The following is a 112,913-nucleotide window of genomic DNA, read 5'->3' as shown; positions in this document are numbered from 1 at the left end:
GCGCAGCAGCACCTGTTCGGCCTGCTTGAGCACGGGCGCATCGACCATGCGGCTGTCCAGCACGCAGACGCCGCCTCCGGCCTCGGCCAGGGCCTGGCGCAGGCGCTGCGCTTGGGCCACGGCCGCTGCATCGGGGTCGAAGACGGCGTGCAGGGGCTGGACCTGGGCCGGGTGGATGCACAGCTTGCCGCCAAAGCCCATGCGCCGCGCGCGTGCCGCGTCCTGGGCCAGCCGCTCGGGGTTGCGCGTGTCCACCGTCACGCCGTCCACGGCCGCGCCAATGCCGGCGCGGCGCGAGGCCAGGACCAGGGCCATGCGCATGGGCAGCAGTTCTTCCTCGCCCTGGTCGCAGGCCATGCCCGCATCGACCTGGAAGTCCAGGTGGCCGAAGGCCAGGCGCACCACCTGGGGCGCGGCAGCCAGGGCGTCGGCCGCATCCAGGCCGGCCACGCTTTCGATGAGGGGCAGCACGGCCGCCCGTGCGCCCGCAGCCTGGGCCACCGCATGCAGTGTCTGGGCGCGCTCGGCCTTGGAGACCATGGCGCCGGCCACGCCCTGCTCCACCAGCTGCGCCAGCGCGCGCAGGTCATCCGCATGCCAGGGCGTGCCTTCGGCGTTGATGCGCACCAGCAGGCGGGCACGGGCCGGGCCTTTCAGCGCACCCACGGCCTGGGCCAGCGCCTGGCGGGCGCCGTCCTTGTCGGCCGGGGCCACGGCATCCTCCCAGTCGGCGATGACCATGTCGGCGCCGCTGTCCAGGGCCTTGCCCAGGCGCTCGGGCCGCGTGGCGGGGACGAAGAGAAAGGAAGTGGCCTGTCGCGCCAGATCGTGCATGCGGATGTCCTTGGGAGAGCGGTTTATTCGGCCGAGACGCCTGCGGCCTTGATGACCTTGTCCCAGCGCGCCACCTCGGCCTGCAGGTGGGTGCGCAGGCCTTCCGGTGTGGCCTTGTCGGGCGTGACCAGGTCGGAGCTGAGTTCGGCGATGCGTTTCTTGACGTTCTCGTCCTTGATGGCCACGTTCAGCGCCTTGTTGATGGCCATGACCACCTCCTTGGGCGTGCCCTTGGGCGCGTACATGCCGTGCCAGACCTTGACGTCGAAGCCCTTGAGGCCCTGTTCGTCCAGCGTGGGGATGTCGGGCAGCGAGGACAGGCGCTTGGGCGTGGTCACGCCGAAGACCTTGGCGCGCTGGCCGTCCTTGATCACGGGCACGGTCTGCGTGGTCTGGTCGCACAGCAGGTCCACCTGGCCGCCCATGAGGTCGTTCATGGCCGGGCCTGCGCCCTTGTAGGGCACGGTGGTGAGCTTGACGCCCGCCTGGTGCATGAACAGCATGCCGCACAGCTGCGAGACGGCGCCGATGCCGGCATTGGCCAGCGAGACCTTCTCCTGGTTCTTCTTCACGTAGTCCAGCAGCTCGGCAAAGTTGTTGGCCGGGAAGTCCTTGCGCGACAGCAGGGTCATGGGCACGTCCAGCACCTGGCCGATGTACTCGAAGTCCTTGAGCGGGTCATAGGGCAGCTTCTTGTACAGCGCAGGCGCCGTGGCCATGCCCATGTGGTGGATGAGGATGGTGTAGCCGTCGGCCTTGGCCTTGGCCACGCGGTTGGGCGCAATGGTGCCGCCCGCTCCCACGGTGTTCTCGACCAGCACGCTCTGGCCCAGCACCTGGCCCATGGGCACGGCCAGCAGGCGCGCCACCACATCGGTGGGGCCGCCAGCGCTGTAGGGCACGACGAGGACGACGGGCTTGTCGGGCCAGGCCGCGGCCAGGGCGCCGGTGGTCGTCCCGCCGGCGGCAAGGGCGCAGGCGGCGGCCGCTGCGTAAACGAGGCGGCGGCGGAAAGAAGTGGTGCGTTGCATGGTTTGTCTCCTGTGCACTTGGGTGGAAGCGGGAGGCGCTCTGTGGTGGCGCCTTTCCCATGGATTCGCCGGCCGGGGCCGGCGCGAAAACTCAGTCAAAAACTCAGTCAAGCAGGCGCTGCACGCGCGGCCAGTGCGCGATCTGCCACAGCCGCGCTACAGCGGCCTGGGCGGGGTCGTCCTGCAGGGCACCGCCATAGGCGATCAGTCGCAGCGCCTTGGCCGTGATCTCCTCGCGCGACAGCGTGTTGCCCGGATCGCCCTTGGGCTCCTCCACGCGGCCGTGCAGCGTGCGGCCATCGGTGGTGAGCACGGTGACCTTGCCGATCCAGCGCTGCGGGTAGGCGGCATCGACCTCGGGGTCCAGCACCATGCCCACCTTCTCGCGCAGGGCCACCGTGGTGGCGGCCAGGTATTCGTTGTCGAACTCGTCCAGGCCCGCATGGCCGTGGCGCGCGGCCAGCGCCAGCACCGTGCCCATGGAGAACTTGCTCTGGTGCACCGTGCCGGGATCGACCACGGGGCCCAGCACGTCGATGGCGCCCTGGTGCACGTGGCAGGTGACCTGCGCCAGGTCGGCGGGGGCCAGGCCGTGGTCCTGCATGACCTGCAGCAGCGCGTCGGCGGCCGGGTGCGTGTGGCGGCAGGAGGCATGCCATTTGAACGAGGTCTCGGCCGTGGCCCAGCGCGTGCCGATGCCGTCCGTGAGGCGCGTGGGATCGGCGTCCGTGGACATGCCTGCCGCCAGGCCCTGCGGTCCGGTGAAGATGTCCTGCGCACCGGTGAATCCGTCCCGGGCCAGATAGGCCGACATCAGGCCCGCAGCGGCCGCATGCGCCGTGTGCAGCTGCTTGCTGTCGGCGCCCGTGCGCAGGAACTCCCACAGCCCTGCCGACTGCGTGCCGGCCGAGCCGAAGGCATGCTGCATCTGCGCGGGCGTGAGGCCCAGCAGCCGGCCCACGGCGGCCGCGGCGGCCAGGGTGCCGGCCGTGGCCGTGGTGTGGAAGATGCGGTAGTGGCTGCGGCCCAGGAACTCGCCCACGCGGATGCCGACCTCATAGCCGGCCACGCAGGCCGCCATGAGCTCGGCGCCGCTGGCGCCGATGCTCTGCGCCACGGCCAGCGCGGGCGGGAAGACCACGGCCGCGGGGTGGAAGACCGAGCCGTTGTGCACATCGTCCTGCTCGGCCACATGCGAGGCCGCGGCATTGGCCAGGGCCGCCATCATGGGCGAGGTGTTGTCGGCACTGCCCAGGATCTCGCTAGGCCCCTGCGCCGGTCCCTGGGACAGCGCAAAGCGCGTGATGCTCTGCACGGGGCGCGCGCCCTGGCCTGCGAGCACGGAGCCGAACCAGTCCACCCAGAGGTCTTCGGCGCGCTGCTGAACGGCGGCGGGAACGTCGTCCCAGCGCAGCGAGGCAGCGAATTGGGCCAGCGGATGGATGCTCACTTGGGTGTCGTTTTTCATGGGTTGGGTCTCCGGCGCATTCTTGGGCATGCGCCCTGGTTTCAGGGGGCGGTTTTTCCCGGGGGCGGGCACAGGGCACTGATGCGCTCGGCGCTCCAGCCCAGCTCGGCCAGGATGGCGGCGCTGTGCTCGCCCACGGCGGGCACGGCCTCCATGCGGTAGTCGAAGGCGCTGTTGGCGCCGGGCGGCAGCAGCGCCTGCACCGGACCGGCCGGCGTGTCCACGCTGCACCAGCGCTGGCGTGCGGCCAGCTGGGGATGGGCCCACAGGCCGGCCATGTCGTTGACGCGCGCATTGGCGATGCCCGCCGCATCCAGCCGCTGCACCACCTGTGCGGCATCGAGCGCGTTGAACACGCCCAGGATCAGCGCACGCAGCTCCTCGCGGTTGGCGTTGCGGCGCGCATTGCTGTCAAAGCGCGCATCCGTGGCCAGCTCGGGCTGCAGCAGCACCTGTTCGCAAAAGAGCTTCCACTCGCGTTCGTTTTGCAGGCCCAGCATCACCGTCCCCCCGTCACCGGCCTCGAAAGGCCCGTAGGGATAGATGCTGGCGTGCGAGGCGCCGGTGCGCGGCGGCGGCGGCGCGCCGTCGAAGGCGTAGTACATGGGGTAACCCATCCACTCGCCCAGCGCCTCCAGCATGGACACGTCGATGTGGCTGCCCTCGCCCGTGCGCCCGCGCAGCAGCAGGGCCGACAGGATGTTGGTGTACGCATACATGCCGGCCGCGATGTCGGCCACCGAGATGCCGGCCTTGGACGGCACCTCGGGCGTGCCCGTGACCGAGAGAAAGCCCGCCTCGCTCTGGATCAGCAGGTCGTAGGCCTTCTTGTCGCGGTAGGGGCCGTCTGCGCCGTAGCCGCTGATGTCGCAGACGATGAGGCGCGGAAAGCGCTCTCGCAGCGCCGCATAGGACAGGCCCATGCGCGCGGCCGCGCCGGGCGCCAGGTTCTGCACCAGCACGTCGGCACCCTCCAGCAGCTGCAGCAGCGCCTGCATAGCCTCGTCCTGCTTGAGGTCCAGCGCCAGGCTCTGCTTGCTGCGGTTGATCCAGGTGAAGTGCGAGGACTGGCCCTGCACGCGCTGGTCATAGCCGCGCGCAAAGTCGCCGCTGCCGGGCCGCTCGACCTTGATCACGCGCGCGCCCAGGTCGGCCAGCTGGCGCGTGCAAAACGGTGCGGCCACCGCATGTTCCAGCGAGACGACGGTGGTGCCGTCCAGGGGCCTCAGGCGTTGCTGTGTCATGCGCAGTGCCTTCAGAACGAGCGGGGGAGACCGAGGATGTGCTCGGCCACGTAGGAGTAAATGAGATTGGTCGAGATCGGCGCCACCTGGTACAGGCGCGTCTCGCGGAACTTGCGCTCCACGTCGTATTCGCAGGCAAAGCCGAAGCCGCCGTGGAACTGGATGCAGGCATTGGCCGCCTCCCAGCTGGCCTTGGCCGCCAGGTACTTGGCCATGTTGGCCTGGGCGCCCATGGCCTGGTTGGCGTCGAACATCTCGCAGGCCTTCCAGCGCATGAGGTTGGCGGCCTCGACCTCGATGAAGGCATCGGCAATGGGGAACTGCACGCCCTGGTTCTGGCCGATGGGGCGGCCGAACACGTTGCGGTCGCGCACGTAGTTGGTCACGCGGTCCAGGAACCAGTAGCCGTCGCCAATGCATTCGGCCGCAATCAGCGTGCGCTCGGCGTTGAGGCCGTCGAGGATGTACTTGAAGCCCTTGCCTTCCTCGCCGATCAGGTTCTCCTCGGGGATTTCCAGGTTCTCGAAGAACAGCTCGTTGGTCTCGTGGTTGACCATGTTGGGGATGGGGCGCACGGTCAGGCCGCTCTTCTGTGCCTCGGCCAGGTCCACCATGAAGATGGACATGCCCTCGCTCTTTTTCTTCACCTCGGCCAGCGGCGTGGTGCGCGCCAGCAGGATCATCCAGTCACTGTGCTGCACGCGGCTGATCCAGACCTTCTGGCCGTTGACCACGTAGCGGCCATCCTTCTTGACGGCGCTGGTCTTGATCTTGGTGGTGTCCGTGCCCGTGGTGGGCTCGGTCACGCCCATGGACTGCAGGCGCCATTCGCCCGAGGCGATGCGCGGCAGGTATTTCTCCTTTTGCGCCTGCGAGCCGTGGCGCAGCAGCGTGCCCATGTTGTACATCTGGCCATGGCAGGCGCCCGAGTTGCCGCCGCAGCGGTTGATCTCTTCCATGATCACGCTGGCCTCGGTCAGGCCCAGGCCCGAGCCGCCGTACTCCTGCGGGATCAGCGCGGCCAGCCAGCCGGCCTTGGTCAGCGCGTCCACGAAGGTCTCGGGATAGGCGCGCTGCTCGTCGATCTTGCGGAAATACTCGTCAGGGAACTCGGCGCACAGCGCACGGATGGCGTCGCGGATTTCGGGGAAATTGTTGGAAAGCGTGTGTTCGATCATGGTGGTCTCAAGGCTTTATGGTCAGCGCCTTCACAGCGCGGAATGTGTTGAATACCAATTCAGTTATCGCAGCGGGAGCCAAAGCCGGCGCCGCCCAAAGCAAGGGACACCGAGGAAGGGCCGCCCCGCACCGAGGGTGTCGTCCCCCTCCCCCGCGAAGCGGGTAGAGAGGGGGAAGGCGCGAAGCGACTCAGGGGGAGACACTTGCCGTGCCGGTCATGGTCAGCCAGCCCTCGTGGTCTTGCGCCCAGAGTTCGACGGTCTTGCCGTCCGCAGAAGGCTTGCCGTGCACGCTGAAGGCATGCAGGTCGAAGGTGGGGCGCACGGCCTTGAACTCGAAGGACAGCACGCGCGCCTGGGGCAGCTCGCGGCGCAGCAGGTCCAGCAGCAGCGTGGCGATCAGCGGGCCGTGCACGATCAGGCCCGGATAGCCCTCCACTCCCGTGACGTAGCGGCGGTCGTAGTGGATGCGGTGGCCGTTGAAGGTCAGGGCCGAGTAGCGGAACAGCAGCACGTCGTCGGGAACGATGGTGCGCGACCAGGTTTGCTGGCCGTCCAGCGGCGGCTTCTGGGGCGTGGGCGCGGGATCGCCGGGCTGGGCAGCGGCGCGGTAGACGATGTCGTGCTCCTCGGTCAGCGCCAGGCCCTGGTCGTTGCTGTAGGCATGCTCGACCAGCACGAACAGCAGCTCGCCCGAGCGGCCGCTCTTGTGGCTGACCGAGCCGATGGTGGAGCGGCGCTGCACCTTCTGGCCCACCTGCAGCGCGTTGCCTGCCTCCCAGCGCAGGCGCCCGCCGGCCCACATGCGGCGCGGCAGCGGCACGGGCGGCAGAAAGCCGCCACGGCGCGGGTGGCCGTCGGGGCCGAGCTCGCTTTGGCGTGCATGGGGCAGGAAGTACATCCAGTGCCACAGCGGCGGCAGCGCCGTGCCGTCGGCGGGCTCAGGGTCTTCCCGGTCCAGCGTGGCCGACAGCGCGGCCACGGGCGCGGCCGTGATGCTGTCTGCCAGGGTTTCGCTGCGGCCCTGCCAGGACTGAAGATGCGCCAGCGCGGCGGCGTCGAGGGTGTCGGTAGCTTGCTTGTCTGTCATGGCCGCCATGGTCGGTGCAAGCGCGGCGGCCCGCAATCCGCGTTTTCTTAAGCAAGCCTTTGGCCGCGCTGAAGGCTGGGCCGGCGCGGCCTGTCCGCCCCTGCTTTCATTCCCGCGAAGTCCGCCCTTGTGATTGGCGAATGGCGCGGTGCGGCGTTTGCCGGCATCCTTGGTCCCGACTTCTTTCCAACGAACACTGAACGGGGACGACAGCCATGGCGCAGAAAATGATGCAGGACAAGGTAGTGGTGGTGACGGGTGCCGGCGGCGGCATCGGGCGCGACATGGCGCTGGCCATGGCGGCCGAGGGCGCCAAGGTGGTGGTCAACGACATCGGCACCTCCACCACGGGCGAGGGCACGGACGCCGGCCCGGCGCAGAAGGTGGTCGATGAGATCAAGGCCGCAGGCGGCCAGGCCGTGGCCAACACCGACAGCGTGGCCGAGGCCGCCAGCGCGGGGCGCATCGTGCAGTGCGCCATGGACAGCTTCGGCCGCATCGACGGCGTGGTCAACAACGCCGGCATCCTGCGCGACCGGTTCTTCCACAAGATGAGCCTGGACGAGTGGGACGCCGTCATCAAGGTCCACCTGTACGGCAGCTACTACATGAGCCGCGCGGCCGCCAACCATTTCAAGGAGCAGGAAAGCGGCGCCTTCGTGCACATGACCTCGACCTCGGGCCTGATCGGCAACCTGGGCCAGGCCAACTACAGCGCGGCCAAGCTGGGGCTGACGGCCCTGTCCAAGTCCATTGCGCTGGACATGCAGAAGTTCAACGTGCGCTCCAACTGCATCGCGCCGTTCGCCTGGAGCCGCATGATCGGCTCCATCCCCACCGACACGCCCGAGCAGCAGGCGCGCGTGGCCAAGATCCAGCAGATGACGCCCAACAAGATCGCCCCGCTGGCCGTCTACCTGCTGTCCGACGCGGCCCGCGACGTGAACGCCCAGGTCTTCGCCGTGCGCAACAACGAGATCTTCGTCATGAGCCAGCCGCGCCCGCTGCGCTCGGTGCACCGCAGCGAGGGCTGGTCGCCCCAGTTCATTGCCGAGCACGGCATGCCGGCGCTCAAGGCATCGTTCGTGCCGCTGGACCGCTCGGCAGATGTCTTCAGCTGGGACCCTGTCTAGAAGAGCACCCCCTGAGCGGCTGCGCCGCTTCCCCCTCTCTCGCTTCGCGGGAGGGGGACGGCGCCCTCGCCGCGAGGCGGCTCTTGCTCGGCGCCCCTGGGTTGGGGTGCGCCGGTTTTGAAGGCTGTTGGTATTGCGCCAGCGCAATCAATTACCGAGATGACCCGTTCCATGACCATTCGCTACGACCACCTGAAACAGCGCCCCTTCGAGCCCGTGCGCCAGCACTATGGCGAGCGCGACACCATGCTCTATGCCTTGAGCCTGGGCCTGGGCAGCGATCCGCTGTGCGCCGACGCCCTGCCCTTTTTCTACGAAGGGGCGCCGGGCGGGCTGCGCGCCCTGCCCTCGCAGGCCGTGGTGCTGGGCTACCCGGGCTTCTGGGCGCGCGAGGCCGATACGGGCATCGACTGGGTGAAGCTGCTGCATGGCGAGCAGCGCATGCGGCTGCACCGTCCGCTGCCGGCCAGCGCCGACGTGGTGGGCCACAACCGCATCACGCACCTGACGGACAAGGGTGAGGGCAAGGGCGCCATCATGGTCACCGAGCGGCGCCTGGAGACCGCCGGCGGCGAGCTGCTGGCCACCGTGCAGCAGGTCAGCTTTCTGCGCGGCGATGGCGGCTTCAGCCTGCTGGACGGCGGCCAGCCCAGCGACGCGCCCCTGGCGCCGCTTCGCCCCACGCCGGAGGACCGCGCGCCCGACTTCACCGACACCCAGGCCATACGCCCCGAGGCCGCGCTGCTGTACCGCCTGATGGGCGACTACAACCCGCTGCATGCCGACCCGGCCGTGGCGCGCAAGGCCGGCTTCGAGCGGCCCATCCTGCATGGCCTGGCCAGCTACGGCCTGGTGGCCCATGCCGTGCTGCGCCAATGCGGCGACCGCAATCCCGCGCGCCTGAAGGCGCTGGATGTGCGCTTCACCTCGCCCGTCTATCCCGGCGAAACCCTGGTCACCGAGATCTGGCGCACACCCGACCAGCCCTGCCAGCTGCAACTGCGCGCCCGCGTGCTGGAACGCGACAAGATCGTGCTCAGCCACGGCTACGCCGAACTCGCCTGATGCACGGCGGCCTCGCAAGAGGCCGCTCCTTCCCCCTGCCCTGGAGTTCCCATGAACACCTCCCCCGTATTGACCTCCGTCCAGGACGGCATAGGCACGATCACGCTGAACCGGCCCGAGGCCCGCAACGCGCTCAACCAGGCCATGCGCCCGGCCCTGGCCGCCGCCGTGGCGCAGATGCGCGATGACGCGCAGGTGCACACCGTCATCCTCACGGGCGCGGGCGGCGCCTTCTGCTCGGGCGGCGATATCAGCCAGATGATGGATGCCAGCCAGGCCGGCCTGCCCTGGCGCCAGCGCATGCGCAGCCTGCACCAGTGGTTCCCCGAGCTGGTCAACCTCGAAAAGCCCGTGATCGCCGCCGTGGACGGCCCGGCCTTCGGCGCGGGCCTGAGCCTGGCGCTGGCCGCCGACTTCGTGCTGTGCACGCGGCGCGCGAAATTCTGCGCCGTGTTCGGCCGCATCGGCCTGGTGCCCGACCTGGGCGCCATGCACATGCTGCCGCGCATCGTGGGCCTGCAAAAGGCCAAGGAGCTGGTCTTCACCGCGCGCACCGTGCAGGCCGAGGAAGCCAGGTCGCTGGGCATGGTCTACGAGATCGTGGAAGACGGCGAGGCCCTGCAGGCCGCCGCCGTGGCGCTGGCGCGGCGCTTCGGCGAGGCATCCACGGCCGCCATCGGCATGGCCAAGACGGCCATGAACCAGGCCTTCGAGCTGGACGCACGCGCCATGGCCGAGCTGGAAGCCTATGCCCAGACGATGTGCCGTGGCTCGGACTACCACCAGGAGGCGGTGCAGCGCTTCAAGGACAAGCAGCCCACGCGCTTCGACTGGGACCGCGCGCCATGAGCGTGCTGTCGCCGGACGCCCTGCAAGAAAGGCTGCAGGCCCTGATCCGCCCCGGCGACACCCTGTGGTGGGGCCAGGCCACGGCCGAGCCGCTGACGCTCACGCGTGCCGTGGTCGCGCAGCGCCATGCACTGGCCCGGCACGGTGGCCAGGGCCGGCTGCGCGTCTTCGTGGGCATGGGCGCATCAGACACGCTGCAGCCGGCGCATGCCGACGCCATCGACTTCTTCGGCTACGCGGCCGGCGGCCCCCACCGCGCGCTGGCGCAGGCCGGAGTGCTGGACATCCTGCCCAGCCACTACTCCCACCTGCCCGGCCTGATCGACGAGGGTCTGCTGCCTGCCGACGTGGTGCTGCTCCAGGTCTCGCCACCCGATGCACAAGGCCGCTACAGCCTGGGCCTGGTCCATGAATACCTGCCGGCCGCCATACGCAAGGCGCGCGTGCTGATCGGCGAGGTCAACCCCGCCATTCCGTGGACGCACGGCAGCCTGCACCTGCAGGCCGGCGACTTCGCCCTGCTGGTCGATGCCGAACACCCTCCGCTGGACCAGGCGCGCAGCGCACCCGGCCCTGCCGAGCAGGCCATTGCCGGCCATGTGGCCGCCCTCATCGAAGACGGCGCCACGCTGCAGGTGGGCGTGGGCAACCTGCCCGAGGCCGTGCTCGCCGCCCTGCACGGCCACCGCGACCTGGGCCTGCACAGCGGCGCCGTGGGCGACGGCATTGCAGCCCTGGCCGAAGCCGGCGTGCTGACCCACGCGCGCAAGAGCCAGGACCGCGGCGTGGGCATCGGCGGCATCCTCATGGGCGGCGAATCGCTCAGGCGCTGGGCCCACCGCAACCCCGCCCTGCAACTGCGCGAGACGCGCTACACGCACGACCCCGAGGTGCTGGCCGCCAGCCACCGGCTGGCTGCCATCAATTCGGCGGTGGAGGTGGACCTCACGGGCCAGATCAACTCCGAGGTGGCGGGCGGCGTCTACGTGGGCGCCGTGGGGGGCGCCGTGGACTTTCTGCGCGGCGCGGCACGCAGCCGCGGGGGCCTGCCCATCATCGCCCTGCCCGCCACGGCCAGGGGGGCCACGCGCATCGTTGCGCGGCTGTCCGGCCCCGTCAGCACGCCGCGCAGCGACGCCGGGCTCATCGTCACCGAACACGGCGTGGCCGACCTGCGCGGCCAGACGCTGTCGCGCCGCGTGAAACGGCTGATCGACATCGCGGCGCCGGAGCACCGCGCCGACCTGGAACAACAGGCACATACCCTGCTGCGCCAATGCGGCGCAGCCTTTTCCTGATCCACTGATCCACTGATCCACTGATTCCCAAGGAGACAACACCATGCGCAGAGCCGCCATCGTCACCCCCCTTCGCACGCCCGTGGGCACCTTCGGCGGCAGCCTGCGGCCGGTATCGGTCGAGGAGCTGGCCGCCACCACGGTGCGCGCCGTGGTCGAGAAAAGCGGCATCGACCCCGCACGCATCGACGACGTGGTCTTCGCCCAGTCCTACGCCAGCAGCGAGACGCCCTGCGTGGGCCGCTGGGCCGCGCTGCAGGCCGGCCTGCCGGTGACGGTGCCGGGCATGCAGCTGGACCGGCGCTGCGGCGGCGGCCTGCAGGCCGTGGCCACGGCGGCCATGATGGTGCAAAGCGGCGCCGCCGACGTGGTGATCGCAGGCGGCGTGGAGAGCATGAGCAACATCGAGTACTACAGCACCGACATGCGCTGGGGTGCGCGCTCGGGCAATGTGCGCTTCTACGACCGGCTGGACCGCGGCCGCGAGCGCTCCCAGCCCGTGGAGCGCTTCGGAAAGATCTCGGGAATGATCGAGACCGCCGAGAACCTGGCGCGCGACTACGGCATCAGCCGCGAGGCAGCCGACGCCTATGCCGTGCGCAGCCACCAGCGCGCCGCCGCCGCCTGGAAGGCGGGCCGCTTCGCCGACGAGATCGTCCCCGTCAAGGTGCCCCAGCGCAAGGGCGACCCCGTGCTGTTCACGCGCGACGAAGGCTTTCGCGCCGACGCCACCACCGACAGCATGGGCAAGCTGCGCGTGCTCATGCCCAATGGAACGGTCACGGCCGGCAACGCCAGCCAGCAGAACGACGCCAGCGCCGCCTGCCTGATCGTGGCCGAGGACCGGCTGGCCGAACTGGGCCTCACCCCCATGGCCACCCTGGTGGGCTGGGCCGCCGCAGGCTGCGAGCCCTCGCACATGGGCATAGGCCCCGTGCCCGCCGTCAAGAAGCTGCTGGCACGCCTGAACCTCACGCTGGACCAGATGGACCTGGTCGAACTCAACGAAGCCTTTGCCTGCCAGGTGCTGTCCGTGCTCAAGGGCTGGGAGTGGAACGACCAGGGCGCCATAGACCACAAGCTCAACGTCAACGGCTCCGGCATCTCCCTGGGCCACCCCATAGGCGCCACCGGCGTGCGCATCCTGGCCACCCTGCTGCACGAGCTGGAGCGCCGCAAGGGCCGCTATGGGCTGGAGACCATGTGTATAGGCGGCGGCCAGGGGATCGCGGCGGTGTTCGAGCGGGTGTGAGGAACCCGTCATGTCGACACGTCCAGTGAATCTGAGCCAGCAGCAACATCGAATCGTCGAAGCTCAGACCCAAGCGACCAAGCTGGAAGCGCTACGGCAAGCGGCTATGCGGGGGTGGGCGGATGTCGCCTCGGGTCACTACATTGACGTGCCGGATGAAGACTTTGACCTCTTTATCGCGGATCTGGGAAGGCAGGCAGCCAGCCGAATCAAGGCTGGTGCCTGACGGCGGCCTCCTCAATCCGCCCGCGCTCCCGACGCCTTCACGATCTCTTCCCACTTGCGGGCTTCGGCCTGGATGTAGCGCGCGAACTCGGCGGGCGTGGAGCCCACGGGCTCGGCGCCCAGGCGGCGGTATTGCGCGACGATCTGGGGTTCGGCAAGCGCACGGCGGGACTCGGTCCACAGTTTCTGCACCACGTCCTGGGGCGTGTTCTTCGGCGCCCACAGTCCGTACCAGGTGCTGGTGCGAAAGCCCGGCATGCCGGCCTCTTCCATGGTGGGCACATCGGGCAGGGAGGGCGAGCGACTGGCCGAGGTGACGGCCAGCGCGCGCAGCCGGCCCGAGGCGATGAAGGGCATGGCCGAGGGCATGGAGTCGAACATGAGCTGGATCTGCCCGCCCATCAGGTCGGTCAGGGCCGGCGAGCTGCCCTTGTAGGGCACATGCTGCATCTGCGCGCCGGTCTTCAAGCGGAACAGCTCGCCCGACAGGTGCTGTGACGACGCATTGCCGGCCGAGCCGAAGTTCACCTGCCCGGGATGGGCCTTGGCCCAGGCGATCAGCTCCTGCACATTGCGCACCGGAAGCTGGCTGCCCACGACCAGCACCAGCGGGACATCGACCAGCTGCGTGACCGGCTCGAAATCGCGGAAGGCATCGTAGGGCGCGCTGGCATAGACGTAGGGGTTGATGACGTGGATGGAGGCGTTGACCAGCAGCGTGTAGCCATCGGCCGGCGCCTTGGCCACGTCGGTAGGCCCGCCCGGTGGATAGGGCACGACGACGCGGATGGGCGCCTTGGGATAGCCCAGGGCCCCGGCGGATGGCTGCGCGCCTGCCGTTCTCCATGCGGCCAGCGCCGCCGCGGCGCCCAGCAGGGTGCGGCGGGAAAGCGCGGGGCCTGTGCGTTGCGTTGTCATACCTTGTCTCCTTGAATGGCGAGTGCGAGCTTGCCGGTCACGTTGCGGCCGTGCAGCGCATCCAGCGCAGCCGGCAGTTCATGCATGGCGAAGACCTGGCTGACCTGGGGATGGATGCATCCCCGGGCAGCCCAGTCGAGCAGCGTGGCAATGACGGGCTGCAGCTGCGCCGCGAAGGCCTGGCGCTCATCGGCCGGCGTCCAGCCGATGTAGCGGCCGTAGAAGAAGCCGTGCAGCGTGAGGTTCTTGACCAGGGCCAGGTTCATGGGCACGGCGGGAATGGCGCCGCTGGCGAAGCCCACGCTCAGCAGTTGCGCGTTCTGCGCGGCCGCGCGCAGTGCCTGCAGCAGCAGATCGCCGCCCACGGGGTCGAAGACGACGGAGGCGCCCCGGCCCTGCGTGGCCTGCTTGACCTGGGCGGCCAGGTCCTGCGGGGTGACTGCCTGGTGCGCGCCACGGCGCAGCGCATCGGCGCGCTTGGCCTCGGTGCTGGCGCAGGCGATGACCTGCACGCCGGGCGTCTGCCGGGCTACTTCCACCGCCGCAGCGCCCACGCCCGAACCGGCGCCCAGCACCAGCACCACATCGCCTTCCTGCAGGCGCGCGCGCCAGTGCAGGGCCGTGTAGGCCGTGCCGTAGGACAGGGGAATGGGCAGGGCCTGCAGCCAGGGCATGCCCGCAGGCAGGCGGTAGACGGTGGATGCATGCACCACCGTCTCCTGCGCAAAGGCACCCCAGTCGGCAATGAAGGCCACGGCATCGCCGGGCTGCAGGTGCTGCACCGCGCTGCCGCATTCCAGCACGCGCCCCACGCCTTCGGTGCCGGGCACGAAGGGCAGTGGCGGGCGCCGCTGGTAGCGGCCCTCGATCAGCAGGCCCGTGGCGTGGCTGACGTTGGCGTAGGCCACGGCAATCCGCGCCTGGTGCGCGCCCAGGGGCTGGCCGGGCCTGTCCATGGACTGCAGGCTGACCACCTCGTGCGGCGCGCCGAATTGATGGCAGACCAGGGCCTGCATGGAGGTGTCCGGGGAGGTGTCCGGAGAGGCGGGAGTGAACCTGGATGTGGAAGCGCTCATGCCATGACCTCCTGCGCGCACTGGTGCACCACGCCGCTGGCCATCCATTGCTCCATCTCCTGCGGCGTGCAGCCGGCCTCGGCCAGGATCTGGCGCGTGTGCTCGCCCGTGCGCGGCGCGGCGCCAAGGGATGCACCGCAGGCTGCTGCGTCTGCCGGCCAAGGTGAAGCCGCATACAGCAGCGGCCCGAAGCCGGGCTGCGCCAGCGTGGCGAACGATGCGCGGTGCACGGCCTGGGGATGCGCCACCACGTCGGCCAGCGTGCGCACGCCCGCATGCAGGGCGCTCTGTGCGGCCAGGCGCTGCTCCCAGTGAGCGCGCGGCTGCTGCGCCAGCAAGGCCTGCAGCCCGGCATGCAGGACATGGCGGTGGGCCATGCGGCCCGCATTGGAGGCAAAGCGCGCGTCCTGCAGCCAGTGCGGCAGGTCCAGCGCGCGGCACAGCCGCTCGAACTGGTCGTTGTTCAGGGCCAGCACGGTGATGAAGCCATCGGCCGTGGCGAACACGCCGTTGGGGGCGCTCACGCCTTCGGCGGGCAGGCCGCCGCGCAGCGCGTCTTCGGCCAGCACCGTGGATTGCAGGGCGCAGCAGACCTCGAACAGGTTCAGCTCCACATGGCGTCCGCGCCCGCTGCGCGCCTTGCCCAGCAGGGCCGCCGTGCAGGCCTGTGCGGCGTAGACGCCGGCCGCGATGTCGGCCAGCAGCAGGCCCACGCGCTGGGGCTGGCCCTGCACGTCGCGGTTGCTGGTCATCAGCCCCGTGTCCGCCTGCATGACGGAGTCGGTGGCGGGCCGGTCGGCATACGGCCCCGTGGGTCCGTAGCCGCTGATGGAGACGTACACCGGGTCCAGGCCGGCCGCGCGCAGGCTGTCGTAGTCCACGCCCATGCGCTGCACGACCTGGGGGCGGAAGTTCTGCACCACGATGTCGGCCTCGCGCGCCAGCCGCAGCAGCAGCGCGCGCCCCTGGGCCTGGCGCGCATCGACGGCAATGCTGCGCTTGCCCGCGTTGTAGGTGGCCGACAGGCTGCTGTGCCCGTTGCGCGAGATGCCCACGTGGCGCGCCCAGTCGCCTTCGGGCGGATCGACCTTGATCACCTCGGCGCCCTGGCGCGACAGCAGGTGGGTGCAGTAGGGGCCGGCCACGCCCTGGCTCAGATCGAGCACACGGTAGTGCGCCAGGGGCGCCGGCGGCGCGGTTTGCAAAGCTTCTTGGTTCACGGTCAGCGGCCTTTCGCCATGGTTTCCTCCATGCTAGGGAGGCAGGGCTGGCGCCACAATCCTCGCCAGCAGGCCAGGCCTGGTGACTCCCGATCAACAATGGCCGGCCCCGGCCCTGCAAAGAATGCCGAGATGGACCTGAACCTGTGCCGCGTCTTCATCGACATCGCCGAGGCCAAGAGCCTCACGCGGGCGGCCGAGCGCGGCGGCATGACGCGCTCCAACGTCTCGCGCCGGCTGCGTGCGCTGGAGACCGAGATGGGCGCGCAGTTGCTGCGCCGCACCACGCGCAATGTGGAGCTCACCCAGGCCGGCCAGCTGCTGTACCGGCGCTGCCTGGCCATGATGGAGGAGCTGCAGCGCGCCCGCGATGCCATCCACCAGTTGCGCTCCACCGTGAGCGGCGAGGTGGGCGTGCGCGTGCCCACCGGCTTCGGGCATTTCTATCTCAAGCCCCTGATCCTGGGCTTTTGCCGCGAGCATCCCGACATCCGCCTGCGCCTGCTGATCAACGACCAGATGGCCGACCTCGTGGCCTCCAAGGTCGATCTGGCGGTGCAGATCACCTCCGCGCCGCTGGACGATCTGGTGGCCACGCGGCTGTGCGATGTGCGCTGGAACTTCGTGGCCACGCCCGCCTGCCTGCAGGCGCTGGAGCAGTCGCTGGGCCGGCCCCTGCGCGCGCCTGCCGACCTGCTGCAGGCCCGCCTCATCCTGCCGCTGGCCATGGGCGGCAGGCTGGCCTGGCTGACCGGCAGCGGCGACGATGGCGTCGCCGCTGCCCTCGATGTGCTGCCCTCGCTGCAATCGGGCGACTACCGCCTGCTGTACGACGCCGTGCTGGACGGCCTGGGCCTGGCCCTGCTGCCCGACTACGTGACCTCGGCCGCGCTGGCCGGCGGTACCCTGGTGGCCGTGCTGGACCAGGTGGTGTTCTCCGGCCTGGGCAATGCCATGTACCTGGTGCGCATGCCCGACCGCCAGCCCACCATGGCGGCCCGCGCCTTCCAGCAGTTCCTGCGCGAGGCCATCGTCACCGCCGCACCCAGCTGGCAGGCGGGCGCCGAAGAGGCGGGCGCGGACCTGTCTTCCTAGGACGTCCTAACAGCCGGCAAACCCCGGCTTAGGCAAAAGCAGATTCCCAAGAAGCGCCGGCGTGCGCACCATTGCCTGCATGTCCGGCGCAGACCGGGCGCGCCGCCGTGCAGGCCACGGCAGCGCTTCATTCATTTTTTGCAGGAGACATGCACATGCCCGCCCAACACCGCCGCAAGGCCCTGGCCACCCTGGCCCATGCCCCGCTTCTGGCGTCCCTGGTGGCCGCCCTAGCCACCCTCCCCGCCGCCGCGCAGGACGCGCAGCCCGTGCGCCTCATCGTGGGCTACTCGGCCGGCGGCCCCGTGGACCAGGGCGCCCGCCTGCTCAGCGTGGCGCTGACCAAGGAGCTGGGCGCCTCGGTGGTGGTGGAGAACAAGCCCGGCGCCAACGCCACCATGGCCGGCAGCGAGGTCGTGCGCGCCAGGCCCGATGGCCTCACGCTGTGGTTCGCGGCCAGCCCCACCATCACCATCAGCCCCAACGTGATGAGCAAGATGTCCTTCGACCCGGCCCGTGACCTCACACCCGTGGCGCCCGTGCTCAGCTACTACAACGTGCTGGTGGTCAACAACAACGAGCCCTACAAGACCACGGCCGAGCTTGTGGCCTATGCCAAGGCCCATCCGCAAAAGCTCAACTACGGCTCGGCCGGCGTGGGCGGCTCCAACCATCTGGGCGCGCTGCTGTTCGCGCGGCGCAGCGGCATCGAGATGAACCACATCCCCTACAAGGGCAACGCACCGGCCATGACCGACGTGATCGGCGGCCAGCTGAGCATGATGCTGGACATCATCAGCACCGCCAGCACCTACATCCAGAGCGGCAAGGTGCGCGCCGTGGCCGTGACCTCGCCGCAGCGCAATGCCTCGCTGCCCGATGTGCCCACCTTTGCCGAGTCCGGCATCGAAGGCCTCAAGGGCTTCGACGTGGGCGGCTGGTATGGCGTCTATGGGCCCAAGGGCATGTCGCCCGAACTCGTGGCCCGCCTGAACAAGTCCATCAACTCCGCCCTGGCCCAGCCGGAGCTGCGCAAGCGCCTCAAGGAACTGGGCTACGAAGAGTGGACCGGCGCCCCCCAGAAACTGGCCGAGCGCGGTGCAAAAGAACGCGCGATGTGGGCCACCGTCACGCAAGGCATTGTGGTGGACTGAGGGATACGCGGAGCATGAATCAACGAATACACCATCTGCTGGACCGCTGGCTGGCCGAAGCGCCGCAGCGTCCCTTCATCCACCTGCCCGACGGCAGCAGCCTGAGCTTTGCCGACCTGGGCGCGCTGGCGGACACGGCCGAGGCCGAGTTGCGCGCGCTGCAGGTGCGGCCCGGCGACCGCGTGCTGGTCGTGGCCGAGAACTGCCCCGAGCATGCGGCGCTGATCCTGGCCTGCAGCCGCGTGGGCGCCTGGTCCTGCGGCGTGAACGCACGCATGGCGCCCGGCGAGATCGATGCCTTTGCGGCCAAGGCCGATGCGCGCGTGGTGTATTTCACCTCGGCCGCATCGGACAGCGCCAGCGGCCACGCGCGGCGCTTTGGCGCAGGCGACTCGGCCCTGGCCGGCATGCAGCACAGCCCCGTGCGCGCTGAGGCGGTGGCCGAATCCGGCGCGCTGCAGGACGAGGTGGCGGCGCTGATCTTCACCTCGGGCACCACGGGCACGCCCAAGGGCGTGATGGTGGGGCATGAGGCGCTGACGCTGTTCGCGCGCGTCTCGGCCGCATCGCGCGGGCTGGGTCCGCAGGACCGCAGCTACGCCTTCGTGCCCATGACCCACATCTTCGGGCTGGGCACGGTGCTGCTGGCCTCGCTGCATGCGGGCGCGCAGATGGTGATGCGCCCGCAGTTCGACCCCGCCGACCTGCTGGACGCGCTGGCGCGCCACGGCATCTCGCAGTTGCAGGGGCCGCCAGCGCTGTACGCGCGCCTGCTGGCCCATCTGCAGGAGCAGGGCATTGCCCACCCGCAGGCGCCTGCGCTGCGCTATGTCTACACAGGCGCAGGCCCGCTGGACCTGACGCTCAAGAAACGCGTGGAGGCCGCCTTCGGCCAGGCGCTGCACCATGGCTACGGCCTGTCGGAATACGCAGGGTCGGTCCACCTCACGCGACAGGGCGAGCAGCGGCCCGACACCAGCGCAGGCTACGTGGTGGAAGGCGCCGAGGTGCGCGCCGTGGACCCGGCCACGGGCCGGCCCCTGCCGGTGGGCGAGCGCGGCGAGCTGTGGATACGCGGGCGCGGCCTGATGCACGGCTACTTCCGCGATGACCAAGCCACGGCCGCCGTGATGCGCGAGGGCGGCTGGTACGCCAGCGGCGACCTGGGCGAGCTGCATGCCGACGGCGCGCTCTTCGTGGTGGGGCGGCTCAAGGAAATGATCATCCGCTCGGGCTTCAACGTGTATCCGGCCGAGGTGGAACTGGCGCTCAACGAGCTGCCCGGCGTGCAGCGCAGCGCCGTGGTCGGCCGCCCCGAAAACGATGGCAACGAGGAGGTCATCGCCTTCGTCGAGCTGCAGCCCGGCGCCACGCTGGACAACGCTGCCGCGCGTGCCCACCTGCGAGAACGGCTGGCGCCCTACAAGCTGCCCGCCCGCATCGTGCCCCTGTCCGAGCTGCCCACCAGCCCCAACGGCAAGGTGCTCAAGCGCCTGCTGCAGGAACAGGCGCTGCGCGCTTGAGCCACCACGCCCGCTGAATCGTTGCGCCGGTGCCACTGCCGGTGCAACCTTTCACCCTCCCTGCCCTGAATCCCGACGCGCGCCAAGGCCATCGCCGTCGGAAACCCTTATCTGCGGCATCGATGCAACACCCCTACGCCAAGCGTGGCGCAGGCCTTGCACCCCTTCTTTCATGATGTAAAACTATGGAACTTAATATCTCGATAGTTTAAAAAGATTCATTAACTGAACGCTTGCCAGGCCCGGGCTGCAGGCAGCCGCAGTGGTGCACATCCCATGTGCCTGCTCACGTCTGCAAAAAGACAAGCCCCATTTCCGCAACCATTTGAATCAAGCGAATGAAAAAAATCCTCAATCTGATTTTCGGAGGTATTTTCCTGATCGCTGCCAGCTTGGTTCATGCGGCCTGGCCAGACCGGCAGATCACGCTGGTTGTACCTTTCCCGGCAGGCGGTGGCACCGATATCGTGGGGCGCATCATCGCCAAGGAGCTTGCACAACGCCTGCGCGTCAACGTGGTGGTGGAAAACCGCCCTGGCGCCTCGGGCAACATCGGTGCGCGCCAGGTCTCCAAGGCCCGTCCCGATGGATATACGCTGCTGATCTGCTCCACGGCCCAGACCATCTCGGGCGCGCTGTACACGCAGGCCGGCTATGACGTGGTCAACGACCTCGAAGCCATCTCCACCATCAACGACGGTCCTCTGGTGCTCATCACACGCCCGGGCCTGAAGCTGGCGTCGGTGCAGGACCTGATCGAGCTGGCGCGGCGCAGCCCCGGCAAGCTGACCTATGCCACGCCGGGCTACGGCAGCGCGGGCCACATGGCGGCCGAGGCCCTGAGCCTGGCCGCCGACATACGCATGCTGCACATCCCCTACCAGGGCGCCGCGCCCATGATGAGCGACCTGGTGAGCGGCCAGGTCGATATCGCCTTCGACCTGCTGATCACGGCCAAGCAGTATGTGCACCAGGGCAAGGTCAATCGCGTGGGCGTGGCCACGCGCGAGCGCTCACCCCTCATGCCCGACTGGCAGACGCTCAGCGAGCAAAGCCCGGCCCGGCTCGGCAATTTCAACGAGACCTCATGGAATGTGCTCATGGCACCCAAGGGCACGCCGGCCGCGATAGTGAACGCCATCAATGCACAGATGAAAAATATCCTGACCGACGAAAAGGTGCAGAAGAAATTCATGGAGCTTGGCAGCATTCCCCTTTGGAAATCCGTGGACAGCACCAAGGCATTCGTATCCGACGACGCCAGAAAATGGAGAAAGGTGGTCAGTGATGCCGGCATCGCGAAAATCTGAAATACCCCCTTCGCCGCAGAAACTGGCAGGGCCCGATGTCAATGCGCTGCACGAATTGCTCAATGCGCTGAAAAAGCACGGCATCGACATCCCCTTCGAGCGGCTGGGACCCATCCTGGCGGAGCACCAGTTGCTGATGGAGCACCGCGGCCTCGTCAACGAACTGGCGCATGAGGCGGGACCCTCGCAGATCCACACCACCATCTCCCGTCAGAGCAAGCATGAGCGGCAGTCCTGAACTTTCGATACGACAGATGGCCAGCGCGCTGCGCGCCGGCAAGACCACTTCGGAGATGCTGACCCGGGCGGCGCTGGGACGCATCCGCGCCATGGACATCGACATCCATGCCTTCACCAATCTCGATGCCAGCGGTGCCATGGAGGCTGCGCGCAACGCAGACATGGCGCGCGGAGAAAGCGCCGATCTGCCGTTGCTCCACGGCATTGCCGTGGCCATCAAGGACGTCTACGACGTGGCCGGCCTGCCGACCACCTGCCAGTCCTGGCTGAGCCTGGACTATGTGCCCGAAGACGATTCCACGCCGGTGCGGCGCCTGCGCGATGCGGGCGCCGTCATCCTGGGCAAGCTGGCCACGCATGAGTTCGCCATCGGCGCGCCCAGCCCCGACCTGCCGTTTCCCGCAGCCCGCAACCCCTGGGACCTGGCCCATATTCCGGGCGGATCGTCGTCGGGCTCGGGCGCCGCCATTGCGGCAGGCTTCACGCGGCTGGCCCTGGGCACCTGCACGGGCGGCTCCATCCTCATACCGGCCGCCTGGTGCGGCGCCGTGGGGCTGAAACCCACCTACGGCCGCGTCTCCAAGCACGGCGTGTTCCCCCTGGCCTGGACGCTGGACCACTGCGGCCCGCTGTCGCGCAGCGTGGAGGATGCGGCCATCGCGCTGCAGGTGCTGGCCGGGCACGACCCGCTGGACCCGGCCAGCTCCACCGAACCCGTGGACGACTACTGCACGGGGCTGGAGCAGGGCGTGAAAGGCCTGACCATCGGCGTGCCGCAAGACCACTTCCAGTCGTCGCCCCAGGCGTCGCCCACGTTCCTGTCGGCCTTCGACCGCACGGCCGCGCTGCTGGCCGAGGCCGGCGCCCGTCCCATCCACGTGAGCCTGCCCCACAGCCAGCAGTTCCTGGCGGCCGGCCGCGTCATCCTCAGTGCCGAGATGTTCACCATCCATGCGCAGGACCTGCGCTCGCGCCCGCTGGACTATGGCGAGCTCACGGCGGCGCGGCTGCTGCTGGGCGCCACCGTGTCCTCGGAGGATTACCTGAACGCCCTGCGTGTGCGCCGCATGCTGGCGGCCCGCGTGGACGCTGCGCTGGACCGCTGCGACGTGTTGCTGACCGCCATCACCCTGGATACGGCGCCGCGCTTCGACCCCATGCCGCATTTCCGCCACTGGCCGGTGCAGACCCATGCCTTCAACGTGACCGGGCACCCGGCCGTCAGCGTGCCGGTGGGCCTGTCACCCCAGGGCCTGCCGCTGGCCGTGCAGGTGGTGGGACGCTACTTCGACGAGGCCCGCATCCTGCAGGTGGCCCGGGCCATCGAGCGGCTGACCGGCTGGGAAAACCAGCTGCTGCCCGACGGCACCTGACCGCCGTGCTTGGCTCGGACACAGCCGCAGCAGCAGCCCCGGTCCTCGCTGATCAGCCTGACCTCCTATCAGGCCTCCATGCGGATGATCTGGCGTATGGCCTCGCCACGCGCCAGGCGGTCGAAGCCCTCGTTGATCTGGTCCAGCGTCAGGTGGCCGGTGACCAGGCGGTCCACCGGCAGCCTGCCGGCCGCATGCAGGGCCAGGTACCGGTCGATGTCGCGGCGCGGCACGCAGCTGCCCATGTAGCAGCCCTTGAGCGTGCGCTCCTCGGCCACCAGGTGCCAGACCGGCAGGCTGATGGCCTGGGCGCTGGAGGGCAGGCCCGCCGTCACCGTCTGGCCGCCGCGCCGCGTGATGCGGTAGGCCATCTCCAGGGCCTTGGCCGAGCCCACCATCTCGAAGGCATGGTCCACGCCGCCGCCCGTCAGCGCCCGCACCTGCTTGACGGCATCCTCGTCGCCGGCGTTGACGGTGTCGGTGGCGCCGAAATCGCGCGCCATGGCCAGCTTGTCGGCATTGAGGTCCACGGCCACCACGCGGGCCGCACCCGCCGCCGCCGCGCCCATCACCGAGGACAGGCCCACGCCGCCCAGCCCCACCACGGCCACGCTCTGGCCGGGGCTCACCCTGGCGGTATTGGCCACCGCGCCCACGCCGGTCATCACGGCGCAGCCGAACAGCGCAGCCAGCTCCAGCGGCACCGACTTGTCGATGCGGTGCACGCCGCGGCGCGAGAGCACGGCATGCTCGGCAAAGGCCGAGACGCCGACGAAGTGCGAGATGGGCTGGCCATTGCGCGACAGGCGCCTGGCACCCGACAGCAGGGTGCCCGCCACGCCGGCCTGGCCTGCGGGCTCGCACAGCACGGGCCGGCCCTCGGCGCAGGGCTGGCAGTTGCCGCAGCCGGGCACGAAGAGCATGACCACGTGGTCGCCCACCTCCAGGTCGGTCACGCCTTCGCCGAGCGCCTGGATCACGCCTGCGGCCTCATGGCCGAGCACGATGGGCGTGTCGCGCGGACGGTCGCCGTTGATGATGGACAGGTCGGAGTGGCACACGCCTGCGGCGGCCACCTTGACCAGCACCTCGCCGGGGCCGGGCGGCGCCAGGTCCACCTCCCAGATCTCCAGCGGGCGGCTGTCGGCATAGGGCGCGGCTGCGCCCGTTCTCGTGAGTACGGCGGCGCGTGTCTTCATGATGTCTTCACCAGCTTGCAGCTGCTCCTGGACAGCGGGCGGAAGGCCTCGTCACCGGGGATGGTGGAGAGCACCTTGTAGTAGTCCCAGGGGTATCTGGATTCCTCGGGCTTCTTGATCTGCACCAGGTACATGTCGTGCACCATGCGGCCGTCCTCGCGCACCTTGCCGTTCTGGGCGAAGAAGTCCTCGATGGGCATCTGCTTGAGCTGGCGCGCCACCGCGTTGCCGTCGTCTCCCTTGGTGGCCTGCACGGCCTTGAGGTAGTTGGTGACGGCCGAGTAGGCGCCCGCATGGATCATGGAGGGCATCTTCTTCATCTTCTCGAAGAAGCGCCGCGACCAGGCGCGCGTGGCTTCGGTGCGGTCCCAGTAAAAGCCCGTGGTCAGCACCATGCCCTGGCCGTAGCGCAGGCCCAGCGCATGCACGTCGTTGATGAACAGCAGGCTGGGCACCAGGGTCTGCCTGGGCGCGATGCCGAACTCGTGCGCGGCCTTGATGGCGTTGACCGTGTCGCTGGTGGCATTGGCCAGGTTGATCACCGAGGCCTTGGAGGCCTGGGCCTGCAGCAGGAAGGACGAGAAATCGCTGGCATTGAGCGGATGGAAGGTGGTGCCCACCAGCTTGCCGCCGCCGTCTTTCAGGAAGTCGGTCACGTTGGCCGTCATGGCCTTGCCGAAGGCGTAGTCCACGCCCAGGATGAACCATTCCTTCTTGCCCTGGGCCAGGATGCCGCGCACCGCGCCGTTGGCCAGCGCATAGCTGTCGTAGGTGTAGTGGATGGCCGTGGGCGCGCAGTGCTCGTTGGTGAGGATGTCCGAGGCGCCGCCGGTGTTGATCACCATCTTGCCGCGCTCGCGCGCCAGGTTGTTGACGGCGATGGCGACGGCCGTGTTGTTGATGTCCACGATCAGGTCCACGCCGTCGCGGTCGAACCAGGTGCGCGCATGGGTGGCGCCCACGTCGGCCTTGTTCTGGTGGTCGGCCCAGACCACCTCGATCTTCCTGCCCAGCACCTGGCCGCCGAAGTCGGCCACGGCCATCTTCGCGGCCTCGACGGAGCCGCGCCCCGCCGTGTCCGCGTACAGGCCCGACATGTCGCTGAGCACGCCGATGCGCACCACGTCGTCCGATATCTGCTGCGCCTGCGCCGCCGCCGTCCACAGCAGGCCGGCGCCCAGCGCGCAGCCGGCAGCGCGCACCTTGGTCAAGCCGCCTCGCATCAAGCCTTTCCGCATATCCGTCTCCTTGTCTCGGGGTTGTTTTTCTGGATACCGGAGGCAAGCCTAAGCAGGCAGGCCCGGCCCGCCTATGCGCGATTGCGAAAGACCGGGTTGCAGCGCTGCGAAGCCGGGTTTGTCCCGGGTACGGGCACGCCGCCGTGCTCAGTCCGCCTGGATGCCGGCCACCTTGACCACCTGGGCCCATTTACGCAGCTCGCTGCTCAGGCGCTCGCGCATCTGCTGCGGGGTGCCGGGGTCGGCCTCGGCGCCGGCCGTCAGCAGGCGCTCGCGCACGGCGGCATCGCGCAGCGCGGTGTTGAAGTCGGCATTGATGCGCGCCAGCACGGCGGGCGGCGTGCGGGCCGGCGCGAACAGCGCGGCCCAGGAATAGGCCTCGTACTCGGGCAGGCCCGACTCGGCGATGGTGGGCACCTCGGGCAGCATGGCCGAGCGCTGGCGGCTGGCCACGCCCAGCACCTTGATGCGGCCCGACTTGATGTGCTGCAGCGCGCTGGGCGCATCGGCAAACATCAGCTGCACCTGGCCGCCCAGCAGGTCGTTCATGGCCGGCGCGCTGCCCTTGTAGGGAATGTGCTGCAGCTTGATGCCTGCATGCATGTTGAACAGCTCGCCGGCCAGGTGCGTGCCGCCGCCATTGCCCGAGGAGCCGAAGCTCAGCCCGTTGCCGGACTTGGCCAGCGCGATCAGCTCGCGCACGTTGCGGGCGGGCACCGAGGGATGGGCCACCAGGAAGACCGGGAACATGGCGGCAAAGCTCACGGGCGCGAAGTCACGCTCTATGTCGTAGGTCATCTTCGGCTGCAGCGCCGGGTTGACCGCGTGATGGATGGAGCCCACGAACAGCGTGTAGCCGTCGGCAGGCTCCTTGGCTGCGAGGGCCGCGCCCACCATGCCGCCGGCGCCCGCGCGGTTGTCCACGATGCAGGGCTGCGGCCAGATCTCGCCCAGCTTCTGGGTGAAGGCGCGCGCCGTGGTGTCCACCGGGCCGCCGGGCGGAAAGGGCACGATGAAACGCACGGGCCGCGTGGGCCAGGCATCGGCCGCAAACGCCGGCCGGACTGCAGGCAAGAGGCTGCCGGCCGCCAGCGCGCCACCGGCGGACAGCAGGCGGCGGCGGCGCGAAGAGAAGGAGGAAGTGGCAGAAGGCAGGAAGGAAGACGGGGGCATGGCGAAACTCCGGGCAACGGGCGGCGGCTTGCCGCGCGGACCATTCTGGGCAAGCCGCCCTGCGCCGTGTTTCGCGAATGTGGAAGGCGCGCTTCCAGGGCTCCCAAGCGGTGGAAACCCTGGGAAGCGGCCCACTCCGATGCAGCCTAGTGGCTGATCATCCAGGGCCGCCGCGAGGGCGCGGACTTTGCGCCGTTGGGTGCCGTCACCGTGGCGCTGCGCCGCCCCGATCCGCAGCAGCCGCAGCCTGCCGGGTGCCTGAGCCGCGCATAGTCATAGTCGCGCGAGCTGGCGGGCTCGTGGCGCGCGCGCTCGTTGGTGGCCATGGCGCGGCGCGTGCCGTCGGCCATCAGCGCCAGCCGGGGCGCGGCGGCCAGCACGCGCGCAGCCGCCGTGCCGCAGCCAGGGCAGGCCGCAGGCTCGTCGCGCAGGCGCAGCGGCCGCAGGGCCTCGAAGCCGCCGCATTGCGCGCAGTCGTAGTCGTAGGTGGGCATGGGCGGGCTCCTTGGCGTCAGCGCAGGTCGGGGGACAGGGGCATGTCCACGCTGCCGTCGAACTGGACGACGGGCCCCGCCGCGTTGGGGTTGATGTCGAAGTCGAAGATGCCCGTGGGCAGCCACAGCGTGGCGCAGGAGTTGGGCACGTCCACCACGCCGCTGATATGGCCCTGCACGGGCGCCGTGCCCAGGATGGAATACGCCTGGGCGCCGCTGTAGCCGAACTTCTTCAGGTATTCGATGGCGTTCAGGCAGGCCTGGCGGTAGGCCACGTTGACATCCAGGTAGTGCTGCCTGCCGCTCTCGTCCACCGAGATGCCCTCGAAGATCAGGTAGTCGTCATAGCGCGGCGTGATGGGGCTGGGCTTGAAGATGGGGTTCTTGATGCCGTACTTGGCCATGCCGCCCTTGATGAGGCCGACCTTCATGTGCACCCAGCCGGCCATCTCGATGGCGCCGCAGAAGGTGATCTCGCCATCGCCCTGGCTGAAGTGCAGGTCGCCCACGCTCAGGCCGGCGCCGTCCACATAGACCGGAAAGAACACCTTGGCGCCGCGCGAGAGGTCCTTGATGTCGCAGTTGCCGCCATGCTCGCGCGGCGGCACGGTGCGCGCGCCTTCGGCGGCGGCCTTGTCGCGCGCTTCGCCGCGCATCTGGCCCATGTGGGCCGTGCCGGCCGACGGCGGGTTGGCCAGGCCGGGCACGCGCTCGGGATCGGTGGCGATCAGGGCGCGCTCGCGCTCGTTCCACATCTCCAGCATGGGCCGGTCGGGCAGGCAGCCGATGAGGCCGGGATGGATGAGGCCGGGGAAGTTCACGCCTGGTATGTGGCGCGAGCTGGTGAACATGCCCTTGAAGTCCCAGATCGATTTCTGGGCCGAGGGGAAATGGTCGGTCAGGAAGCCGCCGCCATTGTTCTTGGAGAAAAAGCCGTTGAAGCCCCAGAGGCTGTCGGGCTTGGCGCCGATGTCCAGCAGGTCCACCACCAGCAGGTCGCCGGGCTGGGCGCCCTTCACGCCCACGGGGCCGGACAGGTAGTGCACCGTGGTCAGGTCGATGTCGCGCACATCGTCGGCACTGTCGTTGTTCTTGATGAAGCCGCCGGTCCAGTCGTAGGTCTCCAGGATGAAGTCGTCGCCGGGCTGGACCCAGCAGGCCATGGGAATGTCCGGGTGCCAGCGGTTGTGGACCCTTTCGTTGTCGGTTGGCGGGCGGTTCAGGTCCACCTTGATCAGCGTATCCGTCATGTGCAAAAACCTCCTGGGTGGGTGGGGATCGACAGCGGAGAACGGGCCGGGGTGCGGCGCGCCATTGCCGGCCTTCCTGTGGCGCCACGCTGTGCCAAAGCGGCGGCGCGCCCTCGGTGCGCCGGCAGGCGGCGCAGGGCGGGTATGAAGAAAAGGCCGGGAATGCATAAACACCATAGCAGCCGTGCCCGCCGGCCCGCCTAGGCAGCAACCCTGGGTTGACAGCCGGGCGCCGGCACTGGTGAAGCCACCCTTCCAGATTGGCGAATTGAAGCGGCCCCGCGATGCGGGCATGCTGGCGGACAGCCGCTGCGCCCGCGTGCCGGGTGCAGCGCCAAGAACACCGAGAACGGAAACACCGCCCATGCACCTGAGCGCACAGACCCACTACCAGGCCGAACTCGATGCCGGCCGCTTCTGCATACAGCAGTGCCCGCAATGCACGCGCCATGTCTTCACCCCGCGCGAGCTGTGCCCGCACTGCGGCGCCAGCCCGCTGCGCTGGGTGCGCGCCAGCGGCCAGGGCACGGTCTACTCCACCAGCACCGTCGCGCGCAAGAGCGATGCCGGTGGCGACTACAACGTGGCCCTGATCGACCTGGACGAAGGCGTGCGCATGATGGGCCGCGTCGAAGGCATTGCGCCGGCCGACGTGCGCATAGGCCAGCGCGTGAGCGCCCATGTGGCGAGCAAGGACGGACGCGGCCTGGTGCTGTTCCAGCCCGCGCTGCAACCGGCTCCACAGGCTTCCCATGGAGGTGCAGCATGAACACCCGCATCCCCCAATCCACCCTGGACGCCGCCGCTGTGAACCGCCCGCTGCGCGGGCGCGTGGCCATTGCCGGCGCCGCCACCTATGGCTGTGGCGAGGCCCCCGGCATGGACGACATGACCCTGCTGGTGCGCGCCGCCCATGCGGCCGTGGCCGATGCGGGCCTGACCATGCAGGACATCGACGGCCTGGCCACCTGCAGCGTCAACGCCAGCATGTGGACCATGCCCGTGATCGAGCACCTGGGCATCAACCCCACCTACGTGGACGGCACGATGATCGGCGGCAGCAGCTTCATCGCCCACCTGCTGCCCGCCATCCGCGCGCTGGAGGCCGGCCAGTGCAAGGCCGTGCTGGTGTGCTACGGCAGCGCCCAGCGCTCGGCCACCTTCGGCCGCAAGGAAGGCCAGGCGGCGCGGCGTTTCCTGGACCCGCAGCCCTATGAGTTCCCCTACGAGCCCGTGCTGCCCGTGACCGCCTATGCGCTGGCGGCCGCGCGCCACATGCACGAGTTCGGCACCACGCGCGAGCAGCTGGCCGAGGTGGCCGTGGCCGCGCGTGCCTGGGCCCAGCTCAACCCCGAAGCCTTCATGCGCGACCCGCTGACCATCGAGGACGTGCTCTCGGCCCGCCCCATCGCCAGCCCCTTGAGCGTGCGCGACTGCTGCCTGGTGACGGACGGCGCGGGCGCCATCGTGCTGGTGCGCGGCGAGCGCGCCCGCGACCTGCCGCGCCCCCCCGTCTACGTGCTGGGCAATGCCACGGCCATCTGGAACCGCCAGATCTCCTGCATGCCCGACCTGACCACCACGGCCGCCGCGCAGTCGGGCGCCCAGGCCTTTGCCATGGCCGGGCTCACCGCTGCCGACATGGACATGGCCCAGGTCTACGACGCCTTCACCATCAACACCCTGCTGTTCCTGGAGGACCTGGGCTTTTGCGCCAAGGGCGAAGGCGGCGCCTTCGTGTCCGGGGGCGGCATCGCGCCCGGCGGGCGGCTGGCCGTCAACACCAACGGCGGCGGCCTGTCCTGCGTGCACCCGGGCATGTACGGCATCTTTGCGCTGATCGAGGCCGTGCGCCAGCTGCGCGGCGAGGCCGGCCAGCGCCAGCTGGGCCGCCACCGCACGGCCGTGGTGCACGGCAACGGCGGCACGCTGTCAAGCCAATCCACGGCGGTGCTGGGAACCGCCGAAACCCTCTGAACCGCACAGGAAGCACACCGCAATGATCCGCGACCAAGAAACCCTCGAAGCCCTGCTGGACAGCGTGCGCCGCTTTGTGCGCGAGCGCCTGGTGCCCGCCGAGAACGAAGTGGCCGAGACCGACGAGATTCCCGAGTCCATCGTGCAGGAGATGCGCAACCTGGGCCTGTTCGGCATGACCATCCCCGAGCAGTTCGGCGGGCTGGAGCTGACCATGGAGGAAGAGGTGCGCGTGCTCTTCGAGCTGTGCCAGACCGCGCCGGCCTTCCGCTCGGTGATCGGCACGACCGTGGGCATAGGCTCGCAGGGCATCCTCATCGACGGCACGCCCGAGCAGCAGGCGGCCTGGCTGCCCAAGCTGGCCACGGGCGAGATCATGGCCTCGTTCGCGCTGACCGAGCCCGAGGCGGGCTCGGACGCGGCCTCGCTGCGCACCACCGCCATCAGGGATGGGGACCACTACGTGGTCAACGGCAACAAGCGCTTCATCACCAATGCGCCGCATGCGGGCATGTTCACGCTGATGGCGCGCACCGACCCGGCCAACAAGGGCGCGGGCGGCGTCTCGGCCTTCATCGTGGATGCGAAGTCGCCGGGCATCAGCTTCGGCAAGAACGACGTGAAGATGGGCCAGAAGGGCGCACACACCTGCGACGTGTTCTTCGACAACGTGCGCGTGCCGGCGGCCAACCTCATCGGCCTGAAGGAAGGCCAGGGCTTCAAGACCGCCATGAAGGTGCTGGACAAGGGCCGCATCCACATCGCGGCCGTGAGCGTGGGCGTGGCGCAGCGCATCCTGCGCGACGCGCTGAACTATGCGCTCGAGCGCAAGCAGTTCGGCCAGCCCATCTGCGAGTTCCAGCTGGTGCAGGCCATGCTGGCCGACAGCCAGGCCGAGCTGTATGCGGCCGAGTGCATGGTGATCGACGCCGCGCGCCGCCGCGACGAGGGCCGCAACGTCTCCACCGAGGCCTCGTGCTGCAAGATGTTCGCCACCGAGATGGTGGGCCGCGTGGCCGACCGCGCCGTGCAGATCCTGGGCGGCTCGGGCTACCTGGCCGAGTTCGGCATCGAGCGCTTCTACCGCGACGTGCGGCTGTTCCGCCTGTACGAAGGCACGACCCAGATCCAGCAGGTCATCATCGCGCGCAACATGGTGCGCGAGGCGCGCGCCGCATGAGCCACATGAGCCGTATGAGTGCACCGCCCCCCGACCGCAATGCCTTCATGCGGCTGATCGGCGCCTCGCAGGTGCCCGCGCCGCCCGGCAAGGTCCATGTGCGCCTGCCCCACATGCGCGAGGAACTGCTCAACCAGCTGCCCGCCGCGCACGGCGGCGTGCTCATGACGCTGCTGGACTCCGTGATGTCGCGCGCCGCCGGCGAGCTGCCCGGTGCGCCATCGCAGACCGCCGTGACGGTGGAGATGAGCAGCCGCTTCCACCGCCCGGGCAAGGGCGCGCTGCTGGCCGAAGGCTGGGTGGTGCACGCCAGCCGCAGCCTGTGCAGCTGCGCGGCGCAGTTGCTCGATGAAGACGGAAAGCTGGTGGCCACGGCCACCGGCACCTTCAAATACTGGCTGGCACCGACCACGCTGGACCGGGACACGGCCCAGGCCGACTGAACGGGCGGCGGTCGGCGGGCTGCCGTTGGCCGGCGGCTATTCCAGCGTGAGCCGGCCCTGTGCGTCGGCCACCAGCAGCTCCACCAGCTCCTGGGCGAAGGACGGCAGGGCCTCCAGGCTGCGCACGCAGATCTGCATCTCGCGCACCGACCAGGCATCGGACAGCGGCACGATGGCGATGTCCATGGAATGCGCATGGCGGCTGGCGGCCGACTCGGGCAGCACGCCCACGCCCACGCCGGACTCGATCATGCGGCAGGCCGTCTCGAAGTTGCCCACCTGGATGCGCTGCTTGATGGGCCGGTGCAGCTGGTCGCTGGCCTGGCGCAGGAAGGCGTGGATGGCGCTGGATTCGTGCAGGCCCACATGGTCCAGGTCCAGCGTGTCGGCAAAGGCCATCTGCATCTCGCCATCGAGCGCATGGCCGCGCGGCACCACCAGCACCAGGCGGTCGCGGCGGTAGGGCAGGGTCTCCAGGTTCTCGGTGCGCACCAGGCCGGCGACGATGCCGATGTCGGTCTGCCCCTCGGTCACGGCACGCACGATGTCGTGCGACAGGCGCTCGCGCAGGTCGATGTTCACGTCGGGATTGCGGCGCAGGTAGTGGCGCAGCACGGGCGGCAGGAACTCGCCCAGCGAGGTGGTGTTGGCAAACACCCGCACATGGCCCTTGATACCGCGCACGTACTCCTGCATGTCGCCGCGCAGGTGCTCGATCTGGCCCAGCACCATGCGCGCATGGGTGACAAAGGCCTGGCCCGGCGGCGTCAGCGTCACGCCCTGGCTGGTGCGGTACAGCAGCTTGGTGCCGATGCTCTCTTCCAGGTTCTTGATGCGGGTGCTGGCCGCCGGCAGGGAGATGAAGGAAAGTTCCGCGCCACGCGTCATGCTGTTGGCGTCGGCGATGTGCACCATGAGGCGCAGATCCACAAGATCGAAATGCATGGCCATCCGGCATTGTAGAAAGCCGCAGCGGCCCCGGCTGAGCCCTGCGCGTCAGTACAAACCGCAGTGCCGGCCCGTGCGCGAACGCGCGCTTTCACAAATGCGAAGCCGCAGCAGGCCCGCGCGCCGTAGCATGGGCCCATCTGCCCGGGATAGCCGCCTCAGTCCATGAACCACACAGAAACTCCCTCCCCCAGCCCCATCCACAACACGGCCACCCAGACCGCAGGAGCGCTGGGCCATCTGCGCGTGCTCGACCTCTCTCGCGTGCTGGCCGGCCCCTGGTGCACCCAGAACCTGGCCGACATGGGGGCCGACGTGATCAAGATCGAAAAGCCCGGCGAGGGCGACGACACGCGCCACTGGGGCCCGCCCTTCTTCCCCGATGCGCAAGGCAATCCCTCGGACAACGCCGTGTACTTCGCGGCCTGCAACCGCAACAAGCGATCGGTCACCGTGGACATGGCCACGGCCGAGGGCCAGCGGCTGATCCGCGAGCTGGCCATGCAAAGCGACGTGGTGGTGGAGAACTTCAAGACCGGGGGCCTCAAGCGCTACGGCCTGGACTACGCCTCGCTGAGCGCGCTGAACCCGCGCCTGATCTATTGCTCGGTCACGGGCTTCGGCCAGACCGGGCCCTATGCGCCGCGCGCCGGCTACGACCTGCTGGTGCAGGCCATGAGCGGCCTCATGAGCATCACGGGCCGCGCCGACAGCGAGCCCGGCGGCGGGCCGCTGCGCGTAGGCGTGGCCGTGATCGACCTGTTCACGGGCATGTATGCCACCACGGCCATCCTGGGCGCACTGGAGGCCCGCCACCGCACGGGACGCGGCCAGCACATCGACATGGCCCTGCTGGACGTGGCCATGGCCGTGCTGGCCAACCAGGGCGCGGGCTTCCTGAACACCGGCCATGTGCCGGGCCGCCAGGGCAACACCCATCCCAGCGTCGTGCCCTACCAGGACTTCCCCACGGCCGACGGCCGCATGCTGCTGGCCATCGGCAACGACGGCCAGTTCGCGCGCTTTTGCGAGGCGGCCGGCACGGACTGGGCGAGCGACGAGCGCTTTGCCACCAATGCCGGCCGCGTCACCCACCGCGACGCGCTGATCCCGCTGATGGCCGATCTCACGCGCGGCCGGCCCACGGCCGAATGGATCGCGCTGCTGGAGGACAAGGCCGTGCCCTGCGGCCCCATCAACCACATCGGCCAGGCCTTCGACGATGCGCAGGTGCGTGCACGCGGCCTGCGCGTGGAGCAGGAGCGTTACCCGGGCGCCACGCCGCCTGCCGGCGAGACCATCAACCGCGTGGTGACCACGGCCAGCCCGCTGCGCCTGTCGGACACGCCCACCACGCTGCGCCATGCGCCGCCGGCCCTGGGCCAGCACACGGACGAAGTGCTGCGCCAGCGCCTGGGCCTGGATGCACAGCAGCTGCAGGCCTTGCGCGACCAGGGCGTGGTCTGAACGGCCGGCACAGGCAGGCACTTGGCACACGCTGTCACGCGGCTGTCCTGACGTCCTGAAGGCTGGGGGCCGGCCCGTCGCACTGGCGCACATGACGGCACAAATGACGGAGCGAAAGCCGGTGCGAAGACGGTGCGGACGGCCGTGTCGCGCGCCCGCAAACCGCTTTTAGGACACGTCCTATCGAAAATCAGATAGGAAGCATTCTCATCATCTGGCGGTGCGGAAATAATCCCCACCACAGATGCACATAGCCAATTCTTTCCTGTCCGAAATCCCTAGGACACCCATCCGCAGCACCTGGGCGCAGAAGGCGGCAGCCGCCGCCAAGCACCGGGCCGCAGCTGGCGTCCGGGCGCCAAAAGGTGTAGGCGGACGGCTCGGCATCTTCCGCATCCACCGCCCCTGCCCTGCATCAGGCCCGCGCATGGCCAGCCGCAGTCCTGCCGCCCTGGAAAGGCCTGCGCCATGAGACCCCGCATCAAGGGCCGCATCTGCCGGACCTCGGGCTGGTTCCCCCCCTGAGCGCACGCGCCGGCCCTCGTCATTGCCTTCGTTGATCCCTTTCCACCTTGCTCTGCACCGCAGGCCAGGTGTGCCCTGCTGCACGCCTTTTTTTGCTCCCTTGCCGTTCAAGGGATACGACTTCAGAACTTCGCCATGCAAGCCTTTCGCAACCTCAAGATCTCCTCCAAGCTGCTGCTGGCCTTCCTGGCCGTGCTGGCGCTGACCACCTTCGTGGGCCTGTATGCCGTGATGCGGCTCAGCCAGATCAACCAGGCGTCCGTCGACATCGCCACACGCTGGATGCCCTCGTCGCGCATGCTGCTCACCATCCGCGCCACCACGGCGCGCTACCGCGCCAACGAGCTTCAGTACCTGATCTCCACCAGCGACCAGGATATCAAGGCCTTCGACGCCATCATGAGCGACCTGTGGAGCAAGATCCAGACGAACTACGACAACTACGCCAGCTTCATCCAAACCGAGCAGGAAAGGGCGTCCTACGACGAGCTGGGCCGGCTGCGCAGCGCATATGCCAGGGAGCACGCCATGATCATGACCCTGGCACGCAACGGCCGAAAGGACGAAGCCTTGGTGCTGGCGCAGGGTGAATCGCTGGAGCTGAGCCGGCGCCTGTACGACCAGATCGACCGCATGGTGCAGATCGACCACGATGCCGGCCAGGAGGCCAACAGGCACGCCAATGATCTGTACCGCAGCGCGCGCGCCTGGGTGGTGGGGCTGCTGGCCGCCAGCATCGCGCTGGGACTGGCGCTGGCGCTGGCGCTGGCGCGCATCGTGGCGCGGCCGCTGATCGAGGCCGTGGGCGTGGCCCAGGCCGTGGCCGAAGGCGACCTGACGCGCCGCATCCAGGCCACTACCACCGACGAAACAGGCCAGCTGCTGCACGCGCTGCACCGCATGGACCAGAGCCTCATCCACATCGTCAGGCAGGTGCGCAACGGCACGGACTCGATCGCCACGGCCTCCAGCCAGATCGCCTCGGGCAACAACGACCTGTCGCTGCGCACCGAGCACCAGGCCAGCTCTTTGCAGGAGACGGCTGCCTCCATGGAGCAGCTCACCGTCACCGTGCGCCAGAACACCGACAACGCGCGCCAGGCCAACCAGCTGGCAGCCTCGGCCTCGACTGTCGCCCAGCAAGGCGGCGAGGTGGTGTCCCAGGTGGTGGACACCATGGACGCCATCCATGCCTCCTCGCGCAAGATCGCCGACATCATCGGCGTGATCGACGCCATCGCCTTCCAGACCAACATCCTCGCGCTCAACGCCGCCGTCGAGGCGGCGCGCGCAGGCGAGCAGGGCCGGGGCTTTGCCGTGGTGGCGGCCGAGGTGCGCGCACTGGCGCGACGCTGCGCCGATGCAGCCAAGGAGATCAAGCTCCTCATTGAGGACTCCAACGGCAAGGTCAGCACCGGATCGGCCCTGGTGGCGCAGGCCGGCCAGACCATGCAGAACATCGTCAGCAGCGTGCGCAACGTGACCGACATCATGGGAGAGATCACCGCTGCCAGCGTGGAGCAGACGGCGGGCCTGGAGCAGATCAACCAGGCCATCTCGCAGATGGACCAGGTCACCCAGCAGAACGCGGCCCTGGTCGAGCAAGCCGCCGCCGCAGCACAGTCCCTGCAGGAACAGGCCTACGGCCTGCAGCAGGCCGTGAGCGTCTTCAAGCTGGAGCGCGGCATGGAACTCACCGCCCTGCCCGCCACCCCTCAGCCCATGCCGGCTCCAGACCTGGCCAGGATCACCAGCGCAGCCCAGTCAGGCCGCTGGGAAGCGCATTGATCAGAACGAATGGGCCATGCCCACGCCGAAGGCCGTGCGCGAGCTCTGGTTCTCGTAGCGCTGGTGTCCCAGGCTGGTGTAGAGCATGGTGCGCTTGGACAGCGCGTACTCGGCGCCCAGGGACAGCATGTTGTTGGTGTCTCGGTCCAGGCGCTGGCGCGCATAGCTGGCCTTGAGCGTGGTCGCGCCCATGCCGTAGGTGGCGCCCAGCGACACCATGCGCGACTTGTCGGGGCCGGTGCCGGGCGTGCCCGACTTGCTGCGGTCATAGGCCAGCATCACGGCCGCCGTGCCGATGCGGTACTTGCCGCCCATGTACAGGTCGGTGTCGCCGCTGCCGTTGCGCTCGTGCGCCACCATGGCCGCCACCGCGCCCTGGTCGTAGTTGACCGATACCGAGCGCGCACGGCCCTGGCGGCCGGGCGCCTCGGTGCGCTCGGGCGAGGCGCTCAGGTGCAGCGAAAAGCCGCCGAACTTGGGCGAGTCGTAGAACACGCCGTTGGACATGCGGCCGTATTCGGGCGAGCCGTTGTTGCTGGCGCGGTCGGTCGGCGTCAGGTAGTGGGCCATGTGCCAGGCCGGCGAGGCGATGCGGTTGAAGTTGCCCCAGGGATCGAACTGCCATTCCTGGCTCCACATGGCGCTGAGCGCGCGGCCCAGGCGCAGGTGGCCCCAGTTGCCCTGCAGGCCCACGGTGGACTCGTCATGCCAGAAGGGCTTCTTCGGATAGTCCTCGGTCAGGCCCGTGTCCAGGTCGAAGCGCGTGCTCAGGCGGAAGGTGGCCTTCAGGCCGCCGCCCAGGTCTTCGAAGCCGGCAATGGCCAGGTTGCTGCGCTGAATCGTTCCCAGCTTGCTGGTCTTGTCGAAATCCCGGAACACACCCGCGTCCAGATAGCCACTGATGGTGACGTTGGAGCCGGCGCCAGATGACTGGGCGGCCACCGGCAGGGCGGCAGCGATGGCGAGAGAGGCAAGGGTCAAGCGGGAGGTACAACGCATCCTGAACGGGTTCCTGAAATGAAAGATGGCACAACACCGGCGCGGCCCGGGGGCATGCGCGAACGGCGACGGGGGCTGCCACAACGGGGGTGGCTGGAAAGGTGCGCGGCGGGCTGGTGGCCAGCCGCGACTTGAAGGCAGCCAGGATGCAGATCGCAGCATGATCGCTGCACATTCGTCAAACATCCCGGCCAAAGACGTCAACCGCGCAGGTGGCGGGCAACAGGCGGCATTATGAAAGCAGGGGCCGGCGATGACCACGCCACCGTCAGGCCCGGTCAGTTTCGCAAGGCCGGTCTCAGCGGCTGCGCTCGGTGCGCGACACGTCCCAGAGCCGGTTCATCTCGCTGCAAAAGGGCTGGGCACAGGGCGCGCGGCCCTCGTACTGGCAGCCTTCGGTGGTACAGAAATGCGACTGGTGCTCGAAGGCCCGGCGCTCGCGCGGCAGGGCGCCCGAAGCCTGGGCCGCCGCCATGTGCAGCCAGGGATCGTTGCGCTGCTGCAGCATCTGCTGCACCTCCTGCGCGAACGCGGGCGACAGCGACGCCACCGAGGCCAGCCCGGCCGGCGATGCCATGGCGCCACCGGGCTGGCGCAGCGGCTGCAGCTCCAGCAGCAGCAGGGCGCTGGTGCGCAGCGCATCGGCGCCACGCGGCTGCACCACCACGGCCACCGGCCCCGAGGCCAGCGATTGCAGCGATGCATCCAGCGGCAGGCGCAGGCCCGGCTCCGTGGCCTGCGCGCCCGCCAAGGGCAGCGCAGCGCCCGCAGGCAGGGCCGCCGCCGTGAAAGGGGCCGCACCCGGTGCGGAAGCCGATGCGGCCGCCAGCGCCATGGCCGCGCCCTGCGCCTGGGCCCAGGCCTGTGGCACCTGCAGGCTCAGCGTGAAGCCCCGCTCGCCCTGCGGCGTCAGCAACGTGCCCTGCTGCACCCACCAGCTTTGCAGGGCGGGCAGGGTCTGTGTGGCCCCCCCGGCAGCGCCGCCTGCAATGCCCCCTGCTGGGCGCGCCCCGGCCTGCGGCACCAGCCCGGATCCGGCCAGCAGCGCATCCATCACCTTGCCCTTGGCAGCCCCCACGGCCAGCGTCACTGCGGCAGCGGCGGGCGGCATGGAGGCCGCAGGCGTTGTCGATGCAGACGGGATGGGCGGTCCGGCCTGGGCCGATGGAGCGCTCCGGGGATCCTGCCCGCCAGGCGCCGTCGTGCCTGCCGCCAGCGCCTGGAGCAATGCCGCCGAGCCCGGCTGGGCCGCCAGCAATTGCAGGGCCTGGCCCTGCTGGGTGCCCACCTGGGCCAGCAGGGCCTGCAGCAGCCGGCCCAGCGCCTCGGACACGCCGCTGGCCGGCCACTGCGGCGCAGGCGCGCCGGGGCTGGCCTGCACCTGGCGCGCCAGCTGGGCCACCAATTGCTCGAAGGCCTGCAGGCGCAGGCTTTGCAGCATCTCGGGCGACCAGCGCACGGCCGTGGCCGCCGGCGGCGTGACGGGAACGGATGGCGAGGCGGATGACGCGGGTGAAGCCGGCGCCACCGGCGCACCAGCGGCCGGGCCGGGCACAGGCGCCGCCACGGGCTGCGGCAGCCCTGCGGCTGGAGACGGAACGGGCGGCAGCGGCGAACTCATGTCAGAGGCTCCGCCCGCGCGATCAGGCCGATTCCGGGTAGAACAGGCGGCGCGTGGGCGTGCTGCCCACGGCCTTGGCGATGGCGCCGATGTGGTCCGGCGTGGTGCCGCAGCAGCCGCCCACGATGTTGACCAGGCCTTCGGCCGCGAACTCATGCACCAGGCGGCTGGTGACTTCGGGCGTTTCGTCAAAGCCCGTGTCGCTCATGGGATTGGGCAGGCCGGCGTTGGGGTAGCAGCTGATGAAGGTCTCGGGCGCGGCCTTGTTCAGTTCCTGGACGTAGGGGCGCATCAGCGCCGCGCCCAGCGCGCAGTTCAGGCCGATGGACAGCGGGTTGGCATGGCGCACGCTGTGCCAGAAGGCCGTCACCGTCTGCCCGGACAGGATGCGGCCCGAGGCATCGGTCACCGTGCCGCTGATCATGATGGGCAGGCATTCGCCGCTTTGCTCGAAGGCCTCGTCCACCGCGAACAGCGCGGCCTTGGCGTTGAGCGTGTCGAAGATGGTCTCGACCAGGATGACGTCGGCGCCGCCCTCGATCAGCGCCAGCGTCTGCTCCAGGTAGGCCTGGCGCAGCTGCTCGAAATTCACGTTGCGCGCGCCCGGATCGTTCACGTCGGGGCTGATGCTGGCCGTCTTGGGCGTGGGGCCCAGGGCGCCGGCCACGTAGCGCGGATGGCCGGGCGTGCTGTACTTGTCGCAGGCCGCGCGGGCCAGCCGGGCGCTCTCGAGATTCATCTCGCGCGCCAGATCGGCCATGTGGTAGTCGTCCTGCGCAATCGTGGTCGCGCCGAAGGTGTTGGTCTCGATCAGGTCGGCGCCGGCGGCCAGGTACTTCTCATGGATGTCGCGGATCACGTCGGGGCGGGTGAGCGACAGCAGCTCGTTGTTGCCCTTGACGTCATGCGGGAAGTCCTTGAAGCGGTCGCCCACGCTGCCCGGGCCCGTGTAGCCCTGGCCCCGGTACTGGGCCTCTCCCAGCTTGAAGCGCTGGATCATGGTGCCCATGGCGCCGTCAAGAATGACGAGGCGCTTGGCAAGGATGGCGGGAAGCTCTTTGGCGCGGGTGTACTGGGGCAGGCTCATGGGCAGCGATTGTAGGAATTCCGGGGCGGCCGTGCCGGGCACGAGGATTCCCCCAGAAAAACGGCCTGCGCCCCAAACAAAAGGCGCGACCTATGAAACTAGCGCACCCCCACGCCAGAGACACCGAGGAAGGGCCTATGCCGGCCGCGCCGCCCCGCACCGAGGGTGTCGTCCCCCTCCCGCGTAGCGAGAGAGGGCGCCGTGCACACGGGGGAAGCGGCGCAGCCGCTCAGGGGGTGCTAACCATTTCAGCTGCAGACAGAGACGACTTGAGCCGGCTGGCGGCTCAGGCTCACATACACATGGCCCACGCCGCTGTCGAAATACGCGGCCTCATGGCGGCCCAGCTCCACCGATTCGCCGTTCTCGAACAGGATGCGCACCCGGCCCGAGAGCACCATCACGAACTCCTGGCCCGCATGGCGGATGGTCTCCGAGAATTCCCCGGCCTCGCGCGCATTGATCACGGCCACCAGGGGCTGCATCTTCTTGCCCGGGAAGGCGCCGCACAGCACGCTGTAGAGGTACTGGTCGGTCTCGTAGCGCTGCACGTCCTCGAAACGGTCCTTGACCACGGTGGGCGTGTCGCCGGCCGCCTGCTGGGCGTCCCCGACCATGAACAGCCGTGTCATGTCGATGTCCAGCGCATTGCCCAGCATGAGCACCTTCTCGTAGCTCAGCGCGATCTGGCCGCGCTCGGCCTTGGAGATGGTGGACACGGCCAGGCCGCTGCTTTCGGCCACCTGCTGCAGCGTCAGGCCGCGCTCCTTGCGGGCCTTGCGCAGCTTGGCCCCCACTTCGTGCTTGCCTGCGGGCAGGGCGGCGGCCGTGCGGGCGCCCGGCAGCACGGCGGCAAGGACCTGGTCTGCCGTGGGAAGCGGACTGGAACGAGGGCTGGGGCCGGGACCAGGGGCGGGACTGGTGCGAGGACGGGGGCTGGGCATGAAGCGGGCGATCGGGGCTGGCGACCGCCCGATTCTAGGGTCAGGCCCGCCCCCTCAGGTGCCGCGCAGATCGGCCTGGGGCGCCGGCCCGCGGCCCATGCGCAGCCAGCCTGCCAGCGCGCAGGCCATGAGCGCGAAGCCGATGTAGCCATAGACCGGGTACACCATGCCCACCAGCGTGATGAAACCCGCGAAGCTGCCGCCCAGTGCCACCACGCCCGCCACGCCCGTGCCCCAGCGAAAACGCGGCGTGCCGGCCGGCAGGATGCGGGCTACGAAGGCATAGAGCATGCCCACGGCGGTGTTGAGGATCATGCCGAAGATGACCAGCGACATCAGGTGCCCCAGCCAGGGCGAGATCTGCGTGGCCAGCGCCAGCATGGGCATGGACAGGCCGCCCAGCGTGTCCATGCGCCAGACCATGGCGGCCGCGATCAGCAGCATCAGCAGGCCCAGCAGCAGCCCGCCGGCCACGCCGCCCCACAGCGCCACTCGGCGCGAGCTGGCCTGGCCGCCCATGATCACCAGGAAGGGCATGCCCGCCACCACGTTGTAGGAGACATAGAGCAGCGCGGCCACCAGCCAGTGCCCCGCACCCCGGGGCTGGGCGGCGGTGGCGGCCTCCAGCGCGGCCGGCTCGCCCTGGGGCGTCACCAGCACGTAGCCTGCGACCACCACGGTCATGAACACCAGCAGCGGCGTGACCGCGCCGATGAAGGCGATCACCCGGCCCACGTCCAGGCAGACGATGAGCACCGTGGCCACGGTGGCCAGCACGCTGCCCCAGACCTCGGGCAGGCCCAGCCACTGGTGCAGCAGCGAGCCTGCGCCCGCCAGCATGACCACCGTGATGGCGAAGAGGAAGAAGGTGATCAGCACATCGAACACCATGCCCACATGCCGGCCCAGCAGGGCCTGCACCACCTCCTTGTGCGAGCCGGCCTGCAGGCGCTGGCCCATGGTGGAGAACGCCATGGACAGGAAGACGAAGGCCAGGGCCGCCACCAGGCAGCCCGCCAGGCCGATGGCGCCAAAGCCCGCGAAGAACTGCAGTATCTCCTGCCCCGAGGCGAAGCCCGCCCCGACGATGACGCCGACGAAGGCGCCGGCAATCCTGCTCACTTCCTTGAATGCACCCATGCCTGTCTCCTTGGATTGTTGTGTGTTGCGGGGGCTGAAAAAGCGAAAAGGCAGGCGTCTCAGGCCGCGAAGCGCTCCGGACTCAGCCGCCGGGCATCGACGCCCTGGGCCAGCAGCTCGGCGGGCAGCGGCTCGCGCATCAGCAGCGCGGCCGCAGCGGCCGAGGCGCCGGCGGCCGTCTGTATGCCGTAGCCGCCCTGCCCTGCCAGCCAGAAGAATCCTTCACGGCGCGCGTCCCAGCCGATCACGAAGTCGTCATCGGGCGCAAAGCTGCGCAGCCCGGCCCAGACATGGCGCGGCCGGCGTATGCGCAGGCGGGTCAGTGTCTCGATGCGGTCTATGCCCATGGCCACGTCCAGTTCCTCGGCCACCACGTCATGCGGCGGCACGGGATCGGCATTGGCGGGCGAGCCCAGCAGCTGGCCCGCATCGGGCTTGAAGTAGAAGCTCTCGTCCACGCCGATCACGGCAGGCCAGCCGTGGATGTCCTCGCCCTCGGGTGCGGCAAAGGTGAAGGCCGAGCGGCGCCGGGGCTCGATGCCCAGCGGCCGCGCGCCGCACAGCCGGGCCACGGCATCGGCCCAGGCGCCTGCGGCATTGACCACGGCGCGGGCACGGACCTGCGACCCGTCCTGCAGCACCAGGGTCCACAGGCCCTGGCCATCACCATCCACCTCGCGCTCGGCGCCGGACAGTTCGGCGCCGCAGCGCAGCCGCGCACCGGCACGCGCCATGCCGCGCAGAAAGCCCTGGTGCAGTTCGGCCACGTCGATGTCCATGGCGTCCAGGTCATGCACGGCACCCACCAGCTGGCTCTCGTCCAGGCAGGGCACGAGGGTGCAGGCCTGGCGCGCGTCGATGCGCTCGGCGCGCAGGCCGTCGCGGCGGTACATGGCCAGGGCATCGTCGAGTAGGGGCTCCTGGCCGGCCGTGCCTATGTAGAGCACGCTGCGCGGCTGCAGCAGCGCGTGCTCGCAAAAACCTTCGGGCGGCGCGCTGTAGAAGGCGCGGCTGGCGCGTGTCAGCGCGCGTATCTGCGCGGTGCCGTAGCTTTCCATGAACATGGCGGCCGAGCGGCCCGTGGCGTGGTAGCCGGGCTGCGGCTCGCGCTCGAGCACCAGCACCGAGGCGCCCGCACCGGCCAGCCGCCAGGCCACGGAGGCGCCGGCCATGCCGGCACCGATCACGGCGAAATCCAGAACCTGGCTTTCCATCATCCATCGCTCCATTTTTTCCAATGAGAAAATTATCCGATAAGAAAAAAATGAGGCAAGCCCCTGGTCCTCGTGGTTTTCACCGGGTGCGCCGGACAAGAAAAAAGGGACGGCGCCTGGCCGTCCCTTTTTGCAACGCACGCCTTGTGCTCAGGCTGGCGGCAGCTTCCCGTCCCAGCCACCGGCCAGGGCCTGGTACAGCGCCACGGCGGCGCGCAGGCCGCGTGCGCGGCTGTCGGCGGCGGCGTCCTGGGCCGCGTAGAGGTCGCGCTGCGCATCCAGCACTTCGTACAGGCCCACGCTGCCCAGGTGGTAGCGGCGCAGCGCCAGCTGTTCTGCGCGCTGGCGCTGCTCGGCGGCCTGGGCCAGGTGGGCATCCTCGGTGCGCGTGCGCTGCAGGCGCACCAGGGCGTTCTCGGCGTCCTCCAGCGCCAGCAGCACGGTCTGCTGGTACTGGGCCAGCGCGGCCTGGGCGCCGGCCTCGCTGGCCGCGATGCGCGCCCGCACGCGGCCCACGTCGAGGAAGGACCAGTCCACGCCCAGGAACACGCTGCTGGTGGCGCTGCCGCCCTCGAACAGCGCGCCGCCGTGCAGCGCCGTGCTGCCCAGCAGCCCGCCCAGCGACAGGCGCGGGAACAGGTCGGCCGTGGCCACGCCGATGCGCGCCGTGGCCGCATGCAGCCGTGCCTCGGCCACGGCCACGTCCGGACGGCGGCGCAGCAGGCCGGCCGGCGTGCCGGGGTCGATGGCCGGCGGCAGCTGCGGCAGGGCGGCAGGCACATCCAGCGCGGCGATCAGCGCCTCGGGCACCTGGCCCGTGAGCACGGCCAGCCGGTGCTGGGCCATGGCGATCTGCGCCTGCAGTGCCGGGATGCGCGAGCGCGTGGCCTCCAGCTGGGCCTGGGCGCGCGCCAGGTCGAATTCGGTGCCGCTGCCGTGTGTGAGGCGCAGCTGCACCAGGCGCAGCGTGTCCTGCTGGTTGGCCGCATTGGCCTGGGCCAGGGCCAGGCGCTGCTGCCAGCCGCGCAGGTCGGCATAGCTGCCCGCGACCTGGGCCGCGATGGCCACCTGCAGCGCCGCGAGATCGGCCGCGTCGGCGCGCAGGTCGGCACGCCGCGCCTCGATGTTGCGCCGCACGCGGCCGAACACGTCGATCTCCCAGCTGGCCGACAGCCCGGCCGTGTAGCTGCGCTGGCTGCGCGGCCCGTAGAAGGCCTCGCTCTCGCTGCGCTTTTGCTGCGTGGCCTGGCCCGACATCGTGACCGTGGGGAACTGGTCGAAGCGGCTTTCGCTCAGCAGCGCCTGGGCGCCGTCCAGCCGTGCCAGCGCCACCTGCAGGTCCTGGTTGCCGCCCAGCGCCTGCTCCACCAGCCGCGTCAGCTGCGGGTCCTGGAACTGGCGCCAGAAGGCGGTATCGGGCTCGGCCTGCGGGGTGGCCGGTGCAGGCTCGGCCCGCGCGAACTGTGCTCCGGCCTGCGGCGCCGCAGGCGCCTTGAAGTCGGGGCCGACCGCGCAGCCGGCCACAAGCCCGGCAGACGCCAGCGCCAGCGCGTGTCGGCTCAGGGATTTGCGGATTTCAGACATGGTGGGGCTCCAGGGGTGCGGCTTTGTCGGAGGGTGGGAAGGCAGGCGCGGCATGTGCAGGCGCATGCCCCGTCAGCGCCCGGCCCGAGAGCCGGCGCAGCGTGACGTAGAACACCGGCGTGAGGAACAGGCCGAACAGGGTCACACCCAGCATTCCGGAGAACACCGTCACCCCCGTGGCCGCGCGCACCTCGCTGCCCGCGCCGCCGCCGATGAGCAGGGGCACGGCACCGGCGATGAAGGCGATCGAGGTCATGACGATGGGCCGCAGCCGCAGGCGGCAGGCCTGCAGCGCGGCATCGACGATGCCCACGCCGCGCAGCTCCAGCTCGCGCGCGAACTCCACGATCAGGATGGCGTTCTTGCAGGCCAGCCCCATCAGCACCACCAGCCCCACCTGCACGAAGACGTTGTTGTCGCCGCCGGCCAGCCAGACGCCGAACAGCGCCGCGCAGATGCACACGGGCACGATGAGGATGACGGCCAGCGGCAGCGTCCAGCTCTCGTAGAGCGCGGCCAGCACCAGGAAGACCAGCATCACGGCGATGGCGAAGACCACGGCCGCGGCGTTGCTCTGCTCCACCTGCTGGTAGCTGAGGTCGGTCCAGGCCAGCTCGATGCCGCGCGGCAGCGTGCGCTGCGCGATCTCCTGGAGCTTGGTCAGCACCTCGCCCGAGGACAGCACGCGCGGGTCGGAGTCGCCGATCAGGTCGGCCGCCGGGAAGCCGTTGTAGCGCAGCACCGGGTCGGGCCCGAAGCTGGGCACCACGGTGACCATGGAGCCTATGGGCACCATCTCGCCGCGCGCATTGCGCGTGCGCAGCCGCGCGATGTCCTCCACGGCCTGGCGGTGGTCGGCATCGGCCTGCAGCATCACGCGCCAGACGCGGCCGAAGGCGTTGAAGTCGTTGACGTAGACCGAGCCCAGGTAGGCCTGCAGCGTCTGGAACAGGTCGGTCAGCGCCACGCCCTGCGCCTTGGCCTTGGTGCGGTCCACCTTGACTTCGAGCTGCGGGATGTTGGACTGGTAGCTGCTGACCGGATAGGTCATGCCCGGCGTTTTGGCGATCTCGGCCTGGAAGGCCTGCAGTGCCTGCTGCAGCGCCGCGTAGCCCAGGCCCGCGCGATCCTGCAGGAACAGCGAGTAGCCCGAGCCGTTGCCCAGGCCCTGGATGGGCGGCGGCATCAGCGCGTAGGCGAAGCCGCCCTCGATCTGCGCGAACTTGGCGCCCAGCTCGGCATTGATCTCCTCGGCGCTGCGCGTGCGCTCGCCGAAGGGCTTGAGCATGATGTAGGAGCTGGTCAGGTTGGGCGTGGTCGTGGTCTGCAGCGCATTGAAGCCCGCGAAGGCAGCGACTTTGTCCACGCCCTCCACGCTGTGGGCCAGCTCCACGATCTGGCGCGTCACCTCGGAGGTGCGGCCCAGCGAGGCGCCCTCGGGCAGCTTGGCGCCGCCGAACAGGTACAGCTTGTCCTGCAGCGGGATGAAGCCGCCCGGCACGGCCTGGAACAGCACGGCCGTGCCCGCCAGCAGCGCCGCGTAGACCGCAAACACCAGGCCGCGGCGGCGCAGCGACTGCCCCACGGAGTTCTGGTAGCCGTGCGCGCTGCGGTCGAAGAAGCGGTTGAAGGGCCGGAAGAACCAGCCCAGGCTGCGGTCCAGCCCGCGCGACAGCAGATCGCGCGGCGCGCCGCGCGGCTGCAGCAGCTTGGCCGCCAGTGCAGGCGACAGCGTCAGCGAGTTGATGGCCGAGATCACCGTGGAGATGGCGATCGTCACGGCGAACTGCTTGTAGAACTGGCCCGTCACGCCGCTGAGGAAGGCCATGGGCACGAAGACCGCGCACAGCACCAGGGCGATGGCGATGATGGGGCCCGAGACCTCCTTCATCGCCAGGTGCGCCGCCTCCAGGGGCGTGTGGCCCTCCTCGATGTAGCGCTCCACGTTCTCCACCACGACGATGGCATCGTCCACCACGATGCCGATGGCCAGCACCAGGCCGAACAGGGTCAGCGTGTTGATGGAGTAGCCCAGCAGGTACAGCCCCGCGAAGGTTCCGACGATGGACACGGGCACGGCCAGCAGCGGAATGATGGAAGCGCGCCAGGTCTGCAGGAAGACGATGACCACCAGCACCACGAGGATCACCGCCTCGATCAGCGTGCTCTGCACCGCCTTGATGGAGTCGCGCACGAAGACCGTGGGGTCCCAGACGGTCTCGAAGTTCACGCCTTCGGGCAGATCCCTGGACAGGCGCTCCATGGTGGCGTAGACCTCCCGCGCCACGCCCAGCGCATTGGCGCCCGGCGACAGGAAGATGCCCACGGCCGCCATCTGCCGCGTGTCGCTGAGCGAGCGCATGCTGTAGTCGCTGGCGCCCAGTTCGATGCGCGCCACGTCGGACAGGCGCACGACCTGGCCGTCGGCACCACCCTTGAGCACGATGGAGCCGAACTCCTCGGCCGTCTTCAGGCGGCCGCGCACATTGATGGACAGCAGCTTGTCCGAGCCCTTGGGGCTGGGCTCGGCGCCCAGCTGGCCGGCCGATACCTGCACGTTCTGCTCGCGGATGGCGGCGATCACCTCGGCGGCGGTGAGCTGGCGTGCGGCCACCTTGCTGGGATCCAGCCAGACGCGCATCGCATAGTCGCCTGCGCCGTACAGCGCCACCTCGCCGATGCCGGGGATGCGCGCCAGCTCGTCCTTGATCTTGAGCGTGGCATGGTTGCGCAGGTACAGCGCATCATGGTTGCCGTCGCTGGAGGTCAGGCCCGCATACATCAGCGGCGTGGACGAGCGCTTTTGCGTGGTCACGCCGTACTGGCGCACTTCCTCGGGAAGGCGGCTCTGCGCCTGGCTCACGCGGTTTTGCACGCGCACGGCTGCCGTGTCGGGGTCCACGTCGGCGCGGAAGGTGGCCACCACCTGCAGGCTGCCGTCCGAGGCCGCGACCGACTTCAGGTAGATCAGGCCTTCGACGCCATTGATCGCCTCCTCCAGCGGCACGGCCACCGACTCGGCGATCTCCTTGGGATTGGCGCCCGGATAGGTGGCGCGCACCACCACGCTGGGCGGCACGACCTCGGGATACTCGCCCACGGGCAGCTGCGGAATCGCAACCAGGCCCACGGCGAACAGGATGATGGAGAGCACGACCGCGAAGATCGGGCGGTCTATGAAGAATTTGGAGAAATCCATGGTGCGTCCCGGTTCACTGCGCGGCCACGGCCGACGCCTGGGCCACCGCCGCCTGCCCATCGCCGGGCGCAGGCTTGGGGCTGACCGGCATGCCGGGGTAGTAGATGCGCTGCAGGCCGCCGACCACGAGGCGGTCGCCCGCCGCCAGGCCCTTTTGCACCACGCGCCGGCCATCGACCATGCGGCCCAGCTCCAGGTCGCGGCGCTCGGCCTTGTTGCCCTCGCCCACCACATACACGTACTTGCGGTCCTGGTCGGTGAGCACGGCCTTGTCGTCGATCAGCAGCGCCTGCTGCCCGCCGCCGCCCTGCTCGGACTGCCCTGACTGCAACTGCACGCGCGCGAACAGGCCCGGCGTCAGCAGGCGGTCGGGATTGGGCATGCGGGCGCGCATGCGCACCGTGCCCGTGCCGGCGTTGAGCTGGTTGTCGGTGAAATCCAGCGTGCCCTTGTGCGGGAAGCCCTCATCGCTGGCCAGGCCCATGCGCACGGGCCGGCCCTTGCCGCCGTTGGCGGCGTTGGCGGCCTGCTGGTGGCGCAGGAAGCTGTGCTCGTCCGCATCGAAATACACATACACCGGGTCCTGCGAGACCACCGTGGTCAGCACGCTCTGGTCGGCCTGGGCCAGGTTGCCCACGGTGAGCAGGGCGCGGCCCGCGCGGCCGGAGACCGGCGCGCGCACCTCGGTGAAGTCCAGGTTGAGCCGCGCGGCCGCCAGCGCGGCTTCGGCGGCACGCACCTGGGCGGCGCTCTGGGCCATGGCGCCGGCACGCGTGTCGGCTTCCTCGCGCGAGACGGCATGCTCGGCCACCAGCTGGCGGGCACGCTGGTCCTGGGTGCGCGCCAGGGCGGCGCCGGCACGCGTGCGCTCCAGCTCGGCCTCGGCGCTGGCCAGGGCCGCGCGGTAGGGCCGCTGGTCGATCACGAACAGCAGCTGGCCCTTCCGGACCTCCTGCCCCTCGCTGAAGGCAATGCGCTCGATATAGCCCGACACGCGCGGGCGCAGCTGCACGGAGTCCACGGCATCGATGCGGCCGTTGAACTCGTCCCAGACACGCACGCTGGCCGGCACGACCTCGCTCACCAGCACCTCGGGCGCAGGCGGCGGGCCGTCGCTGGCATGGGCATCGCCCACGGCCTGCGGGCGGCAGCCGGCAAGCAGGGCCAGCGCCGCCAGGGCGCCTCCGAACAGGGCACGCCGCAACGGCGGCGGGGGAAGAACTGGCATGGATCGACTCTCCTTGAGGGGGATGGGCAAGGCCCTGCTGCCGGGGTCGGTGCAGGGCCGGAAAAAGGGGGGCTGTACCGCAGGCTCTGAAGGCCTTGCCGGCGGCTGCCCACAATGGGTTGCATTCTTCAAGTTCAAGTGAACTTGAAGTCAAGATCCAGCCACAAAGACACCACGAAAATTGAGGACGGTTTGCCAGGGGAATCAATGGCCGGATCGGACAAGCGCAGCGGCCATCGGCAGTGCGGCGGGCACGCGGCGGGCGGCGCCCGCAGGGCATCGAGGCACTACACTGCGATGCCATCTGACCCTGCGTTGGCCAGCGGGAAACGACGGCCGCGAACACTTTGCGGCCCCGGTTGTTCCCGCCAGCCAACCCCATATGGAAAAGCACTGGATGCCTGCCGCATGAACCTGCTTGCTCAAGCCGTACTGTCCCGCCCGCAGGGACGCAATGAACGCATCAGCACCGTGACGTTGGTGGCCCTGGACCCGCAGGGGCGCGACGCGGCGGCGCGCCATGTCGTGACCTTGCAGGTCACGCAATGGAAGGCCGGCGTCGTCGCGCAGGTCGATGACAGCACGCTGACCCCGTTGCCGCTGGCACTGGAGCCTGCACGCCAGCGCGCACTGGCCTATCTGCGCCAGCGCCTGGCGGCCGGCGATGTGCTGCAGTCCCAGCGAGGTTTTGCCGAGCTGGATGGCGTGCAAGCCTTGCCCTTGGCTGGCCACGCCCAGGAACCGGCGCCGCAGCCGCCACAGCTGCCGGAGTCGCCCGTGCAGGCCGCCGCCATACCGGCCCTGTGCCGGCGCCTGGACGGCAATGCCTGGCGGCTGATGCCCGCAGGCCAGCAGGCGCGCCTGGTGTGGCGCCTGGCGGAATATGCGGATGCCGCGCGCGGCGGCGGCGCCCAGCGCCTGCTGCATGCGCAGGTGCCGCGCCTGGTGGCCCTGCTGGGCACGGGCGACGACCTGCTCGACTACTGCCTGGCCTATCTGGTGGGCCGCCTGGGCGATGGCGGCGCGGCGGTGGCCATGCAGGCGCTGTCGCAGCGCGGCGCCAGCGAGGCCACGCGCGACCTGGCGCACCAGGCCTGGCTGGCGCTGCTCGCGCCGCAGGAGCGCCATGCGGCGCTGCAGGAGCACCGGGATCAGTGGGAGCAGTGGGTACAAGGGGAGCAAGGGGCACAGGGGGAACAAGAGACACGCACCGCCCCGCCGGAGGACGGCCCGCAGGCGCAGCAGGCCGTGTTCAACGCCCTCACGCCCCAGGCGCTGCTGGCGGCCGATACGCTGGGCGCGCACGATGGCGCCGTCCACCGGCAGCTGCTGGCCTGGATGGAGCGCATCCCTTTCACACGCCCCTGGTGGCCTGCCATACGGCGCATCCACAAGCGTGCCGAGTGGCGGCGCGACCACGCCCTGCTGGCCGTGCTGCATGCCCGCTTCGATGGCCCGCGCGACGAGGGTGCCGTCTTCAGCCGCGACACCTCCCTGTACCTGCGCCTGCGCGGCTGGCGCCAGCTGCGGCGCATGGTCTCGGCCGGGCACAGCGAAGGCGCCGCGCAGGCCACGGCCCTGCTCCAGGCCATGGACCGCCGCTGCGCGGGCCAGGCTGCCTCGCGCTCCGGCCGCCTGCCCGAATCGCGCTGGCTGCTCGCCGCCCGGCTGCTGCTGCCGCGCTGGCCACAGCTGCATGCCTCGGCACGCGCCCATGGCTGGTACACCGACGAGCCGCTGGACCTGCAGCAGCTGCCCGCGCAGCGCGTGGAAGGGCTCTCGCCCCTGTGGGATGCCCACCCCGAGCGGCTGCTGCAGCTGGTGGGCCGCTCGCAGTCCACGCTGCTGCTGTGGTCGCTCACGCGCGCTCTGCAGGACCAGAAGGCCTTTCTGGACAGCCTGGATGCGGCGGCCGCCGCGCCGCTGCTGCACCAAACCTATGCGCCCGCCGCCGCCTTGGGCCTGGAGATTGCCCAGCAGCGCATGGTCGCTCTCACCGACGATGCGGCGCGCCGCCCCTGGCTGCTGGCGCTTGCGCAATGCGGCGAGGGGCCGGCCGCCCGCTACCTGGGCGCCTGGCTGTCGCGCGACCGCGCAGCCGCCGCGCGCGATGCCGAGCTGGTGGCGGCCCTGCTGCTGTCGCCCGCCGCCAGCTCGCGCACGCAGGCACTGGCCCTGCTGCTCTATGCCGATGGCGCCGCCGTGGCCCTGGCCCTGCTGGCGGCGCTGCCCACGCTGGATGCGGACGGCGCTGCGCTGGCCGACATCCGCGATGCGGTGCAGGCCCTCTTCGCGGACAAGGCACCGCTGGTCGCGCACGCGCCCGGCGTTCCGGCCCCGCCGCTGCACCACCTGCTGGCGCATTCGGTGACGGCACTGGTGGAGATGGCGACCGCCTGGCTGCTGGTCCACCCGCAAGGCCTGCGCACCCTGCCTGCGGCGGCGCTGCGCGGGCTGCTGGAATCCGAGGAACCTGCGCGCATGGCCTGCGGCATACGGCTCATGGGCAGCCTGGCCGACGATCTGCTGTGCGAGCAGGCCGACATGCTGGCCGGGTTTGCGGTATCGCCCCATGCCGCCTTGCGCGCAGCGGCCGCGCCCCTGGTCGAGCGCCTGGCCGGCACCCCTCTGTACAACGCGCGCTGCAACGCCCAGATCGCCGAACGCCTGCACGAGGTGCTGTTCCGCGCGGAAAAGGCCGAAGGCGTCCACGACGCGGCGCTGCGCCTGCTCACCGGCCCGCTGGCCGCCGTGGCCCCGGCCCGCGATGCCTCGGGCATCTGGCGCGCCCTGCAGGCCCAGGCCACGGGTGCGCAACGCTACGGCGCCTGGGGCCTGAAGGCGCTGGACATCCAGGCCTACACCCTGCGCCAGTGGTCCACGCTGGCGCGGCATGCCGATGCCGATGTGCGCGCACTGAGCCGCCAGAGCATCGACACGCGCCTCACGCCCATGGAACAGACCCGGCCCGAGCAGGCGGAACAGCTGCTGCCGCTGGCCGACGCCCTGTTCGCCGACACCCAGCAGTACGCACGCGAGATGTTCGGCCAGCGGCTGCCGGCCAATGCGCTCACGCCCGAGCTGCTGATCGGCTGGGTGGACCATCCCCAGTCCTGGGTACAGGCCTTGGGCCGCCAGCGGCTCGAGCAGCACATGAGCGCGCCCGAGGCCAGCCTCTACCTCGCGCGCCTGGCCCAGCACCCGGCCCCCGGCGTGCAGCTGTTCGTCACGCAATGGCTGCTGGCCCTGCCCGACGAGCCCGCGCCCCAGCGCGCCACGCGCCTGCAGGAGCTGCAGCCCTACTTCCTGACTGTGCTCAGCCAGGTGCACCGCGCGCGCGCCAGCAAGACGCGCGTGCTGCATTTCCTGCGCGGCCAGGTCGATGCGCCCGAGACTGCGGCCGTGGTCGCGGCCATCTTCGCGCGGCAGGTGGTCAGCGCCAGCCAGGCCGACCAGCCCGACTATGTGGCCGGGCTGCGCGACATCGTGCAGCGCCATCCCCATCTGGCGCAAAGCTTCATGCAGCCCCTGGCGGCGGAGCGGCGCGGCCAGGCCCCGTCTTCCACCTGAGCGCCTGTTCACAGCACGGAGTCGAACGGACATGGAATTTCGCTATCAGTACTACGGCAGCACGCAGGTCAGCGACACGGCCACGCAACAGGCGTTTTCCTTCGCGCCCGACCTGCTGCGGCCTCCCACGCGCTTCGACGGCCTGCTCAGGCGCGACGGCCCGGCCTTCCTGCAGGTGCGCGAAGGCCTCAGCGCGCTGCACAGCGTGGTGGTCAGCGACATGCGCACGCGCGGCCGCGACAAGACGGCCTACCGCGAATGGCTGCAGGAGCATGAGTCCCAGCTGCTGGCCGGCTTCATGGCCGACACCGGCGGCGCCCAGGCGCGCGCCAGGGAAATCAGCGCCGAACTCAAGGACCTGCGCGAGACCCGCAACCAGGTGCTCGCGCCCTTCTACAAGGCGCAGCGCAAATACTTCGACTGGCTGTACCAGGCCAACCGCGATGCCTGGTACGTGCTCGACCCCGTGATCACCGTGCACCCGGACCGGCTGCTGTTCGAGGCCTTCAGCCAGGACGAGTCCAGCTACTGCGCGGTCAGCATCCGGCACGAGGCCTTCGAGCATGCGGGCGAGCGCATCTGCGGCACCACCAACATCGACTACTCGGCCAGCCTCTACGAAGAATTCCAGAAGATCCGCAGCTACCGGGACACGCGGCTGACGCTGGACCCGGCCGGCTTTGCCGTGCAGGTGGGCGCCGATCCGGCACTGCGCGAGGAAAAGATCGACCTGCCCGACAGTTGGCTGCGCGGCTTCGTACAGGTCTCCAGCGCCATGGCCCTGCCCGCCACCGTGGTGGAACTGCACCCCATGGACCTGTTCAACATCTGCGCGCGGCTGCGTGCCCGGCGCGAGCGCCATGGCCCGCGCGCGCTGCGCTTCGAGCTGACGCCGGGGCAGCCGCCCGCCGTGGTGTTCGAGCCCTGGGAGGAACGCCTGGCCACCCGGCGCTCGCACGTCGTCAGCGATGCCTTGGGCACGGGCGGCGGCACCATCCGCCTGTGGGGGCGCCGGCGCCTGCTCACGCTGGAACGGCTGATCCCGCAGGCCACGCGCGTGCGCGTGCACCTGCTGGGCAGCGGCATGCCCAGCTTCTGGGTGGTGGAGCTGGGCCAGGTCACGGTCACGCTGGGCCTGTCGGGCTGGAGCGCCAACGACTGGGCCGCCAGCGCGCGCTTTCACCTGATGGCGCCGCAGGCCGAGGTCACGCCCGCCCAGGTCGAGGCCGTGGGCCGGCAACTGCAGTCGTGCTGGCAGGCCGGCGCGCAGGAACTGGCCCAGGCCACGGGCCTGGCACAGGCCCAGGTGCACACGGCCATGACGCGCTGGATGCAGGCCGGGCGTGCCGTCTACGACCTGGACGCCGGGCGCTACGCCTGGCGCGAGCTGCTGCGCGAGCCGCTGACGGCGCAGCAATTGCAGCCTGCCAACCCCGAGGAGGACAAGGCGCTGGCCCTGGTGCGCGGCAAGGCCATTGCCCCGCCGCGCATTGACCGCAAGGACGGCTTCAGCCGCATCACCGGCCAGATACCGCGCGCCGACGGCAAGCGCCTGTTCGACACCCAGCTCGAACTCAACGCGGACGAGCGCCTGACCGATGCGCGCTGCAGCTGCAACCACTACCAGCAGCACCGGCTGCGCCAGGGGCCCTGCGAGCACATGATTGCGCTGCGCCTGGTGGCGCAGGCCCAGCTCGATGCCGCACGCCAGCCGGCAGGCCCGCAGCAGGCGGCCGCAGCAGGACAAGGAGAAATCGCGTGAACCGCCTCAATTGCTCTACACTGCCACGCGGAGCGACGCGCAGGCTCTTGCAACCCGGGTGGTGTTTCGCCACCCTTGTGAACTGCCGTTTCATGCACCACGGGCGCCGTTTTCACTGTGCCACCCCAGCGACGGTATGCGTTTTCCTGAGTGGCTTGCTACAAGCGAAACACGCATACCGTCGCGGGGTGGCGTCGAGCGAACAGCTCCCGTCCCGTGAGCCCTGCGGGCTCTTCGACGAGAAGCGCGTCGCTCCACCTTCTTGCCCGCCTCGCACCGGCCGGGCCCGCCTTGCAGGGGTTGCCGCATGAGCCAGCCGCAACCCACGCGCGCCGAGATCTACGAGCGCATCAAGGCCTCCAGCAAACAGGAAGTTATCCTCGAGGAAATGCAGCGCCTGGGCTTCTGGCCCAAGGGCGAGGGACAGCCGCAGCTGGCCGCCGCCCACATCCAGCGCGAGGGCGAGTTGCAGCGCGAGCTGGCCGAGCTGCGCCAGCAGATCGCCGTGCGCCAGAACCCCGAGCGCGCATTGCGCCAGATGCGCAAGGAGCGCATGCAAAAGGCGCTGGCCCAGCGCGAGGAAACCAAACGCCGCCAGGCCCAGGAACGCCATGACAAGGCGCTGGCCTGGCATGCCAGGCGGTCCACGCACGTGGGCTATCTGGGTCCCGGCGTCTCCGCGGCCCTGCAGGATGCCGCCCGGGATGGCACGGAGCGCAGGCAGGCCGATCCGCAGCGGCTCGCCCGGCACGGCCTGCCGCAGCTGGCCGATGCCGCCCAGCTGGCGCAGGCCATGGGCATCACGGTGGCCGAGCTGCGCTTCCTGGGCTTTCACCGCGAGGTGGCCCGCACCCACCACTACCACTCGTTCACCCTGCCCAAGAAGACCGGCGGCGAGCGGCTGATCTCCGCGCCCATGCCGCGCCTCAAGCGCGCGCAGTACTGGGTGCTGGACAACATCCTCGCCAAGGTGCCCGCGCATGGCGCCGCCCACGGCTTCCTGGCCGGCCGCTCCATCGTGAGCAATGCCGCGCCGCATGCGGGCCACGACGTGGTCATCAACCTGGACGTGAAGGACTTCTTTCCCAGCATTGCCTTCGGCCGCATCAAGGGCGTGTTCCGGCATCTGGGCTATGGCGAGGCCATGGCCACCCTCCTGGCCCTGCTGTGCAGCGAAAACCGCGCCCAGGCCTGGCAGGTGGATGGCGAGAAGCTCTTCGTTGGCGGCAAGGCGCGCGAGCGCGTGCTGCCCCAGGGCGCGCCCACCAGCCCCATGCTCACCAACCTGCTGTGCCGCCGCCTGGACCGCCGCCTGCTGGGCCTGGCCAGGCAGCTGGGCTTTGTGTACACGCGCTATGCGGACGACCTGACCTTCTCGGCCTCGGGCGAGGCCGCGCGCGACAACGTGGGGCGGCTGCTGGGCCGCGTGCGCTGGATACTGCGCGACGAAGGCTTCACGCCCCACCCCGACAAGGAGCGCGTGATGCGCAAGGGCCGCCGCCAGGAGGTCACGGGGCTGGTGGTGAACGCGGACAAGCCCGGCGTATCGCGCCAGACGCGCAGGCGCCTGCGCGCCGCCCTGCACCGCGCCACGCAGGCCGGGACAGGCCTGCCAGGCCAATCTGTCCAGCGTGCCCAGGCGCCCCACTGGCAAGGCCAGCCGGCCCATGCCTCGCAGTTGCTGGGAATGGCGCAGTTCGTCCACCAGATCGATCCCGTGCAGGGCGGGCCGCTGCTGGCACAGGCCCGGCAGCTCACGCGCAGCCCTGTGGACCGGGCGAACGACGCCCTGCTCGAGGCCAGCCGGCAGGACCGCGCCGCCGCGCGCGCCAAGCCCCCCGCAAACGCCACGTTCCGGCGCCTGGCAGCCGGCGGGCAGGCACCTGCGCTGGCCAGCGGCAAGCCATGGTGGCAGCCGGCCGCACCCGCAGCGCCCGTGCTGGAGAAGACCGACCAGCAGCGGCGCGAGCAGCGCCAGGAGGAACGGCAGGCCGCCCGGCAGGCGGCTGGCCCTGCCCCCGGCGCCGCAAGCGCCCTGCCCGCGGCATCGACCTCTCCATCGCCATCACCGGCCGCACCGGACCCGAATCCGCCCGCATCGAAAAGGCCGCCGATGGCCGGCCTGCTCACCTACTGGGCGCAGATCGTGATCTGCTTCCTGCTGGGCACCGTGTTCCAGGCCCGGCTGATCACGCTGATCGGCATCGTCCTGGTCGTCATCCTCAGGTACCGGCGCATCCAGCGCTGGGATGTCTTCGGGGCGGCGATGGTGGTGGCCGTGCTGGTCGGCCTGGGATTGCGGCTTTCGTAGCGATCAGCGCACCGCGCTGCGCAGTGCCAGAAAGCGGCGCGGCGAGGTGCCCACGGCCTTGCGGAACATGGTCACGAAGGCCGGTGCGCTTTCGTATCCCAGGGCATCGGCCACGGTCTGGATGCGCAGCCCCTGGGACAGCTGCTGCAGCGCGGTGAGCACATGCAGCTGGCGGCGCCACTGGTTGACGGTGAGGCCGGTCTCGGCCAGGAACAGCCGCGTCATGCTGCGCTCGCTCATGCCGATGCGCTGGGCCCAGTCGGCCAGCCGCGCCTGCAGCTGGGGCTGCTCGCACAGGGCGCCGGTCATGCGGCGCAGGCGGCGGTCGCGCGGCAGGGGCAGGTGCAGGCCCTCGGGCTGCGCGTTCTGGATTTCATCGAGCAGGACCTGCATGAGCCGGCCATCGCCGCTGTCGGGCTCGTAGTCCTGCGGCAGGCCCTGCACGCGCTCCAGCAGGGCATGCAGAAAGGGCGAGACGGCCAGCGCATGGCAGGGGCCGGGCGCGGGGCGCGCCGCGCCGGATTCCACAAAGACGATATGGCCGCTGGCCGCACCGCTGCAGCTGACGCGGTGCAGCGTGCCGCCCGGAATCCAGGCGGCGCTGCGCGGCGGCACCACGCAGACGCCGGCCTCGGTCTCCAGCGTGATCAGGCCCGCATTGGTGACCATGAGCTGGCTCTTGCGGTGGGCATGGAAGTCCATTGCCCAGTCACCCGGGCCCGAGCGCATCGGCAGGACGATCACGGGACGGTCCACATGGTCGGGATCCCACCTCTCGGGCAGGACTTTGAGCAGGGCGGAATCCACGGCATTCATGGTGTTTCTCTCAGTTCATGTCAATCGGTCATCAATCGGACCCGAGCAGCTCCCGTGCACGCTGCTGCGCCTCCTCGGGGGAGGCCACCAGCAGCATGGGATAGCCCCAGGCCTTGCCGAACATCTGTGCGAAGGCCTCGGCCTCGGCGCGCTTGTGCGCATCGGGCTCGGCGTGGACAAGGGCGCGCACCAGGCTTTTGAGCTCGGGGCGGCGGGCCTTCATCCACAGCACGACCTGCTTGCACTCCGCGGGCGAGCGCTCCTCCTGGGACATGTCGCCGTCGCTGAAGAAGACAAAGGCCTGGCCGCGGGCCAGCAGGGCCGAGAAGTCCTCCAGCAAGCGGTCCACGGGCACGGCCTTGTCGCGCTCGTAGCCCATGCGGACCAGGGGAAAGCTGCTGCTGTCGATGTACATGGAAACCTCCGGCCGATGCCATTCAATACAAATGAGACCCATTACTGTATGAATGAACGGCAGCTGCGTCATTGCAGCACTCGGCCAAAGAATTTCGCAGTCCGGCCAGGACGCCTGCAGGGGCGGTACAAGCCCCGGTTGCCCTGTTCCTGCGCTTTCGCTCAGAATGGCCGCATTCTTCGAGTTCAAGTGAACTTGAAGTCAAGCCACGAAGGAAAGCCACCATGAAAACCGAGGATGATCCGCTGCTCAGCATCGGCGACGTGGCGCAGCGCAGCGGGGTCAAGGCCTCGGCGCTGCGCTTTTACGAGTCGCTGAACCTGATCGAGTCCGTGCGCAGCGCCAGCGGCCACCGGCGCTACCACCGCTCGTCGCTGCGGCGCATCGCCTTCGTGGTGTTCGCCCAGCGCATCGGCTTCACGCTGGAGGAGATCGCCGAGCAGCTGGCCAAGCTGCCCAGCCGCCATGTCCCCACGGGCGGGGACTGGCAGAAGATGTCGCGGGTCTGGAAGCAGCGGCTGGACGACCGCATAGGCGAGCTGCAGCGGCTCAGCGAGAGCCTGGACCAGTGCATTGGCTGCGGTTGCCTGTCACTGCGCCACTGCGTGCTGCACAACCCCGGCGACCTGTGCGCACAGAACGGCCCGGGGCCGCGCCGCTGGCTGGGCGACCCGCCGCCCGTGGCCATGGGCGGGCCCTGCCCGGGCCACTGCCACGACGAAGGCTGATCAGGACACGCGCCGTGTCGTGACGAAGTCCAGCACGGCCTGCAGCATGCGCTGCAGCGTGGGCTGGATCTGTTCGGCGCGCTCGGGAAGGTAGTCGAAGGGCAGCGCTTCCTGCATGTAGCTGCACTGCGTCATCTCCAGCTGCACGGCGTGGATGCCGGCCTCGGGCTGGCCGTAGTGGCGCGTGATGTAGCCGCCCGTGAAGCGGCCGTTGAGTATGGCGGTGTGGCCCGGCGCGGTCTGCGCAATGGCCAGCAGATGCTCGGCCAGTTCCAGCGCGCAGCTCGTGCCCTTGCCGGTGCCCAGGTTCAGGTCGGGCAGCTTGCCTTCGAAGAAACGCGGCAGCACCGAGCGGATGGAGTGCGCGTCCCACAGCGCCACGGTGCCGTGCACGGCCTTGAGGCGGTCCAGCTCGGCGCGCAGCTGTGCGTGGTACGGGCCCCAGATGGCTTCGCGGCGCGCGGCGATTTCGGCGTCCGCGGGCACATCGGCCGGGTCGGCGTACAGCGGCGTGTCGTCGAAGGTGTCCACGGGGCACAGGCCGGTGACGCTCTGGCCCGGGTAGAGGCTGGCGCCATCGGGCGGACGGTTCAGGTCCACCACATAGCGCGAATGCGTGGCCACGAGGATGGAGGCGCCCATGGCCCTGGCGAACTCGTACAGGCGCGGCAGGTGCCAGTCGGTGTCGGGCACGTGGCGGGCTTCCTCGGTCAGGCGCGCGGCGATGTCGGGCGGCACATGGGTGCCCGCATGCGGCATGGAGATCAGCAGCGGCGCCGTGCCCTGGTGGAAGATGAAGGGAGGGGGAGCGGTATCGGTCATGGCGTGATTCTGGAACGTTTCTGGCGGTTTTTGCGGGCCCATGGCATGCGGGGGCCTCAGGATTGCAGGGTGGCCGCGCGGGCCGCGACAAAGCCATGGGCTGCCGCCTCGTGCAGCGCATGCCGTCCGGCCTGCACGCGGCGCTCGCCGCCCACCCACAGGCTGTGCAGGGCGCTGCTGCGGTGGCTGCCGAAGACATGGGCCGAGACCATGGCCTGCACCGGCAGGCCGGCCAGCGCCACATGGTCTGCATCCAGCGCCAGGAAGTCGGCCTGCTGGCCCACGGCCAGCCCGGCCACGGGGCGGCCTGCGGCCTGGGCACCGCCCTGCACGGCAGCGGTCCACAGCGCGGTGCCCACCTGCGGGTCGGGGCCGGCCAGCACATTGCGCTGGCGCAGCGACAGGCGCTGGCTGTATTCGAGCATCAGCAGTTCCTCGGCCGCGTTGACGCAGGCATGGCTGTCCGAGCCCACGCCCCAGGCGCCGCCGTGGCCCAGCCATTGCGGCATGTCGAAGATGCCATCGCCCAGGTTGGCCTCGGTGGTGGGGCAGATGCCGGCCACGGCGCCGCTGCGTGCGGCGCCCGCGTATTCACCGGGCGTCATGTGGGTGGCGTGGACCAGGCACCAGCGTGCGTCCACGGGGGCATGCTCCAGCAGCCATTGCACGGGGCGCTGGCCGCTCCAGGCCAGGCAGTCGTCTACCTCCTGGGTCTGCTCGGCAATGTGGATGTGGACGGGCGCGCGCGCGTCCAGCGCCGTCAGGCCCTCCACGGCCACGCGCAGGCTGTCGGGCGGCACGGCGCGCAGCGAGTGCGGCGCCAGGCCCAGGGCCGCGCCCTGGGCACGGGCCTCGGGCAGCAGGCGCTGCAGCAGGGCCAGCATGTTGTCGGTGCTGCGGATGAAGCGCGCCTGGTCGGCGCGCGGCGGCTTGCCGCCGAAGCCGCTGGTCTGGTAGAGCACGGGCAGCAGGGTGATGCCCATGCCGGCCTTGCGCGCGGCGCGCAGCAGGGCCAGGGACAGCGTGGCGTCGTCGGCATAGGGCCGGCCATCCCGGTCGTGGTGCACGTAGTGGAATTCGCAGACCGAGGTGTAGCCGGCCTCCAGCATCTCCACGTACAGCCAGGTAGCGATGGCCTCCAGCGACTCGGGCGTGATGCGCGCGGCAAAGCGGTACATGAGGTCGCGCCAGCTCCAGAAGCTGTCCTGGGCCTCGGCGCGGTATTCGGTCAGGCCCGCAAAGGCGCGCTGGAAGGCATGCGAGTGCAGGTTGGGCATGCCGGGCAGCACGGGGCCGGGCGCGCGCGGCGCGCTGCCGGACGGGGCGTCGGCCTGTACGGCCAGCAGGCGCCCTGCGCCATCCCAGCGCAGCAGCACATTGCGCGCCCAGCCCGTGGGCAGCAGCGCATGCTCGGCGAACAGCGTGCGGCTGTCGGAAGTCTGGTCGATGCCGCTCATTGCACGGCCTCCAGGATGTCGGCCAGCGCGCGCACGAAGCGTTCGTTGTCGGCCTCCGTGCCCACGGAGACGCGGATGAAGTGCTCGAAGCCCGGCTCCTTCCAGGGCTTGACGATCAGGCCCCGGGCCAGCAGCGCCTCGTTCACGGGGCCGTTGGGGCGGCCGATGTCGATGAACAGGAAGTTGGCGGCCGAAGGCGCTATCCGAAGTGCGGGCAGTGCAGGCAGGGCGGCCAGCCGCTGCGCCAGCACATCGCGCAGGCGCACGGTCTCGGCCACGCCGCGCTGCATGAAGTCCTCGTCGCCCCAGGCCGCCAGCGCCGCCGCCTGGGCGGCCTGGTTGACGTTGAAGGGCGTGCGCACGCGGTCCAGCAGTTGCACCAGGGCCGCGTCGCTGGCCAGTCCGTAGCCCACGCGCAGGCCGGCCAGGCCCCAGGCCTTGGAGAAGGTGCGCAGCACGATCCAGGGCATGGCGCGGCCGCGCAGCAGGGCCAGCACGTCGGGATAGCCGTCGGCGTGCAGGGCGTACTCGTAGTAGGCCTCGTCCACCACCAGCAGGGTCTGCGGCGGCGTGGCGTCCAGCAGGCGCGCGAAATCCCCGGCGCTGAACATGCAGCCCACGGGATTGGAGGGATTGGCCAGCATGGCGATCTTGGGGCCGCGCGCCAGCGCCTGGCACCAGGCATCGACATCGAAGTCCAGCGCGGGCGTCAGCTCCAGCAGCTCGACGCGGGCGCCCATCATGCGCGGGTAGATCTCGTGCAGGCCGAAGGCCGGGCGCTGGGTGAGCACGCGGTCGCCGGGCGAGAGAAACGCCTGGCAGAGCATCTGCAGGATGTCCTCGGAGCCGTTGCCCACGGCAATGGCCTCGGCCGGCACGCCGGTGCGCGCCGCGATGGCCGCGCGCAGCGCCGTGCATTGCGCATCGGGATAGGTGCCCACATGCAGGGCCAGGTCGGCCAGGGCGCGGGCCACGGCGGGGCTGGCGCCAAAGGGGTTCTCGTTGCTCGCCAGCCGCGCGATCTCGGTGACGCCGTAGCGCGCCCGCACGGCCTCGGAGGACAGGCCTGCGTTGTAGGGCGGCAGCGGCGGCACTTCGGGGCGTGCCAGGGTGTGGATCGCGTGGATGGCGGGAGCGTTCATAGGTCGAATACCTTGCCGGGGTTGAACAGATGCAGGGGGTCCAGCGCCTGCTTGATGGCGCGCATCACGGCCAGTTCGGCCGGCGTGCGGCTGGCGCCGAGATAGGGCTTCTTGTGCAGGCCGATGCCGTGCTCGGCCGAGACGCTGCCGCCGAACTCGCCGACCAGGTGGTACAGCGCGGCCTCGACGCCTTCGCAGTCGCCGTTGGCGGTGGCACCGTCCACCGAGACATGCAGGTTGCCGTCGCCCACATGGCCGAAGAACAGCGAGTGGTGGCCGGGCCAGCGCGCGTCGAACGCGGCGCGGCAGGCATCGGCGAAGCGGCCGATGTCGGCCTGGGGCAGGCTGACGTCGAAGTTGACGGGCGGATGCATGTTCGTGTTGAGCTCGGCCGGCGCCTCGCGCAGCTTCCACAGCTGGCGCGCCTGGGCCACGGACTGGGCGATGACGGCATCGGCCACCTCGCCGGCCTCCATGGCCTCGCCCAGGGCCTCTTCCACGTCGGCGCGCAGCGTGGCCTCGTCCTTGCCGTCCACATCGATCAGGGCCAGCAGCGCATGCGCCTGGCCAAACGGCGGCTGCAGCTTCTGCCAGCGGATGGAGGCCTGGATGAAGCTGTCCCACATCAGCTCGAAGGCCGCCACGCCGTTGCCAAAGCGCGATTGCATGCGCGCGAGCACGGACAGCGCCGCATCGAAGTCCGGCACGGCCACCAGGGCCGTGGCGCGGGCCTGGGGCGCGGGGCGCAGGCGCAGCAGCACGCGCGTGACGATGCCCAGCGTGCCCTCCGAGCCGATGAAGAACTGCTTGAGGTCGTAGCCCGTGTTGTTCTTGAGCATGGGGCGCAGCATGGGCAGCACCGTGCCGTCGGCCAGCACCACCTCCAGGCCCAGCACCTGCTCGCGCATCATGCCGTGCTGCAGCACGCCGTTGCCGCCCGCATTGGTGGCCACGTTGCCGCCGATCTGGCAGCTGCCGCGCGCGCCCAGGTCCACGCCGAAGACCATGCCTGCGGCCACGGCCGCCTCCTGCACGGCCTGCAGCGTGGCGCCGGCCTGCACGGTCATCAGCGCGGTGCGCGCGTTCACGTCCTCGATGGCATTCATGCGCTCCATGGAGACGGCCACGGCACCCGCCACGGGCACGGCCGCACCGGCCAGGCCCGTGAGCCCGCCCTGGGGCACGACAGGCACGCGGTGGGCCGTGCACAGGCGCATGAGCGCGCTGACCTCGTCGGTGCTGCGCGGGCGCACCAGGGCCAGCGGGCGCTGGGGCGGCGTGCCGCTCCAGTCGGTGTGGTAGCGCTCGGGCACATCGTCGCCGCGCTGCGCCACTTCGGCGCCCAGGGTGGAAATCAATTCATCGAGAAACAGTGCATGGGGCATGGGACAGGCTTTCAGTGGCTCCCCTGCCCGCGGGTCCGCACGATGCGGCCCTGGCGCACGATGGTGCAGTCAGGCTTGCTGCCGAACCAGTAGGCCAGCTCGGCCGCATGGCGCACGGGCCAGAGCACGAAGTGGGCGGGACGGCCGGCCGCGATCAGGCCATGCTCGTCCTGCAGGCCCAGGGCGCGCGCGGCATGGCGGGTGATGCCCGCCAGGGCCTCGGGCACGGTGAGCCGGAACAGGGTGCAGGCCATGTTGGCCATGAGCAAAAGGCTCAGGCAGGGGGAGGTGCCCGGATTGTGATCGGTAGAGACGGCCATGGGAACGCCCGCGGCGCGCAGGCCCGCGATGGGCGGCATGTGGGTGTCACGCAGCGTGTAGTAGGCGCCGGGCAGCAGCACGGCCACGGAACCCGCGTCGCGCATGGCGGCAATGCCGGATTCGGACAGGTGCTCGATGTGGTCGCACGACAGCGCGCCATAGCGGGCCGCGAGGGCCGCCCCCTCCATGTTCGACAGCTGCTCGGCATGCAGCTTGACGGGCAGGCCCAGGCGGCGTGCGGCCTGGAAGACCTGCTCGGTCTCGGCCAACGAGAAGGCGATGCGCTCGCAGAACACATCGACCGCATCGACCAGGCCCTCGGCCGCCAGCGCGGGCAGCATGGTGCCGGCGACGAGGTCGATGTAGTCCTGGCTGCGCCCTGCGTACTCGGGCGGCAGCGCATGCGCGCCCAGGAAGGTGGTGCGCACGGTCACGCCCAGGGCCTGGCCCAGGCGTCGGGCCACGCGCAGCTGCTTGCGCTCGTGCTCCAGCGCCAGGCCGTAGCCCGACTTGATCTCGATGGCGCAGACGCCCTCGTCCAGCAGCTGCTGCAGGCGCGGCAGGGCCTGGGCGAACAGCTCGTCCTCGCTGGCCTCGCGCGTGGCACGCACGCTGGAGACGATGCCGCCGCCGGCGCGTGCCACTTCCTCGTAGCTGGCGCCGTCCAGGCGCATGGCGAATTCGTTGGCGCGCTCGCCGCCATAGACCAGGTGGGTGTGGCAATCGACCAGGCCCGGCGTGGCCAGCATGCCCTGGCCTTCATGGCGCGGCAGGGACGCATATGCGGGCGGCAGGGCCTGCTGCGGCCCCACCCAGGCCACGCGGCCCTGCTGCACCACGATGCAGGCATCCTCCCCGTCACCCACGGCCTGGCCGGCCTCGAACATGTCAGGCGCCAGGCGCAGGTTCTGCCAGCAGCCGTCGGCCGAGGAGGATGGAGCGAGTGCGGAAGCAGGTGCAGAAGCGGATGCAGAAGCGGGTGCGTGGGGCTCGGTCATGGGGTGAGTCCTTGGATGTCGTGGTTCGTCAGCAGGCTTGCAGCAGCACCTGCACCAGCCGCGCGTCGTCGGTCTGCGGCACCAGCTGCTGCGGGTCGGGCTGCGGCGCGCTCCACCACATGCCCTGGCCGGGGATGAGCGCAGCGCCATCCGCCTGCCAGTCGCCCTGCAGCACCATGCACAGGCCGGCGTCGGCGCGGCCGGCGTCGGCAGCGCTGTCCAGCACCTGGACCTGCGCTCGCCACCGGCCGCGCCGCGCCATCACGTTGAAGTCGGTGGAAGTGCCGCCCAGCAGCGAGCAGCCCAGCGCCACATCGCCGGAGAAGGCAAACGGCTGCCAGCGCGCGTCCAGCACATGGTCGATGCCTTCGCCGCGCAGGTGCACGCCGTCGCCATCGAGCAGCATGATCTGCCGGTCCACGCCCGCAAAGGCCGAGAACGGGCCGGGCTGGTCAATGGTGGCCACGCTGATGCGCCAGCCAAAGGCCTCCATGCCCGCCCCGGGCGGCCAGCAGGCGATCTCGCGCGTGCTGCCGCCCCCGTTCTTCCAGGGGCTGGCGGCGATCTGGTTCAGGTCGAAACGCTGCATGGCCGTGGTGTCCTGCAAGCGGCTCACTTGACCATGGGCAGGTTCAGCTGATGGCGCTTGGCGGCCGCCACGGCAATGTCGTAGCCCGCATCCGCATGGCGCATCACGCCGGTGGCCGGATCGTTCCAGAGCACGCAGCCCAGGCGGGCGGCGGCCTCGTCCGTGCCATCGGCCACGATGACCACGCCCGCATGCTGGGAGTAGCCCATGCCCACGCCGCCGCCGTGGTGCAGGCTGACCCAGGTGGCGCCGCCTGCGGTGTTGAGCAGGGCGTTGAGCAGCGGCCAGTCGCTGACGGCGTCCGTGCCGTCCTTCATGGATTCGGTCTCGCGGTTGGGGCTGGCCACCGAGCCGCAGTCCAGGTGGTCGCGGCCGATCACGATGGGGGCCTTGAGTTCGCCGTTCTTCACCATCTCATTGAAGGCCAGGGCCGCCTTGTGGCGCTCGCCCAGGCCCAGCCAGCAGATGCGCGCGGGCAGGCCCTGGAAGCTGATGCGCTCGCGCGCCATGTCCAGCCAGCGGTGGGTGTGCTTGTTGTCGGGGAACAGTTCCTTGATCTTGGCGTCGGTCTTGTAGATGTCCTCGGGGTCGCCAGACAGGGCCACCCAGCGGAACGGGCCCTTGCCCTCGCAAAACAGCGGCCGGATGTAGGCGGGCACGAAGCCGGGGAAGTCGAAGGCGTTCTTCACGCCCTGGTCCAGGGCCACCTGGCGGATGTTGTTGCCGTAGTCCACCGTGGGAATGCCCATGGCCTGGAAGTCCAGCATGGCCTGCACGTGCTGGGCGCAGCCCTGGGCGGCGGCGGCCTTGAGCTGGGCATGGCGCGACGGGTCGGCCGCGGCGGCACGCCACTCGTCCACGGTCCAGCCCACGGGCAGGTAGCCGTTGATCAGGTCATGGGCGGAGGTTTGGTCGGTCACGATGTCGGGGCGGGCGCCGCCGGCCTTTGCGCGGCGCACCAGCTCGGGCAGGATTTCGGCGGCATTGCCCAGCAGGCCGATGGAGATGGCCTCGCCCGCGGCCGTGTGCTGGGCGATGAGCTCCAGCGCGTGGTCGATGTCGCGCGCCTGCTTGTCCAGGTAGCGCGTGCGCAGGCGGAAGTCGATGCTGCTTTGCTGGCATTCGATGGCCAGCACGCAGGCACCGGCCAGCACGCCGGCCAGGGGCTGGGCACCGCCCATGCCGCCCAGGCCCGCCGTGAGGATCCACTTGCCCGTGAGGTCGTTGTTGTAGTGCTGGCGGCCGGCCTCGACGAAGGTCTCGAACGTGCCCTGCACGATGCCCTGGGCGCCGATGTAGATCCAGCTGCCGGCCGTCATCTGGCCGTACATGAACAGGCCCTTCTGGTCCAGCTCGTTGAAGTGCTCCCAGTTGGCCCACTGGGGCACGAGGTTGGAGTTGGCCAGCAGCACGCGCGGTGCGTTCTCGTGCGTCTTGAACACGCCCACGGGCTTGCCCGACTGGATCAGCAGCGACTCGTCGGCCTCCAGCTTTTTCAGCGACTCCAGGATCTGGTCATAGCACTCCCAGTTGCGCGCCGCGCGGCCGATGCCGCCGTAGACCACCAGGGCCTTGGGGTTCTCGGCCACGTCGGGGTCCAGGTTGTTCTGCAGCATGCGGTAGGCGGCCTCGGCCAGCCAGTTCTTGCAGTGCAGTTCGCTGCCGCGCGGGGCGCGGATGACGCGGCTGGCGTCATAGCGGGGATTGGTGGCAGCGGTGGCCGCGTTGGCGTTGAGGATGGCGTCGTTGGCGTTCATGGCGATCTCCTGGATGCGGGGGGTGAGCGGTTGCGGGGTTCAGGCAGCCTGGTGGCTGGGCAGGTGGCGGACGATGGCCTGGGGCCAGTCCGTGGCAAGCGCCCACTGGCGCATGGTTTCGATGTCGGGTGCCAGGTAGCGGTCACGATCCAGGTGCGGAACCTGGCTGCGGATCAGCGCGTACTGCGCCTCGATCAGCTCGGAGCTGTTCAGGCTGCGGTCGAAGTCCATGCCCTGGGCGGCGGCCATGGCTTCCACGCCCACGATGACGGCGGTGTTGCGCGCCATCTCGCCCAGGCGCCGCGCGCCGTAGGTGGCCATGGAGACATGGTCTTCCTGGTTGGCCGAGGTGGGCAGGCTGGTGACGCTGCTGGGATGGGCCAGGCACTGGTTCTCGGCAGCCAGGGCGGCGGCCGTGACCTGGGCGATCATGAAGCCCGAGTTCACGCCGCTGTCGGCAATCAGGAAGGCCGGCAGGCCCGACAGGCCGGTGTCCAGCAGCAGGGCCATGCGGCGCTCGGAGATGGCGCCGATCTCGGCCAGGGCCAGGGCGATGATGTCGGCCGCGAAGGCCACGGGCTCGGCGTGGAAGTTGCCCCCCGAGATCACGTCGCCGTTGTCGAAGACCAGCGGGTTGTCCGAGGCGGCGTTGGCCTCGATCACCAGCACGCGGGCCGCATGGCTGAGGTTGTCCAGGCAGGCGCCCATGACCTGGGGCACGCAGCGGATGGAGTACGGGTCCTGCACGCGGCCGCAATGGGGGTGGGAGGTGTCGATGGCGCTGCCGTCCAGCAGTTCGCGCACGGCGGCGGCCACGGCGATCTGGCCAAGCTGGCCGCGCGCCTCGTGGATGCGGGCGTCGAACGGCTTGACCGAGCCCTTGATGGCCTCCAGCGTCAGGCAGCCCGCCACCAGGCCGGCCGCGAACACGCTCTCGCCCTGGAACAGGCCCACCAGGGCCAGGGCCGTGGACACCTGGGTGCCGTTGAGCAGGGCCAGCCCTTCCTTGGGGCCGAGCACGAAGGGCTCCAGGCCCACGTGGCGCATGGCCTCGGTGCCGGACACCACCTGTCCATCGATCTTGGCCTGGCCTTCGCCGATCAGCACGCAGGCCAGGTGCGACAGCGGCGCCAGGTCGCCCGAGGCGCCCACCGAGCCCTTGGCAGGAATCACGGGCAGCACGTCAGCGTTGGCCAGGGCCAGCAGCGCATCGACCAGCTCGGGGCGCACGCCCGAGTGGCCGCGCGCCAGGCTCACGGCCTTGGTGGCCAGCACCAGGCGCACCACGGCGTCGGGCAGTGGATCGCCCGTGCCCACGCTGTGCGACAGCACCAGGTTGCGCTGCAGTTCTGCCAGGCGGTCATGGGCGATCTTGGTGGAGGCCAGCTTGCCGAAGCCGGTGTTGATGCCATAGACGACCTGGTCCTCATCCACGATGTGCTGCACATGGGCCTGGGCGGCGCGCATGCGCTCGTAGGCGGGCGCCGCCATGGACAGGCGCACGCCGCCCTGCTGTATGGCCCGCAGCTGGGCCAGGGTGACCTGGCCGGGCTGCAGCGTCAGCGCGGTGCCGGGACGGGAGGTGAGGCCGGGAGTCGTGATGGTGTTCATGGTGATGCCCTGTCGGTGTCTGGAAGGATGTGCCAGGATGGATGTCTATGCCTGTCTATACAATATCAATCGAAGCGGAACAGCGCAAGAGCGGGAACCCCGCCTTTCCGGCCTCAGCCGTCGTGCGATCCGCCGTCGGTGCGAAAGCGGCTGCCCAGCCGGTAGCGCATGCCCGGATGCACGCAGTGCACCCAGGTCACGGGCGTGCCCAGGTACCAGGTGCGGCGCGTCAGCGTCAGGCAGGGCTGGTCGGTCTCCATCTGCAGCCAGCGCGCCTGCTCGGGCGTGGGCAGCATGGCGTCCACCACATGCTCGATCTGGTCGAAGGGCACGTTGCGCACCAGATACACCGAAGGCTGGATCAGCGAGAAGTCCTGCTCCATGAAGTCCGGCGCCATGCGCGGGTTCACATGGCGGTCTTCCAGCTGCACGGGCACGTCGTTCTCGAAATGCACGCCCTGCAGGTGGAACACCGAGCTGCCGGCGGACAGCTGCAGCGAAGCCGCCGCCTCGGGCGAGGCCGACTCGCGGCGCACGCTGATCAGCTCGAAGCGGTGGTCATGGCCGCGCTGGCGGATTTCCTCGGCGATGTTGGCGATGCGCAGCAGCGTGGACTGCGGCTTTTCCTCGGCCACGAACGAGCCCACGCCCGCCACCCGCACGATCACGCCCTGCTCGGCCAGCTCGCGCAGCGCGCGGTTGGCCGTCATGCGGGCCACGCCGAACTCCTGCACCAGCTCCTGCTCGGACGGCACGCGCTCGCCGGCCGACAGCGAGCCATCGGCGATCTTGCGCATCACATGGTCCTTGACCTGCTGGTACAGGGCCATGGGCACCTCCGCCGTCGTTGCGGAAAGACGAGAAGCCGTGGAGCGGGAAGACATGGTGTGGGCAGTGGTCATGAAAAGCGTCAGTGTGCAGCAGCAGCCAGCGACTCTGCGCGAATCTCTTCGGTCAGCCGGGCTTTCAGCTCCATGAACTCGGGCGATGTCTTGACCGTGTAGTGGCGCGGATGCGGCAGGTTCACGGGGATGTCGGCCTTGATGCGGCCCGGGCGCGCGCTGAACACGGCCACGCGGTTGGCCATGAAGATGGCCTCGTCGATGTCGTGGGTGACGAACATCACGGTCTTGCGCTCGGCCTCCCAGATGCCCAGCAGCAGCTCCTGCATGAGCACGCGGGTCTGGTTGTCGAGTGCGCCGAAGGGCTCGTCCATGAGCAGGATCTTGGGATCGTTGGCCAGCGCGCGCGCAATGGCCGTGCGCTGCTGCATGCCGCCCGACAGCTGCTTGGGAAAGTGGTTCTCGAAGCCGCGCAGCCCCACCTTGGCGATGAAGTAGTCGCTGCGCTCCTTTTGCAGCGCCTCGCTCACGCCCTTCTCGCGCAGGCCGAAGCGGATGTTCTGGGCCACCGTCAGCCACGGGAACAGCGTGTAGCTCTGGAACACCATGCCCCGGTCGGCGCCCGGCCCGTCCACGGCGCGGCCGTCCAGCAGCACCTGGCCCGTGGTCGGGAAATCCAGCCCCGCCGCAATGCGCAGCATGGTGGACTTGCCGCAGCCCGAGGGGCCGAGGATGGTGACGAAGTCGTTCTCGCGGACCTCGAAATCCACAGGCAGCAAGGCCTGCGTGCTCGTGCCCTTGTGGCTGGTGAAGGTGCGCGAAACACCTTGAATAGACAAAAGATTCATCACGATTCTCCAGGGCGCTTGTCAATATTCACGGCGGCTGCAACCGGCGCGACTCACCTCAGAGACACCGAGGAAGGGCCGCCCCGCACCGAGGGTGTCGTCCCCCTTCAAGGGGGAAGCGGCGCAGCCGCTCAGGGGGTAGATCCTTTTCACAGGGTGCTCCACTCGAACATGCGACGGTTCAGCGATTTGAAGATGAAATCGGACACCAGGCCGATGAGGCCGATCACGATGATGCCGAAGATGATCTGGCCCGTGTTCAGCAGCGCCTGGCTGTCGGTGATCATGTGGCCGATGCCCGAGGACGAACCGATCAGCTCGGCCACGATCACATAGGTCCAGGCCCAGCCCAGCACCAGGCGCAGCGTCTCGGCAATGCCGGGCGCGGCGCCCGGGATCAGCACGCGGCGCACCACGCCGGTGTTGGAGGCGCCCAGCGTGTAGGCGGCCTCCACCAGGTCCTTGCGTGCGCCGCCCACGGTCACGGCCACCATCAGCGTGATCTGGAACACCGAGCCGATGAAGATGACCAGCAGCTTCTGCGTCTCGCCCACGCCGGCCCACAGGATCAGCAGCGGGATGAAGGCCGAGGCCGGCAGGTAGCGGCAGAACGACACAAAGGGCTCGAAGAAGGCCTCGACCGGCTTCCAGGCGCCCATGGCAATGCCCAGCGGCACGGCCACGACCGAGGCCAGGATGAAGCCGCCCATCACGCGCCAGACCGTCATGCCGATGTCGTGCAGGAAGCCGTACTCGGTGAACAGCAGCACGCCCTCGCGCGCCATGGTCATGGGGCTGGCCAGGAAGGTCGGGGAGACGAAGCCGCCCAGCGTCACAGCCGCCCAGACGAGAAAGAACAGCACGAAGAAGGCCACACCCAGCACCCACTTGGCCGTGGGGCTGACGGGCTCCAGCGGCGCCATGCGGCGGCGGCGGACGGGGGCTGGCGCCGCGGCGGGCGCGGGAGCGTGCGGTGTGGCGTGGGTCATGGGCTTGTTAGCCGGCTGGACTGCGGAAGTGGATGCGGCTTGCATGGTCATCCCCTGGCGGGCTTACTGGATGAAGCTGGCGTCGTACATCACGCCATAGTTCTCGGGGATGGAGCGGATGATGCCGGCCTCCTTGAGGATCACGGCCGATTCCTTCATGAACGGCACCAGCTCGTTGGCGAAGAATTTCTGGTTGGCTTCCTTGTCGGACCACTTCAGGTAGGAGGCCGACTTGCCGAACTGCTCGCCGCTTTGCTTGACGGCCGTGCCCATGATCTCGAAGGACTTGGTCTTGTCGGCCTCGATCATGGCCACCGCATCGAAATACGACTGGGCCAGGGCCTTGGCGGCGGCGGCGTTGGCCTTGAGCCACTTGGGATCGCAGCCCACGGTGTCCATGACCATGGGGTAGTCGATGGTGGTGGCCAGGATCTTGCCCGCCGCCGGGTTGGCGCGGATGGTGGACAGGTAGGGCTCGTAGCTCATGGCCGCATCGTTCTGGCCGGCCACGAAGGCCTGGGCCGCAGGCTGGGGCTCCAGGGAGACGGTCTTCACATCCTTCATGGTCATGCCGTTCTTGTGCAGCATCCAGGCCAGGCCGAAGTACGGCGCCGTGCCCGGCGCGCTCACGGCCACGGTCTTGCCCTTGAGGTCGGCAAAGCCCTTGACGTCATTGCGCACGGCGATGCCGTCGGCGCCATAGGACTTGTCCATCTGGAAGATCTGCACGATGGGCACGCCGTTGGTGTTCCAGGCCACATGCGTCTCGATGGTGGTGGCCGCGCACTGGATGGCGCCAGAGGCCAGGGCCAGGTGGCGGTCCTTCTGCGGAATCATCTTCAGGTCCACCGCCAGGCCGTTCTTCTTGAAGATGCCGGCCTTGTCGGCCAGGGTCAGCGGCGCGAAGCCTGTCCAGCCCGACATGCCCAGGGTGATCTTGGTCTCCTGCGCGGCAGCGGGCTGCAGTGCGGCGGCAAGGCAGAGGGCGGCGGCCAGCGGCCCCAGGGGCAGGCGGCGGAACGTGGGGATCGAACTCATGTGGCACTCCTCGGTCGGGAAAGCAAGTTGGCGATGGCAGTTTCGGGGTCCGCAGGCAGACCAGTGCGGGAGCCCGAAGTGTGTTTTTGCCGACCGGACATGTATATACAGGATTACCCGGCAAACCGGTGATGGAGCGAGCATCCTGCATCTACCTGCGATCAACACGGAGAGCAACAGCAAATGCCGTGCCAACCAAGCTTGTCCATACAACCTGGGGAAAATCCCGGGTAACAGCTCACCACCGTGGTGCATGCCCCGGGGCTGCGCGCCGCTACGGTGCAATCACAGCCCGCGCCACCTTCAAAAAAGGTGCAATCAGCGGCGAGGCATTGCCCGCCGGCACAGCCAGCACCACGGGCTGGGGGGCCACGCGGCCCCGGATGCGGCGGCAGGCCAGGCGCTGGCCATCGTGGGCGCGGTCCACCACCGGTCGCGTGGTCAGCACGCTCAAGCCGTGGCCATTGGCCACCATGGAACGCAGCATCTCGATGGAGGCGAACTCATGGGCCACCAGCGGCGTCACGCCGGCCTCGCGGAACAGCGACAGGAAATACTCGCGGCTGTGCGGCAGGTTGATCAGCACCAGCGGGTGGGCCGCCACTTCGGCCAGGCTCACGCTGGTCCTGGCCGCCAGCGCATGGCGATGCGGCAGCAGCACATAGGGCGGCAACGCCGCCACGGGCAGCAGCTCCATGCGGGGACGCGCCAGGCCCGTGTTGTACTGCAGGGCCGCATCGAGCTCGCCGCGCTCCACCTGCTGCGTGAGCGAGGCGATATCGCCCTCCACCAGCTCCAGTGCAATGCCGGGATGGCGGCGCTGCATCTGCGCCAGCAGCGCCGGCACCCAGCGCGCGCCCAGCGTGCTCAGAAAGCCCAGGCGCAGCACGCCCGCCACCGCCGCCGTGCGCGGCCCCTGCAGGCTGCGTGCGCCGTCCAGCAGCGCCTGGGCATCGCGGCTGCGCACCGCGCCGGCCGCCGTGAGATCCAGCCCCCTGGCATGGCGGCGCACGAACAGCGCCTCGCCCCACTGCGCCTCCAGGTCGGCAATCGCCTTGGAGATGGACGGCTGGGACACGCCGATGGCCTCGGCCGCGCGCGCCGTGCTGCCATGGCGTGCGGCGGCCACGAAATACTCCAGCTGGCGCAGGCTGATTTGGATCATCTTTTTGAATGCAGTGAATCAGGAATGAATATTTTCCATTGATTCAATCACGCGCCAGCATGCAGCCATAGACCACCCGTCCAAGGCTGCACCCATGACCGAGTCCACCCCCCTCACCGCCCGCCCGCTGGACGGCGTGCGCATCCTCGACTTCACGCGCGTGCTGGCCGGGCCGCTGTCCACGGCCCTGCTGGCCGACCTGGGCGCCGAGGTCGTCAAGATCGAGCCGCCGCAGGGCGACGACTACCGCGCCATCGGCCCCATGAACAACGGAGAAAGCGCGCTGTTCACGGTGATGAACCGCAACAAGCAAAGCCTGGTGCTGGACCTCAAGCATCCCGAGGCCGTGGCCCTGGTCCGCGAGATGGCCGCCCAGGCCGACGTGGTGGTGGAGAACTTCCGGCCCGGCGTGGCCGAGCGCCTGGGCATCGGCGCAAGCCAGTTGCGGGCGCTCAATCCGCGCCTGGTCTATGTCAGCGTCTCGGGCTTCGGCCAGACCGGGCCGCTGGCCCACCGGCCGGCCTACGACATCATCGTGCAGGCCATGAGCGGCCTCATGGAGGCCACGGGCGAGCCCGATGGCGCGCCCACCGTCGTGGGCGAGGCCGTCAGCGACGTGGTGGCCGGCCTGTTCGCCTCCTGGGCCACGCTGGCCGCGCTGCTGCAGGCCCGCGCCACCGGGCAGGGCCAGCAGGTGGACGTGGCCATGTTCGACACCACGCTGAGCTTTCTGGCCACCTCGGTGGCGCGCTACCTGTTCACGGGCCGGCCCGCGCGCCGCGTGGGCAACCGCCATCCGCTGTCGGCCCCCTTCGGCGTGTACCGCGCAGGCGACGGCCACTTCGCGCTGGCGGTGCTCAACAACAAGCTGTTCGCCGCCGCCCTGCAGGCCATGGAGCTGGGCAGCCTGGCCGGCGACCCGCGCTTTGCCAGCGACGAATCACGCTCGGCCCACGAACCCGCGCTGCGCGAGGCCATCGAGGCCTGGGCCGGCCGCCATGAAGTGGCGCAGGTGGTGGCCGCGCTGGATGCGGCCGGCGTGCCCGCCGCCCCCATCTGGAACATTGCCCAGGCGCTGGAGTCGCCCCAAAGCCAGGCGCGCGGCCTGCTCGGCGCGGTGCACGACGAGCGCCTGCCCGGCCTGCGCCTGCCCACCCAGCCCGTGCATTTCAGCGGCGCCGCACCCAACCGCGCCGAGCGCGCACCGGCCCTGGGCGAGCACACCGAGGCCCTGCTCTCGCAGTGGCTGGGCCGGGGCGCCGAAGCCATTGCCGCGCTGCGCGCATCCGGTGCCCTGGGCACCGCAGGCGCAGCCCCCTCTTCCCCATCACATTGAGCAACCGACATGAACTTCCAACGACTGGGCACTACCGCCGACGACCACGCCATTGCCGATGCCGTGGCCCGCTTTGCCGAAGATGCACTCGCCCCGCTGGCGCAGCGCATGGACGAAGAGGCGCTGTCCGCCACCTGCCATGTGCCGGGCCTGTCGGCCCTGGGCGTGATGGGCATGAACCTGCCCGAGGCCCTGGGCGGCCCCGGCGTCACGCCCACGGCCATGCTGCTGTCCCTGGTGGCCATCTCGCGCGCCTGCGCGGCCACCTCGTCCATGATCGGCGCCCACTACCTGGGCACGGACGCCGTGCTCATCGGCGGCGACGACGCCCAGCGCCAGCAGTGGCTGCCGCACTGCGCCAGCGGCCAATGGCTGGCCGCCTTTGCGCTGACCGAGCCGCGCGGCGGCTCGCACCCGGCCGACATGCGCACGCGCGCCGTGCGCGATGGGGACGACTATCTGATCACGGGCGTCAAGCACTTCATCTCCAACGCCGCCGAGGCGCGCTTCATGGTGGTCTTCGCCAAGACCGACATGGAGGCCGGCGCGCGCGGCGTCAGCGCCTTCATCGTGCCGCGCGATCTGCCCGGCATCCAGGTCTCGGCGCCCGAAAAGCTCATGGGCATCCGCGGCGGCCATGCCTTCGAGGTCTCGCTGGACGGCGTGCGCGTGCCTGCCAGCCACCGGCTGGGCGCCGAGGGCACGGGCTTCAAGACGGCGATGAAGGTGCTGGACAACAGCCGCCTGGACGTGGCGGCCACCGCCCTGGGCGTGGCCGAGGCCGCCCTGGCCGCCGCCGCGCAATGGGCCAATCAGCGCCTGGTCGGCGGCGAGCCGCTGGCCACCAAACAGGGCATCCAGTGGAAGCTGGCCGACATGAAGCTGCGCCTGGAGGCATCGTGGGCACTGACGATGCAGGCCCTGGCCTTGCGCCAGGCCGGCCAGCCCTTCACCCAGCACTCGGCCATGGCCAAGCTGCATGCCTCGGAAATGGTGGGCTTCGTCACCGACGAGGCCCTGCAGATCCACGGCGGCTACGGCTACACGCGCGAAATGCCGCTGGAGCGCCTGGTGCGCGATGCGCGCATCCTGCGCATCTACGAGGGCTCGTCCGAAGTGCAGCGCAGCATCATTGCGCGCGGGGTGCTGGGCGGCAGCTGAATGCAGCAGCGGGTGGCTAGGAGAAATCTGAAAATGGCACCCTCGCGCCCGGAAAAGGCCGTTGATGCAGAGCGGTTCAAACCCCAGGTCTTCCCTGGACCTTGCGAGGGGGCGCAAAATGGCGGCTGTTGCGGCCTTCGGGCCGCAGCGCATTTGTTGCGGGAAGCGCCCGCATCCCGCCCCCTCCCGCGCCAGCCGCCCCTGCCGAAAGAAGCCTCCGTTGTCCGCCGCGCATTCCGTCCTGCAAGCCGTGTTCGGCTACGAACAATTCCGCGGTCCGCAGGAGGCCATCGTCTCGCACGTGGTCGCCGGCGGCGATGCGCTGGTGCTCATGCCCACGGGCGGCGGCAAGAGCCTGTGCTACCAGGTGCCGGCCATCGTGCGCCAGCAGCAGGGCCAGGGCGTGGCGGTGGTGGTGTCGCCGCTGATCGCGCTCATGCACGACCAGGTGGGCGCGCTGCACGAGGCCGGTGTCAGCGCCGCCTACCTGAACTCCACGCTGTCCTATGACGAGACGCAGGAAGTCGAATGGCGCCTGCAAAGCGGCGACATCACCTTGCTGTATGCCGCGCCCGAGCGCCTGAACACGCCGCGCTTCCTGGGCCTGCTCGACGACCTGCATGCCCAGGGCAAGCTGTCGCTGTTCGCCATCGACGAGGCCCACTGCGTGAGCCAGTGGGGCCATGACTTCCGGCCCGAGTACCGCGCGCTGAGCGTGCTGCACGAACGCTATGCGGGCGTGCCGCGCATCGCGCTCACGGCCACGGCCGATGCGCTGACGCGCGCCGACATCGTCGAGCGGCTGCAGCTGGAGAGCGCACGGCATTTCGTCAGCAGCTTCGACCGCCCCAACATCCGCTACCGCATCGCCGAGAAGAAGGACGTCAGCAACCAGCTGCTGCGCTTCATCGAGCGCGAGCACGAGGGCGAGGCCGGCGTGGTCTATTGCCAGTCGCGCAAGCGCGTGGAGGAGCTGGCCCAGACGCTGAGCCAGGCCGGCGTGCCCGCCCTGCCCTACCACGCGGGCCTGCCCTTCGAGACGCGCCAGCTGCACCAGGACCGCTTCCTGCGCGAGGACGGCATCGTCATCGTCGCCACCATCGCCTTCGGCATGGGCATCAACAAGCCCGATGTGCGCTTCGTGGCCCACGTGGACATGCCCAAGAACATCGAGGGCTACTACCAGGAAACCGGCCGCGCAGGCCGCGACGGGCTGCCCGCCGACGCCTGGATGGCCTACGGCCTGTCCGACGTGGTCAACCAGCGCCGCATGATCGACGAAAGCCCGGCCGAGGACACCTTCAAGCAGGTCATGCGCGGCAAGCTCGATGCCCTGCTGGGCCTGGCCGAGGCCACGGACTGCCGCCGCGTGCGGCTGCTGGCCTACTTCGGCGAGCAGTACGGCCTGGGCGCACCGGGAGAAGACGCAGAGACGGACATTGAAGGCCGGCCGCTGCAGCGCGTGGCAAAGACCGCCTGCGGCAACTGCGACAACTGCCTGGAGCCCCCGGCCCTGTGGGATGGAACGGACGCCGCGCGCAAGCTGCTGTCCACCATCTACCGCGTGCACGAGGCCAGCCAGCTGACCTTTGGCGCGGGCCACATCATGGACGTGCTGCGCGGCAAGGACACCGAGAAGGTGCGCCAGTACGGGCACGAGAAGATCTCCACCTTCGGCCTGGGCAAGGACTACAGCGAGCCCCAGCTGCGCGGCGTGATGCGCCAGCTGCTGGCCACTGGCGCCCTGGGCCTGCACAAGATCACCAGCGAGAACAGCGGCCACAGCTTCGACACCCTGTGCCTGGCCGAAGGCTCGCGCGAAGTTCTGCGCGGCAATGTCCAGGTACAGCTGCGCGAGGCCGTCGCAGCGCCGCGCACGCGCACCTCCAAGCGCGCCACCCAGCCCAACGCTGCCGCCGCCAGCCTGGGGCCTGATGCCCAGGTGCGCTTCATCAACCTCAAGGCCTGGCGCGCCGAGGTCGCGCGCGAGCACAACCTGCCGGCCTACGTGATCTTCCACGACGCCACGCTGGCCGCCATTGCCGAGCGCAACCCGGCCTCTCTGGACGACCTGCAGGGCATCAGCGGCATGGGCGCCAAGAAGCTGGACGCCTATGGCGCCGAGGTGCTGCGGGTGGTGGCCACGGGTTGAGGCGCATAGCCCTCATGCACATCGCATGGGGCAGGGCTTCACCATGAGAAAAGGCCTGCACCTCCATGGCGTCAGGCCTTTTTCGTGAAACCGGAACCCCTTACTGCGCCAGCACCCTGAAGGTCAGCGTGTAGTTGTTGCCGTACTGCGGCGCGGCGGCGCCGGCGGGGGCGTCGGCGCGGTAGCGCACCAGGGCCAGGTAGATGCCTGACTTGGGCAGGGCGTAGGAGATGCGGCCCTGGCCATCGGTGGTCAGTGCATCCACGCTGTGCTGGCTGGCCAGGTCCATGGCCGAGCGGAAGATTTCCACCTTCTGCGCGGCCAGCGGCCTGCCGTCGTATTGCACGGTGAAGTCGAACTTCTCGCCCGCGAACAGGTCGGCCGGATGCGTTACGGGCACGATCTCCAGGCCCTTGCCTGAGGGCGCGAGCGCAGCCCGGCTGGGCTTGCCCACCGTGATGTAGGTCTCGGAGACCGACAGCGACTGGTAGTGGCTCAGCAGCCTGGCATCGGCCGGCGTGGGCGTGGCGGGATCACGCGCGGTCTCGACCTTGCCGTTGCGCTCCCACGAACGGAAGATGGCGCCCAGGCGCGGGCCGGTGCTCACGCGGTAGGTGCCTTTCTCGTCGGGCAATTGGTGCTCGGCCACGGTGCGGGTCTTGAACTGGCGCACATCGGCCATGGGCGTGACCGAGCCGTCGGGCGCCGTCACGGTGAAGCGCGTTTCGCCAAAAGCCACTTCGGGGATGAAGAACTTGTCGGCGAAGCTGGCGTCCACGCTGATGACGGCCCGGGGCGAAGCCTCGAAGCTGGTGGGCAGCAGGTAGGGCGTGTGGGCCTGGGCGGAGATGCACACGGCCGACAGCAGCGGCAGCCACCAGGCCAATCGCTTGGATGGGGTTTTGGCCATGTCCGCTCAGGGCTTCTTGACGTCGTTCTTGTCCACGACGCCATCGGCATTGACGTCGGCTTCCTTGAAGCTGCGTTCGGCGATGGCCATGTCTTCTTCCACGGTGTATTTGCCGTCGCGGTTCCTGTCCACGATGCCGAAGCGCACATGGGCCTGCTTCATGGACTGGGCATAGCGCTCGTCGGGCTGGCGGCCCGCGTACTGCTGCTTGAGGCGGGCCTCGAACTCGTCCACGTACTCCTTCTCGCTGAGCCAGCCGTCGCCATTGGTGTCGCCGGCCAGGAAGCGCTGCTTGCGCACGGTGTCGTACTCCTGGCGCGTGACCACGCCATCACGGTTGGCGTCGTAGCTGCCCATGAAGGCAGACTGGCCATGCCCGCCCGCAGGCTGGGCCGGGCCGCTGGCGGACGGTGCCGTGGGCGATGCGCAGGCGGTGAGCAGGGCCGCCAGGCCGGCAGCGGCCAGCATGCGGTGGGTCAGAGAGAACTCGATCATGAAACGACTCCTGAAGTAGGCAGATACAGCGGCGGCTGCGATGGTGGTGGAGGCTTTCCGGCCGACACCGCCGCTGTAGGGAAGGCCGGCCGGCCCCTGGAGAAACTCCTCGGATCCGCGCCACGCGGCAAGTGAAGGTGGCGTGGGTGCAATGGCATGGTGCGCAGGGTGCTCAGAACGCAACGTTCATGGACACGGCGAAGGTGCGGCCCGGGTTGCTCAGCAGCTCGATGTCGCGGCGGTCGCGCGCCACGCCGGGCTGAAGGCTGCGGGTGCTGGAATAGTCCCAGTAGCGCTTGTCGCCCAGGTTGTAGATGCCGGCGTTCAGGCGCACGTTCTTTGCGACCTGCCAGTAGCCGGCCAGGTCGAAGATGGCATAGCCGGGCACGCGGAACAGCTCGGTGGTCGAGTCGGTCAGGCCGGTGCCCGCGTTCTGGTAGCTGTCGCGGTTGGTGGCCACGGCCTGCTTGCCCGCGACGAAAGTGCCGGTCAGGTTCAGGCCCCATTGCCGGGCGGGTGCGTCATAGCCCACGCCGACGATGGCCTTGCGCGGCAGCACGCTGTCCAGCGGCACATCCTTGTCGCCTGCGTAGTAGGACTTGGAGGTGCCGCGGCTGAGGCCCAGCGCCCAGGTGGAGTACAGGCCCCTGGCGGCGGGCATCCACTGGCCGTGGTCCAGGCGCGCGCTGGCCTCGAAGCCGTAGATCTTTGCGCTGTCGCGGTTCTCGGCCTGGTAGATGGTGCCGATGTGGGCGGGCACGTTGACGAACAGGTCGGGACGGCCCGCGCGCAGGTAGCGCGTGTAGGCGATGAAGTCGGAGTACCTGGTATAGAAGACCGAGCTGTTGAAGGTTACGCCAGGCGTGGGCGAACCCTTGAGGCCGAAGTCGAAGGCATTGCTGCTTTCCTCCTTCAGGTTGGGGTTGCCGACCAGCGCGTACTGGTTGCCGGTGTTGTAGTTGCTGGCCATGTTCCACGAGCCGAAGATCTCGCCGGCCGAGGGCGCGCGCCCGCTGCGCTTGAACTGGGCATAGGCGCTGAACGTGGGCGTGAGGTCATAGACCAGGGTCAGGCTGGGGCTGAGGATGGTGTTGCCACGCGTGCCGCCGTAGAGCTTCTGGACATCGGCGGGCGTGAGCACGCCCGAGACGAAGTTGTCCAGGTCGCGTGTCTTGATCTCCACGCGGTCCACGCGCAGCGCGGGAATCAGCGCCAGGCGGCGGCCACCGGCCTGGAAGCTGATCTCGTCCTGCAGGAAGGCGCCGTAGCGGCGGGTGGTGGTGTCGGGCTGGGGCTTCATGTTGCCGGACACGGCCCAGGGGCGCTCCGTGTCCTGGGTCGAGGCATTGACGCCAAAGCTCAGGCGGTGGCGGTCGATGCGCTTGTCGCCCGTGCTCGAGAAACCCCAGGTGCGCGTCTCGTTGCCCGAGACGTTGTGCACCTTGGCGCCCGTGGCCAGCGTGGTGGTGTCGGTGACGTCGTTGGTGTCCGTGTTCTGGAAGTACAGCCGCGTGTCCAGCTGGTCCACCCAGGCGCCGGCCGGGGTCCACAGGTGCTGCAGCTGCAGCGTGTTGCGGCTGGTGTCGCTGTTCTGGCGCGAGCTTTCGGTGATGCTGGTGTTGGTGGTGTCCCAGCCATGGAAGGAGGTGTCGTTCTTGCGGCGATACAGGTCGGCCGACAGCACCAGGCGGTGGGCCGGGTTGATGCGCAGGCCGCCCTTGAGCAGCAGGGCGTTGGAGTTCCAGTCGTCGGGATAGCTGTTGACGATGGCGCTGTGGTTGCGCGTCTCGTGGCCGTCGCGGCGCGAGTAGGCGATCAGGCCGTCGAGGTCGCCCGAGCGGCCAGCGGCCGTGAAGCTCTCGTTCCAGGAGCGGTCGGCCGTGTCGTGGCCGATCTTGCCGCCCAGGTAGGAGGTCTTGCCGCCCACCAGGTAGTCCTCGGCGGACTTGGTGCGAAAGCCCACCGAGCCGCCGATGCCACCGGCCGCGCGCCGCGCCGTGGTGGTGCCGGAGTGGATGTCCACGCCCGAGAACATTTCCGGATCGATGAAGTCACGGCCCACGCCGAAGGTGTTGGCGCCGACACGGCTCACATAGGGGCGCGTGGTGGCGTCGGGCATCTCGACGCCGTCCACATCCATGCCGATGCGGTTGCCCTCGATGCCGCGGATGTTGTAGCCCGTGGTGCCCGAGCGGTCGAAGCTGCTGCGGTTGCGGCTGGTGCCCGAGGCCGTGCCCGGCGCGGAGACCAGGGGCTGGTAGCGCACCACGTCGGCCATGCTGCCGGCCTGCTCCAGCGCCGGGCCGCTGACGGTGGTGGAGGCGCCCGGGGTTCGCTGCGCGGGCTCGGCCGTGTCGACCACGTCGACCTGGGCCAGTGCCTTGGTGGGTGCCTGCGCCATCAGCCGGGCCTCATCGTCCAGGGCCTGAGGCCGGGGCTGGGCCCAGGCGCCGGACGTGGCCAGGCCGATCACGGCGGCCTGCACGGCCACGGCCAGCAGGCTGGGCCGCAAGGCCGGCGCAGCGCAGGGATTCCAGAAAAGGGAGACAGGGGCGCAGGAGCGTGAAGATGGAGCCATGGCAGGAATCGGGGAACGAGGGTTGCTGGCTAGCTGCCGACCTCTTCGCGGAGTGCTCTTGCGAGACCATTGATTCCCCCCGGGTGTGATTTCTTCCTGCTGGCTTTCCGCGATTCTCCCACCAATTGATAATGATTATCATTTGTTTTGTATCATTTACGTCACAGGGACAGATCACGGTCCCGCGCGGACCTCCTCCACAAACCCCACACAAAGACTCGACAGCGCAGCAAGATTGCCCGCTCACACTGCGGCGGCTGAATATCTGGAGCCCTTTGCTGTGACCAATAACGCCCAACTCCTGGCCGACGAAGCCAAGTACTGCTCGTTCGGGGATACCGTCCACTACGTCAATCCCCCCAAGATCTTTTCGGGCTGCGAAGGCAGCTACATGTACGACGAGGCCGGCACGCCCTACCTCGATCTGCAGATGTGGTATTCGGCCGTGAACTTCGGCTACAAGAACAAGCGCCTCGAGCAGAAGATGATCGAGCAGCTGCAGACCCTGCCCCAGGTCGCCAGCCAGTACCTGCACCCCACCAAGATCGAGCTGGCCAAGTTCATCGCCCAGGATGCGGAGCGCAAGTGGGGCCATGCCGGCCGCGTGCACTTCAACGTGGGCGGCGCCCAGGCCATCGAGGACTCGCTCAAGGTCGTGCGCAATGCCAGCGGCGGCAAGAGCCTGATGTTCGCCTTCGAGGGCGGCTACCACGGCCGCACGCTGGGCGCCTCCAGCATCACCTCCAGCTACCGCTACCGCCGCCGCTACGGCCACTTCGGCGACCGCGCGCAGTTCATCCCCTTCCCCTACCCGTTCCGCCGTCCCAAGGGCATGACGTCGGAGGAATACGCGGACTCCATCGTCCGGGAATTCGCGCGCAAGTTCGAGAACGAATACCACGCCATCTGGGACCCCAAGACCAACCAGTGCGAGTACGCAGCCTTCTACGTGGAGCCCATCCAGGGCACGGGCGGCTACGTCGTGCCGCCGCCCAATTTCTTCAAGGGCCTCAAGAAGGTGCTGGACGACCACGGCGTGCTGATGGTGGTCGATGAAATCCAGATGGGTTTCTGGCGCACCGGCACGCTGTGGTCGGTGGAGAACTTCGGCGTCAAGCCCGACGTGCTGGTCTTCGCCAAGGCGCTGACCAACGGCCTCAACGCCCTGTCGGGCCTGTGGGCGCGCGAGGAACTGATCAACCCCACCATCTTCCCGCCGGGATCGACCCACTCCACCTTCGCCTCCAACCCGCTGGGCACGGCCCTGGGCCTGGAAGTCATGAAGATGACCCACGAGATGGACTTCGGCCGCCAGGTGCGCGAATCGGGCGCCTACTTCCTCGAAGGCCTCAAGGAGCTGCAAAAGCGCCACAAGGAAATCGGCGATGTGGACGGCCTGGGCCTGGCGCTGCGCGCCGAGATCTGCACCGAAGACGGCTTCACGCCCAACAAGGCGCTGCTGGACAAGATGGTGGACATCGGCCTCGAAGGCGGCCTGGAATACAAGGGCAGCAAGCGCGGCCTGGTGCTGGACGTGGGCGGCTACTACAAGAACGTGATCACCTTCGCGCCCTCGCTGATGATCTCGCGCCCCGAGATCGACGAGGCCATGGTCCTGCTGGACCAGTTGCTCACGAAAGCCAAGGCGGCCTGAAGGCGCGATGCCCGCAGAGCGCCTGCACAACCAGCTCGAACCCCCAGGCCTGCTCGCGCAGTTCGCGGCCCATCCTCCCGAGGGCTTCGCACTGCTGCAGGACTGGCCGGCGCCGGCCTTCACGGCGCCCTTCGATCTTCTGACCACGGCGGACGACGCGCTCAAGGCGCGTCTTTTGTCGTTGCCCGGTGGCGGCTGGCTGTCGCGCCGGCTGCGCCTGTCCACCGACTTCGTGGGCACCACGGTCAGCGAGTACGCCGTGCTGCCCATGGGCATCCCTGCCGCCCAGCAGGCTGCCGCGCTGCGTGCGCGCGCAGGCCGGCGCATGCTGACCATCGTCAAGGACCTGCCCCAGGATTCCCCGCTGCTGCCGGACGCCGACAACGCCCATGCACGGGCGCTGGCGCAGGCCCTGGCCGATGCGGGCTTCATCCTGGTCGAAGGCCAGGCCCTGGCCCATGTGCCCATCGACTTTTCCAGCCTGGACGAGTACCTTGCGCGCCTGTCCAGGAGCCGCCGCCAGAACCTGCGCCGCAAGCTCAAAAGCCGCGCGCAGCTGCAGGTGCAGCGCATTCCCACGGGCGCGGCCTTTGCCGATGACGCCTGCGTCGATGCCTACTACGCGCTGTTCGATGCGGTGTATGCGCAAAGCGAGATCCACTTCGACAGGCTCACGCGCGATTTCTTCGCGGCCGTGCTGCGCGATGCAGGCAACGGCGGCCTCGTCTTCGAGTACCGCGCGCTGCAGGACGACGGCGCGCCCGGCGCGCTGCTGGGCTGGAACCTGTGCTTCGAGCACGGCGGCAAGCTGATCGACAAGTACATCGGCCTGTCCTACCCGGCCGCACGCGAGGCCAACCTCTACTTCGTGAGCTGGATGGTCAACCTCGAATACGCCATCGAACGCGGCCTGAGCCACTACGTGGCCGGCTGGACCGACCCCGAGGTCAAGGCCCAGCTGGGCGCCAGCTTCACCTTCACGCAGCATGCGGTCTTCATCCGCAATCCGCTGCTGCGCGCACTGGGCCGGCGCTTTGCCGGCCACTTCGAAAGCGATCGCCAATGGAGCGAACAGAACTGAATGCCCAGCCGGTCGTGCTGGATGTGGATGGCTCGGTGGGGTCCTTGCCCGGCGAGCTGCGCCTGCCGCTGCAGCACTGGCAGGAGCAGGTGCGCTTCGGCTGCGGCCTGCGGCGCTTCGCGCGGTTCCGCGCGGCGCTCGATGCGCAACTGCCCGCCGCGCATGGCACGGCCCTCATGGGCAGCGGCGACTTCCACCATCTGAGCTGGCCGCTGATCGAGCGCTGCATCGCGGCGCGGGCCCTGTCCTCAGGCCGGCCGCTGCGCGTGGTCGTGCTGGACAACCACCCCGACAACATGCGCTTTCCCTGGGGCGTGCACTGCGGCTCCTGGGTGCGCCGCGTGGCCCTGCATCCGGCCGTCTCGCATGTGCACGTGGCCGGCATCACCTCCGGCGACATCGGCCGCGCGCACGCCTGGGAGAACTACCTCACGCCGCTGCGCGCCGGCCGCCTGAGCTACTGGAGCGCGGGCGTGGACACGGGCTGGGCGCGCCGCCTGGGCGTGGACTCGGCCTTTCGCAGCTTTGCCAGCGTGGCCGAGCTGTCGCGCACGCTGGCGCGCATGCTGCGCGAGCAGGCCCAGCCCACCTACCTGAGCATCGACAAGGACGTGTTCGCGCCCGAGGTGGTGCGCACCAACTGGGACCAGGGCCGCATGCTGGAGAGCGAAGCCATGGACATCATTGGCGCGCTGTCCGGCCAGATCGTGGGCAGCGACATCACGGGCGATGTGTCTTCCTGGCGCTACGCGACCTGGTGGAAGCGCTGGATGAGCGCGGGTGACGGCCAGGACACGCAGATCGGCGCGCAGACGCTGGCCACCTGGCAACTGGGCCAGCATGCGTTCAACGAGCGCCTGGTGGAGCGTCTGCAGCAGGCCGGCTGAGGCCCCACCGGAGCTGCGGCGACCGGTGCTGCGAGGTCAGGCGGCGGCCTGCTTCATGGCGCTTTCCAGCACCTGGACCAGATCGCCAAAGCGCGCGTCGTCGAACCACAGGCTGTTGCCCACCGCCACCAGGCGCTGCGCCCAGTCGCGCCCCTGGTCCACCCCGTCCTGGCGTGCCAGGCCCAGCACATGGTCGTAGCGGCCATAGTCGGGCAGCACATGGACGAAGGGCAGCGACAAACCCCAGCCCCGCCCCCATTGCGCGCGCAGCAGCGCATCGCGCGTGGCAGCATCGCGCAGGCGCAGCAGCAGCACGGGCCAGACGCCTTGCGCACCCGGCACGGTGTCGCCCACCACCTCGATGCCATCGATGGCCGACAGCCAGGCGCCGCGCTCACGCGCCTGACGCAGCAGTTGCTGCTGGAAGTCCGCCAGCCGCGCCAGTGCGCGCCGGCCCACGCGGCGGCGCCAGGCGCCCAGTTCATGGCGGGCAATGGCGTCGTCGAAATCATCGCCGGCGGCCTGCACCCAGTCGCTGCGCGACAGCGCATCGCGCAGGGGGCGGCCATAGGCCAGGTCCAGCCCGGCGGGGCGGTACAGCGCCGCATAGCCCAGCAGCTCCAGGCTGCGGCGCAACTCCCAGCCCCGGTCCTGGCGCACGCTGGCTGCATGTGTCTCGCGCAGTGCCTCGCGCAGCGCGGGGTCGCGCGCCAGCAGCACGCCGCCCTCGAAGGTGGTCAGGCCCTTGCCCACGGCCAGGCTGTAGAAGCCCGCATCGCCCTGCCAGCCCACGGGCTCGCCGCGCAGGCGCGCGCCCAGGGCCTGGGCCGCGTCCTCCACCACCCAGGCACCCACAGCGCGCGCGCAGTCCAGGGCCGTGTCCACGTCGGCCACGCGGCCGCACAGATGCGTGGGCAGCACGGCCAGCGTGCGTTCGCTGCACAGCGCTCGCAGATGGTGGCGGCTCATGTCCAGCGTGTCGGGGCGCAGGTCGCACAGGCGCAGCTGCAGGCCGCAGTGCGCCACGGCCAGGGCCACCAGCGGGCAGGTATAGGCGGGGGCGATGACTTCGCTGCGGCCCGGCGCCAGGCGGCGCAGGGTCTGCAGCGCCACCATCAGCGCCGAGGTGCCAGAGCATTCAAGCTGCACGGCGGGCACGCCCAGCCACTGCGCCAGCGCCGTCGCCAGGTCCGCGTCGCCCCAGGGCAGCAGGTCGGCCGCGCGCAGTGGCAGGCCCGCCGTGGGCGGCAGCATGCGTTCAGCCACGGTGCGTGCCGTGCTCGGCCGAGGCCGCCAGATGCGCGGCACCCGCGCTGGCCGAACCCGCGCCCGGATTGCCGCCCGCATGGCCCGGCGTGTCGTCGTCTGCGCCGGGCCCCTCGGCCTCCTGCGTCTCGCTGACCGCCAGGCAGGCGATGCCGGCCACGATGAACAGGCAGCCGATGATCTGGGGCATGCCTATGCGCTCGTCGAACAGCCAGTACGACAGCGCCAGCACGGAAAGAATCTCCAGATGCGATGCCGCAAAGGCCGGGCCGATGGGCGCGCGCTTGAGCAAGGTCATCCACGAGAAAAAGGCGCCGATGTAACCCACGAAGGCGCCATAGATCCAGGGCTGGCCGAACACGCGCGCCAGCCAGTCCACCGAGAACTCCAGCGGCAGCGCCGCATTGCCGGCCTGCTTGAAGCTCAGCTGGGCCAGCGTGTCGAAGGCCATGAGCACCAGAAAGCCGATGAAATAAAAGCGCTTCATTTCAATGCAGGCCCACGATGGCGACGCCTATGGACACGAGGACAATTCCGGCGACCCGCATGGGTGCCAGCTTCTCGGCAAACAGCAGCCGGCCCGCGATCATGATGGCCACGATATTGATGGAGCCCAGCAGCACACCTTCGGACAGCGGCACCAGCGAGAGAAAGGCCAGCCACAGCACGAACTCGGCCACATAGCAGCCCACGCCCAGCCACAGCCAGGGCCTGGAGGCCATGAAGCGCCAGCGCGCCAGTCCGTCCAGATCACCGGGCTGGCTGGCAGCGGCCTTGAAGGCCAGCTGGCCGCCGCTGTCCACCAGCACGTTCAGCACCCACAGCGTGATGACCAGCGGCGAGAGATCACTGCCCATGCGGCGCAGCCTCCACAGCCCGGCCTTCGCGGGGGGCGGCACCGCTGGCGATGCGCGCCACGAACTCGGTGGTGCGCGCGATCACGGTGCGGCGGTCGCGGTCGATGGTGACCATGTGGTAGCTGTTGTCCAGCAGCACCAGCTCGACATGGGCCTGGCTGGCGCCGTGCACGATGTCGTGGGCGTTGGCCACCGACGAGATGTCGTCGTTGCGCGCATGGATGACCAGGCAGGGCGAGCGCAGCTGGGGCAGGCGCGCCAGCACGTGGGCCGAGAGGCGGCGCAGCTCGATGATGGACCACCAGGGATTGCCCGGCAGGCCGGCCGCCGCGCTGTCGCCCGAGTGCATCTGCTCGACCACGCGTGCGCGCAGCGCCTCGTCTTTGATGCCGTAGGGCGGCTGCTCCATGAACACGCTGCGGCGGCCAATGCCCAGCGCGCGGAACAGCGGCAGCAAAAAGGCCAGGCGCGTGTAGAAGGGGATGCTCCAGCCGTCGTAGCGGAAGGTGGTGGACAGGGCGCAGACGCCGTCCACCTTGTCGGGATGACGCTGGGCCACGGCCAGCGAGAGCACGGCGCCCATGGACAGGCCGCCGACCACCACATGGTCCACATGCTGCGACAGCCGCTGCAGGCCGCCTTCCACGCTGGCCAGCCAGTCGGTCCAGCGCGTGTCCACGAGATCTTCCATGCTGCCGCAATGGCCGGCCAGCTGGACCGCATAGACGGTGAAGCCCTGCTTGTTCAGCCCCTTGGCCAGCAGGCGCATCTCGGCCGGCGTGCCCGTGAGCCCGTGCACCAGCAGCACGCCGGTGCGCGCGGCAGCGCCCGTGCCGGGCATGACGAATTCATGCTCGGTCACGCAGACGCTGTCCAGCCCCGTGGCAGGCTCGCTGCGCTGAACCAGGGAGAGCCCATCACTCAAATTCATGTCAATTTTCCATGACGCTGCGCGTCGCCCTCTGTCCATGAAAATGGCGTGCCCCGAAGCCAGAGACACCAAGGAAGGGCCTGGGCCGGCCGCGCCGCCCCGCACCGAAGGTGTCGTCCCCCTTGGGGGGCGCCGTGCAACGGGAAGGAGCGAAGCGACTCAGGGGGTGGTATGTCATGCCAGCGCCTCCAGGCCCAGGACGACCTTGTCGAGCAAGGCCGTGGCCTGCTCGAAATGCTCGAAGGGCGCATGGGCGATGCCCCGGCTTTCGCAGTGGGCGATCAGCTTGTACTTGGCCAGCACGAAGTCGGCGCGGCCCGAGACGCAGAAGTCCGAGGTGCTGTCGCCCACATAGAGCACGCGGCCATGCTGGGCCTGCTGCTCGGCCAGGCGCTCGCACTTGCAGTTGCCGCTGGCGCGCGCGCACTGCGCGCTGGCCCAGGGCGAGTCCAGGCGCCAGCTGCGCTCGCCGGTCGGCACCAGACGGTTGGCGATGACCTGCAGATGGCCCAGGCCATGGCGCTCCAGCACATGGCGTATGGCGTAGTCGATGCCGTCGCTGACCACCTGCACCACCATGCCGTGGGCCTGGGCGGCCGCCACGAAGCCGGCGAAGCCGGGATCGATCTCGATGGTGTCCAGGTGGGCGCGCAGCTCGGCCTCGTCCATGTCCAGCAGCGCGACCTGGCCCTTCATGCATTCGCGCGAGCCGATCTCGCCGCGCTCCCAGGCGTCTTCCAGCTCCTGCCAGCCGGGCTTGCCGAAGCGGTTGAGCAGGGTGTCGGTCACGTCCAGCAGGCTGATCGTGCCGTCGAAATCGCTTTGCACCATCCAGCCGGGCGCGGCGGTGTCCAGATACAGGGGAATGCGCTTATTCATGGAACTGCACCCTTACGTTTTGGCCCACGCGCACGGCGGCGGCGGGAGCTTGCTCGAAGACCAGCACACATTCGATGACACGCACCGGCCCGCGCTGCTGGTCGTCCTGCAGCCGCGCCGTGCCATAGACGGGGCTGATGCGCAGCACGCGTGCCGAAGGCAGCTGCTGCTGTGCGGAGCCATCGGCATCCAGCGTCACCGTGGCCCGCATGCCTTCGCGCACGGCGGCGGCGAAGCTTTCGTTGATTTCGGCGCGCACCTGCAGCGGGCGCTGCGGCAGCAGCACCACGGCCGGCGTGCCGGGCACGGCCTGGCTGCCCGCGTGGGTGGCCAGGCGCACCACGGTGCCGGCCTCGGGCGCGCGCAGTTCCTGGCGCTTGTTCTGGGCGCGCAATTGTTCGAGCTTGCGCTGCGCCACCTGGGCCTCGGCCGCGGCCACGTCGATCTCGGCCTGGGCATCGCGCAGCGCCTGCGCGGCCTCGTCCACGTTCTGCGCATCGGCGGCGCCCTCGCGGGCCGCTGCCTGCCAGCGCGCCAGGGTCTGCTTGAGCTGGGGCAGGCGCGCGGCGCGTGCCTTCTGGCGGGCCTTGGCCAGTTGGGCCTCAGACTCGGCCACGGCCAGGTCGGCCTGGCCGGTCTCGTCGGCCAGCCTCAGCAGCAACTGGCCGCGCTGCACGGACTGGCCTTCCTTGACGGACAGCTGCTGCACCACGCCGGCCACGGCGGGCGACAGGTCCAGCAGCCCGCCTTCCACCTCGATCTTGCCGCGCGCCACGGCCACGGCCGCCGGGCCGCTTTGCTGCGCCCTGGAGCTGGCCTGGCCCGCATTGGCGGGCGCATCGTGCGAAGGACCGCAGCCCGCCAGCAGCGCGGCGGCGGCCAGCGCCGCAGCCAGTCCGGCAGTGGAAGCGGCAAGGCCGCTCAGGGGGTGCTTCATTGTTTTTCCTTCAACGGGGAGGTCTGGCGCCAGTCGCTGCGGATGGCGCCGTCCTCCATGCCGAGCACGCGGTCGGCATGGCGCACCAGGCGCGGGTCATGGCTCACGCACAGCACGGTCGTGCCATGGTTGCGCGCCGCGCGGTGCAGGATGTCGATGACGCGCTGGCCGCTTTCGGCATCCAGCGCACTCGTGGGTTCGTCGGCGAACAGCAGCTGCGGCGCCTTGGCCATGGCGCGCGCAATGGCCACGCGCTGCTTTTCGCCGCCCGACAGTTCGGCCGGGCGCATGTGGGCGCGGTGGGACAGGCCGACCTCGTCCAGCGCCTGCTGCGCGCGGCGCAGGGCCTCGTCGCTGCGCAGGCCCATGTAGCCCAGGGGCAACTGCACCTGCTCGATGGCCGTCAGTGCCGGGAACAGGTTGAAGCCCTGGAAGACGAAGCCCGTGTGGCGCAGGCGAAACTTCTCCAGCGCCCGCGTGCCCAGCTTACCCAGGTCCTCGCCCAGCGCCATGGCGTAGCCGCTGTCCGGCGCCTGCAGGCCCGACATCAGCGACAGCAGGGTGCTCTTGCCGCAGCCCGATGGGCCAGAGATCAGGCTCAGTTCGCCCGCGTACAGCGATACCGACAGGCCCTGCAGCACCTGCACGCTGACCATGCCCGACAGGAAGGACTTGCACAGCCGCACGGCCTCCAGGCTGGGCGCCGTGCGAGGCACCGCCGTGGGCGCGGGGGAAGAGGCATTCATCACGTTCATGGTGTCTGGAAGTCTTCAGCGCAGCAGCGTGGCCGGGTCGGCGCGCAGCAGGCTGCGCATGGCGCCCAGGCCCGACAGCAGGGACAGCACGGCCACCAGCACGGCACAGGCCAGCACGGCCGATGCGTTCAGCGCCACGGGCACGCGGTAGGCCGTGGCCACGGCCAGCAGCACGGCGCTGGCCAGCGCGGCCATCACGAAGCCCAGGCCGCCGATCCAGCAGGCCTGCTCCACCACCACGCGGCCCAGGGCCGCGCGGCTCACGCCCAGCGCGTTGAGCACGGCGTACTCGCGCGACGAGGCAGCCACCACAGCCTTGAGCGACTGGCTGGTGACCACCGAGCCCACCAGGCAGACGATGACGGCCATGAACAGCACGCCCGCGCCGGCGCCCGTGTCGAACATCCAGTAGCGCTGCGAGCGCCGCGCGAATTCCTTGGCTGTCCATGCCTCGTAGGGGCCGAAGCTGGGCGTGGACTGGTTCAGGCGCTGCTGGACGGCCTTGGCCGAGGCGCCGGGGCGCACGCGCGCCACGAAGTAGGTGCTGCCCTGGCCCGGGTCACCGGCAATCTCGCGCGCCGTGGCCAGCGAGGCCAGCACGTTCACGCCGCCCAGGCCGCGCAGCCCGTCCACGGCGGCCACCACCTGCACGCGGTGGTTGTTGACCCAGGCCACGCCGCCCTCGCTGGCGCCCAGCGTCTGCAGGTCGGCCCGGTCCACGATCACGGCGCCGGGTTCGCGCAGGCGCTGCCGCTGCCAGGGCTGGAGCACGCGGGAAAACAGCATGGAGGCATCATCGGTGGCAATGCCGGACAGGTAGACCGACACGCCGCCGCCGTGTTCGCTGGCCGCGCCGCCGGCCGGCGTGCTGGAGCGCCAGTCGCCATCGACCCAGACGTAGGGCTCGACGGCAGTGATGTCCGGGTCCATGCGCAGGCGCATGTCCACGTCGCGGCCGATGGTGCGGCCGAAATTCACGCTCTGCGTGCCCGGGTAGCCGATCCACAGATCGGCCGAGGACGCCGTCACATACAGCGCGGCCGATCCGAAGATGCCCAGCACCAGCGCGGCCTGCATGGCCAGCAGCACGCCGGAGAAGCCCACCGCGAAGACGGAGGGAATGAACCGGCGCCACTCGTGCACCAGCGTCTTGCGCGCCAGCGCGATCATGAGGATGCCCCCTGAGCCACGGGCGCAGGGCCGTTGCCGGAATCGTCCTCCGGCCTGTCCTCGGCAGGCAGCGGCGCGCCGCCCAGGGCCTTGTACAGCGCCACATAGGCCAGGGCATGGGCGGCCAGGGCGGTGGTCTGCTCGCTGCGCGCCTGCAATGCGGCGCGCCGGGACGCCAGACCACCGAACTCGCTGTCCAGGCCCAGCTTCTGGCGCTGGTGCTGCACGCGTTCGCGCTCGGCCAGCACCTGTTGCGAGTCCTGCAGCGCGGCGATGCGCTGGCGCTGGGCACCGATGGCGGCCAGGGCGGATTCGACCTCGGCCACGCCGTCCAGCACGCTCTGGCGGTAGCCCTGGATGGCAGCCTGCAGCGCCAGCTCGCTGGCATCGGCCTGCGAGCGGCGGCGGCCCCAGTCGAACAGGGGAATGTCGATCTGCGGCCCGAAGGTGGGCGCGTTGTCCTGCGTCGTGCGCAGGTTCTGGGTGATGTTGAACGAATACAGCAGCGAGCCGCCGATCACGAAGCGCGGGTACAGCGCCGCTTGCGCAATGCCCTGCTCGGCTGCGGCGCGTTCCACGCCGGCCTGCGCCACCTGGATGTCGGGGCGCGTGCGCAGCAGGTCGGCCGGAAGGACCGCCACGCCCAGCGCCTGCGGGCCAGGCAGCGGCGCTGTCGCATCGGCCTGCAGCCATTGCGCATCGGGCCGCGTGCGGCCCAGCAGTGCGGCCAGCATGTGGGCGCTGCGGGCCTGGGTTTCACGCAGGCCCGCACGCAGGGCAGCGCTCTGGCCGGCCTGCAGCTGCAGCTGGCGCACGGCCTCGGCCGTGCCCAGGCGCTGCTGCTGGCGCACCTGGGCCAGTTGCAGGGCACGCGCATCCAGCTGCGCCTGCTCGTCGATCAGGGCCAGCTGGCGCTGGGCCATACGGATGTCCAGGTAGCGGTGCACCACGTCGGCCACCAGGGCCACGCGCGCTGCCTGCAGGCGGCCCCGTGCATCGAGCACGGCAGCTGCGGCATTGCGCTCGCCGGCCTCGCGGGCGCCGAACAGGCCCAGGTCCCAGCTCACGTCGATGCTGGCGTGGAAATACGAGTCGATGGCTGCGATGTCCTGCAGCGTGCGCGCACCGGCCGTGAACACGGGCCGGAAGGCAGCGCCGGCCGTGCCCGCCAGCAGCCGCTGCTGGCGCAGGCGCGACTGGGCCTGGGACAGATCGAGGTTGGCGGCCAGCGCCTCCTCGACCAGGGTGTTGAGGGATTCATCGCCCCAGGCCTTCCACCAGCCCTGCAGGTCGGGTGCGGCGGTCGAGACAGATGCGCCCGGCGCGGCGGCGGGCAGGGGCTGTGTCCACTGCGCAGGCACCGAGCCGTCGAGCTGTGCCGGGGGCGGCGATGAGCAGCCGGCCAGCGCCAGGGCGGCGCCCAGGCACAGGCTGGAGAGGCGTTGCGTCGCGGCGGCGTGGTTCACGGGATGGACAGGCGGGAGGGGATGATCGAGGGGGAGGACCGGGAAAACGAGGCCAGGGAACCATGTCCCCGGATAGCCATTGGACGCGGCCAAGCTTGCGCGAGGTTGCAGGCTTTATGGAGGAAACATGGAGAACGCGGCGCCGTGCGCAAGCCTCTCTTGCCCATCCCGGGCGGGAGTCAGTCGCGGACCGCGCCAGATTACCGCGGACTCGGATGATTCCGAGTTTATTTTCAGAACACTCCGATTCCAATGCCGCATACAGGTCGGTATATTGACCGGATATCGCGCCCGGTGCCGCCTGTCCCAAGGACATTGATCCATATCTTCCTGGCTGGAGTCCACAGCATGCCTTTCACAGCCATCTTGCGCCATGCATTGGCCATGCCGCTCCTCTTGATTTTCTTCATGGCCCCTATTTCATCCTGGGCCCGTTGTTCCTCCCAGGGCTGGAATGCCCAGTTTCCGGGTTCGGCCAACACCCCCACCATCGTCAATGAAAATTATCCGATTGGCAGCGTTGTCTATTCCAGGACAATGGCTTTGCAAAATACCGGGGCCGGCAGCTACCACATTTCTTGCGACAATGATTTTTATTACATAGAAGGCATTGGAACGGAAAGCGGTGGAATATATTCCACCTCCATTCCCAACCTGGGCATGAGAATCACGTGGGAAAGAGCCGCGCCTTATTCCGGGTCCATGCTGAAACAGGGCATATTCCATTCACTGCCAAGCAACAACATGACCATCGAGCTCGTGAAAACCGGGGAACTCACATCTGGCGGTTTCCTGAATGGCAGCTTCGCACGAATCTACTCTGGGACCAGCAATGCCCGTGACTTGCTGGCCACGGTATTCTTTTCGAGTGGCATCACCGTCAACGTCAGCAGCCGCCCCAGGCCGCCGACCTGCCGGGTGTCCACGGGCAAGATCGACGTGGCCATGGCCCCCGCCCCGTTCGCCGATTTCAAGGGAATCGGGACCGTCACGGCAGCCAAGGACTTCAGCATCGAGTTGACCTGCGCGGGAGGCGAAGCCAATACACGCCTGACCGCCTTCATCACGCTGACGGACGCCACCCAGGCCACCAACCGATCGAGCACGCTGACGCTGGCCCAAAACTCCAAGGCCCGGGGTGTCGGCATACAGGTACTGAGAAACAACGTGCCCGTGAGCTTCGGCCCCGACTCCGGCAGCCTGGGCAATGCCAACCAATGGAATGCGGGCCAGGTCGCACAGGGGCAGAACAGCCTGAAGATTCCGCTGAGCGCGCGCCTGGTGCAGACAGCCGGCAGCGTGACACCTGGCGTGGCCTATGGCAGGGCGACCTTCACGATGAGCTACCAATAGCCGCTGATGGGACTGCAGGAAATGAACAGCGCCAGCCTTGCGCGCGATTGCAGACTTCGTGGAGCCAATATGGAGGGCTGCGGCTCGCAGGGCATCGCACCATAATGTGCGCTTGGCCCTGCCAGCTTTCCCATGAACTCCACAGCACAGCCAACGGCAACCACCCCCCTCGTGCTCGTCGTCGAAGACGAGCCCGCCATCGCCAGCATCCTGACGGCCTATCTCGAGCGGGACGGGCTGCGTTCGCGCATGGCCTCGGACGGGCAGGAGGCGCTGCAGCTGTTCCGCCAGCTGCGGCCCGACCTGGTGCTGCTGGACATCCACCTGCCCGGCATGGATGGCATCGACGTGCTGCGCGCCATCCGCGATGACAGCCAGACGCCCGTGATCATGGTCACGGCCCTGGCCGACGATGTGGACAAGCTGCTGGCCCTGCGCCTTGGCGCCGACGACTACGTGGTCAAGCCCTTCAATCCGCCCGAGGTCGTGGCCCGCGTGCGCGCCGTGCTGCGCCGCACCCAGGCACGCAAGAACCCGGCGCCCGCACCCATCCGCGTGGGCCCCATCGAGATCGATACCGAGGCGCACAGCGCCGTGGTCTACGACAACGAGGGCCGCGCCCTGCCGCTGCCCCTGACGCTGACCGAGTTCCGCCTGCTGGCCTGCCTGGCGGCCCAGCCCCGGCGCTGCTTCTCGCGCTCCCACCTGATCGAGCACTGCCTGCCCGAGAGCGATGCGCTGGAGCGCGTCATCGACTCGCACCTGTCCAAGCTGCGCCGCAAGCTGCAGCTGGCCGGCCAGGAAGGCCTGATCGAAACCGTGCGTGGCATCGGCTACCGGCTATGGCCCTGGGACTGAGGCCCAACCGCATCTGGGTGCGCTTCGGCCTGTGGATCACGGCCACCGTGCTCAGCACCATCGCCCTGCTGGCCATCGGCGTGCTGGTGTTCTCGGAAATCCAGTACCGCGACTTCTACAACAGCCTGCCGCCGGCCGTGCAGATCGAGCTGGACGAACTCAACGCCCAGTCGCTGGAGGACAGCCCGCGCGCCATGCAGATCTATGGCCAGTACTGGACGGGCGATCTGCTGTTCGGCGAGAAATGGTCGCTGGTCATCGGCCTGCTGGTGTGCCTGCCCTTCGGACTGGCCGTGGGCTTTTGGGTGTCTCGCCTGGTGACGCGGCCGCTGGCGTCCATGGTCGAGGTGGCCAAGCGCGTGGAGCTGGGCGACTTCAGCGCGCGCGCCCTGCCCGGCAAGGCCCACGGCGAGATGGCCGAGATGGTGGTGGCCTTCAACCGCATGATCGATTCGCTGGAGACGCTGGAGACCGAGCGCCGCGCCACGGCGGCCTCGATCTCGCATGAGCTGCGCACGCCGCTGACGGTGCTGCAGGCGCGACTGCATGCCATCTGCGATGGCGTCATCGCGGCGGACGACACCGAATTGAACACCCTGCTGTCCCAGGTCGAGCACCTGGGCCGGCTGGTGGACGACCTGCACACGCTGTCCATGGCCGATGCAGGCCAGCTCTCGCTGCAAAAGCAGCGCATGGACCTGACCCTGCTGGTGGCCGAGACGCTGGACCAGCTCCACCCCCAGCTGCAGCAGCACGGCATGCAGCTGGACCTGTCCCTGCCCGGCCCCACCGACGAAGGCATGACCGACATCCGCGCCGATGCCGACCGCATGCGCCAGATCCTCTCCAACCTGGTCAGCAACGCCATGCGCCATGCGGCCAGCGGCGCCTGGCTGGGCGTGGCGCTCACGGTGGAGTCCGATATCGAAGGCCGCGCCTGGACCGTGCTGCGCATCAGCGATGCAGGCCCCGGCCTGCCCAGCGAGCTGCGCGCCCATCCCTTCCAGCGCTTTGCCCAGGTGCCCGGCAAGCGCCGCCGCGAGGGTTCTGGCCTGGGCCTGTCCATCGTCAAGGCGCTGACACTGTCCCAGGGCGGCAGCGTGGAGGCCGACGATTCCGAGCGGGGCGGCGCCCGCTTCACGCTGCGCTTTCCGCGCATCTGAGTCTCGGGCCCCTGGGCCCTGAGGGACTACGCAGCCTGCGCCTTGCGCAGCAGCGCATGAATGGCCCAGCCCAGCGGCTCGCGCAGTTGCTGCGGCGTCTGCTGCGGCCCCAGCGCCAGCAGCGACTGCGACACCCAGCCATAGGTCATCGTGTGCAGCAGCCGCGCCAGGGGCTGGGCCGGCTCGGGCAACGGCGGATCGCAGTCCTGCAGCGCCATGGCCCACAGCTGCACATAGGCCTGGTAGTGGCGCCGGAAGGGCTCGGGCGCGGACACCTTGCGCTCGAGCATGAACAGCGCAGCCCACATCGGCGCCTCGCGCGCAATGCCGTCCACCAAGGTGTCCAGCAGCCGGTCCACGCGCGTGGCCGGCGCCATGCCGGCGCATCCCTGCAGCGTCTGCAGTCCCTGGGCATGCAGGGTCTGCACCTGACGGTGGATGCACATGGCCGCCAGCGTGTCCATGTTGCCGAAGTATTCGTAGAAGGTGCCCAGGCCCACGCCGGCCACGGCCGCCACCTCGCGCACCGTGGTGCGCTCGTAGCCCTGCTCGATCACAAGCCGAACAAAGGCGTCCTGCAGCGCCTGCGAGGTGGCCTGCGCGCGCGATTGCAGGGGGCGGCGCCGCACTTTGGGCGGCTGCGGCTGCTGCCTTGAAACCCGAACACCTTTGCTGGGCATTTTTCCTAGACTTTTGCGTTGGTTGAGACCCAAGATCACGGAGACACGCATGAGCACCGGCCAGACTTTGCAGACACGGCACACCTGGAACACGCACGACGTCCTGAACCAGGTCGACGAACTCACCGACTTCAACCTGCTGGAGGCCGACCCCGCCCTGGCCGTGGCCCTGCAGCGCAGCGGCGCTGCGCGCCACATCCCTTCGCTGTCGCGCTATGCGCAGCAGCTGGGCGAGCGCGCCACCTGGGAGCTGGCCGAGCAGGCCAACCGCCACACGCCAGAGCTGCACCGCTTCGACGCACGCGGCCGCATCATCGACGCCGTGGAGTTCCACCCGAGCTGGCATGCGCTGCTGGGACTATACCGGCAGCAGGGGCTGATCTCCCTGCCCTTCGAGGACAGCAGCGCGGGCCGCTGGAGCGCCTGGGCCGCAGGTTTCTACCTGCATGGCCAGGTCGAACAGGGCACGCTGTGCCCGGCCACCATGACCACGGCCGCCATCCCGCTGCTGCAAAAGGAACCGGCGCTGTGGCAGCAGCTGCAGGGCAAGCTGTTCAGCCACGAATACGATCCGCGTGACCTGCCCGTGGCCGACAAGGCATCGATGTGGCTGGGCATGGGCATGACCGAGAAGCAGGGCGGCTCCGACGTGCGCGCCAACACCACGGTGGCCATGCCGGTGTACGCCGGCGGGCGTGGCGGCGAGTACCTGCTGCGCGGCCACAAGTGGTTCTTCTCGGCCCCCATGTGCGATGCCCACTTGGTGGTGGCGCGCATGGGGGAAGGCGGTGGGCAGGCCTGCTTCTACGTACCGCGCTGGCGCCCCGACGGCACAAAGAATGCGGTGCGCGTGCAGCGCCTGAAGGACAAGGTCGGCAACCGCAGCAACTCCAGCAGCGAGGTGGAGTTCGAGGACGCCTGGGGCATCCTGATGGGCGAGGAAGGCCGGGGCATTCCCACCATCATCGAGATGGCCACCTACACGCGCCTGAACTGCGTGCTGGGCAGCGCCGCCATCCTGCGCTCGGCCACGGTGCAGGCCCTGGCCTATGCGCGCCGGCGCAGCGTCTTCGGCAAGCGGCTGGCCGAGCAGCCGCTGATGCGCAGCGTGCTTGCCGATCTGGCGCTGGAGAGCGAGGCCGCGCTGCAGATCGCCATGCGCCTGGCCCAGGCCTATGAGCGTGGAGGCGACGAGGGTGATCCGCTGGAACGCGCCTGGAAACGCATCATGACGCCGGCGGCCAAGTTCTGGGTCTGCAAGCGCGGCGTGGAGCTGACGGGCGAGGCCATGGAGGTGCTGGGGGGCAACGGCTATGTGGACACGGGCGTGATGGCGCGCCTGTTCCGCGAGGCGCCCGTGAACTCGATCTGGGAAGGCTCGGGCAACGTCATGTGCCTGGACGTGCTGCGCGCCATCTCGCGCGAGCCCGACGGCGCGCAGCTGCTGCTGCAGGACCTGACCGACACGGCAGCGGGCGAGCCCGCGCTGCTGCAGCAGGCGCAATCGCTGGCACGGCGCCTGTCCGGCCCACCTGACCAGCTCGAGGCCCAGGCACGCCGCCTGGTGCAGGACCTGGTGCTGCTGGCCCAGGCCTGCCTGCTGCGCCGCCATGCGCCGCCCGCCATGGCCGACGGCTTCATCGCCACGCGCCTGGGGGCGCAGCAGGGCGCCATGGTGGCGGGCGCCTTCGATCCCGCAGGCCTGGACATTGCCGCCATCCTTCAGCGCGCGCTGCCCGCCTGAAGTGGCCGCCGGCCCGCCACACAACAAAGCACAAGGAGACAAGACATGAACCTGCTCGACGCCTTCGACAGCGCCGTGCGCAAGACGCCTGCCAAGGCCTTTCTGCGCGACCGCGGCGCCTCCATCAGCTATGCCGACATGCAGCGGCGCTCGCAGCGCGCTGCCGCCGTCCTCCAGGCCCAGGGCGTGGGCCGGGGCGATACCGTGGCCCTGATGTGCCTGAACACGCCGGGCTTTGTCGAAGCCCTGTTCGGCGCCTGGCGCCTGGGCGCCGCGCTGGTGCCCGTCAACCACAAGCTGCAGGCGCCCGAGCTGCAGTACATCCTCGGCCACGCGCAGTGCAAGGCCCTGGTGTTTGACGCCGCACTCGCGCCCGTGGTCGCCGCCGCGCCACACCCCTGCGCCCGCCTTGTGACCGAGGCGCAAGAGGCCGTCCCGGGTGTCCAGGACTGGGACACGCTGGTGGCGGCCGCCAGGCCCCTGGAAGGCGCGCGGCCCGCCGATGGCGACATCGCCCAGGTGCTCTACACCTCCGGCACCACGGGCCGGCCCAAGGGCTGCCTGCTGAGCCACCGCGCCGTCACGCTGGCGGCGATCACGGCCGCGCTGGGCCTGTCCATCACGCGCGAGGAACGCACGCTGATGGCCATGCCCATCTGGCATTCCTCGCCGCTCAACAACTGGTTTGGCGGCACGCTGTACATGGGCGGCACCGTGGTGCTGCTGCGCGAGTACCACCCGCAGCATTTCCTGCAGGCCGTGCAGGACGAGGGCGTGACGCTGTACTTCGGCGCCCCCGTCTCCTACTTCGCGCCGCTGCAGATGCTGCCCGACTTTGCCCGCTACGACCTGAGCAGCGTGCGCGCCTGGGTCTACGGCGGCGGCCCCATCGGCGCCGACATGGCTCGCAAGCTGGCCACGGCCTACCGCAGCGACCGCTTCTACCAGGTCTACGGCATGACCGAGACCGGCCCCACGGGCACCACGCTCTACCCCGAGGAGCAGGTGGAGCGCGCAGGCTCCATAGGCCGCGTGGCCTTGCCCGGCGTGGACATGCGCCTGGTGCGCGACGACGGCGAGGATGCCGGCCCGGGCGACACCGGCGAGATCTGGCTGCGCACCGGCAGCGTGATGGACGGCTACCTGCACGACGCCCAGGCCACGGCCGCCGCCCTCGCGCCCGGCGGCTGGTACCGCACGGGCGATCTTGCGCGCCTGGACGACGCGGGCTATCTCTTCATCGTGGACCGGACCAAGGACATGGTCATCACAGGGGGCGAGAACGTTTATTCCAAGGAGGTGGAGGATGCGATCTCGGCCCATCCCCAGGTCGCCGACGTCGCCGTCGTGGGCCGGCCCCACCCCGAATGGGGCGAGACCGTCGTCGCCCACGTGGTGACGCGCGGCGAGGCCGCGCCGGAGGCCGAGGCACTGCAGCAGTTCCTGGCCGACAGGCTGGCGCGCTACAAGATCCCGCGTGAATTCGTCTTTGCGGCCAGCCTGCCGCGCACGCCCACAGGCAAGCTGCAGAAGTTTCTGCTGCGTCAGGAGCGCAGCGCCCCCTGAGGCGCCGGCCTCCTGCGTGGCCTGCTTCGCGGCCTACTTGGCGGCCTACTTCGCGGCCTTGAAATCCGACTCGCTCATGCCGCGCCGCCAATAGGCCACGACCAGCTGCTCGTGCTTTTCCAGACCGCGCTCCTCGCGCGCCCACTGGCGCACGGCCTGGGCGGTGTCGAATTCGCCAGCGGCCCAGACGAAGCGGCTGGCGGGATGACCGGCCAACGCATCCGGCCAGCGCACGGCGCGCAGCGCGTCGATCAGCAGCGTGGTGGTGCCGGCCTCGGCAGCGCCCCGGTGCAGCCAGTGCCATTGCAGGCCTGCGGGCGCCTGCACGGGCTGCTCGTCCTGCGGACCCTGGACCTCGGCAAACACATGGCCGCGCGTGTGCGCCGGCAGGGCGGCCGCAATGCGCAGCATGGCGGGCAGGCCGGTGTCGTCGCCGGCCAGCAGCATCCAGTCGGCCGGGGTGGCCGTGCGCCCGCCGGGGCCGGTCATGCCGATGCGCTGGCCCGGCTGGGCGCGCGCGGCCCAGGCCGACCCGGGGCCGGCGTCCTCGTGCAGCACGAAGTCCACGTCGATCCATCCGTTGGCGCCGTCTTGGGCCATTCCCATCGCACGCATGGTGTACGTGCGCATGTCCAGGCGCATGTCACCCTCCGGCAGGCGCAGCAGGCCGCTGGCCGACAGCGTGGGCCATTCGGGCTCGGTCACGCCCGGCTGCGGAAACAGCAGCTTGACGTGGATGTGGGTGTCCTGCGCATAGCGCGCCATGTCGTCGCAGGCAAAGCGCACGCGGCGCATGTGCGGCGTGAGATCGCGCACGGCCAGCACCTGCAGCACGCGGAAGGCCGGCGGGCGCTGCAGCGCGGCGCCGTCACCCTCCCAGGCCAGGGAGCCGTCGGCGGCGCCCGTGGCCTCCAGCAGCAGGTGGGCCAGCATGAGCTTCATGTCCTGCAGCAGCTCCACGCCGGGTGCCGCCACCTCGGCATGCACCTGCCGGCCCTCCAGCCACAGCTGGCCCCGGCCGCCTTCGTAGTCGGCCACCCAGCGCGTGCCTTCGCGGCGCACGGTGATGTCGTGCTCCTGCATGTGCCCGACGATGGCGGCAATGGCTTCGTCGGGCCTGTCCATGTGCACCGAGGTGCGCGCCTGCAGCTGTGTCATTCGCGTATGTCCTTTCTTTTGCCAGATTGCAGCACCGCCTGGCGCAAGCAGGCTTTGCGGCAGGCCTGCCGATGTTTGCGCCACGCGCCAAAGACGCCCGCCGGGCGTCAGACCCGGGCACGCACCAGCTTGGGAGAGATGCCGAAGCGGCGCTTGAAGGCCGTGGAAAAGTTGGCCGCGCTGGAATAGCCGGCCCCATGCGCGACCTCGGCCACGCTGCAGCCCGTCTGCTCCAGCGCGGCCCAGGCGCGCGCCAGCCGCTGCTCGCGCCGGTACTCGTCGATGCTGGAGCCATAGGCCAGGCGGAACTGGCGCTGCAGCGCACTGGCGCTCAGGCCCACTTCGCGTGCGATCTCGGCCAGCGTGCGGCAGCCGTCGCCGCCGCTGTCCAGCAGGGCCTTGAGGCGCGCCATGCGCCGGTGCTCGCGTACGCCCAGCACGCCCGGCACGGTCTGCGCCGGATCGGGCTCGGGCACCTCGAGGGACTGCACGGCCTCGTGCACCAGCTCCAGCGTGCGGCTGGCCAGCAGCAGGGGCGCCGAGCCCTCGCGTGCCAGCTGGATGATCTGCTCGGCCACCGCCACGGCGCGCGGCGAGGGCTGCCAGGGCCGTATGGCCAGCAATTGCTGCTCCATCCAGTGCTGCAGCAGCGGCGGCGCCGCCATGGGCAGGGTCTGTGCGGCAAACCACTGCGGCTGCACGGTGATGCTGAGCTTGCGCTCGAACTTGCCGCGCCGCCACTGCCGCATGAACATGTCGCCGGGCCGCGTGTGGATGACGGCCCCGCAGGCCTGCACATGGGCACCGGCGGCGCTGGCGGGCGCCACCTGCAGCTGCAGGCCCTGGTTGCCGAAGGCCACGTCCACGCACCCCTCCAGCAGCACGACCATGTGCAGGCCCGGCACGGCCGGCGAACGCGTGCTCATGGTGCGCAGGTCGCGGGCTTCCACGCCATGCAGCCACAAGCCGGGCTGGACCTGCCAGGCCTGCAGGTGCCCGGCCAGCAGCGCATCCTGCGCCGTGACCTCGGCATCGAGGATGCGGTAGTCGGGCCCGCTGAAGTCACAGGCACGCAGCGTGCCCCGCCCCAGCCAGCGCGGAGGGCGTGCAGGTGTTTGGACAGAGGAGAAAGCCATGGCCAGCCGGAGCGGTGCGCGCCCCACAGACAAGAATGATTCTTATTTTATGAAAGCCCCCTGCACCACGCTGGCTGCGGGGAATCCATTGCATGGCCTGGCGCGGGCAGGCCCGCGTGTGCGCCACAATGCGCCATGCTCAGCCTCCAAGACATCCAGAACGCCGCCGGCCGCCTGCGCGGCGCCGTGCTCGAAACGCCCTGCGTGGAATCGCGCACGCTGTCCCAGATCACGGGCGCGCAGGTGTATCTCAAATTCGAGAACCTGCAGTTCACGGCCTCGTTCAAGGAACGCGGCGCCCTCAACAAGCTGGCCCAGCTCTCGCCCGAGGAGCGCGCGCGCGGCGTGGTCGCCATGAGCGCCGGCAACCATGCCCAGGGCGTGGCCTACCACGCGCAGCGCCTGGGGGTGCGTGCCGTCATCGTCATGCCGCGCTTCACGCCGGGGGTGAAGGTGGAGCGCACGCGCGGCTTCGGCGCCGAGGTCGTGCTGCACGGCGACTCCCTGGCCGAGGCGCGCCAGCACGCCTACGCGCTGGCCGAGCAGCAGGGCCTGTGCTTTGTCCATCCCTATGACGACGAGCAGATCGCGGCGGGCCAGGGCACCCTGGCGCTGGAAATGCTGGCCGAACAGCCGGATCTGGACCTGCTGGTCGTGGCCATTGGCGGCGGCGGCCTGATCGCGGGCGTGGCCACGGCGGCCAAGGGGCTGAACCCGGACATCGAAATCATCGGCGTGCAGACCCAGCGCTTTCCGTCCATGTTCAATGCCGTACGCCAGGCCGAGCTGCCGATGGGCACCTCGACCATCGCCGAAGGCATTGCCGTCACCCAGCCCGGCGCGATCACGCAGGAAGTCGTGGCACGCCTGGTGGACGACATGCTGCTGGTCGATGAGGGCGACATCGAGCAGGCCGTGCTCATGCTGCTGGAGATCGAGAAGACCCTGGTCGAGGGCGCGGGCGCCGCAGGCCTGGCCGCGCTGCTGCGCCATCCGCAGCGCTTTGCGGGCAAGAAGGTGGGAATGATCCTGTCGGGCGGCAATATCGATCCGCTGCTGCTGGCAGCCATCATCGGGCGCGGAATGGTGCGCTCCGGGCGGCTGGCGCGCATCAAGGTCAGCGCGCGCGACGTGCCCGGCGTGCTGGCGCGCATCACGGCCACGGTGGCTGCAGCGGGCGCCAATATCGAGGAAGTCCACCACCAGCGCGCCTTCACCATGCTGGCCGCGCAGAGCGTGGAAATCGAGCTGGTGCTGCAGACGCGCAACAAGGCCCATATCGACGAGGTCATAGCCGCCCTTCAGGCCGAAGGCATGCAGGTCAATGCCGTCTAGCAGGCCCGATGTCATGGCTTTCCCCGAAGGCGCCAGGGGACAGGCCTGCCTAGAATCAGGCATCCCCATTGGCAAGCCAGGAGCTTTTGCATGACGCACGATCCCGCAGCGCACCACGGCGAGCAGCCGGCCCCCGAAGACGCCACCGAGGCCGTCGTCCCCTACATGCCTGTCATCCTGCCCCTGGCAGGCGCCGTGCTGATGTTTCTGCTGGCCTTCATTGCCGTCAACATGGCCTGAATCCGGCCCTCCTGCCCCTGCACCAGGCCCCGCTTTGCGGGGCTTTTTGCTTGCCTTTTCAACAGGCAATTTCATCGTTCATATTGCATACTTCAATGCATAGAATGCATAGTTTTTGCCATTCGTTTGCTGACAAATTCGTGACCGCTCCCTAGAATCGAATCCCCAGCCGGTGCGCCGCCAGCTTCCGCCAGCGCCGCTTCGCCGCCTAGAGAAGAGCTTCCTTCGCGCGCCGACTGAACGAGAGCCCGTTTCTCAAAGTTGGCGCGGTGCAGCAGGCGCGTCCCCTTTGAAAAACTGGTTTTTTCAATTGAAGGAAGCTCCGCGATGAACGCACCCGTCATGCAAGGCCTGAACATCCAGGCCCCCGCCTATGTCAAGAACAGCCGCCTGATCGCCTGGGTGGCCGAGATGGCCGCACTGTGCAAGCCCGCCAAAATCCATTGGTGCGATGGCTCGCAGGAGGAATACGAGCAGCTGTGCCAGCAGCTCGTCGATGCCGGCACCTTCAAGAAGCTCGATCCCGTCAAGCGCCCCGGCAGCTACCTGGCCTGGTCCGATCCGTCCGACGTGGCGCGCGTCGAGGACCGCACCTACATCTGCTCGGCCAACAAGGAAGACGCAGGCCCGACCAACAACTGGATGGCCCCGAACGAGATGCGCGCCACGCTGCAGCCGCTGTTCGACGGCTGCATGGCCGGCCGCACCATGTATGTGGTGCCTTTCTCCATGGGCCCGCTGGGCTCGCCCATCGCCCACGTGGGCGTGGAGCTGTCCGACAGCGCCTATGTGGCCGTCAACATGAAGATCATGACCCGCATGGGCCGTGCCGTGTATGACGTGATCGGCGTGGAAGGCGAGTTCGTGCCCTGCGTGCACACCGTGGGCGCGCCCCTGGCCGAAGGCGAGAAGGACCAGACCAGCTGGCCCTGCAACAAGACCAAGTACATCGTCCACTACCCCGAGACGCGCGAAATCTGGAGCTATGGCTCGGGCTACGGCGGCAACGCCCTGCTGGGCAAGAAGTGCTTTGCGCTGCGCATCGCCTCCACCATGGGCCGCGACCAGGGCTGGCTGGCCGAGCACATGCTCATCCTGGGCGTGACCAACCCCGAAGGCAAGAAGTACCACGTGGCTGCGGCCTTCCCCAGCGCCTGCGGCAAGACCAACTTCTCCATGCTGGTGCCGCCCAAGGTCTTCGAAGGCTGGAAGGTCACCACCATCGGCGACGACATCGCCTGGATCAAGCCCCAGGCCGACGGCTCGCTGCGCGCCATCAACCCCGAAGCCGGCTATTTCGGCGTGGCCCCGGGCACGAACTACCACACCAACCCCAACTGCATGGCCAGCCTCGACAAGAACGTGATCTTCACGAACGTCGCGCTGACCGACGACAACGACGTGTGGTGGGAAGGCATGGACAAGGACACCGGCAAGCTGCCCGATCACCTGATCGACTGGCAAGGCAAGGACTGGACGCCCCAGATCGCCCGCGAGACCGGCGCCAAGGCCGCCCACCCCAACGCCCGCTTCACCGTGGCCGCGACCAACAACCCCGCGCTGGACGAAGCCTGGGACGATCCCAAGGGCGTGAAGATCGACGCCATCATCTTCGGCGGCCGCCGCTCCACCACCGTGCCGCTGGTGACCGAGGCCCGCAACTGGACCGAAGGCGTCTACATGGCCGCCACCATGGGCTCGGAAACCACGGCCGCCGCCTTCGGCGCCCAGGGCGTGGTGCGCCGCGACCCCTTCGCCATGTTGCCGTTTGCCGGCTACAACATGAGCGACTACTTCCAGCACTGGCTTACGCTGGGCGCCAAGATCCAGGCCCAGGGCGCGGCCCTGCCCAAGATCTTCACCACCAACTGGTTCCGCAAGAACGCCGACGGCAAGTTCGTCTGGCCCGGCTACGGCGAGAACATGCGCGTGCTCAAGTGGATGATCGACCGCCTCGAAGGCCAGGCACAGGGCGAGCAGACCGCCTTCGGCATTGCGCCCCAGTACGCCGAGATCAACTGGACCGGCCTGGACTTCTCCGCCGACCAGTTCGCCAGCGTGACCAGCATCGACAAGGCCGCCTGGGCCGAGGAAATGCAGCTGCACACCGAGCACTTCGACAAGCTGGCCCACAAGCTGCCCCAGGAGCTGCTGGTGACCAAGGCCGAACTGGAAAAGCGCCTGGGCACATAAAGCTTCCCCTGAGCGGCTACGCCGCTTCCCCCTCTCGCTTCGCGGGGGGGGGGACGGCACCCTCGGTGCGGGGCGGCCCTTCCTCGGTGCCCCTTGCTTTGGGCAGCGCCCGTTTCATGGACTGTGGAAGATGCACAGAACAATGAATCCCTGAGTAGCTCTCGACCCATGGAAAAAGCCTCGCACTGCGAGGCCTTTTTTGTGGCGTTTCAACGACGCCCCCAGACAACAAAAAAGCCGCGCCTTGTGGGCAGCGGCTTTTTTTGGAGGAGCGCCGCAAGGCGCCCCAGGCAGAGATCAGCTACCTTGCCTATCCATGGCGCGGGCCAGGTCGGCCATCAGGCGGGCGTCCTGCAGGGCGGCGTTCCAGATGCGCTCGTCAGCGGCGGCCTGCTGGCGGCTCTCGGTCCAGGCGCGGTAGCCGGCACGGGCCATCATGGCGGCGCGGCGGGCGGGGGCGGAGAACAGGGCCAAGCCCATGAAGGCGGCAACCCACAGCACGACCCAGGCGCCCAGCATGTGGCCGTCGGTCCAGTTGTGGGCCACCTCGTTGACCACCACCATCAGCGCGGCCACCAGGGCAGCGAGCAGCAGGGCGCTGGCGCCGCGCTTGCCGGAGAAACGCTTGACGGCGCTCTTGCGGTCGTCGGCGGCTTGATAGACATGCACCACACCAGGGTGCTCGACACAGTAGGAGTTGTAAATGAAGTTGCTCATGGCAGATAAACCCAGTTAAATGGCCGCTTTTGACGGCGTGGCGGGCGACTAGGTGTAACTATAGGGTTTACCCTAGAGTTCTTCAAATTTATATCTTGAATCTGTAGCATTCACACCAGTGATGACTCAGCGCTCGCTGCCACGGCCATGTCCGCCCTGAACTTCCGCACACTGGATCTGAACCTGCTGCGCGTCTTCGACGAGGTGATGGCGGAGCGCAGCCTCACGCGGGCGGCCCACAAGCTGGCCATCACCCAGCCGGCCGTGAGCAATGCGCTGCGCCGCCTGCGCGAGGCGCTGGGCGACGAGCTCCTGGTGCGCCAGGGCCAGGGCGTGGAGCCCACGCCGCGCGCGCTGGCGCTGTGGCCCGTGATCCGCGAGGCGCTGCAGCAACTGCAGGACACGCTGACGCCAGGCGAATTCCACCCCTCCACCGCCACCGCCACCTTTGTGCTGGCCATGGCCGACGCCACGGCCGCCACGCTGATTCCTCCCATGTTCAGCCTGCTGGAGCGCGAGGCGCCCGGCATCGGCATCCGCGTGCTGCCGCTGACCACGCGCGACCCGCGCAGCCTGCTGGAGGCCGGCGAGGCCGACATGGCCGTGGGCTACTTCCCCGCCGCGCTGGCCGACCTGACGGCGCGCGCGCAGTCGGGCGCCCTGGTGGCCTTCGACAGCCGGCGCCTGTATGAAGGCGAGTACCTGTGCGTGATGCGCCAGGGCCATCCGCTGGCCGATGTGCCGCTGACGCTGGACAACTACTGCGCGGCGCGCCACATGCTGGTGAGCTTCTCGGGCCGCTCCTTCGGCTTCATCGACGAGGCCCTGGCCTCGCTGGGCCGCACGCGCCAGGTGGTGCTTACCGTCAACCAGTTCTTCACGGCCGGGCGCGTGGTCATGACCTCCAACCTGCTGACCATATTGCCGCGCCACTTCGTGCCCGTGACCGGCATGGCCGACAAGCTGGTGCTGCGCGAGCTGCCCTTCGACGTGCAGCCCGTGCACGTGGACGCGCTGTGGCGCCGGCGCGGCCAGCATCCTCAGGCCTACGACTGGCTGCTGCGCACGCTCACGCGCTCTGCAGAGGCGACCTTCCCGCACACCTGAGCGCCGTTTGCGGGGCGCCCGCGCCAGCGCAGGTTCTACACTTGGCCGCATGAAGATCCAGCTGCTGTCCGACCTGCACCTCGAGGCCCATCCGCATTTCATCGCCGAGCCCGCACCCGATGCCGACGTGCTGGTGCTGGCCGGCGACATAGGCTCCTACCAGAGCGGCAGCCTGCTGCCGGGCCAGGATTTCGGGCTGGAGCGCTTCTCTCCCCTGCCCCAGTACGCGGGCTGGCCCTGCCCCGTGATCTTCGTGCCGGGCAACCATGAGTACGACATGCAGGACTTCGACGCCGCCCACGCCCGCCTGCGTGCCACCTGCGAGCGCATGGGCATGGTCTGGCTGGAGCGCGAGACGGCCGTGCTGGACGGCGTGCGCTTCGTGGGCACCACGCTGTGGAGCGACTACGACGCCATGTCCATGCATGAAGGCGTGACCGATCTGGCCCGGCTGCTCAAACTGCGCGAGAAGGCCTTTCGCGCCGCCAATTTCTACCTGCAAAAGACCGGCGGCACGCGCGACGGCGAGCCCTTCCTGGCCGAGCCCATGCGCGAGCAGTCGCTGGTCTGCCAGCAATGGCTGCGCCAGGCGCTGGCCAGGCCCTTCGATGGCCCCACGGTGGCCGTCACGCATTTCGCGCCCAGCCTGCGCAGCGCCGACCCGCGCTACGGCCTGGTGCCGGGCACGGCCGGCTTTTGCAACGTGCTGGATGAACTGCTGCCCTTTGCCGATCTGTGGCTGCACGGCCACCTGCATTCGCCCAGCGACTATGTGGCCGAGGGCCTGCGCGGCGATGGCAGCGCCTGGCGCTGCCGCGTGGTGGCCAACCCGCTGGGCTACGCGCGCAAGGGCGAGCAGGAGGGGTTTTCGCCGCGCTCTACCATCGAGTTGCCGGTGCATGCGACCGCAGGGGCGGCAGAGGCACCGGCCCGTGCTTGACCTGGATCAAGCACTCCACCCCGGCTTGGGCTTAGTCTCGGGCCATATCCAAGGAGGACCTTCATGAACATCCTGCTCGCTGTCGATGGCAGCCCCTACACCCAGAAGATGCTGGCCTACCTGACCTCGCACCCGGAGATCCTGGGTTCGGCCCACAGCTACAGCGCCATCACCGTCCAGCCCCAGCTGCCGGCCCGCGCGCGCGCCGCCCTGGGCAAGGACGTGGTGGACGAGTACTACGCCGAGGAGTCGACCAAGGTGCTGGACCCCGTGTGCAGCTACCTGGCCGAGCACGGCGTGCAGGCAGCCCGCCTGAGCAAGGTCGGCCCGATTGCCGACTCCATCATCAAGGCGGCCGAAGAAGGCAAGTTCGACCTGCTGGTCATGGGCACGCATGGCCACGGCACGCTGGGCCGCCTGGTCATGGGCTCGGTCAGCACCCAGGTGCTGGCCGGCAGCCAGGTGCCTGTGCTGCTGATCCGCTGATCGACCGCTCGATACGCTGCCCCGTGCACACGCAGCGCCCATAACCAGAAAAAGCAAAGCGCGGGCATCACGGCGCAATGAGGCAAGGACGGCTCCCCTGAGGGAGCCGTCTTTTTTTTGCATGGTGCCTTCCCACCATCCTGCGGGCCTGCCGTCACCGGGCTGTCACAGCCGCCTCTTACAGTCGCGCGATTTGTCACACAGGGGGATGGTGAGCATGCGCGCGAGTACTTTGGATTGGCGGCACAAGGCGATTGCAACGGCCTGCCTGGCCCTGTGTGGCGCTGCATGGTCCGCGCCCTTCACCCCGGGCAACCTGGTGGCCTACCGCGTGGGCACGGGCACAGGCGCGCTGCCCGTGTTCCTGGATGAGTACCGCGTGGACGGCACGCTGGTGCAATCGCTGCCGCTGTCAGGCGGAGCGACGCCGCTGACGGCCAGCAGCAAGGGCTCGGAAGGCCTGCTCAACCGCTCGGACAATGGCCTGTGCCTGGTGGTTCCCGGCTATGCCGTGGCCACCGGCGGCACCGAGCCCAACGGCGTCACTGCAGCGGCGGCCCCGCGCGCCGTGGCCGTGGTGGGGTTCGACTCCGACGTGAAAAGCCTGCGCCCGCTCGGCACCACGGCCTTCAGCAAGGACACCATCCGCGCAGCAGCCAGCAGCGACTGCGGCGCCGTCTGGGCCAGCGGCAAGGGTACGGCCACGGCCAACAATGGCATCTGGCATGTGGCTGCCGACGGCACGGGCATCTCCCAACTGAACAGCAGCAATGTCCAGGGCCTGGCGGTCGCCGGCGGCCAGTTGATCGCCGCCATCAACGGAGGCTCGCTCAACCAGATCGGCACGAATTTGCCGACCACGGGCATCCAGACGGCCCTGCCCCTGGCGGGCCTGACGCCCTCCACCTACCGCGGCATCGCCTTCCTGCAACTCGATGGCGGCCCCGCCCTGGCGAACACCGTCTACGTGGCGGACAACGATACCGGCGCCATCCGGAAATTCCGCCTCTCGATGGACGGCACCAGCTGGCAGCCCGCAGGCTCCATTGCCGGCCTGTCCAAGGTCCACGGCCTGGCCGCCTTCGATACCGGCGGCGGCAATGTGATGCTGATGGCCACCGACACCACGGGCCGCCTGTACCGCGCCTTCGATCACGGCGGCTACGCCGGCACGCTGTCGGGCACGGCCGAGTCCATCGCCGCGCCGCAGGACGGCGTGTTCTATGGCGTGGCCTGGGCTCCGCTGGAGACCGTGCCGGCGACCGTGCCCGCCGCCCCCTCCAACCTGGCGGCCACCCCGGCCGGCAACCGCGTGACGGCCGCCTGGGACGCCGTGCCGGGCGCCGCCTACTACGTGGTGGAGCTGTCGCAGGACAGCTTTGCATCGGTAGCCTCCACGGCCGTGGCCCTGGGCAACAGCCAGGCGCTGGAAGGCCTGCAGCCCGGCAGCTATACGCTGCGCGTGCGCGCCGTCAACGGCCTCGGCGGGAGCACGGCTGCAGTGAGCGTGCCTTTCATGGCCTCGGCCCCGCCGACGGCCTCGCTGCCCGAACTGACCGCGTTTTCCGGCGTGGTCGGCGACGCCAACGACCCGCTGGCCTCGGCAGGCATCGGCTTCACGGTGCAGGATGCGGGGGGCGCTGGCGGCGTACAGGTCACTGCGCGTTCGAGCAACCAGGCCGTGGTGGCCGACGCCGGCCTGGCCGCGTCCAACCAGGCCGGCAGCGCCGTGCTCAGGATCACGCCCACGGGCGTGGGCTATGCCGACATCACCGTCACGCTGATCAACGCGGGCGGCGCCTCCGTCAGCCGCACCATCAAGTACGCGGCCTCGGCCAACACCGCAGCCAACACCAGCCCGCGCTGGCTGGCCGGGCGCTCG

The 112,913-nt window shown here is 69.5% G+C and carries 96 protein-coding genes (2 of these 96 running past the window's edge); 40 read left to right on the top strand and 56 right to left on the bottom strand.

Translation table 11 applies throughout. The annotated features are described in order from the left end of the window. From ACRSCF_RS00970 to ACRSCF_RS00945, 6 genes are all read right to left on the bottom strand, one after another. A protein-coding gene (locus ACRSCF_RS00970; RefSeq protein ID WP_034365582.1) for an HpcH/HpaI aldolase/citrate lyase family protein crosses the window boundary here: on the bottom strand, positions 1-834 show its 5' portion. The gene continues 39 nt to the left of window position 1, outside the view; 834 of the gene's 873 nt are visible here — the first part of the coding sequence; it begins with the start codon at positions 832-834; its stop codon lies off the left edge, out of view. Positions 835-857: 23 nt separating this feature from the next. After that, positions 858-1,865 carry a tripartite tricarboxylate transporter substrate binding protein BugD gene (locus tag ACRSCF_RS00965; protein ID WP_017406883.1) on the bottom strand — a complete coding sequence of 336 codons (1,008 nt, stop codon included), beginning with the start codon at positions 1,863-1,865 and terminating at the stop codon, positions 858-860. Positions 1,866-1,968: 103 nt separating this feature from the next. Then, positions 1,969-3,333: an MmgE/PrpD family protein gene (locus ACRSCF_RS00960; RefSeq protein ID WP_244387721.1), complete on the bottom strand. Its 1,365-nt coding sequence runs from the start codon at positions 3,331-3,333 to the stop codon at positions 1,969-1,971. A gap of 41 nt (positions 3,334-3,374) precedes the next feature. Further along, a complete protein-coding gene (locus tag ACRSCF_RS00955; protein ID WP_244387720.1) occupies positions 3,375-4,577 on the bottom strand; it encodes a CaiB/BaiF CoA transferase family protein in 1,203 nt (400 codons plus the stop codon). Between the two features lie 11 nt (positions 4,578-4,588). Then, on the bottom strand, positions 4,589-5,755 hold the full coding sequence (locus ACRSCF_RS00950) for an acyl-CoA dehydrogenase family protein (protein WP_012202137.1): 1,167 nt from the start codon (positions 5,753-5,755) through the stop codon (positions 4,589-4,591). A gap of 190 nt (positions 5,756-5,945) precedes the next feature. After that, on the bottom strand, positions 5,946-6,854 hold the full coding sequence (locus ACRSCF_RS00945; RefSeq protein ID WP_016452186.1) for an FAS1-like dehydratase domain-containing protein: 909 nt from the start codon (positions 6,852-6,854) through the stop codon (positions 5,946-5,948). 206 nt (positions 6,855-7,060) lie between these two features. Between ACRSCF_RS00945 and ACRSCF_RS00940 the strand changes: the two genes are divergently transcribed. From ACRSCF_RS00940 to ACRSCF_RS00915, 6 genes are all read left to right on the top strand, one after another. Next, on the top strand, positions 7,061-7,978 hold the full coding sequence (locus tag ACRSCF_RS00940; RefSeq protein ID WP_244387719.1) for an SDR family NAD(P)-dependent oxidoreductase: 918 nt from the start codon (positions 7,061-7,063) through the stop codon (positions 7,976-7,978). 171 nt (positions 7,979-8,149) lie between these two features. Next, entirely contained in the window at positions 8,150-9,043 is an 894-nt protein-coding gene (locus ACRSCF_RS00935) for a MaoC/PaaZ C-terminal domain-containing protein (protein ID WP_432675180.1), read from the top strand. Positions 9,044-9,094: 51 nt separating this feature from the next. Beyond that, positions 9,095-9,892: an enoyl-CoA hydratase/isomerase family protein gene (locus ACRSCF_RS00930; protein ID WP_012202133.1), complete on the top strand. Its 798-nt coding sequence runs from the start codon at positions 9,095-9,097 to the stop codon at positions 9,890-9,892. After that, positions 9,889-11,190, top strand: coding sequence for an acetyl-CoA hydrolase/transferase family protein (locus tag ACRSCF_RS00925; protein WP_013800085.1), 1,302 nt, complete (start codon positions 9,889-9,891; stop codon positions 11,188-11,190). Before ACRSCF_RS00930 ends, ACRSCF_RS00925 begins: the two co-directional genes overlap by 4 nt. Before the next feature lie 43 nt (positions 11,191-11,233). Further along, on the top strand, positions 11,234-12,442 hold the full coding sequence (locus tag ACRSCF_RS00920; RefSeq protein WP_244387718.1) for an acetyl-CoA C-acetyltransferase: 1,209 nt from the start codon (positions 11,234-11,236) through the stop codon (positions 12,440-12,442). Between the two features lie 10 nt (positions 12,443-12,452). Further along, complete coding sequence (locus ACRSCF_RS00915) at positions 12,453-12,668, top strand: hypothetical protein (RefSeq protein ID WP_052151677.1); 216 nt, start codon at positions 12,453-12,455, stop codon at positions 12,666-12,668. Positions 12,669-12,679: 11 nt separating this feature from the next. Here the strand turns inward: ACRSCF_RS00915 and ACRSCF_RS00910 are convergent, their stop codons facing one another. Genes ACRSCF_RS00910 through ACRSCF_RS00900 form a run of 3 tightly spaced genes read right to left on the bottom strand, consistent with a single transcriptional unit; the run spans position 12,680 to position 15,881 of the window. Continuing rightward, positions 12,680-13,585: a Bug family tripartite tricarboxylate transporter substrate binding protein gene (locus ACRSCF_RS00910; protein ID WP_034365589.1), complete on the bottom strand. Its 906-nt coding sequence runs from the start codon at positions 13,583-13,585 to the stop codon at positions 12,680-12,682. After that, a complete protein-coding gene (locus ACRSCF_RS00905) occupies positions 13,582-14,601 on the bottom strand; it encodes an NADPH:quinone oxidoreductase family protein (RefSeq protein ID WP_198819887.1) in 1,020 nt (339 codons plus the stop codon). Before ACRSCF_RS00905 ends, ACRSCF_RS00910 begins: the two co-directional genes overlap by 4 nt. A 56-nt stretch (positions 14,602-14,657) precedes the next feature. Next, positions 14,658-15,881: a CaiB/BaiF CoA transferase family protein gene (locus ACRSCF_RS00900; RefSeq protein ID WP_244387717.1), complete on the bottom strand. Its 1,224-nt coding sequence runs from the start codon at positions 15,879-15,881 to the stop codon at positions 14,658-14,660. Between the two features lie 99 nt (positions 15,882-15,980). Between ACRSCF_RS00900 and ACRSCF_RS00895 the strand changes: the two genes are divergently transcribed. From ACRSCF_RS00895 to ACRSCF_RS00870, 6 genes are all read left to right on the top strand, one after another. After that, positions 15,981-16,976 (top strand): LysR family transcriptional regulator, encoded by a 996-nt coding sequence (locus tag ACRSCF_RS00895; protein WP_099752870.1) that lies wholly within the window; start codon positions 15,981-15,983, stop codon positions 16,974-16,976. A gap of 155 nt (positions 16,977-17,131) precedes the next feature. Next, complete coding sequence (locus ACRSCF_RS00890; protein ID WP_244387715.1) at positions 17,132-18,130, top strand: Bug family tripartite tricarboxylate transporter substrate binding protein; 999 nt, start codon at positions 17,132-17,134, stop codon at positions 18,128-18,130. A 14-nt stretch (positions 18,131-18,144) separates the two neighbouring features. Next, positions 18,145-19,653, top strand: coding sequence for a class I adenylate-forming enzyme family protein (locus ACRSCF_RS00885; protein WP_034365593.1), 1,509 nt, complete (start codon positions 18,145-18,147; stop codon positions 19,651-19,653). Between the two features lie 338 nt (positions 19,654-19,991). Then, positions 19,992-20,963, top strand: a complete 972-nt coding sequence (locus ACRSCF_RS00880) for a tripartite tricarboxylate transporter substrate binding protein (protein ID WP_016450255.1) — start codon at positions 19,992-19,994, stop codon at positions 20,961-20,963. Then, positions 20,941-21,201, top strand: coding sequence for a hypothetical protein (locus ACRSCF_RS00875; protein ID WP_016450256.1), 261 nt, complete (start codon positions 20,941-20,943; stop codon positions 21,199-21,201). The genes ACRSCF_RS00880 and ACRSCF_RS00875 overlap by 23 nt, the downstream gene beginning before the upstream one ends. Then, a complete protein-coding gene (locus ACRSCF_RS00870; RefSeq protein WP_046987214.1) occupies positions 21,185-22,576 on the top strand; it encodes an amidase in 1,392 nt (463 codons plus the stop codon). Before ACRSCF_RS00875 ends, ACRSCF_RS00870 begins: the two co-directional genes overlap by 17 nt. 68 nt (positions 22,577-22,644) lie before the next feature. Here ACRSCF_RS00870 and ACRSCF_RS00865 read toward each other — a convergent pair whose 3' ends face one another. From ACRSCF_RS00865 to fmdA, 5 genes are all read right to left on the bottom strand, one after another. After that, positions 22,645-23,775, bottom strand: a complete 1,131-nt coding sequence (locus tag ACRSCF_RS00865; RefSeq protein ID WP_016450258.1) for a zinc-dependent alcohol dehydrogenase family protein — start codon at positions 23,773-23,775, stop codon at positions 22,645-22,647. After that, on the bottom strand, positions 23,772-25,013 hold the full coding sequence (locus ACRSCF_RS00860; protein WP_034365595.1) for an ABC transporter substrate-binding protein: 1,242 nt from the start codon (positions 25,011-25,013) through the stop codon (positions 23,772-23,774). The genes ACRSCF_RS00865 and ACRSCF_RS00860 overlap by 4 nt, the downstream gene beginning before the upstream one ends. A gap of 147 nt (positions 25,014-25,160) precedes the next feature. After that, positions 25,161-26,186 carry a tripartite tricarboxylate transporter substrate binding protein gene (locus ACRSCF_RS00855; RefSeq protein ID WP_034365596.1) on the bottom strand — a complete coding sequence of 342 codons (1,026 nt, stop codon included), beginning with the start codon at positions 26,184-26,186 and terminating at the stop codon, positions 25,161-25,163. A gap of 146 nt (positions 26,187-26,332) precedes the next feature. Next, complete coding sequence (locus ACRSCF_RS00850; protein WP_016452200.1) at positions 26,333-26,680, bottom strand: zinc ribbon domain-containing protein; 348 nt, start codon at positions 26,678-26,680, stop codon at positions 26,333-26,335. 17 nt (positions 26,681-26,697) lie between these two features. Continuing rightward, positions 26,698-27,930 carry a formamidase gene (gene fmdA, locus ACRSCF_RS00845; protein ID WP_046241120.1) on the bottom strand — a complete coding sequence of 411 codons (1,233 nt, stop codon included), beginning with the start codon at positions 27,928-27,930 and terminating at the stop codon, positions 26,698-26,700. Positions 27,931-28,294: 364 nt separating this feature from the next. Here fmdA and ACRSCF_RS00840 point away from each other — a divergent pair, with 364 nt between their 5' ends. The 4 genes from ACRSCF_RS00840 to ACRSCF_RS00825 are packed head-to-tail and all read left to right on the top strand — an operon-like array spanning position 28,295 to position 31,530. After that, on the top strand, positions 28,295-28,699 hold the full coding sequence (locus ACRSCF_RS00840; RefSeq protein WP_034365598.1) for a Zn-ribbon domain-containing OB-fold protein: 405 nt from the start codon (positions 28,295-28,297) through the stop codon (positions 28,697-28,699). Then, positions 28,696-29,907 carry a thiolase gene (locus ACRSCF_RS00835; RefSeq protein ID WP_017406617.1) on the top strand — a complete coding sequence of 404 codons (1,212 nt, stop codon included), beginning with the start codon at positions 28,696-28,698 and terminating at the stop codon, positions 29,905-29,907. Before ACRSCF_RS00840 ends, ACRSCF_RS00835 begins: the two co-directional genes overlap by 4 nt. Positions 29,908-29,929: 22 nt before the next feature. Continuing rightward, entirely contained in the window at positions 29,930-31,087 is a 1,158-nt protein-coding gene (locus tag ACRSCF_RS00830; RefSeq protein WP_013800068.1) for an acyl-CoA dehydrogenase family protein, read from the top strand. A 14-nt stretch (positions 31,088-31,101) separates the two neighbouring features. Then, positions 31,102-31,530 (top strand): PaaI family thioesterase, encoded by a 429-nt coding sequence (locus ACRSCF_RS00825; protein ID WP_034365600.1) that lies wholly within the window; start codon positions 31,102-31,104, stop codon positions 31,528-31,530. Positions 31,531-31,566: 36 nt separating this feature from the next. Here the strand turns inward: ACRSCF_RS00825 and ACRSCF_RS00820 are convergent, their stop codons facing one another. Continuing rightward, entirely contained in the window at positions 31,567-32,481 is a 915-nt protein-coding gene (locus tag ACRSCF_RS00820; RefSeq protein ID WP_012202113.1) for a LysR family transcriptional regulator, read from the bottom strand. A gap of 162 nt (positions 32,482-32,643) precedes the next feature. Between ACRSCF_RS00820 and ACRSCF_RS00815 the strand changes: the two genes are divergently transcribed. Further along, positions 32,644-33,945: a CaiB/BaiF CoA transferase family protein gene (locus ACRSCF_RS00815; protein WP_244387713.1), complete on the top strand. Its 1,302-nt coding sequence runs from the start codon at positions 32,644-32,646 to the stop codon at positions 33,943-33,945. A 660-nt stretch (positions 33,946-34,605) separates the two neighbouring features. Next, positions 34,606-36,258 (top strand): methyl-accepting chemotaxis protein, encoded by a 1,653-nt coding sequence (locus ACRSCF_RS00810; RefSeq protein ID WP_034365601.1) that lies wholly within the window; start codon positions 34,606-34,608, stop codon positions 36,256-36,258. On the opposite strand, the gene ACRSCF_RS00805 is transcribed toward ACRSCF_RS00810, so the two are convergent. The 9 genes from ACRSCF_RS00805 to ACRSCF_RS00765 form a co-directional block, all read right to left on the bottom strand. Then, the gene (locus ACRSCF_RS00805; protein ID WP_047473016.1) at positions 36,259-37,257 is read right to left on the bottom strand and encodes a porin; all 999 of its coding nucleotides are present in this window, start codon (positions 37,255-37,257) and stop codon (positions 36,259-36,261) included. Positions 37,258-37,555: 298 nt separating this feature from the next. Then, the gene (locus tag ACRSCF_RS00800) at positions 37,556-38,878 is read right to left on the bottom strand and encodes a Fe-S oxidoreductase (RefSeq protein WP_244387712.1); all 1,323 of its coding nucleotides are present in this window, start codon (positions 38,876-38,878) and stop codon (positions 37,556-37,558) included. Between the two features lie 22 nt (positions 38,879-38,900). Then, entirely contained in the window at positions 38,901-39,965 is a 1,065-nt protein-coding gene (locus ACRSCF_RS00795; RefSeq protein ID WP_017406622.1) for a homocysteine S-methyltransferase family protein, read from the bottom strand. A 248-nt stretch (positions 39,966-40,213) separates the two neighbouring features. Next, positions 40,214-40,909 carry a helix-turn-helix domain-containing protein gene (locus ACRSCF_RS00790; RefSeq protein WP_016447398.1) on the bottom strand — a complete coding sequence of 232 codons (696 nt, stop codon included), beginning with the start codon at positions 40,907-40,909 and terminating at the stop codon, positions 40,214-40,216. Between the two features lie 54 nt (positions 40,910-40,963). Next, a complete protein-coding gene (locus ACRSCF_RS00785) occupies positions 40,964-42,049 on the bottom strand; it encodes a YkvI family membrane protein (protein WP_016447397.1) in 1,086 nt (361 codons plus the stop codon). Positions 42,050-42,108: 59 nt separating this feature from the next. After that, positions 42,109-43,263, bottom strand: a complete 1,155-nt coding sequence (locus ACRSCF_RS00780; protein WP_279613714.1) for an NAD(P)/FAD-dependent oxidoreductase — start codon at positions 43,261-43,263, stop codon at positions 42,109-42,111. A 150-nt stretch (positions 43,264-43,413) separates the two neighbouring features. After that, complete coding sequence (locus ACRSCF_RS00775; protein ID WP_017407368.1) at positions 43,414-44,847, bottom strand: efflux transporter outer membrane subunit; 1,434 nt, start codon at positions 44,845-44,847, stop codon at positions 43,414-43,416. Continuing rightward, positions 44,840-48,046: an efflux RND transporter permease subunit gene (locus tag ACRSCF_RS00770; RefSeq protein WP_016452213.1), complete on the bottom strand. Its 3,207-nt coding sequence runs from the start codon at positions 48,044-48,046 to the stop codon at positions 44,840-44,842. Before ACRSCF_RS00770 ends, ACRSCF_RS00775 begins: the two co-directional genes overlap by 8 nt. A gap of 13 nt (positions 48,047-48,059) precedes the next feature. Beyond that, the gene (locus tag ACRSCF_RS00765; protein ID WP_016447393.1) at positions 48,060-49,274 is read right to left on the bottom strand and encodes an efflux RND transporter periplasmic adaptor subunit; all 1,215 of its coding nucleotides are present in this window, start codon (positions 49,272-49,274) and stop codon (positions 48,060-48,062) included. A 408-nt stretch (positions 49,275-49,682) separates the two neighbouring features. Here ACRSCF_RS00765 and ACRSCF_RS00760 point away from each other — a divergent pair, with 408 nt between their 5' ends. The 3 genes from ACRSCF_RS00760 to ACRSCF_RS00750 all read left to right on the top strand — a co-directional run bounded on the left by ACRSCF_RS00760 (position 49,683) and on the right by ACRSCF_RS00750 (position 56,917). Further along, a complete protein-coding gene (locus ACRSCF_RS00760) occupies positions 49,683-52,844 on the top strand; it encodes a hypothetical protein (RefSeq protein ID WP_244387710.1) in 3,162 nt (1,053 codons plus the stop codon). Positions 52,845-52,875: 31 nt separating this feature from the next. Beyond that, positions 52,876-54,606 (top strand): SWIM zinc finger family protein, encoded by a 1,731-nt coding sequence (locus ACRSCF_RS00755; RefSeq protein WP_034365607.1) that lies wholly within the window; start codon positions 52,876-52,878, stop codon positions 54,604-54,606. 307 nt (positions 54,607-54,913) lie between these two features. Continuing rightward, positions 54,914-56,917, top strand: a complete 2,004-nt coding sequence (locus tag ACRSCF_RS00750) for a reverse transcriptase family protein (RefSeq protein ID WP_244387709.1) — start codon at positions 54,914-54,916, stop codon at positions 56,915-56,917. A gap of 3 nt (positions 56,918-56,920) precedes the next feature. On the opposite strand, the gene ACRSCF_RS00745 is transcribed toward ACRSCF_RS00750, so the two are convergent. Next, positions 56,921-57,733, bottom strand: a complete 813-nt coding sequence (locus ACRSCF_RS00745) for an AraC family transcriptional regulator (RefSeq protein ID WP_016447389.1) — start codon at positions 57,731-57,733, stop codon at positions 56,921-56,923. Between the two features lie 31 nt (positions 57,734-57,764). Continuing rightward, entirely contained in the window at positions 57,765-58,148 is a 384-nt protein-coding gene (locus tag ACRSCF_RS00740; protein WP_432675179.1) for a hypothetical protein, read from the bottom strand. A 224-nt stretch (positions 58,149-58,372) separates the two neighbouring features. Here ACRSCF_RS00740 and soxR point away from each other — a divergent pair, with 224 nt between their 5' ends. Next, positions 58,373-58,876 carry a redox-sensitive transcriptional activator SoxR gene (gene soxR / locus ACRSCF_RS00735; protein WP_012202096.1) on the top strand — a complete coding sequence of 168 codons (504 nt, stop codon included), beginning with the start codon at positions 58,373-58,375 and terminating at the stop codon, positions 58,874-58,876. Here soxR and hutG read toward each other — a convergent pair whose 3' ends face one another. From hutG to ACRSCF_RS00670, 13 genes are all read right to left on the bottom strand, one after another. Continuing rightward, positions 58,877-59,740, bottom strand: a complete 864-nt coding sequence (hutG, locus tag ACRSCF_RS00730; RefSeq protein WP_082254156.1) for an N-formylglutamate deformylase — start codon at positions 59,738-59,740, stop codon at positions 58,877-58,879. A gap of 14 nt (positions 59,741-59,754) precedes the next feature. Beyond that, complete coding sequence (locus ACRSCF_RS00725) at positions 59,755-61,155, bottom strand: formimidoylglutamate deiminase (protein WP_244387708.1); 1,401 nt, start codon at positions 61,153-61,155, stop codon at positions 59,755-59,757. After that, positions 61,152-62,297, bottom strand: coding sequence for a histidinol-phosphate transaminase (locus ACRSCF_RS00720; protein ID WP_034365613.1), 1,146 nt, complete (start codon positions 62,295-62,297; stop codon positions 61,152-61,154). Before ACRSCF_RS00720 ends, ACRSCF_RS00725 begins: the two co-directional genes overlap by 4 nt. Then, positions 62,294-63,682, bottom strand: a complete 1,389-nt coding sequence (locus tag ACRSCF_RS00715; protein WP_016452220.1) for an FAD-binding oxidoreductase — start codon at positions 63,680-63,682, stop codon at positions 62,294-62,296. Before ACRSCF_RS00715 ends, ACRSCF_RS00720 begins: the two co-directional genes overlap by 4 nt. A gap of 11 nt (positions 63,683-63,693) precedes the next feature. Then, the gene (hutI, locus tag ACRSCF_RS00710; RefSeq protein WP_244387707.1) at positions 63,694-65,001 is read right to left on the bottom strand and encodes an imidazolonepropionase; all 1,308 of its coding nucleotides are present in this window, start codon (positions 64,999-65,001) and stop codon (positions 63,694-63,696) included. Positions 65,002-65,029: 28 nt separating this feature from the next. After that, on the bottom strand, positions 65,030-65,590 hold the full coding sequence (locus ACRSCF_RS00705; RefSeq protein ID WP_016447382.1) for a HutD/Ves family protein: 561 nt from the start codon (positions 65,588-65,590) through the stop codon (positions 65,030-65,032). A gap of 23 nt (positions 65,591-65,613) precedes the next feature. Then, the gene (hutU, locus tag ACRSCF_RS00700; protein WP_244387706.1) at positions 65,614-67,347 is read right to left on the bottom strand and encodes a urocanate hydratase; all 1,734 of its coding nucleotides are present in this window, start codon (positions 67,345-67,347) and stop codon (positions 65,614-65,616) included. Between the two features lie 39 nt (positions 67,348-67,386). Beyond that, on the bottom strand, positions 67,387-68,958 hold the full coding sequence (gene hutH, locus ACRSCF_RS00695; protein ID WP_160851102.1) for a histidine ammonia-lyase: 1,572 nt from the start codon (positions 68,956-68,958) through the stop codon (positions 67,387-67,389). A 113-nt stretch (positions 68,959-69,071) separates the two neighbouring features. After that, complete coding sequence (gene hutC, locus ACRSCF_RS00690; protein WP_026062963.1) at positions 69,072-69,842, bottom strand: histidine utilization repressor; 771 nt, start codon at positions 69,840-69,842, stop codon at positions 69,072-69,074. A 26-nt stretch (positions 69,843-69,868) separates the two neighbouring features. Further along, on the bottom strand, positions 69,869-70,648 hold the full coding sequence (locus ACRSCF_RS00685) for an ABC transporter ATP-binding protein (RefSeq protein ID WP_012202086.1): 780 nt from the start codon (positions 70,646-70,648) through the stop codon (positions 69,869-69,871). Positions 70,649-70,797: 149 nt separating this feature from the next. Further along, a complete protein-coding gene (locus ACRSCF_RS00680; RefSeq protein WP_016447378.1) occupies positions 70,798-71,682 on the bottom strand; it encodes an ABC transporter permease in 885 nt (294 codons plus the stop codon). An 18-nt stretch (positions 71,683-71,700) separates the two neighbouring features. Continuing rightward, the gene (locus ACRSCF_RS00675; RefSeq protein WP_013800043.1) at positions 71,701-72,675 is read right to left on the bottom strand and encodes an ABC transporter substrate-binding protein; all 975 of its coding nucleotides are present in this window, start codon (positions 72,673-72,675) and stop codon (positions 71,701-71,703) included. 274 nt (positions 72,676-72,949) lie between these two features. Next, positions 72,950-73,840 (bottom strand): LysR substrate-binding domain-containing protein, encoded by an 891-nt coding sequence (locus ACRSCF_RS00670; protein WP_034365616.1) that lies wholly within the window; start codon positions 73,838-73,840, stop codon positions 72,950-72,952. Between the two features lie 94 nt (positions 73,841-73,934). Here ACRSCF_RS00670 and ACRSCF_RS00665 point away from each other — a divergent pair, with 94 nt between their 5' ends. From ACRSCF_RS00665 to ACRSCF_RS00655, 3 genes are all read left to right on the top strand, one after another. Beyond that, positions 73,935-75,176, top strand: coding sequence for a CaiB/BaiF CoA transferase family protein (locus tag ACRSCF_RS00665; RefSeq protein ID WP_034365619.1), 1,242 nt, complete (start codon positions 73,935-73,937; stop codon positions 75,174-75,176). 9 nt (positions 75,177-75,185) lie between these two features. Next, entirely contained in the window at positions 75,186-76,337 is a 1,152-nt protein-coding gene (locus tag ACRSCF_RS00660; RefSeq protein WP_244387705.1) for an acyl-CoA dehydrogenase family protein, read from the top strand. Between the two features lie 220 nt (positions 76,338-76,557). Continuing rightward, positions 76,558-78,489 carry a RecQ family ATP-dependent DNA helicase gene (locus ACRSCF_RS00655; RefSeq protein ID WP_034365621.1) on the top strand — a complete coding sequence of 644 codons (1,932 nt, stop codon included), beginning with the start codon at positions 76,558-76,560 and terminating at the stop codon, positions 78,487-78,489. 100 nt (positions 78,490-78,589) lie between these two features. Here ACRSCF_RS00655 and ACRSCF_RS00650 read toward each other — a convergent pair whose 3' ends face one another. The 3 genes from ACRSCF_RS00650 to ACRSCF_RS00640 all read right to left on the bottom strand — a co-directional run bounded on the left by ACRSCF_RS00650 (position 78,590) and on the right by ACRSCF_RS00640 (position 82,472). After that, positions 78,590-79,399, bottom strand: a complete 810-nt coding sequence (locus ACRSCF_RS00650; RefSeq protein ID WP_034365624.1) for a DUF4198 domain-containing protein — start codon at positions 79,397-79,399, stop codon at positions 78,590-78,592. Positions 79,400-79,405: 6 nt separating this feature from the next. After that, positions 79,406-79,894, bottom strand: coding sequence for a hypothetical protein (locus tag ACRSCF_RS00645; RefSeq protein WP_034365627.1), 489 nt, complete (start codon positions 79,892-79,894; stop codon positions 79,406-79,408). A 172-nt stretch (positions 79,895-80,066) separates the two neighbouring features. Further along, entirely contained in the window at positions 80,067-82,472 is a 2,406-nt protein-coding gene (locus ACRSCF_RS00640; protein WP_244387704.1) for a TonB-dependent hemoglobin/transferrin/lactoferrin family receptor, read from the bottom strand. Positions 82,473-82,752: 280 nt separating this feature from the next. Between ACRSCF_RS00640 and ACRSCF_RS00635 the strand changes: the two genes are divergently transcribed. From ACRSCF_RS00635 to ACRSCF_RS00625, 3 genes are read left to right on the top strand one after another with little or no spacing between them, the layout of a single operon-like run. Next, positions 82,753-84,126, top strand: coding sequence for an aspartate aminotransferase family protein (locus tag ACRSCF_RS00635; protein WP_016452231.1), 1,374 nt, complete (start codon positions 82,753-82,755; stop codon positions 84,124-84,126). 7 nt (positions 84,127-84,133) lie between these two features. Beyond that, positions 84,134-85,207, top strand: coding sequence for a GNAT family N-acetyltransferase (locus tag ACRSCF_RS00630; protein ID WP_244387703.1), 1,074 nt, complete (start codon positions 84,134-84,136; stop codon positions 85,205-85,207). Beyond that, complete coding sequence (locus ACRSCF_RS00625; RefSeq protein ID WP_016447368.1) at positions 85,189-86,094, top strand: arginase family protein; 906 nt, start codon at positions 85,189-85,191, stop codon at positions 86,092-86,094. Before ACRSCF_RS00630 ends, ACRSCF_RS00625 begins: the two co-directional genes overlap by 19 nt. Before the next feature lie 36 nt (positions 86,095-86,130). On the opposite strand, the gene ACRSCF_RS00620 is transcribed toward ACRSCF_RS00625, so the two are convergent. From ACRSCF_RS00620 to ACRSCF_RS00580, 9 genes are all read right to left on the bottom strand, one after another. Continuing rightward, on the bottom strand, positions 86,131-87,360 hold the full coding sequence (locus ACRSCF_RS00620) for a DegT/DnrJ/EryC1/StrS family aminotransferase (RefSeq protein WP_244387702.1): 1,230 nt from the start codon (positions 87,358-87,360) through the stop codon (positions 86,131-86,133). Further along, the gene (locus ACRSCF_RS00615) at positions 87,353-87,847 is read right to left on the bottom strand and encodes a DMT family transporter (protein WP_016452234.1); all 495 of its coding nucleotides are present in this window, start codon (positions 87,845-87,847) and stop codon (positions 87,353-87,355) included. Before ACRSCF_RS00615 ends, ACRSCF_RS00620 begins: the two co-directional genes overlap by 8 nt. 1 nt (position 87,848) lies before the next feature. Beyond that, positions 87,849-88,217, bottom strand: a complete 369-nt coding sequence (locus ACRSCF_RS00610) for an EamA family transporter (RefSeq protein ID WP_012202070.1) — start codon at positions 88,215-88,217, stop codon at positions 87,849-87,851. Beyond that, positions 88,207-89,148, bottom strand: a complete 942-nt coding sequence (locus ACRSCF_RS00605) for an alpha/beta hydrolase (protein ID WP_016447365.1) — start codon at positions 89,146-89,148, stop codon at positions 88,207-88,209. The genes ACRSCF_RS00610 and ACRSCF_RS00605 overlap by 11 nt, the downstream gene beginning before the upstream one ends. Before the next feature lie 174 nt (positions 89,149-89,322). Beyond that, positions 89,323-90,027 carry an MtnX-like HAD-IB family phosphatase gene (locus ACRSCF_RS00600; protein ID WP_016452236.1) on the bottom strand — a complete coding sequence of 235 codons (705 nt, stop codon included), beginning with the start codon at positions 90,025-90,027 and terminating at the stop codon, positions 89,323-89,325. Then, positions 90,020-90,964 (bottom strand): HlyD family secretion protein, encoded by a 945-nt coding sequence (locus tag ACRSCF_RS00595; RefSeq protein WP_244387701.1) that lies wholly within the window; start codon positions 90,962-90,964, stop codon positions 90,020-90,022. The genes ACRSCF_RS00600 and ACRSCF_RS00595 overlap by 8 nt, the downstream gene beginning before the upstream one ends. Further along, the gene (locus ACRSCF_RS00590) at positions 90,961-91,719 is read right to left on the bottom strand and encodes an ABC transporter ATP-binding protein (RefSeq protein WP_016447362.1); all 759 of its coding nucleotides are present in this window, start codon (positions 91,717-91,719) and stop codon (positions 90,961-90,963) included. The genes ACRSCF_RS00595 and ACRSCF_RS00590 overlap by 4 nt, the downstream gene beginning before the upstream one ends. Positions 91,720-91,734: 15 nt before the next feature. After that, the gene (locus ACRSCF_RS00585) at positions 91,735-92,889 is read right to left on the bottom strand and encodes an ABC transporter permease (protein WP_016447361.1); all 1,155 of its coding nucleotides are present in this window, start codon (positions 92,887-92,889) and stop codon (positions 91,735-91,737) included. Then, entirely contained in the window at positions 92,886-94,355 is a 1,470-nt protein-coding gene (locus ACRSCF_RS00580; protein ID WP_244387700.1) for an efflux transporter outer membrane subunit, read from the bottom strand. The genes ACRSCF_RS00585 and ACRSCF_RS00580 overlap by 4 nt, the downstream gene beginning before the upstream one ends. A 348-nt stretch (positions 94,356-94,703) precedes the next feature. Between ACRSCF_RS00580 and ACRSCF_RS00575 the strand changes: the two genes are divergently transcribed. The 3 genes from ACRSCF_RS00575 (at position 94,704) to ACRSCF_RS00565 (ending at position 97,729) form a co-directional block, all read left to right on the top strand. Next, entirely contained in the window at positions 94,704-95,708 is a 1,005-nt protein-coding gene (locus ACRSCF_RS00575; protein WP_034365836.1) for a fimbrial protein, read from the top strand. Between the two features lie 132 nt (positions 95,709-95,840). Beyond that, entirely contained in the window at positions 95,841-96,566 is a 726-nt protein-coding gene (locus ACRSCF_RS00570) for a response regulator (RefSeq protein WP_016447358.1), read from the top strand. Beyond that, positions 96,551-97,729 (top strand): sensor histidine kinase, encoded by a 1,179-nt coding sequence (locus tag ACRSCF_RS00565; RefSeq protein WP_016452240.1) that lies wholly within the window; start codon positions 96,551-96,553, stop codon positions 97,727-97,729. The genes ACRSCF_RS00570 and ACRSCF_RS00565 overlap by 16 nt, the downstream gene beginning before the upstream one ends. A 26-nt stretch (positions 97,730-97,755) precedes the next feature. Here the strand turns inward: ACRSCF_RS00565 and ACRSCF_RS00560 are convergent, their stop codons facing one another. Continuing rightward, on the bottom strand, positions 97,756-98,409 hold the full coding sequence (locus ACRSCF_RS00560) for a TetR/AcrR family transcriptional regulator (protein WP_034365839.1): 654 nt from the start codon (positions 98,407-98,409) through the stop codon (positions 97,756-97,758). A 49-nt stretch (positions 98,410-98,458) separates the two neighbouring features. Here ACRSCF_RS00560 and ACRSCF_RS00555 point away from each other — a divergent pair, with 49 nt between their 5' ends. Together ACRSCF_RS00555 and ACRSCF_RS00550 are read left to right on the top strand one after the other, a co-directional pair. Next, the gene (locus ACRSCF_RS00555; RefSeq protein ID WP_432675178.1) at positions 98,459-100,153 is read left to right on the top strand and encodes an acyl-CoA dehydrogenase family protein; all 1,695 of its coding nucleotides are present in this window, start codon (positions 98,459-98,461) and stop codon (positions 100,151-100,153) included. A 45-nt stretch (positions 100,154-100,198) separates the two neighbouring features. After that, entirely contained in the window at positions 100,199-101,719 is a 1,521-nt protein-coding gene (locus ACRSCF_RS00550; RefSeq protein WP_244387698.1) for a class I adenylate-forming enzyme family protein, read from the top strand. A 45-nt stretch (positions 101,720-101,764) separates the two neighbouring features. On the opposite strand, the gene ACRSCF_RS00545 is transcribed toward ACRSCF_RS00550, so the two are convergent. Beyond that, the gene (locus ACRSCF_RS00545) at positions 101,765-102,877 is read right to left on the bottom strand and encodes a siderophore-interacting protein (protein WP_017405671.1); all 1,113 of its coding nucleotides are present in this window, start codon (positions 102,875-102,877) and stop codon (positions 101,765-101,767) included. Between the two features lie 107 nt (positions 102,878-102,984). Further along, positions 102,985-104,013, bottom strand: coding sequence for a helix-turn-helix transcriptional regulator (locus ACRSCF_RS00540; protein WP_016452245.1), 1,029 nt, complete (start codon positions 104,011-104,013; stop codon positions 102,985-102,987). 135 nt (positions 104,014-104,148) lie between these two features. Here ACRSCF_RS00540 and ACRSCF_RS00535 point away from each other — a divergent pair, with 135 nt between their 5' ends. Beyond that, the gene (locus ACRSCF_RS00535) at positions 104,149-105,348 is read left to right on the top strand and encodes a threonine ammonia-lyase (RefSeq protein WP_016447351.1); all 1,200 of its coding nucleotides are present in this window, start codon (positions 104,149-104,151) and stop codon (positions 105,346-105,348) included. Between the two features lie 90 nt (positions 105,349-105,438). After that, positions 105,439-105,588, top strand: a complete 150-nt coding sequence (locus ACRSCF_RS00530; RefSeq protein WP_016447350.1) for a hypothetical protein — start codon at positions 105,439-105,441, stop codon at positions 105,586-105,588. 92 nt (positions 105,589-105,680) lie between these two features. On the opposite strand, the gene ACRSCF_RS00525 is transcribed toward ACRSCF_RS00530, so the two are convergent. Beyond that, a complete protein-coding gene (locus tag ACRSCF_RS00525; RefSeq protein WP_126311565.1) occupies positions 105,681-105,932 on the bottom strand; it encodes a hypothetical protein in 252 nt (83 codons plus the stop codon). On the opposite strand from ACRSCF_RS00525, the gene ACRSCF_RS00520 reads away from it, so the two are divergent. Continuing rightward, positions 105,916-107,781, top strand: a complete 1,866-nt coding sequence (locus ACRSCF_RS00520; protein ID WP_016447349.1) for a phosphoenolpyruvate carboxykinase (GTP) — start codon at positions 105,916-105,918, stop codon at positions 107,779-107,781. The two genes, ACRSCF_RS00525 and ACRSCF_RS00520, sit on opposite strands and share 17 nt — an antisense overlap. Before the next feature lie 297 nt (positions 107,782-108,078). Here ACRSCF_RS00520 and ACRSCF_RS00515 read toward each other — a convergent pair whose 3' ends face one another. Beyond that, positions 108,079-108,498, bottom strand: a complete 420-nt coding sequence (locus ACRSCF_RS00515; RefSeq protein ID WP_016447348.1) for a hypothetical protein — start codon at positions 108,496-108,498, stop codon at positions 108,079-108,081. 147 nt (positions 108,499-108,645) lie between these two features. On the opposite strand from ACRSCF_RS00515, the gene ACRSCF_RS00510 reads away from it, so the two are divergent. From ACRSCF_RS00510 to ACRSCF_RS00495, 4 genes are all read left to right on the top strand, one after another. Further along, on the top strand, positions 108,646-109,605 hold the full coding sequence (locus ACRSCF_RS00510) for a LysR family transcriptional regulator (RefSeq protein ID WP_016452246.1): 960 nt from the start codon (positions 108,646-108,648) through the stop codon (positions 109,603-109,605). A gap of 49 nt (positions 109,606-109,654) precedes the next feature. After that, the gene (locus ACRSCF_RS00505; protein ID WP_034365844.1) at positions 109,655-110,545 is read left to right on the top strand and encodes a metallophosphoesterase; all 891 of its coding nucleotides are present in this window, start codon (positions 109,655-109,657) and stop codon (positions 110,543-110,545) included. A gap of 63 nt (positions 110,546-110,608) precedes the next feature. Next, on the top strand, positions 110,609-111,031 hold the full coding sequence (locus ACRSCF_RS00500) for a universal stress protein (protein ID WP_016447345.1): 423 nt from the start codon (positions 110,609-110,611) through the stop codon (positions 111,029-111,031). Positions 111,032-111,248: 217 nt separating this feature from the next. Continuing rightward, positions 111,249-112,913, top strand: partial view of an IPTL-CTERM sorting domain-containing protein gene (locus ACRSCF_RS00495; RefSeq protein WP_244387697.1) — the start only. It continues 2,019 nt past the right edge of the window; 1,665 of the gene's 3,684 nt are visible here — the first part of the coding sequence; it begins with the start codon at positions 111,249-111,251; its stop codon lies beyond the right edge, outside the window.

Source organism: Delftia sp. 11MD (genome assembly GCF_050907895.1).
Classification (GTDB): domain Bacteria; phylum Pseudomonadota; class Gammaproteobacteria; order Burkholderiales; family Burkholderiaceae_C; genus Comamonas; species Comamonas tsuruhatensis.
This window is presented reverse-complemented; position numbering and strand designations above follow the sequence as displayed.

Excerpts from the sequence above, each read along its gene's own strand:
- ACRSCF_RS00965 (WP_017406883.1), bottom strand. The coding sequence starts at position 1,865 with ATGCAACGCACCACTTCTTTCCGCCGCCGCCTCGTTTACGCAGCGGCC.
- ACRSCF_RS00960 (WP_244387721.1), bottom strand. The coding sequence starts at position 3,333 with ATGAAAAACGACACCCAAGTGAGCATCCATCCGCTGGCCCAATTCGCT.
- ACRSCF_RS00955 (WP_244387720.1), bottom strand. The coding sequence starts at position 4,577 with ATGACACAGCAACGCCTGAGGCCCCTGGACGGCACCACCGTCGTCTCG.
- ACRSCF_RS00950 (WP_012202137.1), bottom strand. The coding sequence starts at position 5,755 with ATGATCGAACACACGCTTTCCAACAATTTCCCCGAAATCCGCGACGCC.
- ACRSCF_RS00945 (WP_016452186.1), bottom strand. The coding sequence starts at position 6,854 with ATGGCGGCCATGACAGACAAGCAAGCTACCGACACCCTCGACGCCGCC.
- ACRSCF_RS00940 (WP_244387719.1), top strand. The coding sequence starts at position 7,061 with ATGGCGCAGAAAATGATGCAGGACAAGGTAGTGGTGGTGACGGGTGCC.
- ACRSCF_RS00935 (WP_432675180.1), top strand. The coding sequence starts at position 8,150 with ATGACCATTCGCTACGACCACCTGAAACAGCGCCCCTTCGAGCCCGTG.
- ACRSCF_RS00930 (WP_012202133.1), top strand. The coding sequence starts at position 9,095 with ATGAACACCTCCCCCGTATTGACCTCCGTCCAGGACGGCATAGGCACG.
- ACRSCF_RS00925 (WP_013800085.1), top strand. The coding sequence starts at position 9,889 with ATGAGCGTGCTGTCGCCGGACGCCCTGCAAGAAAGGCTGCAGGCCCTG.
- ACRSCF_RS00920 (WP_244387718.1), top strand. The coding sequence starts at position 11,234 with ATGCGCAGAGCCGCCATCGTCACCCCCCTTCGCACGCCCGTGGGCACC.
- ACRSCF_RS00915 (WP_052151677.1), top strand. The coding sequence starts at position 12,453 with ATGTCGACACGTCCAGTGAATCTGAGCCAGCAGCAACATCGAATCGTC.
- ACRSCF_RS00910 (WP_034365589.1), bottom strand. The coding sequence starts at position 13,585 with ATGACAACGCAACGCACAGGCCCCGCGCTTTCCCGCCGCACCCTGCTG.
- ACRSCF_RS00905 (WP_198819887.1), bottom strand. The coding sequence starts at position 14,601 with ATGCAGGCCCTGGTCTGCCATCAATTCGGCGCGCCGCACGAGGTGGTC.
- ACRSCF_RS00895 (WP_099752870.1), top strand. The coding sequence starts at position 15,981 with ATGGCCGGCCCCGGCCCTGCAAAGAATGCCGAGATGGACCTGAACCTG.
- ACRSCF_RS00890 (WP_244387715.1), top strand. The coding sequence starts at position 17,132 with ATGCCCGCCCAACACCGCCGCAAGGCCCTGGCCACCCTGGCCCATGCC.
- ACRSCF_RS00885 (WP_034365593.1), top strand. The coding sequence starts at position 18,145 with ATGAATCAACGAATACACCATCTGCTGGACCGCTGGCTGGCCGAAGCG.
- ACRSCF_RS00880 (WP_016450255.1), top strand. The coding sequence starts at position 19,992 with ATGAAAAAAATCCTCAATCTGATTTTCGGAGGTATTTTCCTGATCGCT.
- ACRSCF_RS00875 (WP_016450256.1), top strand. The coding sequence starts at position 20,941 with ATGCCGGCATCGCGAAAATCTGAAATACCCCCTTCGCCGCAGAAACTG.
- ACRSCF_RS00870 (WP_046987214.1), top strand. The coding sequence starts at position 21,185 with ATGAGCGGCAGTCCTGAACTTTCGATACGACAGATGGCCAGCGCGCTG.
- ACRSCF_RS00865 (WP_016450258.1), bottom strand. The coding sequence starts at position 23,775 with ATGAAGACACGCGCCGCCGTACTCACGAGAACGGGCGCAGCCGCGCCC.
- ACRSCF_RS00860 (WP_034365595.1), bottom strand. The coding sequence starts at position 25,013 with ATGCGGAAAGGCTTGATGCGAGGCGGCTTGACCAAGGTGCGCGCTGCC.
- ACRSCF_RS00855 (WP_034365596.1), bottom strand. The coding sequence starts at position 26,186 with ATGCCCCCGTCTTCCTTCCTGCCTTCTGCCACTTCCTCCTTCTCTTCG.
- ACRSCF_RS00850 (WP_016452200.1), bottom strand. The coding sequence starts at position 26,680 with ATGCCCACCTACGACTACGACTGCGCGCAATGCGGCGGCTTCGAGGCC.
- fmdA (WP_046241120.1), bottom strand. The coding sequence starts at position 27,930 with ATGACGGATACGCTGATCAAGGTGGACCTGAACCGCCCGCCAACCGAC.
- ACRSCF_RS00840 (WP_034365598.1), top strand. The coding sequence starts at position 28,295 with ATGCACCTGAGCGCACAGACCCACTACCAGGCCGAACTCGATGCCGGC.
- ACRSCF_RS00835 (WP_017406617.1), top strand. The coding sequence starts at position 28,696 with ATGAACACCCGCATCCCCCAATCCACCCTGGACGCCGCCGCTGTGAAC.
- ACRSCF_RS00830 (WP_013800068.1), top strand. The coding sequence starts at position 29,930 with ATGATCCGCGACCAAGAAACCCTCGAAGCCCTGCTGGACAGCGTGCGC.
- ACRSCF_RS00825 (WP_034365600.1), top strand. The coding sequence starts at position 31,102 with ATGAGTGCACCGCCCCCCGACCGCAATGCCTTCATGCGGCTGATCGGC.
- ACRSCF_RS00820 (WP_012202113.1), bottom strand. The coding sequence starts at position 32,481 with ATGGCCATGCATTTCGATCTTGTGGATCTGCGCCTCATGGTGCACATC.
- ACRSCF_RS00815 (WP_244387713.1), top strand. The coding sequence starts at position 32,644 with ATGAACCACACAGAAACTCCCTCCCCCAGCCCCATCCACAACACGGCC.
- ACRSCF_RS00810 (WP_034365601.1), top strand. The coding sequence starts at position 34,606 with ATGCAAGCCTTTCGCAACCTCAAGATCTCCTCCAAGCTGCTGCTGGCC.
- ACRSCF_RS00805 (WP_047473016.1), bottom strand. The coding sequence starts at position 37,257 with ATGCGTTGTACCTCCCGCTTGACCCTTGCCTCTCTCGCCATCGCTGCC.
- ACRSCF_RS00800 (WP_244387712.1), bottom strand. The coding sequence starts at position 38,878 with ATGAGTTCGCCGCTGCCGCCCGTTCCGTCTCCAGCCGCAGGGCTGCCG.
- ACRSCF_RS00795 (WP_017406622.1), bottom strand. The coding sequence starts at position 39,965 with ATGAGCCTGCCCCAGTACACCCGCGCCAAAGAGCTTCCCGCCATCCTT.
- ACRSCF_RS00790 (WP_016447398.1), bottom strand. The coding sequence starts at position 40,909 with ATGCCCAGCCCCCGTCCTCGCACCAGTCCCGCCCCTGGTCCCGGCCCC.
- ACRSCF_RS00785 (WP_016447397.1), bottom strand. The coding sequence starts at position 42,049 with ATGGGTGCATTCAAGGAAGTGAGCAGGATTGCCGGCGCCTTCGTCGGC.
- ACRSCF_RS00780 (WP_279613714.1), bottom strand. The coding sequence starts at position 43,263 with ATGGAAAGCCAGGTTCTGGATTTCGCCGTGATCGGTGCCGGCATGGCC.
- ACRSCF_RS00775 (WP_017407368.1), bottom strand. The coding sequence starts at position 44,847 with ATGTCTGAAATCCGCAAATCCCTGAGCCGACACGCGCTGGCGCTGGCG.
- ACRSCF_RS00770 (WP_016452213.1), bottom strand. The coding sequence starts at position 48,046 with ATGGATTTCTCCAAATTCTTCATAGACCGCCCGATCTTCGCGGTCGTG.
- ACRSCF_RS00765 (WP_016447393.1), bottom strand. The coding sequence starts at position 49,274 with ATGCCAGTTCTTCCCCCGCCGCCGTTGCGGCGTGCCCTGTTCGGAGGC.
- ACRSCF_RS00760 (WP_244387710.1), top strand. The coding sequence starts at position 49,683 with ATGAACCTGCTTGCTCAAGCCGTACTGTCCCGCCCGCAGGGACGCAAT.
- ACRSCF_RS00755 (WP_034365607.1), top strand. The coding sequence starts at position 52,876 with ATGGAATTTCGCTATCAGTACTACGGCAGCACGCAGGTCAGCGACACG.
- ACRSCF_RS00750 (WP_244387709.1), top strand. The coding sequence starts at position 54,914 with ATGAGCCAGCCGCAACCCACGCGCGCCGAGATCTACGAGCGCATCAAG.
- ACRSCF_RS00745 (WP_016447389.1), bottom strand. The coding sequence starts at position 57,733 with ATGAATGCCGTGGATTCCGCCCTGCTCAAAGTCCTGCCCGAGAGGTGG.
- ACRSCF_RS00740 (WP_432675179.1), bottom strand. The coding sequence starts at position 58,148 with ATGTACATCGACAGCAGCAGCTTTCCCCTGGTCCGCATGGGCTACGAG.
- soxR (WP_012202096.1), top strand. The coding sequence starts at position 58,373 with ATGAAAACCGAGGATGATCCGCTGCTCAGCATCGGCGACGTGGCGCAG.
- hutG (WP_082254156.1), bottom strand. The coding sequence starts at position 59,740 with ATGGGCCCGCAAAAACCGCCAGAAACGTTCCAGAATCACGCCATGACC.
- ACRSCF_RS00725 (WP_244387708.1), bottom strand. The coding sequence starts at position 61,155 with ATGAGCGGCATCGACCAGACTTCCGACAGCCGCACGCTGTTCGCCGAG.
- ACRSCF_RS00720 (WP_034365613.1), bottom strand. The coding sequence starts at position 62,297 with ATGAACGCTCCCGCCATCCACGCGATCCACACCCTGGCACGCCCCGAA.
- ACRSCF_RS00715 (WP_016452220.1), bottom strand. The coding sequence starts at position 63,682 with ATGCCCCATGCACTGTTTCTCGATGAATTGATTTCCACCCTGGGCGCC.
- hutI (WP_244387707.1), bottom strand. The coding sequence starts at position 65,001 with ATGACCGAGCCCCACGCACCCGCTTCTGCATCCGCTTCTGCACCTGCT.
- ACRSCF_RS00705 (WP_016447382.1), bottom strand. The coding sequence starts at position 65,590 with ATGCAGCGTTTCGACCTGAACCAGATCGCCGCCAGCCCCTGGAAGAAC.
- hutU (WP_244387706.1), bottom strand. The coding sequence starts at position 67,347 with ATGAACGCCAACGACGCCATCCTCAACGCCAACGCGGCCACCGCTGCC.
- hutH (WP_160851102.1), bottom strand. The coding sequence starts at position 68,958 with ATGAACACCATCACGACTCCCGGCCTCACCTCCCGTCCCGGCACCGCG.
- hutC (WP_026062963.1), bottom strand. The coding sequence starts at position 69,842 with ATGTCTTCCCGCTCCACGGCTTCTCGTCTTTCCGCAACGACGGCGGAG.
- ACRSCF_RS00685 (WP_012202086.1), bottom strand. The coding sequence starts at position 70,648 with ATGAATCTTTTGTCTATTCAAGGTGTTTCGCGCACCTTCACCAGCCAC.
- ACRSCF_RS00680 (WP_016447378.1), bottom strand. The coding sequence starts at position 71,682 with ATGCAAGCCGCATCCACTTCCGCAGTCCAGCCGGCTAACAAGCCCATG.
- ACRSCF_RS00675 (WP_013800043.1), bottom strand. The coding sequence starts at position 72,675 with ATGAGTTCGATCCCCACGTTCCGCCGCCTGCCCCTGGGGCCGCTGGCC.
- ACRSCF_RS00670 (WP_034365616.1), bottom strand. The coding sequence starts at position 73,840 with ATGATCCAAATCAGCCTGCGCCAGCTGGAGTATTTCGTGGCCGCCGCA.
- ACRSCF_RS00665 (WP_034365619.1), top strand. The coding sequence starts at position 73,935 with ATGACCGAGTCCACCCCCCTCACCGCCCGCCCGCTGGACGGCGTGCGC.
- ACRSCF_RS00660 (WP_244387705.1), top strand. The coding sequence starts at position 75,186 with ATGAACTTCCAACGACTGGGCACTACCGCCGACGACCACGCCATTGCC.
- ACRSCF_RS00650 (WP_034365624.1), bottom strand. The coding sequence starts at position 79,399 with ATGGCCAAAACCCCATCCAAGCGATTGGCCTGGTGGCTGCCGCTGCTG.
- ACRSCF_RS00645 (WP_034365627.1), bottom strand. The coding sequence starts at position 79,894 with ATGATCGAGTTCTCTCTGACCCACCGCATGCTGGCCGCTGCCGGCCTG.
- ACRSCF_RS00640 (WP_244387704.1), bottom strand. The coding sequence starts at position 82,472 with ATGGCTCCATCTTCACGCTCCTGCGCCCCTGTCTCCCTTTTCTGGAAT.
- ACRSCF_RS00630 (WP_244387703.1), top strand. The coding sequence starts at position 84,134 with ATGCCCGCAGAGCGCCTGCACAACCAGCTCGAACCCCCAGGCCTGCTC.
- ACRSCF_RS00625 (WP_016447368.1), top strand. The coding sequence starts at position 85,189 with ATGGAGCGAACAGAACTGAATGCCCAGCCGGTCGTGCTGGATGTGGAT.
- ACRSCF_RS00615 (WP_016452234.1), bottom strand. The coding sequence starts at position 87,847 with ATGAAGCGCTTTTATTTCATCGGCTTTCTGGTGCTCATGGCCTTCGAC.
- ACRSCF_RS00610 (WP_012202070.1), bottom strand. The coding sequence starts at position 88,217 with ATGGGCAGTGATCTCTCGCCGCTGGTCATCACGCTGTGGGTGCTGAAC.
- ACRSCF_RS00605 (WP_016447365.1), bottom strand. The coding sequence starts at position 89,148 with ATGAATTTGAGTGATGGGCTCTCCCTGGTTCAGCGCAGCGAGCCTGCC.
- ACRSCF_RS00600 (WP_016452236.1), bottom strand. The coding sequence starts at position 90,027 with ATGAATAAGCGCATTCCCCTGTATCTGGACACCGCCGCGCCCGGCTGG.
- ACRSCF_RS00595 (WP_244387701.1), bottom strand. The coding sequence starts at position 90,964 with ATGAAGCACCCCCTGAGCGGCCTTGCCGCTTCCACTGCCGGACTGGCT.
- ACRSCF_RS00590 (WP_016447362.1), bottom strand. The coding sequence starts at position 91,719 with ATGAACGTGATGAATGCCTCTTCCCCCGCGCCCACGGCGGTGCCTCGC.
- ACRSCF_RS00585 (WP_016447361.1), bottom strand. The coding sequence starts at position 92,889 with ATGATCGCGCTGGCGCGCAAGACGCTGGTGCACGAGTGGCGCCGGTTC.
- ACRSCF_RS00575 (WP_034365836.1), top strand. The coding sequence starts at position 94,704 with ATGCCTTTCACAGCCATCTTGCGCCATGCATTGGCCATGCCGCTCCTC.
- ACRSCF_RS00570 (WP_016447358.1), top strand. The coding sequence starts at position 95,841 with ATGAACTCCACAGCACAGCCAACGGCAACCACCCCCCTCGTGCTCGTC.
- ACRSCF_RS00565 (WP_016452240.1), top strand. The coding sequence starts at position 96,551 with ATGGCCCTGGGACTGAGGCCCAACCGCATCTGGGTGCGCTTCGGCCTG.
- ACRSCF_RS00560 (WP_034365839.1), bottom strand. The coding sequence starts at position 98,409 with ATGCCCAGCAAAGGTGTTCGGGTTTCAAGGCAGCAGCCGCAGCCGCCC.
- ACRSCF_RS00555 (WP_432675178.1), top strand. The coding sequence starts at position 98,459 with ATGAGCACCGGCCAGACTTTGCAGACACGGCACACCTGGAACACGCAC.
- ACRSCF_RS00550 (WP_244387698.1), top strand. The coding sequence starts at position 100,199 with ATGAACCTGCTCGACGCCTTCGACAGCGCCGTGCGCAAGACGCCTGCC.
- ACRSCF_RS00545 (WP_017405671.1), bottom strand. The coding sequence starts at position 102,877 with ATGACACAGCTGCAGGCGCGCACCTCGGTGCACATGGACAGGCCCGAC.
- ACRSCF_RS00540 (WP_016452245.1), bottom strand. The coding sequence starts at position 104,013 with ATGGCTTTCTCCTCTGTCCAAACACCTGCACGCCCTCCGCGCTGGCTG.
- ACRSCF_RS00535 (WP_016447351.1), top strand. The coding sequence starts at position 104,149 with ATGCTCAGCCTCCAAGACATCCAGAACGCCGCCGGCCGCCTGCGCGGC.
- ACRSCF_RS00530 (WP_016447350.1), top strand. The coding sequence starts at position 105,439 with ATGACGCACGATCCCGCAGCGCACCACGGCGAGCAGCCGGCCCCCGAA.
- ACRSCF_RS00520 (WP_016447349.1), top strand. The coding sequence starts at position 105,916 with ATGAACGCACCCGTCATGCAAGGCCTGAACATCCAGGCCCCCGCCTAT.
- ACRSCF_RS00525 (WP_126311565.1), bottom strand. The coding sequence starts at position 105,932 with ATGACGGGTGCGTTCATCGCGGAGCTTCCTTCAATTGAAAAAACCAGT.
- ACRSCF_RS00515 (WP_016447348.1), bottom strand. The coding sequence starts at position 108,498 with ATGAGCAACTTCATTTACAACTCCTACTGTGTCGAGCACCCTGGTGTG.
- ACRSCF_RS00510 (WP_016452246.1), top strand. The coding sequence starts at position 108,646 with ATGTCCGCCCTGAACTTCCGCACACTGGATCTGAACCTGCTGCGCGTC.
- ACRSCF_RS00505 (WP_034365844.1), top strand. The coding sequence starts at position 109,655 with ATGAAGATCCAGCTGCTGTCCGACCTGCACCTCGAGGCCCATCCGCAT.
- ACRSCF_RS00500 (WP_016447345.1), top strand. The coding sequence starts at position 110,609 with ATGAACATCCTGCTCGCTGTCGATGGCAGCCCCTACACCCAGAAGATG.